Source organism: Roseinatronobacter thiooxidans, from assembly GCF_001870675.1.
Taxonomy (GTDB): Bacteria; Pseudomonadota; Alphaproteobacteria; order Rhodobacterales; family Rhodobacteraceae; genus Roseinatronobacter; species Roseinatronobacter thiooxidans.
Window position 1 is genome coordinate 1 of record NZ_MEHT01000007.1, and the last position, 113177, is coordinate 113177.

A 113177-nucleotide genomic window follows, 5' to 3' on the forward strand; every position below is an offset into this window, starting at 1 on the left:
CGTTGATCCCGCCGCCAATGACCAGAAGGTCATGGGTCGGTGTGTCAGCAGGGCCTTCCTTGATGGATTGCGACATACGCCCTCCTCCAGCGCAAGCGTAACAACAGGCGCACACTATCCTTGCGAAAATAATTCATGCAAGTAGTTTTCGTTTTTTACGATTATATTTTCGCTATCAGTGAAACGAAAAAATAAAAGCGCTTTGTTGTACTTTTGTTCCGAAGCTTTTGATCGCATCATGGCAAATACTCGAAAACCGAACATCACCACAGCAGCAATGCAGGCCAAGTGCCCCCACCCTGCCAGCACGCCCGAATCACTACCCCCGCAGATCAAGACGGCCTGTGTTTGCGCGCTCTGCATTCAACCAACCTAAGCGCGCCTCTTATGCGACGAAACAATCTGGTTTCTGTGCCCCCAAAGACCGATGCCAACATGGCAGCCTGCACCGGCAAGAGCCTGCAGTTGCAACAAAACGCGCGCCTGCGTCATGAGAATACTCTCAACCAAAAACCTTGCGCAAACCAAAGCAGCGATGTTTACTCTTTAGGAACTTGGTGGGGCACCATGCAGACAATTTCAGTCATTATCCCTTTTTACCAATGCGAAACCGGCGTCCTTGCCCGGACACTCCTTTCTATAGAGGCTCAGGTCATCCCGACAGGCTGGCGCTTGCAGGCTGTGCTGGTCGATGACGGCTCGCCCTTGCCCGCCCGCAATGAAATCAAAGGAGTTGATCTGACCGCGCCGCGGTTTCTAAAGGTCGTGGAACAAGCCAACAAGGGCGTTGGGGCCGCACGGAACCACGGCCTTGACATCGCAATTCCGGAAAGTGCAGCCATCGCGTTTCTGGATTCCGACGACATCTGGCCTGCGGGCCATATCGCGCGCGCCATCGCGGCACTAGAGGCCGGATTCGACTTTTATTTCACCGATAACCGGCGCGACAAATCCCACGAGTCCCACATCCGTTCGCGCTACAGCGCGCGCACCGCGCAGCTTATCGACCAAACGGGTCAGACATCCGGTCTGGTCGAGTTACCCCAAGACAAAATCGTGGGCTTTTGCTTGCGCGAATTTCCCTGCCAAGCGTCAACGATTGTTTACCGCGCAAGCGTAGCCCCGCTGCTGCGCTTCCCGACCCATCTCAAATATTCGGGCGAGGATGTGTTGTTTATGACAGAATTGCTGGCGCGCTCCACTCGGGTAGGGTTCGACCATGATGGCATGGTCGAATGCGGCGATGGCGTGAATATCTACTTCAAAAACCTTGCATGGGATGCACCCCGCTTCCTCAATATCAAGGTTGACCAGATGCTGACCTATCGGGCTTTGGCGAAAGCAGATTTCCTAAACACCAGCAACAAAGCCCTAAGCCAGAATTTGTTGGAGATCGCAACCAGCCAACTGAGTTTCCATGTAATACGGACCCTTGTGAAAAACCCGAAGAAAGCGGTTGGGCAACTCTGGCGGCTGTTCACAACCGATATCGGGGCGGGTGCAAAGGTGCTTGTCGCAACTCCCAAGACAATTTTTGCAAAACTGCTGGGGCGCGCGGTTCCAGTCGAAGTTGACTGACCGGCCCATGTCACCCGTAAAAAAGCTGGTCACAGGCACAGCGCTTATCTCATCCGTCAATGCGCTGCGACTGGCGGTTCAGTTGGTCTCGCTGCCCCTTCTGGCGCGGTTACTGAACCCCGAAGATTACGGCGTTGTGGCAATGGCGATGCCGATCTTGCTGTTTGTCATGCTCTTTGCCGATAGCGGCCTTGGCGTCTCGCTTGTGCGCGAAAAAACTGCCGATATGACGGCGTGGCACTCTTGCTTCTGGCTGACTGCGGGCTTGGGTGCAGGACTGTCCTTGGCACTTGCGGCACTTGCGCCAAGCTTTGCGCATTGGATGGCCGAGCCGACCCTTGCCGCAGTCATGGCGAGCCTTGCATCCGTGATCATGCTGCAATCTCTGACGCTTGTTCCCGGCGCGGCCATGCAGCAGCAAGCCATGTTCAGCCGCATTGCGATAGCGGAAATCATTGCCATTTTGTTAAGTGTGGGCGTTGCGATTGCAGCGGCACTGAATGGTCTGGGGGTTTGGGCGCTCGTCTGGCAGCAAATCGTCATGTACGCTGTGCGGCTTGTCCTGACTGCACTCCTTGGCCCCTACAGACCCCGCCTTGTATTTGCATGGCAGGCCGCGCGGGGGCATGTGGTGTTCGGCTGGACTTTGCTTGCGGCCAATGCCATCGGCTTTGGGGGCCGTTCGGTGGAAAGCATTATGATCGGCAAATTCAGGGGCGCGGCAGACCTTGGCATATATGGCATGGCCTTCCAGTTTGCGCGCCTGCCCTGGATGATCGTGACAGGCCCGCTACAATTTGTTCTATACCCATTGGTAGCAGGTGCGCATAGCGACATTGCGAAACTGCGCGCGCAAGCCTTGCTGGCCAGTAAGGTTCTGGCAACCTTGCTGCTGGCGCCCATGGCGCTGATCGGGGCGGCGGGCGTGCCGATTTTCGATCTGCTGCTGTCCGAAAAATGGCGCGACGCGGCCTATATTTTCGCCCTCATCATTCCGGCAATGGCGGTCCAACCTGTGACAGGGGTTCTGGGGACATTTATTCTGGCAATCGGGCGCCCTGAAATCCAGCTTCGCCTGACACTGCAATCCACGATCCTGTGGATGGCCTGCCTGTCCAGCGCCGTTTGGTTTGACCTGACCACTGTGGCCATTGCCTATACGGTTTCCACCCTTGCTTTTTCGGTCTGGAGTCTGAAGGTCATGCTGCCCTTGCTGGGATGCAGCTTGAAGGATTACGCCAAGGCCGTGGGGGGCCAAGCCATTCTGGCCATTGTGATGGCAGGAACTTATTGGGCAATCACCCAAATCTGGGCCTTGGGTGATGTATTTGCCATCTTGCTGGCTGTGGTGCTGGCATGCGGCTGTGTGGGCATCTCGTTGCTGCTGGCGCGCCGCGATCTGACAGAAAGCCTCAGGGCACTCCGATAGGCTGCGGGTGTGCTGGCACGCGCCATGCAGTCGCCATTTGCGGGCTGAAACTTTCAGCTGCGAACAGCTGCAAGGGTTTTCTGCGGGCATATGCTTTGCGCAAGTTCTTCAAGCTTCGTTTCGCGCGCAAGATGGTCTGCAGTGGGGCGCAACTCGAACGTGGCCAGAATCTGCCGCCATCTATGCGCCCAGTCATGGCGGCGCAAGGATTGAGAGATGTTTTGCGCCCTGACGCGCGCAATACGCGCGGGGTCATCGTCCAAACTGGCGATCACGCGCGCAGCGTTGTGTTCAAGAGGGATGACAGCATCCGGCCAATCGAATGCGGCGCGGTATTCGGGGCAATCCGGTGCAGACCCAAGCACAACCGCCCCCCCTGCCATTCCTTCAAAATAACGCGTCGTCAAAACCTGTGCAGTGCCCGCATGCTGATTTCGGGCGTTTTTATGTGCAGGGTCCCAGACAAGATAGTAGCGACTGCGCCGGATAAGGTCGGCGTTGAAGCGCCGCACATCTTCCCAACCGGCGCCAACAGTCTGATTTTTCCATACATCATAGTGGTAAAACAGCCCTTTTTCCTGTGCCAGCGCCAACAGCTCGGCGTGAATTGTTGGATTGTTGCGCCCTATGCAGCATAGATCCACAACGCGGCGGGGATGATCGGGCACTGGCGTCATGCGCAAAACATCCGTCGCTGTCGAGAGCTGGCTGATCGGGGCAGAGGTGTAGCGCGCAAGTTCAGGAATGCTGGACCCGTTCAGCACAAACACATGGTCGAACTGATCTAGCTTGGCAAGCGTCTGGGCTTCTCTTGCAAAAGTGTCGGGCCACGCCTCTAGCAAAAAGACCGCAGCCTTGCGAGCGCGGTCGCGCCAGAACCGGATTTGGGGCAGCTCCTTTAACTGATGAAGAAACTGACATGTATAGACAGCCAGATCATAGTCACGGTCTAAGGTGACTTTCGGCATCCTTGCGACATACATGTCCAGTTTGTGGCGAAATCGCGCGTCCATCCGATCTCGGAATGGCAGCCTTTTACTTGGGTCGAAAAAACGGTCGCTGGGTGCGACAATGTCAGTATTTTCAATCTGCGAAATCACATCGGTGAATTCCCACAAAACCCCGCTCCATGCGCGCGGGTCCATGTTGAAGGTTCCCATCAATAGACATTGGCGCATGTCCTATCCCCCTGATTTTCCGGTCTAACAGCCCGCACCAGAATTTGTTCCCCCTTCGGCGAATTATTGCCGAAATGGCGGGAACATTCCTGTTGGTACACAGTTTAGCGTCCAGTTTATCAGGAGCAGGTGAATGAAAATTTTGGTGACTGGATCAGATGGTTACATCGGCGCGCTTGCAGCACCCCACCTGATGGGGGCCGGGCATGAGGTGGTGGGGCTGGACACGGGGTTTTACAGGCAAGGCTGGCTGTTCGAGACACAAGCGCCACGCCCCGCCACTTTGACCATGGATATACGCGATGTGACAGCGCGGGATCTGGAGGGGTTTGACGCGGTTGTGCATATGGCAGAACTGTCCAATGACCCGCTGGCACAGCAATCGCCTGACCTGACCCGCGAGATCAACCATCGGGGATCTATCCGTCTTGCACAAGCCGCGCGGCAGGCCGGTGTGCGCAGGTTCGTCTATATGTCCTCATGTTCGGTCTACGGGGTCGCGGATGGCAACACAATCCTGAACGAACACAGTCCGGTAAACCCCCAGACCGCCTATGCCGCGTGCAAGGTCGATGTGGAACGTGACCTGACCAAAATGATGGGGCCGGATTTCACACCCTGTTTCCTGCGCAATGCCACAGTCTTTGGTGCCAGCCCAAGGCAGCGCTTTGATCTGGTGTTGAATGACCTGTGCGGCCTTGCATGGACCACCGGCAAGATAACACTGCTGTCCAATGGCAGCCCGTGGCGGCCGCTGGTTCATGTGCAAGATATCTGTCAGGCGGTGCGCCTTGCACTGGAAGCGCCTGCCGAACAGATCGCGGGTGTGGCGATAAATGTCGGCTCGGATGACCAGTGCTACCGTGTGATCGACATTGCGCAAATCGTGGCCGCCACCTTTGCGGGATGCGAAATCGAAGTGGGGCCGCCCAGCGCGGATAACCGCTCTTATCGGGTCAGTTTCGCGCGTATTACCAAGGTATTGCCCGATTTCCGCTGCCAATGGAACGCCGAGCGCGGCGCATTGCAGATGAAGCACCTGTTTGAAAGGATCGGGATGGAGGCCGCCGATTTTCATGCCCCCGCCTATACGCGCCAGAGGATGGTCGCCAAACTGCGGCAAAATGGCCTGCTGGATGACCGCTTGCGCTGGACAGACGCCATCTCTGGCGCGGTTGCGGCATGATCATCCTCGACACGGCCCTTGCGCGGCGTGCAGCGCAAGGGCGGCCAATCCGCGTGGGCATGGTGGGCGCGGGGTTCATGGGCGCAGGGATCGCGCTGCAAATCGCGCAGGCGGTCAAAGGGATGGAGCTATGCGCCATCGCCGCGCGCCGCACCGATCAGGCGCGCGCGGTCTTCGAGGGCAGCCGCAAGGGCGAACCCGTCCGGCATGCAGACCGCACAGACGAAATTTCCCGCGCGATCCGCGACGGCGTGCCGGTTGTCACCCAAGACCCCGCAGCACTGGCCGCTGCCCAAGGGCTGGATGCGATCATCGAGGTGACAGGCGCGATGGATTACGCCTTGCGCGGTGTGGAAACGGCAATCGACACGGGCAAGCATGTGGTGCTGATGAATGCCGAACTCGATGGCACCATCGGCCCGCTTCTGGCAGCGCGCGCACGCGCAGCCGGTGTGGTCTATACCAATGCCGATGGCGACCAGCCCGGCGTTCAGATGAACCTGATCCGATTTGTGCAAGGGATCGGCGTCAAGCCTGTGCTGGCGGGCAATATCAAAGGCTTGCAAGACACAGACCGCACCCCCGACACCCAGCGCGGTTTTGCGCAAAAATGGGGGCAGAACGTGGCGATGGTCACATCCTTTGCCGATGGCACCAAAATCGCGTTCGAACAGGCGATTGTCGCCAATGGTACAGGCATGCGCGTGGCGCGGCGCGGCATGATCGGCCCCGACCCCACCCATAAAGACCCGACAGCCCCGCTGCGCCCGCTTGAAGACTATGTCGAGATGCTGGCCCCCCATATCGACCCCGATGGGCCGGGCATCGTGGATTTCGTGGTGGGCGCGCGGCCCGGCCCGGGTGTCTTTGTGCTGGGCACACATAACGACCCGCGCCAACAGCATTATCTGGCGTTGTACAAACTGGGGACAGGGCCGTTCTATCTGTTCTACACCCCTTATCACCTGTGCCATTTCGAGGTGCCAATGACGGTTGCACGCGCGGTCCTGTTCAAGGATGCGGCACTTGCGCCGATTTCGGGGCCGCAGGTCGGCGTCATCGCCACCGCCAAGCGCGATCTGCAACAGGGCGAACAGATCGACGGGATCGGCGGCTTCATGACCTATGGGCAGGCCGAGAATTCCGATGTCATTGCCCGCGCGCGGTTGTTGCCAATGGGTCTGGCCGAAGGCGCTGTCCTGCGGCGCGCGATTGGCAAGGGCGAAGTGCTGCATTTTGCAGATGTGGATCTGCCGCAAGGCTCGCGCGTGGCACAGCTTTATACCGAAATGGAACGCATGTTTGGCCTTGTTCCGCAACCAGAGGGAGCATTTTGATGAAAGTTGTTATATTTGCAGGCGGGCTTGGCACCAGATTGTCAGAAGAAACCGGACGTCGGCCAAAGCCCATGGTCGAGATTGGCGGCAAGCCGATCCTGCACCACATCATGTCGGTTTTTGCAGGCCATGGCCTGACCGATTTCGTGGTTCTGGGCGGCTACAAGGTAGAAGTGATCAAGGATTATTTCCTGAATTACCACCAGCGTTCAGGCAATTTCACAGTCGATCTGGCCACAGGCCATGTCACTTGGGCCGATCCCCGCGCCGAGCCGTGGCGCGTAACTGTGGTCGATACCGGACTTGACACAATGACCGGCGGTCGCTTGAAACGAGCGCGCCATCTGATTGGAAACGAGACATTCTGCCTGACCTATGGCGACGGGCTGGCCGATGTCGATATCGGCGCGCTGGTCGCGCATCACCGCGCTGTCGGGGCCACAGCAACTGTGACAGCGGTCCAGCCCCCCGGGCGCTTTGGTGTGTTGTCCACTGGGGGCGGCGCGCTTGTCGAAGGGTTCCGCGAAAAAGCCGCCGCGGATGTCGGGCTGATCAATGGCGGCTATTTCATCTGCGAGCCGGGTGTTTTTGATCTGATCGACAATGATGACACTGTCTGGGAACAAGACCCCATGGCGCGGTTGGTGGCCGACCGCCAGCTTGCCATCTACCAGCATCACGGCTTCTGGCAAAGCATGGACACATTGCGCGACAAGGATGTTTTGGAGAAAGCCCATGCCGAAGGGGCGCCATGGCTTCGGCCCCGCGCGGTAAGCCCGCTGCAACGGCTGGGCGGGAGTGTCGTTTCGTGATCTTCCACAAGACGATTTTCGAAGGCGCGAGTCTGATCGACATCGAGCGCCACACAGATGCGCGCGGCGGGTTTGGGCGCACATTTTGCGCCGAAGAGTTCAGGGCGCAGGGCCTGCCCGACAGCTTCGTGCAGCAAAACCTGTCAGTGTCCACCCGTCGCGGCACTTTGCGGGGCATGCACTACCAGGTTGCACCGCATGGCGAAGCCAAGCTGGTGCGCTGCATCCGTGGCGCGATTGTGGATGTGATCCTTGATCTGCGGCGCGGGTCTCCGACATTCATGAAATGGGCGCATTTCACACTGACGGCTGATAATCTTAAACAGCTTTTGGTGCCCAGCGGCTTTGCGCACGGGTTCCAGACCTTGGAAGATGATACCGAGGTCAGCTATCTTGTCAGCCACCCCTACACCCCCGCAGCCGAACGCGGTGTGCGCTGGAACGACCCCGCCGCCGCTATTGAATGGCCACTTGACCCCACAGAAATGTCGGACAAGGACCGGAACTGGCCAGACCTGTGACCGGAAGGCGCGGATAGTCCCGGTTCAGGCAAGCGCAGCGGCCGGCATAGGGCCAACAGCGCATCAGTCATGCCCCGAACAGGGGCAATGCCGAGATTGGTAAATATTTCCTGTGCCGGACACACTGAAATCGAAACAATCGGCAATACTTCTTTCTTTTGTCCCTTATCCCGCAAATTTTCGCCGCATTTGGAATGCAGTTAAGACCTTATAGAACGGAGCGGCCAGACCACTTTGCTTTGGCCGCGATAGCAAATCGGGGCTTTTCGCGCGATGATCGACCACACACATATGGAAGGGCATGCCCCCCAATCGGGCAATGCATCGATCCCGCGCTACCCCCCTGCATCGGGTGACTGCCGATCACCTCTGCACAGCCCGACAGCCCCCGCGCCTGTTTCTGTCTGCGAACCCATGACCGTTCTGTGGCAGGGAATCGAATATCCGGTGGCGCAGTGGGACACCCATGGCTTTACCCTCCAACGCGCGATCCCCAGTGTCGTCTCGCCGGGGAATGGGCGTGTCGTTGATGTGCAGCTGATGCTGGGCGAAGGCGAAACGCGCATACAGATGCAGGTTCAGGCGCGCGCCGAAACCGGCGATTCTGCCAAATTGCGGTATCAATTCATTGATCTTGGGCGCGCACAGTCGGAATTGCTGCATCGCGTGGTGGATTATGCCCTCACCAAGCAGGAACTCAGCCTGACCCAACTTTTAAATGATTCGCGCGAAACACGGGTTGCACGGCAGGAAACCACACAGAAAACACTGGCATTTCGCACTTGGTTTCAGATCTCGCTGGCCTGCATGGCGCTGGCGGGTGCCGCCTATATGGCTTTGGGGTCGGTCACGCAGGTGAAATCGCGCTATGCTGCGGTGTCTGTCGCGGCGGCGAATGTCTCTGTTCCCGCATCGGGGATGGTTTCGCAGATCGATGTGACACAGGGCCAGCATGTGCAGACCGGCCAGACATTGGCATATCTGCGCGCCGCTGATCACGACGACAGGCAGATGGCCCTGTCCGATCACATCCGCGCCCTTGAGGCAGAACAGGCAGAGCTTGGCGCGCGCCGGACGGCGCTGCAAACGCGCGACACGAATGCCGCCCATCTGCGCAGCAGTGAACGCGCGCGGCTGGAAGAGGCTGTCGCGCGCGCAGATCGTCGCTTGGCGCTGGAACGCGCACAGCTTGCCAGCCTGCATGCGGCAGGTGGCCTGCCAACTTTGGCCCGCCAGCAGGACAAGGCGCGCCAGCAGGCGCTGGCTTTAAGCGCCGAGGCGGATCTCGCAGCAGCCAAAGGCGCGTTGCAGGCCCTGCGCGAAGCAGAGGCGCTGGGTCTTGTTGGCCCACAGGGCCTGACCGCCAGTGCCGAAACGCTTGAAGCCCTTGATCTGCGGCTCTCACATCTGTCCAGAGAAATCGCGCTCGCCTATGGCCGCAATGACGCGCTGTATGCAGGCACGCCCGTCACTGCGCCCTGTGACTGCGTCGTGGCGCAGATCAATCGGGTGACAGGCGAATGGGCCGAACCCGCGCAGCCTATGTTTGTTCTGGCCCAATCCGGCGCGACAGCAGTGCATGCGCTGATCATGGCCGATACCGCGCAGCGCATCAGCCACGGGGACCGCGCGCAAATCCGTCTGGCCGATGGCCAACAGGTCACAGGCAAGGTCGCCCGCCTGAATTATGACAACAATTGGGCTGGCTTTGCAGGGCTTCAGAATTCGGTCTTCGCAGCCGAACGCTATGCCAGAGTTGAAATTATCCCCGACCACCCGCTGGATGCGCGCATCGGCATGACCGCGCATACAGTGATCAAGACCCAGACCCCGCTTGGCAGGGTGCTGGGCCAGCTGGGCCTGTAATCATGTCAGACACATCTCCTCATCTGCGACATTCCTCTGTGCTATCGGTCTGGCTGACAGCCGCGCTGTGGCTGGCGTTCATGGTGTTTCTGCTCAGCCTTGTGCCGATGCGCGCGCTCAGCCCGGCCGATACAGCCTTCATTGCAGCGCTGGGGGTTGTAGGGCTATGGCGCTGGTCATGGGGCGGGTTTCACATGCTGCGCGCCTATGCCTTCACGCGGCATGTCTTTCCAATGATCCGCGCGCGCGCACAAGCAGATGCCGCAGTGCAGCGCCGCCATGTTGCGGTGGTGATCCTTAGCTGGAAAATGGGCGATGCCATGAATGCGGCAGTCTATGCCAATCTGTTCCGCGACATTCTGGACAATGGCGGTGGGGGCACAGTGGTCGCGGCGGTTTCGTCAGATCAGGACGAGGCGCTAATCGCGCATGTCCACCGCCGGACCGATCCAAGCGGCATGATCCGTCTGGCCTTTACCCGTCAGGACGGGACAGGCAAGCGCGCGGCCATGGCAGATGCTTTGGCGCGGCTGCGCGACTTGGGGGTGCCGCCCGATTGCCCCGGCATCCTGATGGATGGGGACACGCTGGTTCAACCCGGACTGATACGCCGCACAGCCCCCATTTTGCTGCATCAACCCAATGTGGGCGCGCTGACGGTGGACAACACCCCGCTGGTTGCTGGCAGGATGGTCGACCGTGAATGGTACCGGCTGCGGATGGCCCAACGCCATGTCTACATGTCATCCATGGCCATGTCGGGCAAGGTTCTGGTGCTGACAGGGCGGTGGTCAATGTTTCGGACGCAAATCCTGATGCATCCGAATTTCGCCGCCAACCTGCTTGAAGATGTGCTTCACCATCCAAGGCTGGGCCGGATCGTCATGCTGACAGGGGACGACAAATCCACATGGCGCTGGGTGATCGAGGCGGGCTGGAACATTACCTATGTCCCCGACGAGGTGATCTACTGCCTTGAATCCCTGCCCGGCAAAGGCTTCGTGGCCGATACAGTCGGGCTACAGAAGCGCTGGTTCGGCAATATGGTGCGCGGTGGGGCCAAAGCCTTGCGCTTAGGCCCGAAAACCCTTGGCCTGTTTACATGGCTGGCATTGCTGGACCAGAAAGCCTCGATGTGGACACCATTGATGGGAATTGTCTTTTTCGGGGTCGCGGCCTTGGTGCATGACCCTGTCTTCATCGTCATATTTCTGCTTTGGATTTCATGCACACGCACCGTGCATTCCGCGCTGACAGGTCTGATCGCCAAACGCTGGCACCCGATCTTTCCGGCGCTGACCTATTACGGGCAGATCGTGGGCGCAGGGATCAAGATTTTTGTAAACCACAACCCCAATGTCCAGAAATGGACACGGCAGAATACCGGCGGCGCGGCTGTGGACCGCGCAGCGCTTGTGCGCGGCGACAGCAAGCTGATGCTGGCGGCCTCGATTATTGCATTTGCGGCAGGGATCATTGTGCTGACCAATGTCACAACCCGATCTGACAGGTTCGATTTTGCCGCCGACACGGCCGCCGCCGAGTTGATTTATGGACGCTAAACCGATGATAGCCCAGAACCGAAAGGGTTTTCCCATGGCACTCAAGCACGCTTTGCAAGCCGTTGCACTTATCGTGTTGGCAGGCTGCACACCACAGACCAGTGGGTTCACCCCTCACACCGCCACGGGTGGTGCGATGCGTCCCCTCGCCCCTGACATGGCGATTGCAGTGACATCAGCCAATATCCACCAGTTCGCAGCGCAGGACCGCAACGCCTATCTGGTCGGGCGCGGCGATGTGCTGCAAATTCATGCCATCGATGCCGCCGAACTGACCACACCTGCCGGATATCTGGTGGAAGCCGATGGCGCGATTCAGGTGCCGTTTCTGGGCCGCGTTCCGGCCGCAGAGCGCAGCACAGCCGCAATCCGCGCCGACCTTGCAGACCGGCTGCGCGCCTACCTGCCCAATCCGCAAGTGGACCTGCGCGTGGCGGAATATAACGCCCGCCAGATCACAGTTATCGGTGATGTGATGCGCCCCAACCGGCAAACCCTGACATCGCGGCCCCTGACCGTGATCGATGCCATCAATGCCGCTGGCGGCTTTTCCCAGGGTGCCAATATGCGCAGGGTTGCGATTGTGCGGGGCGGGCAGGACTTCGGGATCGACATGGACGCCTTTCTGACACGCGGTGCCACATTGCCACTTCTGCGCGACGGTGACATTTTGCAGGTGGGCCGCAGTGCGGCACGCGATTTGCCGCCCCTGAATTCTGATGCAACCCAAGGCGTGACGCTGCACCGCGCGCAAAATGATATGCGCCGCTTCGAGCTGGATGGACGCCCGGTCACGCTGCTTCAGTTCCTGACCAGCACAGATTCCGGTGGCGGCGAGGTGCAGGTCATTCGCACTATCGCCGCAGGCCAGCAGGCGTTGCACTTTAGCGCTGCCGATGCCGCATCCCCAACTGTTGCCGGACGTTTCATGCTGCAAGATGGTGACAGGGTCTTTCCCCTGATGCCGCGATAAGGCCAGATAAATTCTATATTTTATGACTTTAGACGAACCGAAAAGGAATACACCATGAAATTCGCAATCGCAGGTTTGGGATATGTCGGTCTGGCCAACGCCATTTTGCTGGCACGCCAGCATACCGTTGTTGCAGTCGATATCTCTGCCGAGCGTGTTGCCAATGTCAATGCGGGGCGCACACCGATCGAGGATTCACTGTGCCAGGATTACCTGTCGGCAGGGGGCCTGGACCTGCAAGCGACAACCGATCCGGTCGCAGCCTATGAACAGGCAGACTATGTTTTCATTGCGACACCCACCAATTACAACGACCAGACCCATACCTTTGACACCAGCAGCATCGAGGCTGTCATCGCACAGGTTCTTGCTGTCAATGACCATGCGCTGATGGTCATCAAATCCACCGTGCCGGTGGGCTATACCGAACGCATGCGCAAGGAATTCAACTGTGACCGCATCGTGTTCTCGCCGGAATTCCTGCGCGAGGGGCTGGCGCTGCATGACAACCTGTACCCGTCGCGCATTATCGTGGGCGAGGTCAGCCAGCGTGGCGCGGCGCTTGCCCAGATCCTGCGCAATGCCGCGCTGGTCGAGGATACACCCGTGCTGCTGGCAAATCCGACAGAAGCAGAGGCGATAAAGCTGTTTGCAAACACCTATCTTGCCACCCGTGTTGCCCTGTTTAACGAAGCCGATACGCTGGCCATGCAGATCGGGTTGGACGCAAGAGAGGTCATTGAAGGGCTATGTCTGGACCCGCGTATCGGGCAAAGCTACAACAATCCGTCTTTCGGATATGGGGGGTATTGCCTGCCCAAGGACAGCAAGCAACTGCGCGCAAATTTCGCAGATGTGCCGCAGGCATTGATCACCGCAACCATCGAGTCAAATGACGCACGCAAACGGACAATCGCCGATGCCATCATCGCAAAGCGTCCGCGTCGTGTGGGGATCTACCGTCTGGTGATGAAACAAGGCTCGGACAATTTCCGCCAAAGTGCTATGCTGGACATCATTTCCATGTTGTCGCAAGAAGGGCTTGAACTGGTGGTTCATGAACCCGCCTATGAGGGGGCCGCATATATGGGCCATCCGCTGGTGCAGGATTTCACCGAATTCGCCCAAGGCTGTGACGTGATTGTTGCAAACCGAATGACAGAAGAATTGCAGGCCCATACTGCAAAAGTCTTTACCCGCGATCTGTTCGCCGCCGACTAAACCTTTGAACTGCATGCAAGGTTTTTTGGGGGGGCGGTTTTTATGTCGTCTTTCCAATACATCCCCATCAATCCTCTGATGTCAGGTCAAGAACACCAAATTGGCATATTCAGACCATTTTTAACCACGATAGTTTCCAAATCAGATTTCGGATTGAAAGGGTTTTGCAGATGAAAATCGCAATTATCGGGCTGGGATGCGTGGCAATGGCAGATGCGCTGGCACTGGCGCGCACGCATGAGGTCGTGATGACAGGCCCCCTGCCCGACCGCGTCGATGACATCAATCGCGGCATCTATGGGTTGAATGACCCCGAACTTGCACCTTATCTGGCACAATACCCCCTGAACCTGCGCGCTGTTCTGGACACCCGCGCAGCACTTGCGAATGCCGATATGGTCTTTGTGGCCGCACCGCTTTCAACACAGCCCGAAACCGGCGATGTCAGGCTTGTCGAACTCGACAGCCGGATAGAATTCGCCGCCCGCTATGTTGCGCATGCCCCGATTGTTGTGCGCTCGGCGGTGCCCATCGGATATTGCGAAGAAAAACGCGCGCAGTTGAAGGGCGCAAAAATCGTCTATGCCCCGGAATTCAGCCGTGACGGGCATATGCTTCGCGATATTCTATATCCCAATGCGCTTATTGTCGGGGATCGGCATGCCTTGGGCAAACGGGTGCTGGATGTGCTGAAAACGGCAGCCCTATGCGCCGACATCCCGACCCGCCAGATGGGCCTGACCGAAGCCGAACTGACGCGCCACCTGTCCACCTTGTTTCAGGCAACGCGCGTGACCTGTTTCAACGAACTGGACAGCTATGCAATGCAGCACGGGCTGAATGCGCGCCAGATCATTGACGGGGTCAGCCTTGACCCGCGCATCGGTGCATATGCCAATAACCCCTGCTTCGGCTATGATCGCCAGACCCTTCCCCACGGCGCAAACATGCTGGCCGCGTATCTGGACCAAGCGCGCACGCCGCTGCTGGCAAATCTGGGCAAGGCGGGCTGTGCGCGTGTCGCATTCCTGACCGGCCAGATCATCCAGCAAGCGCCTGCGGCTGTGGGGTTCTACATGCCCGATGCAAGCGCCCCGTTGTCCGCCTCGATCGCGCAACTGAAACTCCGGCTGGAGGATTCTGGCATTCGGACATGCCTGCATGATGGCGATCCGGCCACACTGGGACAGTTCAAGGCCGAGTGCGAGATAGTGATTTCACAGCGCGCGCGCGCCGAGCTGGCCGATATTCAAGACAAAGTATTCACCCGCGACCATTTTGCCCGCCCCGAAGAAATAGCAGGCTAAGCGGAATGGCAGGGGCGCGCGCGACTGGGCTCCAAAGGCGCGCAGCGTCAGAAACGCGACCTGATTTGCACCGAGATATTGGCCTCATTCCGCTTATGGATCTCGATATTGGATTCTGTGTTGGACAGTTCCAGCCTCAGAACGGGTGCGAACCCCATGTAATCGACTGTCTCGAACATTGCAGACAGCCCCAAGGTGGCGGTTTGGTCGCGCCGCCCGTCGGGCTGAAATGCGCCTGCGGGAAAGCGGCGTTCTTCCAGATCCAGCGCAGTGTCCAGCCGCATGCCCAAGACCGGTTGTGCCAGCGCATAGCCCAGGCCTGCGCGCGTTGCGGTGTTGCGGATATGGATTGATTGGGCCTGTGTATGTTCCGCACCAAGATGCACCACCAGCCGGTCGCCCCCTGCAAGCGCATGGCGCAGCTCTGCGGCAACCCCTGTGCGGGTGGCATTGCGCCGCGATGCGTCGCGGCGCCATTGGTGCTGGCCAGTCGCGCTGAGTTTCAGCACTGTGCTGGGGCGCAGCACACGCGTCTGTGCCACAGTCAGCCGCACATGATCGCCAAGGGGGCGGCCTGCGTACCAGCTTCGCCCGAAGGCGGCCCCTATTTCATAGCGGCTTTGGCCTTCGGATGGCGCGCGTACATGCATCAGACCCAGTTCAAAGCGCTGAAAGGCATAATCTCCCGCCCGCGCCTCGGGGGCCTGCGCGCGCGCGGATGACGACAGGCGGTAGCTGCGCGTTGCAAGGCCAAGGGTCAGGCTGGTTTCATGGCGGGCGGCCTGATCTAGCCGATAGCGCAGGGCAAGGTCGGTGCTGAATTCCAGCCCCGACAAGGCGCGACTGTCACCCGAAACCCGAAAAGGCAGACCAAGCAGGGTGATCACATCTGTTGACGTGCCGTTATTGATATTCGATGACTGACGCAGCCCCAGATTGAATGCAATGTCGAGCGGGTTGATCCGCCGCACCTGCTGAAAATTGCGCGCGGCCAGTTCGCGCGCGCCATCATCGGGGGCGACTTGTGCCGCGCGGCGCAACCAGAATTGTGCCCGCCCATAGGCTTTGCGCTGTAAGTCCGATCGACCGGCAAGCATTGCCCCTTCAAATCGGGTCTGGTCGGATTCTCCCATGCGGTGACCGGCGCGCGCGAAAGCGCGCGCCTGTGTATATTGGCCTTGGGCTTGCAAGGCTGCGGCCATCAAGACCTGCGCCTCGCCATCTTGGGGGGCGGCGCGCAACAAAGCCGCAGCAATGGCTTCGGCAGGGGCGGCGCGCCCCTCGGCCAGAAAACTGCGCCCCAACAGCAGCGCCTGCGCCCGGCTAAGTTCCTGCGTGTCGGACGCCGCATTGCCATGACTTGCCCCGAACAGGGACAGCGCCATGCACAGGCAAACCGCAATCAGGCGCATAGTGACCTACACAAATCAGTCAGTCGCACGGGCGATAAATGCACCGCGTTCAAGCGACACGGGCGAACCTTCTTGGATCACCACAATTCCGGCCGATGCCGCAGCGTTGTTGCCAGCGATCATGCCATCATAAAGCCCGACCGGCTGTCCGCCAACTGCTGCGATACCAGAGAAATTGCCATTTTCATCGATTCCCGTAAACTGCAGCACAATGTCTTGATAAGTGATTTCTTCGGCGATCTGGCGGGTTTCAGTGGTGGTCTGACCCGGCCGACCTATGACAGGCACTTCAACCTCCACCTCGCGCGTGGTGGTGCCGTCCATATTGCGCCGGTTTGTGATCACGCCTTCGATCCCTGCACTTTGCCGGTCAGTGAAGAAATCAAGATCAAGCTGCACCCGCCCCTCGACCCGATGCAGGAACGAATTGGACATATCGTCTCCGTTATTGGTCCCCACATTGCGCACACCGGCGTAATCACCAACATGGCGGACTTCTCTATTGGTGGGCAGGGTTGGCGCTGCACCACGCGCCAAGACAGTCCCCCCAAATTCATTATCCAACCGGAACGGTGTGCCCACAACACCTGCCGCAAGGTTATTGTCGGAATCTACACGCACCAATGCCAGATAGTTCCGCGCACCCCCTTCATTTTCAAACGCGGCAAAGCCCCGAACATCGCGCTTGGGCGCACGTTTGAATGTCCCAGCCAAATCAAACGGGTCGCCCAGAATTGTCAGAGTTTCTGTCGCAGAATCGTAAGTTATCGACGTAACCTCGTTCTGCCCCGCAAAAGCATCCCCGCCAGCGGTTTCATTGTAACGCTGCGTTTCAGTTGGAATGGCTGCGACTTCTCCCGAATTAGCAAAACGATCGGGCGATGAAACAAAGCTACTGATGCCTGTCGACTCTCCTGAACCGCAAGACATAAGCGCGACACAAGACGCAACAACAGCCGTTGTCTTCTTCATTTTAAAATGCCTTTCGGTGATCATAAGTTTATTTAATGAAAAAATTAGCGTAATCCTCTTTTCCTAGCTAGAGATGCGCGAAGGATTTCAATGTTTTGAGGTATTTGCGCAACATTTATCGCCTTTCGTTATTCGCAACGCCGCTTTCCCTGGTTTCCGAATCCAACCCAGTTCCGAAATATTTCGTTTCACAAGATAATCGTGCAGGGGCCTAGGCCGCACACTGTCGTACCCAAGCACCCTTACAAAATTTACTTATTATAATCGGATGCTTAAAGCCATCACAACGCAGCGGCCGCCCGTGCAGCCTGATCATAAACTCCGGACAAGGCGCGCAACTGGGCGGCCATCTGGCTTAGGGCATCGGGGGCGTGGCCCGATTGCAGCGCGGCGCGCACCACCAGCGCTTCGCGGATTTCCCCATAACGCGCGCATAGCTCCGTGCCCTTCGCGGTGATGGTGATGGCTTTTTCCTTGCCTTTGCGACCAGAGGTTACCAATCCATATCCAACCAGCTTGCGAATGGCATAATTGGCAAGATGCGTGTCCTCGATATTCAAAACAAGACAGATATCGGCCAGCGTCTTGGGGCGGTCGCGGTGGTTGACCAGATGCACGACCAGCACCTCTAACGGTGACAAGCCCGGCAATCCGGCGGCGGTCATGCAGCGCACCATCCAGCGATGAAACGCGTTATTTGCCATTGTCAGTGCAAATTCCACCTCTGACAGCGCAGGCAGCGACGAATTCGCCAGATGCGCCGAACTGACAACCGGGCCGATATCGGGCGTTTCGGGGGGCAAGGGGGCTGTAGCATCGGCGTCAGGGGGCATAAGGCTGCCTCTATATGCTGGAACAGGGTGGCGGTGGCTGCGGACTTGAACACCACAACATTGACATTTTATCGACAATTTGTAAATATTATTTCCAAGCACCGCTGAAAGACCGCGCGATTTACAGACATGACGGCAAAGAATTGGAGCATCGATGCCCGTTACCCCCGAAACACCAAAATGGCCGGTAATTCAGGGCATCGGCGTCGATGGTTTTCTGATAACCTTCAATGATAGCCTGACCGAAGCCGCCAACCGCGCGGCCCTTGCCTTTCGTGCGGCACTCGATGGTGCGGGGCTGTGCGGCGTGGAAGAAACATCGACGTCGCTGGCCTCTGTCTATCTGCGCTTTGACCTGCGCGCGGTGGATCATGAGACCCTTCGCGCCGCCCTTGCTGCACTGCTGCAACAGGCCGATTGGTACGCAGCCCCCCTGCCAACGGGACGCAAGCTGTGGCGCGTGCCCGCAGTTTTTGGCACCGCGCTTGCGCCACAGCTGAAGGAAGCGGCCAGCCTTGCGGGGCTGTCACCCGATCAGGCCATAGCAGAGTTTTGCGCGCATCCCTTGCGGGTGCAGGCCATAGGCTTTGCCCCCGGTCAGCCCTATCTGGGCCAATTGCCGCCGCAATGGGATATCCCCCGCCAGACGGGCCTGACCCCGCGCGTGCCCGAAGGGGCCTTGGCCGTCGCCATCCGCCAGATGGTGCTGTTTTCCGTCAGCACCCCCACCGGCTGGCGCCATGTGGGCCAGACCGCCTTGCGCCTGTTCCAGCCAGACCAGCCGGACCCTTTCATCCTGCGTCCGGGCGACGAGGTGCAGCTTGTCCCTGTCACCCGCGCAGAGTTTGAGAATATTCGCCAGTCAGATGCTTTGGGCGGCGCAACATCACAGGCGGTCGCATGATCCGGGAAATTGTCGTGCACCGCGCAGGCCCCGGCGTCACGATCCAAGATATGGGGCGTGCGGGCTGGCTGGCACAGGGCCTGTCGCGCGGGGGGGCTGCGGACCGGCTTGCACTGGCCGAAGGGGCTACGCTGCTGAACCAGCCTGACGATCTGGCCGCGATAGAGATTGCAGGCAGCTTTCTTGGCCTTGAGGCAAGCACCCCCACAAGAATTGCCCTGACCGGCGCCCCCATGCGCGCGCTGTGCAATGGTGATCCGCTGGCGTGGCAGTCCAGCCATGCCCTGCAAGCGGGCGCACGATTGGAGCTGTCGGGCAGTGCGGGCGGCTACAGCTATGTGCATTTTGGTGGCGGGATCGCGGCGGATGTCATTTTGGGCGCACGCTCTGCCCATCTGGCGGCGGGTCTGGGCCAGATGCTGGAAGCGCAAGACAAGTTGGCGCTTGGCGCAGATAGCGGCGGGCGGGTCGGCATGACCTTCACCCCCCTGCCCCGTTTCGATGGCGGCACGCTGCGACTGGTCGAGACGCCACAGACCAGACTGTTTTCACAGGCCGAACGCACCCGCTTCACGCAAACCCCCTTTCGCAAGGATGCACGCGCGAACCGGATGGGCCAGCGGCTTGTCGCAGAAGGCGCGGGTTTCGGCACAGATGGCGGGTTAAGCATTCTGTCCGAAACCATCGTCGCGGGAGATGTGCAGATCACTGGCGACGGGGCGCCCTTTGTGCTGTTGTCCGAATGCCAGACAACGGGCGGCTACCCGCGCATCGGCACGGTTCTGCCCTGCGATCTGCCGCGTCTGGTGCAAGCCCCCGCGAATGCCAGTTTGCGTTTCACCTTTGTTCCCCTGCCCGAGGCCGCAGCACTGGAACGCCTTGAAGCCGCGCGGCGTGACGCCTTGCGCAGCAAATTGCGCCCGCTGATCCGCAACCCGCATGACATGCCAGACCTGCTGGCCTATCAACTTGTCAGCGGGATGACGCGCGGCGATGAACTGGAAGGACCAAGCACATGACACGACAGATCGACCTGAATGCCGATATGGGCGAAAGCTTCGGGCCATGGCCGATGGGGGCGGATGCGGCCCTTCTGAAAATCATCACCTCGGCCAATATCGCCTGCGGCTTTCATGCAGGCGATCCCGATGTGATGGCGCAAGCCATGGCGCAAGCGGTTGAGAATGGTGTGGGCATTGGCGCGCATCCGGGCCTGCCCGACCTGCAAGGCTTCGGGCGGCGGCGCATGCAGATTGCCCCCACGGAGGCACGCAATCTGGTAGCCTATCAACTGGGGGCCGCGCAGGCGATGGCGCGCGCGGCGGGGGGGCAGGTGCGGCACCTGAAACTGCATGGCGCGCTGGCGAATATGGCGGCCGAGGATGAAGCCCTTGCGCGCGCCTGCTATGAGGGGGCGCTGGCTGTTGACCCTGACATCATCCTTGTAGTGATCACAGGCACGAAGCAAGACACCGCCGCGCGCGGCTTGGGCGCGCGTATGGCAAACGAGATCTTCGCCGACCGTGCCTATAGCGAAGACGGATTGCTGATGGACCGACGCTTGCCCGGCGCTGTGATCCATAACGCGGACGCAGTCTGCGCCCGCATTCTTGCCATGCTCGAGGCCCGCGCACTTATCACCGCGCAGGGCACCCATCTGCCGGTACAGATCGACACCATCTGCCTGCATGGCGACACGCAAGAGACGGTAAAACTCGCATATTCCTTGCGCATGGCACTTGAGAGCGCAGGAATGACGCTGTGCCAGTTCAAGGGCGCGCGCCCCGCATAGCGGCGGCATGACAGGGACTTGCTGTTACCGCCAAACCGCGATTGAATCACCAAAAGCCTTGCCCGGTCTGCCGGTTTTGCGGGCAATGCGGGCTTTTGGCGCGCAAATGACAGCGCCGTGGCAGCCCCCTACCCTGCCTTGTTACAACCAGAAGCCCGAGACACCATCCCAGACCAGTTTTCCCCCGACCAGCGTCAGGGTGATATACATGAAGGGGTAGAAAACCTGCGCATTTATCCGTTGAATGACCTTGGCCCCCAGCACTGTCGAAACTGCGGCCAAAGGCAACATAACCGCTGCCGAAAGCAGTGTTTTCGTGTCGAAATGCCCAAGTGCTGCATAGGGTGCCACTTTGACAAGGTTCACCACCGCAAAGAAAATCACGCTTGTGCCCGTGAAAAGGCGCGGATCAAGCCGCAAGGGCAAAGCATAAACCTGAAAGGGCGGCCCCCCCGCATGGGCCACAAAACTGGTAAACCCGGCGAATGCCCCCCAAAAAGAGCCGCTCACCCACCGCTGCCCGCGCGGCAATGCGCCTGCGCGCATCACGGTCATCCGCATGACAAACCCAAGGGCCAGCAATCCGACAATCAGACGTACAAACGCCTCTGAGGTGATTGCCGCAGTCAATGCTCCTACCGCTATGCCCACAAACGCCGCGGGCAACAAATGCCACAGCGTTGCGCGATCGAACCAGCCGCGCCATGTCCAGACACTTATTGCATCCATCATCAGCAAGATCGGCAGCAAAAGGGCAGCGGCCTGCATGGGGGGCATGACCAGTGCAAGAATAGGAACCCCCATCAATGCGAAAGCCCCGCCAAGCCCGCCTTTGGACAAGCCGACAAGAAACACGGCAAGGATGGCCACAAGAAGTGTCTGTGTATCTTGAAAAAATGTGAAGCTGGCGATCAATTGCATGAACGGAACTCTGGTTTGTTGAACGCAAGTATAGGCCATCTTCCCGCTCGGGCCTGTGCGTCAGCACATGGCGACCCGGCGTCAAACTCTGTCAATTCTGCGGCGAACGCATAAAAGACCTGCGCCGCCGGTTCAGGTGTTACGCCCAAGATCAGCAGGCACCCAAACCGGGTAAGCGTGCTTGCTATACCTGCGTGCGATGTGGAACGCAAAAGGGTTTACGCGCCCTCAGTTTCCCGCGTGACCTAATGCGCCCCTTGGCAAAACCGGCAGCCTATGGTTTCGGCAATATGGCAACACTTCCGCAACCCGCGCCAGCGATGCCCACCTTATCTGCTTTCACAAGGTCACCAGACGCAGTAGGCAGGCCAATCGTTGAATTCTGGGAAAAAACATGGCGCAAAATGCCACCATTTATAAAGTGGAACTGTCCGTGTCTGACATGGATCGTCACTATTATGAAACCCATAAACTGACCGTTGCCAAACACCCGTCCGAGACGGATGAACGGCTGATGGTGCGCATTGTGGCTTTCGCACTTAATGCGCATGAACATCTGGAAATGACAAAAGGCCTTTCATCGGATGACGAGCCGGACATCTGGCAAAAAAGCCTAAGCGGCGAGCTGGATGTCTGGGTGTCTTTAGGGCTTCCCAGTGAAAAGGTCATGCGTCAATCCTGCGGCAAAGCCGACAAGGTGCTGGTCTACCCCTATGGCGGCAGAACCGCCGAGATGTGGTGGGACAAGATCAAAAACAGCACCAGCCGCTTTGATAATCTTGAAGTGATGAATTTTTCCGAAGCAGACACCGGCGCATTGGCATCGCTGGCCAGCCGCGCGATGCGACTTCAGATCAATATTCAGGATGGCGATGTCATGGTCAGTGTCGGCGATAGCATCGTGAACATTACGCCGCAAAAATGGAAAAGCATGGCGTAAGTCACCTGTGCCTGCCTGTCGGCACCACACGCCGGATGATCTGCACATAATCCGCCACAATTTCGTCACGGCGGCAGCAGTTGAAACTGCCTTCACCGCGACAGCGGTTTCACTGGTGCCCCCTCACATCTCGCAAGATTCCACCACGAAATCGCACCACCCCGCCGGAGGAGGTGGCGCATTGGGGTCGTCATAGACGATGCCGGGGGCAAAGCGTGGGCGCGTCACAGCAAGTTCGTCAAAAACCCGTTCTGTCAGCCCCACATCAAACAGGGGTACATGGCGCAGCCAGCCTTCTGTCAACAACACAGTTTCACCAGCGGCAACAGAAGGGATTTGGGGCGCATATACTGCATTCAAGTCATCATCGCGCAAAAGGCCACGATCGCCTGCATGGCTGGCATTGCTCCAGACAACACGGAGCTGATCGTTTTCACTATCCCACGCGACAAGGCTTACCCGCATCTGGATAATGCTTTGGCTTTCATTCATGCGCTGCATGAAGCCAAAAATCCCGTCAATATATTCCGGCGTGACAACAGTACCCCCCGCCCGAGACAGCAGATCACTTGCAGTAAAGACAGATTTTTGCAGATTGGTTTGCTGCCGGAAAGCATCTGTATAGGTGACGGATGCTACAAGCGCCCAAAGGATCACAGGCAAAATAAGAACCGTCTCGGTGCTGACAGCCCCTTGCTGGTACGTTCGGAAAGCATGTACCGCGCGTAAGACCCTGCGCCATACAACTGCGAAGCGGGGGAAAGACGGGCTGATCATTCGTTCACAAACCCTGAAACACTGCGCAACGCGAACATTCCCGACGTATCGAGAGGCAGTCTCAGGCCCCATGCCGTTGTCGGAAAGATCGGGCGCGCAAGATAGCACGCACGCAGATACATAATGTTCTGCCCCCCGCCCAAGCTGAAGGTTGTGACTGGATTCACCGCTTCGGCCAGATCGATGCATGCCGTCTCCTGCACAGGGAATTGCCATGTGTCCGTATCGATGACCCGCAATTCCAGCAGCAACCGCGCGTCACAACTTGGCATTGCGATCGCCCGAGAGCAGATATGACTGCGGAATTGATCATGGGTTGTCCCATCCGGCAGCGCGCCCAGCCGCACATCCCGCACCGCAATATCCACAGCGCGATCCAATCCAACCCGTTGCAGATTGATCCATCCCGCCTCTGCCCCCATCATAAGAATGGAGATCACGACAGGAAACAGGATCGCAAACTCGACAGTGGCGCTGCCTTGGGTGCGCGCGCCAAAGCGGGCAATGCGGCGCGAGACGGTGACGCGGCGCTTCATTGGATCAACCTCAGCGACTGGATTGATGTTGCAATGGCGCGAAAGGCCGTATCAAGATCAAGGCCTTGGGCATTGAAGAACAGCGCAGGACTGCTGGCGCAATTGCGCATCTCGGTCTGGCCCGCGCTGTTTGTTTCAAACGCGATTGTATAGACAATCACACCATTGTCTTTTGCCAGATTGCACGCTGAATAGAAATCAAGGCGGTTTTCGTTCAGGGTGCTGACGTGCCTGCGCCATGAATCGCCCAGCGCGTCAAGATGGGTGGTATTCAGAATCTCTTGTTCGGCTTCTGTGGGATAGACGCCATCTCGCCCGAAGACATTGTTTCCACGGCGCGGTCGAAACTGGTCTGTGATGTTGCCATCGGTCATAAGCACCACAACCTTCAGGGTGTCAGGGTCGTCCCATGCGGCGGGCCTGTCCTTGTGCACGCTGGGAACAGCATTTTGCTGGGCAAGTGTAGCGGTCAGCCACTGGCTGCTTGGGTCAAGCAACGAAATCCCCCATCGCATGCCATAATGCGTGCCAGTGCCGTCATGCAGACGCAAATTGGTCAGGAAATTGTGCAGCTCTGCTTCATTGCTGGAATGATACAGAATTGAATTTGCCTCATTCGGGCACCACCCCCAATCCAGCCATGCCCAATCTGTCGCCCAATTCATGAAATGCGGGGCTTGGGGCATGGACCCGACATCGGGCAACGACGTGTTTTGAAACACACTCCGAGGAAGATCGGGACAATGTGAATATGCGTGCCACGCCGTTCCGCCCAGAAGCGAGAACACCTCTTGCCCCGGATTCACAGTGCCTGCGTAGGGGATAATGGAAATCGTGGTCACATCGGGTGCATCTTCATTCAGCACGGCTGACACAAATTGCTGCGCCGAACTGCGCAAGCGGGTGATGCGGGGCATCCCACCGGAATCCAGCCAGCGCATGGAACCCGAGATATCCAGCACCAGCGAAATCTCGATATTGGTGACCTCTTCGCGCGCCGCGCTGCCCTCGGAGCTTGTCAACTCGTCCACACCAACCCAGCGCATGAACAATGTGTTTACCGAAGGCTGCGTGGTCACGCGAACGGTTGCGGAATTCATCGCGTCTTCTGTGACCTCTACCGCGACCAGATAATCTGACAGACCCGCGACATCGAAATATTCCTGAACCAGCGCCGCGCGATCACCGCTTTCGCGCAAAGTTGCCGCAGCGATAGTTGCGCGGTCGGCTGTTGATTGCACCCTGATGCGATTACTCTCATAACGCATGAAATCCACAACAATGCCCGACACCAGAAGGATTGCCACAAATACAAACAACCCAAAAATGATCATGGCTCCGCTCTCGTGGCGGGCAAAGCGCGCGGGATGACGCGTTATTTTGTTTGAAGTCAATATATTGAGAAATCTGTGGCGCTGAAATTTCGTGTGAAACATTGCATAATCCTTCAACAGAAATTGCCATGTGCAGGGCACAGAAACCTTTGTTAAAGGCAGATGAACCAAAGTTATGACGCTCTTGCGGCAGGATCATGGCATTTTTCTGTTTCTATTTTGGCTGTCACGCCCCAATCCGCAATTTTTCCGCAGGGCTTGTGGGACCAGTCCCATAAGAAATGGCCCCCAAACACCCGCCCGAAGTCTAAGTCATGGCGGAAATATGCGGGGTATTCATCACATCAGCACTGCGATCTGAACAGGGCAGATGCACGGCCCAAGAAACAGGACCATGCCGCGCTGATATGTTGATTGGGATTGCAGGGGGTGCCAAAGTACTTGGCATCAGCCGATGCTGCGACGCTACGCAATTTCAGGAAGTGTTGACTGACTTTTCCGGTTCGAAATTGCGCGCAAAACAAAAGTTACAGCGGGCCATTGCGCGGTTTCGCGCGCGCCTCGATCACCACAAAGGCCTGCGCCCATGGGGCGTCATCGGTCAGGCTGACATGAATCACTGCCTCATGCCCGTCCGGGGTCATCGCGGCCAGCCGCTCTGCCGCCCAGCCAGACACATGCATCACGGGCTGCCCGCCCTGCCGGTTCGTCACCCACATGTCGCGCCATGAAATGCCCATCGCCAGCCCTGTGCCCAGCGCCTTGGAGCATGCCTCTTTCGCGGCCCAGCGTTTGGCATAGGTGGCCACGTCATCGCCACGCCGCGCCGCGCGCACGCGTTCTTCTTCGGTAAACACGCGGTTCCGGAACCTGTCGCCGAATCTGGCCAATGTCTTGGCGATCCGGTCAATATTGGCAAGATCGGTTCCAATGCCAAGGATCATGTCCCGTTACATCCGCGCAAGGTTCATCTGGCGCCGCATTTCGCGGATCACCGCGTCCAGCCCGACAAACACCGCCTCGCCAATCAGGAAATGGCCGATATTCAGTTCGACCAGTTCAGGGATGGCCGCAATCGGGCCTACGTTTTCATAGTTCAACCCGTGGCCTGCATGCACTTCCAGCCCCAGATCGCGCGCCAATGCGGAACACAGGATCAACCGGCGCAGCTCTGCATCGCTCGCGGCCCCATCGCCTTCGGCGAAATAGTCGCAATAGGCACCGACATGCAGCTCTATCACCTGCGCCCCCACGCGGGCCGCTGCCTCGACCTGCGCCTCGTCCGGGGCGATGAACAGCGACACCCGCGCGCCCGCGTCGCGCAGCGGTGCAATGAATTCGCGCAGGCGGGGTTCATCGCCCGCCACATCCAGCCCGCCTTCGGTTGTGCGTTCTTCGCGCCGCTCTGGCACAATGCACACAGCATGGGGTTTATGCGCCAAGGCAATGCGCTGCATTTCATCCGTTGCGGCCAGCTCCAGATTGATGGGCAGCGTGACCGCATCCATAACTGCGGCAAGATCAGCATCACGAATATGCCGCCGGTCTTCGCGCAAATGCAGCGTAATCCCATCTGCGCCGGCTTGCTGCGCCAGCTTCGCGGCGCGCACAGGGTCAGGGTCGCGCCCCCCGCGCGCATTGCGCAAAGTCGCCACATGGTCGATATTCACGCCCAAGCGCAAGGCGGTTTCAGGGTTTGTCAGGGACATTTTCATCCTCGCTGTGTTCTGTCAACACATACGCCACTTCTTCCAAAACTCAATATCCCAAGCTGGGGTCTGCGTCATTTCTTCGCGTCGCTTTTGCGTGCCTGTTCAAATCGTTCCTGAAGTTTCTTCAACCTGCGGCTGCGATAGGCGCGGATCAGTGGCAGCGACAGGAAATAGGCGATCACCCCGCAGACCGTGCCAATAATCGACCCGCCCAGCATATACGGCACGAACACTTCCCAGCCGAACTTCTCCAACTTTTCCCAGATCAGCACCTCTGGCGTAAACATGGCCAGCAAATTGCGCCCCATTTCACCCCAGATCGCGCCAAAAGCCTGCATCACCTCTGACGCTTTGGCCGACTTTTCGCGCCCCAGAATAAAATTTCCCAATTCCAGCGCACTGACCACAATAATGGGAAATGTGAAAGGGTTGCCAAAAAATGTAGCCAGCAGGGACGCCAGAATATTGCCCCGCAACGCCCATGCCAAAGATGCGGCGGCGATAAAATGCAATCCGAATAGCGGCAGGCAACTGACGGCCACACCTGCGGCAATGCCTTTTGCAATCCGTTCGGGGCTGTCGGGCAGGCGCCGCAACCTGTGCATGACGTAATTCGCAGACCGGCCCCAGCCGCCGCCGGGAATAAAGAAATTCACCAGCGCTTGGCGAAAATTCCTTGGGCTGCGACGTTTGAACACCAAGGCAACTGCCCTTCCTGAGCTACGACCCGACCGCCACAGTCAAGGCCGCAAAGACGGATCTCTTGCACGAACGATCTGCGCGACCGCCGTTTCGGCTTCGAGGGCCGTTAACACCTGATGCAGATGCGAGATGCCGCGCAACTCCAACTCTACCAACAAACGGTAGAAATCAGGCTTTCGATCCACGAACCGTAGATCAGAGATATTGGCCTTATGCTCTCCAATCAAGCTACAGACGCGCCCAAGAACGCCTGCATCGTTGGAAATCGTCAAATCCAGCGACACACCATAGACAGCGGGGTGTGTGCCATCCAGCCAGTGCAGGTCGATCCAGCGTTCGGGCTGGCTTTCATAATCGGCCAATGCCTCGCAATCCATGGAATGCGCGACCACGCCTTTGCCACGATAGGTGATCCCGATAATCCGCTCTCCGGGCAAGGGCTGGCAGCAGGGGGCGCGCCGGAAAGACTGGTCCGCTTCCAGCCCGACAACAGGGCGCGCGGCATCGACTTCCGGCTCTAGCAAGGTGGTTTCGGGATACAGCGCATTGACCACGCGGCGCGCGCTGATCTCGGCAGAGCCGACACGCGCGCGCAATTCGGGCGCATTCGGCACGCTTAGCAGTTTGGCCGCTGTCGTCAGTGCCTTGGCGCTCAACTCGCGCCCTGCCCCTTCAAAGGCCAGCCGCAACAACTCGTTGCCCAGCCGGATAAAGCGTTCACGATCCTCGTTGCGCAGTGACCGGCGAATCGCTGATTTCGCCCGCCCCGTGACCACAATATCAATCCAGCTGGATTGCGGGCGCTGGCCTTCGGCTGTGATAATCTCGACCGACTGGCCATTGCGCAGCCGCGTCCAAAGCGGCACGCGCAACCCGTCCACCTTGGCCGAAACACACCCATCCCCGATGCGCGTATGGATCGCATAGGCGAAATCCAAGGGCGTTGCCCCGCGCGGCAGCTGGATCACATCGCCCTTGGGGCTGAAGCAAAAGACCTGATCCGAATACATCTCCAACTTCACATGTTCGAGAAAGGCGTCGTGATCCTCTTCATTCTCGAACCCTTCGGTCAGGGTGCTGATCCATTTCGCGGGGTCTACCGCAAACGGGTTTTCACTGCGCTGGCCGTCGCGGTAGGCCCAATGCGCGGCAACGCCCGCTTCGGCCACTTCGTGCATTTCACGGGTGCGGATCTGGATTTCGACACGCTTGCCATCGCGCCCCGACACGGTTGTGTGGATCGAGCGGTAGCCATTCGATTTGGGCTGGCTGATATAATCCTTGAACCGCCCCGGCACGGCTGTCCAGCGTCGGTGCACCGCCCCCAGAACGCGGTAACAATCGTCAAATTCCGCCGTGATAATGCGAAACCCGTAAATGTCGGACAGGCGCGAAAAGGCCAGGTCTTTTTCCTGCATCTTGCGCCAGACGGAATAGGGCTTTTTCGCGCGGCCATACACATCGGCCACAACATCCGCGCGCTCCAGCTCGGCGCGGATATCGGCGCTGATGCGGTGCACCACATCGCCCGCTTCGCGCTGCAAGGTGATGAAGCGGCGCAAAATGGAATTGCGGGCCTCGGGGTTCAACACCCGAAAGGCCAGATCCTCCAGTTCTTCGCGCATCCATTGCATGCCCATGCGCCCTGCAAGGGGGGCATAGATATCCATCGTCTCGCGGGCTTTCTGGGCCTGTTTTTCTGGCCGCATGGACCGGATCGTGCGCATGTTATGCAGCCGGTCTGCCAGCTTCACCAGAATCACACGCAAGTCGCGCGACATGGCGATCAATAATTTGCGGATATTTTCGGCCTGTTTCGCCTCGGACGAAGACAGTTGCAGATTGGTCAGCTTGGTCACACCATCGACAAGTTCGGAAATCTCGGCGCCAAACAGGCGGCTGACTTCTGTATAGGTCGATTTGGTGTCTTCAATTGTGTCATGCAGCAGCGCGGTGATGATTGTTGCATCATCAAGGCGCATTTCTGTCAGCAAGGCCGCCACAGCAACCGGATGGGTGAAATACGGCTCTCCCGAGTGGCGAAACTGACCTTCATGCATCGCCTCGCCATAGGCCCATGCTTCGCGGATCAGCTTTTCGTCACTACGCGGATTATAATTGCGCACAAGCGCGATCAGATCGTCTTGCGTGATCACGCCTGCGGCCCTTCCCTGCCTGTCACACTGGCCCCTGCCCCATTCCGGCGCATAGGGCCAAGCGTGACTTAGCCTGCTTGTCCCTGTGCTTCCATCAGCGCGCGCAGCATCTGCTCTTCGCTCATGCCGTCCTGTTCGGGGGCATCGCGCTCTGCGCCGCCCATAAGCAGGGCCATATCGTCATCTTCCGGCATATCGACTTCGATCTGCGTTTGCAGACTTTCGATCATGCGTTCGCGCAGATGGTCGGCAGATTGGGTTTCCTCGGCAATTTCACGCAGGGCAACAACAGGGTTTTTGTCATTGTCACGGTCAACCGTGATCGGCGCGCCTGCCGCGATTTCACGGGCACGATGCGAGGCAAGCGCCACCAACTCGAAACGGTTGGGAACTTTGTCAACGCAATCTTCCACTGTTACGCGGGCCATGATGTCTCTCCAGTCTGCCGGATGTGTCGGGTCAAAGCGGATCATTACTGCGCCTGACGGGAGTTGACAAGCGCTAGCAACCGCAAAGCGATGTGAATTTACTGTGAAATCGGCCTTATTTCCGCCAAATCCGCAGGATCAAGCGCTGCATGCAGTTCGGCCACGGTTTTCCTCAACACAGGATGGCACCAGTCAGGGGCAATATCCATCAGCGGAACCAGCACGAAAGCACGTTCATGCAGGCGCGGATGCGGCAAAATCAACTCGTCGGGCGCAAGCCGCATCTGCTCTGCCAACTCCAGCCCCGCCCATTGTCGGTAACGCTTCAGATCGGGGCAAATCTGCGCCCCCACGGCCAGCAGATCCAGATCCAGAATGCGCGGCCCCCAGCGCTGCGCCCGGACGCGCCCCGCACGCCTCTCGATATCATGCAGGGTTTGCAGGATGGCTGGCGCGGGCAGATCGGTCACGCAAAGTAACGCCGCATTCACAAAATCGGGACCGGCCCCCGCAGGGAAGCATGGGGTCCGAAACACCCTGCTTTTTGCTGCAACTTCAACCCCTGATTGTGAAATTTCGCAAATCGCGGCCTCGACCTCATCCAAGGGACTATCCTTTTGCCCCATGAGGTTGCCCCCAATAGCAACCAGCACCTGATTGCATTTCCCCTGTGTATCCTTATGTCTCATGACATGCTGTGACGCATAATAACACCCGCTCGCATTCTTTGCGTTATATGTTCGACTTTTATGCGTCATTACCCGAAACACACTCAATTGTAAGGTAAAATTGGATGTTCTACAAAGATGAGCGTCTTGCGCTTTTTATTGATGGTGCGAACCTATACGCGGCCGGCAAGGCACTGGGGTTCGACATTGATTACAAGCTTTTGCGTCAGGAATTCATGCGGCGCGGCAAGCTTTTGCGGGCTTTCTACTACACGGCCCTTTTGGAGAATGAAGAATATTCCCCGATCAGGCCATTGGTGGATTGGTTGCATTATAACGGTTACAACATGGTAACCAAGACGGCCAAGGAATACACCGACTCGATGGGCCGTCGCAAAGTCAAAGGCAACATGGATATAGAGCTTGCTGTAGATGCAATGGAACTTGCACCAAGGCTGGACCATGCTGTGTTGTTTTCCGGCGATGGCGATTTCCGCCCCTTGGTCGAAAGCCTGCAACGTCAGGGCGTGCGCGTCTCTGTCGTCTCGACAATCCGCAGCCAGCCGCCCATGATCTCGGACGATCTGCGCAGACAGGCCGACAATTTCATCGAACTTGATGAATTGCGCGATGTGATTGGTCGCCCCCCGCGCGAACCACGGTTCGAACGAGAGCCTGACGCGGAAATGTCCACCAACTGACGCGGACCTTCCACACTTACACGCCAGCTGCGATGCATCTTGCATCCGGCTGGCGTTGTGCATTCTGGGACGCCGTCTATCGGCAGGATGACAGTTGAAATCATATGCTGTATTCTACATTCTTGAGACATGACGAAGACCGCCAGAGCTGTCCGCACGCCCGGTTGGCCTGCGACATAAATGCAAAGATTGGCATTAAGTAAAGTATTTTTGTTGCTCTGCACCAAATAAGACCCTATGTAATGCTGCGACCGCATAATAGAGAAAACGATCAGATTGGAATCACCGATGCCGCATGATGGACAAGCCCTGCACTCGCCTCTTCTCACAGACCTTCTGGATGTGACACGCGCCGCATTGCCCCCCGTTGAAGCGGTATTGAATGACGCATTGGACGCAATGCGCGTGCGCATCGCACCGGCGGGCAAAATTGACGCAACCCTGCTGGAAACCGACCAATACGCCGCCCACGGCTTGGCATGGCTGGCAACCTATGTCGAAAGCCTGCGCCAGATGCAGGGCTGGGCAGAGCGGTTGAAGGATGAAGGCCGCTTTGGCGAGATGGAGCAGTTGATCCTGCAAATCGGGTTTGGCGAATACCTCAACCAGATCGCAGGCGGGATTGCGATGAACCAGGGCGAAGTCGCGCGTCTGGCAGATCTTGGCGTCACTGCCGATCTGGATACAGGCGCCGCAGGCCAGTTGCGCCGCGATGGCAATACAGACGCCGCGCGCATGGCGCTGGTGGCCTGCATGCGCACCAACCATGGCCGCGCAACCTTTGGCGCGACCGGGCTGGACGAAGAGTTGGAAATGATCCGCGACCAGTTCCGCCGCTATTCGGACGAACAGATCGCGCCGCACGCGCATGACTGGCACCTGAAGGATGAACTCATCCCGATGGACGTGATCGAGCAATTGTCCGAAATGGGCGTTTTCGGTCTGACCATTCCAGAAGAATTTGGCGGGCTGGGCATGCCCAAGGCCGCGATGGTCGTCGTCTCTGAGGAATTGTCGCGCGGCTATATCGGCGTGGGCAGCCTTGGCACCCGCACCGAGATTGCGGCAGAACTGATCATCTGTGGCGGCACCGATGCGCAGAAAGAACATTGGCTGCCCAAGCTGGCCTCGGGCGAGATCCTGCCAACAGCCGTGTTCACCGAACCCAATACCGGCTCGGACCTTGGCGCATTGCGCACTCGCGCAGTGAAAGTAGGCGAGGATTGGGAGATTACGGGCAACAAAACATGGATCACCCATGCCGCCCGCACCCATGTCATGACTGTGCTGGCCCGCACCATTCCCGACACCACAGATTATCGCGGCCTGTCCATGTTCCTGGCCGAAAAGGAACCGGGCACAGATGAACATCCCTTCCCCACCCCCGGCATGACCGGCGGCGAGATCGAGGTGCTGGGCTACCGTGGCATGAAGGAATACGAGCTGGGCTTCGACGCCTTCAAGGTCAAGGGCGAGAACCTGCTGGGCGGGGTCGAGGGGCAAGGCTTCAAGCAATTGATGCAAACCTTCGAATCGGCCCGCATCCAGACCGCCGCGCGCGCCATTGGTGTGGCGCAGAACGCGCTGGAAGTGTCGATGCAATATGCCGAAGACCGCAAGCAATTCGGCAAATCGCTGATAGAATTCCCCCGCGTTGCCGCCAAACTGGCGATGATGGCGGTAGAAATCATGATCGCGCGCCAACTGACCTATTTCAGCGCCCGCGAAAAAGATGCCGAGCGCCGCTGTGATCTGGAAGCAGGCATGGCCAAACTGCTGGGCGCGCGCGTGGCTTGGGCTGCGGCAGATAACGGGCTGCAAATTCACGGCGGCAACGGCTTTGCGCTGGAATACCAGATTAGCCGTATCTTGTGCGATGCACGCATCCTGAATATCTTTGAAGGGGCTGGCGAAATTCAGGCACAGGTGATTGCGCGGCGCCTGCTATAAGGCCGCCGGAATTGCCAGTCTGACCGAGGGCGCGCGGAGGGAGGAGCCGCGCGCCCTATTTATTGGCCCTACAGCAACTGCCGCTGGTGGATGATCTGGGGGATTAGCTTCTTCACCGTGAAGAACCCCGCCGTGGCATGGGGCCAGATTGCGCGATCCCAAGGGCGCTGCCATTCACATAAAGTTATCCCCGCCGCGTCCAGCGCCGGTGTGGCCTCTCTCAGCCAGTCACGCAGCGGCCCTTCGGGGATATAAGGCGTGATAATCTGCCGCGCGCCAGCCTTACCCGCCCACCGCGCCAGATCGGCAGGCACGCCCGCACGCAACGCCTCTGCCTGCAAGCCTGTGCGGCGGGCCGCGTCTTGCAAAGCGCCCGCTTCAAACGCCGCCACATCATCCGAAACAGCGCTGACAGAGCGCAGATGCGACGCGGCAAGCGTAGCGGTCGCGCGAATATCATAAGACGCCAGATCAAAATCCTCGACGCGGCAATCTTCTTCGGTGATCAGCAACGCAGAGGGGCGCGCAGGGTCAGGCGCGCGCGGCGGCCGCAAGGGGGTGACCGATGGCAGCCCGTCAGGTTCGGACCCTTCCAGCCCTTGCACCACCTCAGTCAGGTCGCTCTCGCGCGGGGCAAACCGCTGGCCGGTGAATTTGGCAATGTTCCAGCCCTGCGCCGCATAGGGTTTGCCCCGCGTATGCAGCCCCGCCACCCAACGCCAGCCCAATGTGTTGGACGCCGGGTCCCCATCCAGCAAATGCCGATAGAAGAAATCCGCCCCCAACCGCCACGGCAGGCCCAGCGTGAAAACCCAGATCGAGGCGAACCACATCCGCGCATGGTTGTGCAAATACCCCGTCTCGACCAGCTCTCGCGCCCATGCGTCGAAACATTCCAGCCCGCTTTGGCCTGCTTCAGCATCCGCCACAGCACGGCGCAAGGCGCGGTCACGCTCCAACATTTCCAGATCGCGCAACACGCCGTCACGGTAGCTGGCCCAGATGACGGGCCTGCGTTCCAGCCACCCCTTGAAATAGCCGCGCCACACCACTTCCTGAATGAATTTCTCGGCCTGCTCTGGCCCATGTGTGGCAAGGGCGGCTGCGACCACATCTTCCTCCAGCACCAGCCGCCGCCGCAGATAGGGCGACAGGCCAGACACATCGCGGTGCTTGTCCGGCCCGTAGTCGTAATTCCGCCCCGCTGCATAGTGCCGCCCCATACGCGGCACAAATGCCGCCAGGCGAGCCTCACCCTCGGCCCGCGTTGCTGCCTGATATCGCATAATCCCGCCTCTGACTTGCTGCTTATGCGCCAGATAGCCTGCCGCGCGCGCGCTTCAATTCGCCGCGCGCTACTCTGGCGTTTTGGCGAAATCGAAATCATCCAAGCGCGCGCCACGCCGCGTGATCTTGTCGGCAGAGATGCGGATATCCGACAAATCGCCCTGCACTTGGGCAAAATGCCCCTCAAGTTTCGCCACACGCGCACCCAGCCGCGTGGCATCTTCCACCAGCAACTGCACTTCGCGCCGCACCGCGCGAGCCTCGCTGCGCAAGCGGGTATCTTTCAACACCGCGCGCAATGTCACCAATGTTGCCATGCAGGTCGAGGGCGAGACGATCCAGACCCGCGCGGCAAAACTTTCGCGCAGCACATCGGCCATATTGGCATGCAACTCTGCATAAACCGCTTCCGAGGGCAGGAACATCAGCGCGCCTTCGGCCGTTTCACCGGGCAGGATGTAGCGGTCCGCAATCGCGCGGATATGCCCGCGCATGGCGCGCGACAGGGCGCGCCGTGCCTCAGCGCGCTGCGCGTCATCGGTGGCGCGCGTCAGCGCCTGCCACCCTTCCAGCGGAAACTTGGCATCCAGCGCCAAGGGCTGTTCCAGATGGATCAGCGCATCGGCCCGCCGCCCGTTCGAAAGGGTTGCTTGCAGGCTATAGGCATCGGGCGGCAGGGCATCGGCCAAAAGCGCCTCCAGCTGCACCTCGCCAAAGGCACCGCGCGCCTGTTTGTTCGACAGGATATCTTGCAGGCTAAGGACGTTCCCGGACAGCGCCTCGATCTTGGCCTGTGCCGCGTCGATCACTTGCAGCCGTTCGCGCAAGGCCCCCATGCTGCTGGCGGTCACCTGCGCATTGCCCGCCAGCGTGTCGCCCATATACCGCCCCATATCGGCAAGGCGAGCTTCGACCAGCCCGATCACCTGCGTCTGGCTTTGGGCCACATGCCCCAGCCCGCCTGCAAGCTGCTGCTGGCTTTCGCCCAAGCTGGTCAACCGCGCATCCAGCACTGCCAAGCGCCCCGAAAGCGGCCCCAGCACCCGTGCCAGCCGCCACAGCACCACAAGCGCCACTGCCCCCAGCGCAAGCGCGATCACCACAGGGTCCGTCCAGGACAGGCTCATCTGCGGCCAAACAGCTTTTCAATGTCATCAAGGCCCAGTTCCACATAGGTGGGCCGCCCGTGGTTGCATTGGCCAGATAGGGGCGTGGCCTCCATCTCGCGCAAAAGCGCGTTCATTTCTTCCACCCGCATCACACGGCCAGACCGGACAGAGCCGTGACAGGCCATGCGCGACAAGACCGCATCTATGCGCGCTTCCAGAGTCTGGCTTTGCCCCAGATCGGCCAGCTCATCCAGAATGTCGCGCAACAGGCCGCCCGCGTCGAGTTGGCCCAGAATGGCGGGCACTTCGCGGATAATGACGCAGCTGCCGCCAAATGCCTCGACCACCAGCCCAAGTGCGGCCAGATCGGGCGCAAGCTCCATCAGTTGCGAAGTCTCATGGGGTGACAGCGCGACAATCTCGGGGATCAGCAGCGCCTGCGCGGCCACGCCATTTTCTGCGCGCTGGCGCTTTAGCCGCTCATAGACCAGCCGCTCATGTGCTGCGTGCTGGTCGACAATCACCATCCCGCGCGTGGTTTGGGCGATGATGTAATTCTCATGCACCTGCGCGCGCGCGGCCCCCAAAGGGGCGTCCTGCAGGCCATCAACTGGGACTTCATGACGCGCCGACACACCCTGCGGCTCTGGCCAAAGCGCGGGCGCCTCGGCAAAGCCTTGCGGGGCTTGCAACTGATAGGCGCTCCGCACCGCCCCACTGGACGGGCGGTCCATCTGGTAGCGCTGTGGCGCGGCTTGCGGCTGCATCGCGCCCAGCATTGCGCCGCCCACTGTGCTGGAGGCCCGATGCCCCGCCCCCGCCAGCGCATGGCGCAAGGCACTGATCAGCAACCCGCGCGCAAGGCCGGGGTCACGAAAGCGCACCTCGGATTTGGCGGGGTGGACGTTCACATCCACCAGTTCGGGGTCACAATTCAGGAACAGCGCCACAACAGGGTGCCGGTCGCGCGACAAAACATCGGCATAGGCGGCGCGCAAGGCCCCCAGCAGCATCTTGTCGCGCACAGGCCGGCCATTGACGAACAGGTATTGCGCCACCGCCGCCCCACGCGAATAGGTGGGCAGCGCGGCAAGCCCTGTCAGGTGGAACCCCTCGCGCTCTGCATCGATGCGCAGGGCGTTGTCGGTGAATTCGCGCCCCAGAATCGTCGCCATCCGTTCTTCCAGCGCATCAAACAGCGCGCCTTGGGCGGCGTCTGCGCGGAAAATCTGGCGCGTCTCATCATTCGACACATCGCTTAGGGTAAAGCTGACATAGGGTTCTGCCATTGCCAGACGTTTCACCACATCGGCAATCGCCTGCGCCTCGGCGCGGTCCGAGCGCATGAATTTCAGCCGCGCAGGCGTGGCGTGGAACAGATCGCGCAGCGTGACTGTGGTGCCATATTGCGCCGCTTCGGGCCGGACACTGCCGATCCGCCCGCCATCGACCGACAGCGTTGCCCCCTCTTCGCCCGCAGCGCGGGTGGTCAGGGTCAGCCGCCCCACAGCGCCCAAAGAGGGCAGCGCCTCGCCCCGAAACCCGAAAGAGCGGATATTCAGCAGATCACTGCCATCAATTTTAGAAGTGGCATGCCGCGACAGCGCCAGCGGCAAATCCTGCGGCCCCATTCCATGCCCGTCATCGCGTACGCGGATCAGGGTTTTGCCGCCATCGGCATAAGCCACATCAACACGGGTTGCGCCCGCATCCAGCGCGTTTTCAACCAGTTCTTTCACCGCAGATGCAGGCCGTTCCACCACTTCGCCAGCGGCAATGCGGTTGACAGCGGCCTCATCCAGCTGGCGAATTTCCGGGCGTATATTGCGATCTGGTGCGTTCATACTACAGGATATAGCATGACCACTTGCCACCTGCCAAGCCTCAGTTCAGGCCCACAGGTTGCCCCACGATCACGAAAAACAGCGCATCAGGGTCATACAGGCGCGATGCGACATCATTCACCTCTTCCAGCGTCAGGGCGGCAATCATGTCATTGCGCTGATTGACATAATCAATGTCAAACCCCTGATACTGCATCGATGCCATGATCGACGCGATCGAGGAATTACCGTCAAAGCGCAGCGGATATGCGCCTGTCAGATAGGTCTGGATACGCTCCAACTCCTCTTGCGTCACGCCATCGCTGGCCATACGCGCCCATTCTTCGCGCAACAGCTCTATCACAATTTCAACATTGGCGTTGTCAGTGGACAATCTGCCCTGATAGCTTTCACCCAGCGCACCAGACGACAGAAACGCACCAATACCGTAAGTAAGCCCACGTTCTTCGCGCAAATTGCGCATCAGCCTTGTGCCGAAGCGGCCACCGCCGAATACTTCATTTACAACAAAAGCAGTCAAAAACTCCGGATCATCGCGCGCGATCCCTGCATGGCCGAATGCGACAACCGATTGCGGACCGTCAAAGGGAATGATCTCTAACCCCGCCTCGGCCAGAAACTCGGCGCGCTCTGGCATGTGCCAGCCGGTATCGGGCACCCCCTCAAACAGGCGGTCCAGCAAAACCCCCAGATCCTCGGCAGAAATGTCGCCCGCCGCCCCGATAAACACATTGTCACGCGCAATCGCGCCCTGATGCGCCGCTACAAGGGCGTCGCGGTCCAGCGCGGCTATCGTTTCCGGCGTGCCGTTGCTTTCGCGCCCATAGGGGTGGTCCTGAAACGCCGCACGGGCAAAAGCACGAGAGGCGATGGTGTTCGGCTCTAGCACATCGCGGCGCAGTTGCGCCAAAAGCTGCCCGCGCGTGCGCGCGATTGCGTCTTCATCAAAGCGCGGCTCGGTCAGGGCAAGGCGCAAATGGTCGATCACGGCTTCGGCATCTTCGGTCAGGAACCGCACCGAAACAGACACCGAATCGCGCCCCGCATCAAAGCGGATGCGGGTGGCCAGTTCTTCACTGCGGGCCGCGAAAGCCTGCGCATCCATGTCGCCCGCCCCTTCGGAAAGCAGCGCGGTCATCATATTCACCACACCGGCCTGCGCGTCATCTTCCAGTGTCGCGCCGCCCGCAAAGATCAGATCCAGCGAGACAAACGGGATCGAGCGTTCTTCGACCAGCCACGCAGTCAGCCCCGATGGCGATGTAACCGGCGTAATGTCCACCTCTGCGCGCAGCGGAAAGGCAACGAGGATGAACAGGGCAATCAGACGTTTCATTGGCTCAACTCCGAAGTCGCGGGCAAGGTCAGGTAACCAGTTACAGCATTGCGGCGGTCCAGCAGCATCTGGCCTGCGGCGATCACGTCTTCAGGCGTGACAGCTTCCAGCGCGTCGATCCAACCCTCGACATCGTCAACACTCAAGCCGATGCTAAGCCCCACGCCGAACTGACGCGCGCGCGATTGCGCGTCATCCAACCCGTAAATTTCAGAGGCCCGAAGCTGGCGGCGCACGCGCTCGAACTGGTCCAGATCGACGCCGTCTTCCAGAAATTCGGCCACAACGCGGTCAAGGGCGGCTTCGCCGTCTTCCAGCGACACACCGTCCACAGGCGCAATCCCAAGCGAGAACATGCCATAATCGCGCGCCATGCCGTTGTAGCTGGCCCAAGCCGACAGGGCGACGCCTTCTTCAAAATTCAAACGCCGTTCCAGCACCGATGTGGTGGAACTGCCGCCCAGCAGCGCCGCCAGCATTTGCAGCGCGGCGGCTTCCGACTGGTCGCCACTGCGGCGCACTGGGGCCAGATAAATGCGGCTGACATAGGGCGTGCCCACCCGCGCATCCTCGAACACGATGCGGCGTTCCGCCAGATGCGGCGGCTCAGAGGGGCGCTCACGCATTGCCGCATTGGGATTTTGGGGGATCGGGCCATAATGCTGTTCTGCCAGCGCCAGCGCTTGGGCGGTGTCGACATCGCCTGCGATCACCAGAATAGCGTTATTGGGGCCATAATGCTGGCTGTAGAATTCCATCGCATCCGCGCCGGTCAGCCCTTCCATCTCGTGCCGCCAGCCGATGATCGGGGTGCCGTAGGGGTGCGCTTTATAAAGTGCGGCCAGCAACGCCTCGTTGAATTGCCCGCCCACGCGGCTTTCCAGAACCTGCCCGCGTTCTTCCAAAATTACACCGCGTTCCGGCAGCCAGTCCGCTTCGGTGAAGGACAGGTTTTGCATCCTGTCCGCTTCCATTTCCATCATCAGGTCCAGCCGGTCAGAGGCAACGCGCTGGAAAAAGCCAGTGTAATCCCAAGACACGAAGGCGTTGTCGCTGCCGCCATTGGCTTCGACCACGGCAGAAAATTCGCCCGCGTCGCGCGTGTCGGTGCCCTTGAACATCAGGTGTTCAAGGAAATGCGCAATGCCGGATTTCAAAGGCGGCTCGTCCGCAGCCCCTGCCCGATACCAGACCATATGCACCACAACAGGCGCGCGGCGATCCTCGATCACGACCACCTCCAACCCGTTATCCAGTTGGGCATGGGTCACAGTGTCGCCGTAAGCGGGGTGAAGCAGACCAAGCGTCAGCAGGGCGGCAAATGCCAGATGGCGCGCAAACATGAAAATCCTCCAAGACCCGTATTGCGGGCAAGCTACTGTCTTTGGGGAAGGTTTCAAGCCCGCCCACGCAAGCGTGACGACCAATGCTGTGCCGGAAATGCCCCGGCACAGCAAATCATTACTCGACAGTGACCGTAATCATCTCGGATATGATGGGCGGATCATGCGGCACATGGAACTGATCGCCCATCACCAGCACAAAAGTATGCGTGCCAGCAGGCAGTTCCAGCGTTGTTTCGGTCTGCCCGCCCCCGAAATGCAGATGCGTATCCGAGAAGGGCACATCGGCGTTGAAATCAATATCTGCGGGGTCGGTATTTATCAGCATATGATGGTGGCCAGTATCGGGCCAATCCACGCCTGCAGGCGCAATCCCGATCCCGCGCGCCCCAAAACGGAAGGTCACGGGGTTCGAGACAGTCTCGCCATCGGCAGGGGTTATGAAATACACAGACGCCCCTTCGGGTGCGGGGTTTCGTTCAATATGATCGTGCGTATGGCTGTCCGAGAACGCGGCAGATGCCGCAAAAACCAGCCCACAGGCGTACAAGATTGGATTTTTCATTCAGTCTTCCTCCCTATTCGGCACGATGCCGAGGTAAAGAGGATAACCCAAACTACATCAAATCAAGATTCAAAACCGCGCGAACCGGGATTAATCTGCCCGTGGCGGGGCCGAAGGCGTGCGCGCGCCCGCGCGCCGCCAGCGTTCCAATTCGGCGTATTTGTCCAGCCACATGAACTCATAGGCATTATGATAGACATTGACCGAGAACAGACGCTCCAGCAGACGCCCCTGATTGCGGCGGCGGATGTCCAGATCTTCGGCAGCAAGCTGCTCGCGGATACCGTCTGCGCGGCCAAAGCGGCTGGCATGGTTCACAATGCCCCCATCGACCGTGCCGCGCGCAACGGCTGCGGCAGGGTTCCCACCCAGCGCGCGCGCGATATCGGCGCGAGGCTGCGGGTCTACCCTATTGGCCCCTGCGGGATTGGGCACCGGCAATTCGCTAAGATTTGCAGGCATTTCCAGCGGACGCGTTGGCACGATGCTGAATTCATCCGGCCCGCGTTCCTGCGAGGCGGCATGCATCAGAATGGGGTTTTCACTGTCTGAACATGCGCTGACCGACAGCACAGCCATGCCCAACGCCGCGAAGATGACCTGTCTGACCGCCATCAAGACCCCCATTCCTACGTAATCAACGCTCTGCTCATAGCGCACTCTCGGCTTTGCGTCACGCCCTCGATGACGGAAACGCAATTTCACTTCTGTTGCCGCTGCGTCGTATCCCGCCCCGAGAACACAATCAGCACGAAAGCACCGGCAAAAATTGCCACATCGGCAATGTTGAAAGAATACGGATTTCTCAGCCCGCAACAAGACATGTTGATGAAATCCGCCACACCACCCCAGCGCAAACGGTCGATCACATTGCCCAGCGCGCCCCCGATCAACAAACCCGCACCGATCTGCAAGCCCCGCGTCGGCCCTTCGCGCTTGACCCAGACCCAGACAAACGCGCTGATGGCCAGCGCAATCGCCACCAGCACATAGCGCATCACATCGCTATCCGACCCGAACAGCCCGAAATTGATGCCGGTATTCCACGCCATTGCAAAATTCAGGTAGGGGTCAAACACCGGAATGAACAGGCGTTGATCCAGCGCCAGACGGTCAATCACCCACCATTTGATGGCCTGATCGGCGATAAGTGTCAGTCCCAGAACCCCGATGGCAACGCGCATTGCGCAATGCTCCTGTTTTAGTGGCGGAAATGGCGCTGGCCGGTAAAGACCATGGCCAGACCAGCGGCATCTGCGGCGGCGATCACCTCGTCATCGCGGACTGAACCGCCGGGCTGGATGATTGCGCGCGCGCCTGCCTCGGCTGCGGCCAGCAAACCATCCGCGAAGGGAAAGAACGCGTCCGACGCCACGACCGAACCTTGCGTCAGGGCGGCATCAAGCCCCAGCACCCCGGCCATGTCCTGCGCTTTGCGCGCAGCGATTCGGGTGGAATCAACCCGGCTCATCTGGCCCGCGCCCACACCGACTGTGGCCTGATCTTTCACATAGATGATGGCATTGGATTTGACATGTTTGGCCACTTTCCACGCAAACAGCAGATCGGCCAGTTCGGCATCGGTTGGCGCGCGCTTGGTCACGACTTTCAGATCCTCGGCGCGGATCATGCCATTATCGCGGTCCTGCACCAGAAACCCGCCGGATACCTGCTTGAACGCCAGCCCGCCAAGGCCGGGATTGGCCAGCCCCTTGGTGGTCAGCAGGCGCAGGTTCTTCTTGGTGGCAAAATGCGCGATAGCATCCTGATCGGCGGCAGGTGCGATGACCACTTCGGTGAAGATGCCGGTAATCGCCTGCGCTGTTTCCAGATCCAGCTTCATATTCAGCGCGATGATCCCCCCAAAGGCAGAGGTACGGTCGCAATCATAAGCGCGGGCATAGGCTTCGGCCAGCGATGCCCCGCGCGCAACCCCGCAGGGGTTTGCATGTTTGATAATGGCGCAGGCTGGGCCATCTGCGGGCAGGAATTCGGACACCAGCTCGAACGCGGCATCTGTGTCGTTAATGTTGTTGTAACTCAACTCCTTGCCCTGATGCTGCGTAGCCGTTGCCACCCCCGGACGGGTTGAGCCGTCACGGTAGAACGCCGCCGTCTGGTGCGGGTTCTCGCCATAGCGCAGCGTTTGTGCAAGCGTGCCCGCAAAAGCGCGGCGGCGCGGTGTGGGCTGGCCAATGGCCTCGGCCATCCATGTGCTGACAGCAGTGTCATAAGCGGCGGTATGGGCATAGGCGCGTTGCGCCAGCACCTGCCGGAAGGACAGGCGTGTGTGGCCGTTTTCCGCATCCAGTTCGGACAGCAGCGGGATATAGTCATCCGGGTCGGTCACAACTGTGACAAAGGCATGATTCTTGGCCGCCGCGCGCAGCATGGCAGGGCCACCAATGTCGATATTCTCGACCGCTTCGGCATAGTCACCCCCGCGCGCCACGGTTTCCTCAAACGGATACAGGTTGACCACCAGCAGATCGATCGGGCGGATACCATGCGCGGTCATGGACCCCATATGCGCCTCGTCATTGCGCAGCGCCAAAAGGCCGCCATGCACGGCAGGGTGCAATGTCTTGACGCGGCCATCCATCATTTCGGGAAAGCCTGTCACATCGGCCACATCCTGCACCGCCAGCCCTGCTTCGCGCAGCGCGCGCGCTGTGCCCCCGGTCGAGATCAACTCGACCTTGCGCGCGGCAAGGGCTTTGGCCAGATCAATCAGGCCGGTCTTGTCGGACACGGAAATCAACGCGCGCTTAACAGGGGCAAGGTTCACAGAGGCCGTATCAGTCATGTCGCATCCTTGGTTCGCATTCATTATAGGTCAGGCACCACAAACGGGTCGTCCTGTAAGGTGTCGCGCAGCGCAAGCGGGGTTTCTTGCGCTTTGGACAGACTCCAGTTGATCTGGCTGGTATAGCTTGCAGCGCGCAAGGACAACACGATCTGTCGGCTGGGCCGCGGTTTCAGGCGACCTTTCTCCAGATAGACCGAAGGGGTCAGCGCCAGATGCAGCCCGCCCGCGCGAAACACCCACAACTCGCCCGAGCGCAGCAGAATCGACACTGCCGTTCCATTCATGTCAAGCGAGGGTTCGGCATCGGGGTGCAGATGAAAGCGCAGCGCAAAGGGCACACCTGCGCCGCCCGTACGCGCCAGAACTTCATCAAAGCGCGCCATGCTGCGGCGCGAGGTTGCAATCAGACTATCCTCGCCCGTCAGGACGCGCCCATCGCTGGACAGGTCCAGATAGCGCAGATGCTCTAACCCGTGGCTGGTCAGATAGCCGTCATGGCTTAGACGCACGGCGCGCGAATAGGGGGTGTGGCGAAACTCTGCACCAACATGGCGCGGGCCATCCGCCAGATCCAGCCGCGCCTGATGCTGCGTGGCAAACCTTGACGAGGAATACCCCTCGAAGGCCAGTGTTGTATGCGAGGCAGTGGCGCGGCTGGCGCGGTGCCATTCCGCGCCAAATTCCGACCCGTCGCCAAACGATACAATCAGCGGGCGGCGATTCGATGTCATCTCGAATGCAAGGGTCGAGGCATGCGCCCGCGCAGGGGCCGCTTTCAGCGGCGGGTGCGCCGCGTCAATGATCACGCTGCTGCGCCCTGCCGAAAGCCGCGCAAACCCCATCGCCATATCCGCTTTTGACAGGGTCTGTGCGGGATTGATTTCATCATGCAGCGCCAAAGCTGCGGCCAATGCCCCCTCTGGCCCGCGCCCGCCGCCGTGAAACCGCACCAAGCCACCATCGGCGTGGCGCATCACCCGCAAGGCCCCTGCCAGACGGTCCAGCAGCCCCACGAATTGCGCACTTAGCGCATGGCCCTGATCCGCCTTCGCCCGTGCGGCCCAGACCAGCAATTCAAAGACATGCAGCAATTCTTCGGGGTTGCGGGTCGCGATGCCGCCATCCTCGGCGATCTGGGCGCGCGCCGCATGCAAGACCGCAGCACTGGCCGGGGCCACCCTGTGTGACAACCCCTCAAGCGAGAGCGTGGCATATAACAACCCCACCTGCGCCTCGATGCGCGGCAAACCCGCCCCTGCCCGCCCCGCGCGGCGTTCCAGATAGGCGGCATGCTGCGCCAATGCACGCAGGAATTGCGCCTGATCGGGTGCCTTCAACCCCTGCATCAGAAAAACCGCATGCGCGATCCAGCGAATCACGCGCCGCCCCGCCAAACCCGGCGACCAGCCCGGGCCAGCGCCTTGGCCAAACCGCGCGATCCAGTCCAGCACGCCTGCTTGCGCAAGCGCGCGTGCCTCGCGGTCCCCGACAGCGGCCAGATGATCCAGCCAGTCGAAACTGTGCAGCGCATCCCTCGCAATCGCAGTTTGGGCGGCAAAGGGCACCGCGCCACGCGATTCGATCAATTCCCCCGCCATCAGGAAATTTCCGGCCAGCATCTGCTTGCCGCGCGCATATTGCCCGACCATGCGCGGCTCCGGGTCGCAGACAAGCGCAGACACCTGCACCCGCCGGGCCAGCCAGCGCAACAGCATCCGGTCCATAAACCGTATCCGAGAGGTGCCAGTCGCGCCTTTGTCGCTCACAATCGCAGCACCTTTCACTGATTACACTGATGTTAAAGTGTCTGTCCAAATTCGCCTTTGGATGTACAAACATCTGCCCAATCCGGCAAGCCTGACACGCGATCTTGTGGCGACCTAAAGCAATTTCAGAAAAAAATTGCTAGAGTTTTCAGGTTTGAAGTTTCGGCAAACAAAAAGTTAAACCGTTTCGGTCTTTCAAGGAAAAACCGAAACGCCCGCGCGGCGTTATTGCCTGTGCTGCAACAGGGCGATGAAAAACCCGTCCAGCCCGCCAAACTCGGCCCAGTAATCGGGCCTTGTGCGCACACACCCGTCCGGCAGGCGCCACGCATCAGGCAGGCCCGGCAGATCGGGGGGCACAACCTGCACAGAATGGCGCGCAAGCGCAGCGGCGATCTGGTCAGACCCCTCGCTTGGCAGCAGCGAACAGGTGCAATACACCACCCGCCCGCCAGAACGCAGCACCCCTTGCGCGGGATCAAGCACACGGTCCAGCAAGGCCGCCTGCAAGGCTTGCAGCGCTTTCACATCCTCTTTCATGCGGATCAGCGGCAGTTCAGGGTGCCGCCGCAACGTGCCTGTTGCCGAACAGGGCGCATCCAGCAAGATCGCGTCAAAGGGGGTATCGGGCCGCCACTCCAGCGCATCCGCAATCACCGTTTCGGCCTGTAGCCCTGTGCGCAACAGGTTTTCGCGCAACCGCACCATACGCGCATCCGATATATCCAGCGCGGTGACCTGCGCGCCCTGTGCGGCCAGTTGCATCGTCTTGCCGCCCGGGGCTGCACACAGGTCCAGCACCCGCAAGCCCGTCACATCGCCCAACACACGCACAGGCAGGGCGGCGGCGGCGTCCTGCACCCACCACTGGCCTGCATCATATCCCGGCAATGCCGAAATCTGCCCCGGATCGCGCAGCCGCAGGCTGCCTGTCGGCAAGGCAACACCGTCCAAACCTTCGGGGCGGGGGCCGCGCAAGGTCAGGTCCAGTGGCGCGGGCAGCAGATGCGCCGCCTCGATCGCGGCGGTGACCTTTGCCCCATATGCATTTTGCAACGCCCCGCGCAGCCAGCCCGGCAGGCGCGGCACAGGGGCAGCGGCCCAGTCCAACCCCTCGCCCAGCTGGCGCAGCACCGCATTGACCAAGCCATCCAAGCGCGGCTGGCCCGCGCGGCGGGTCAGATCGACCGCATCATTTATGACACCATGCGCAGGTGCGCCCAGAACATGCATCTCGATAACCGCCATGCGCAGCACCCACATCGCCGCCTCGGGCGGGGCCTTGCGCAGGGCGCGGCGCAGGTGATGATCCGCGCGGCCCGCATGGCGGAAAGTCTCACTCGCAAGGCGCTGCGCGCGCGCGCGGGCCTCTGGGGGCAATGCGGCAAAACTGTCCGGCGCGCGGGCGATCACCTCGCCTAAACTGCGCCGCCCGCCCAGAACGGCGGCGATCAGGTCTTGTGCCGCCGCACGCGGCGCGAGAGAGAATGTATCAGCCATGAGCAGCGTTTCTTGTCCTTTGAGGCCCGCGCGGTATATCAGGGCAAAAGCTTGTTGCAAGGAAAACACCCAATGACCGACGAGAGTGCGACACCAGACGACAGCGCCGCAATCCCAGAGGACCAGCGCCGCGCCGCCCTGCCCGCCGCCGCCCAACGCGCACTGGCCGAAGCCGATGCCCGCCGCGCGGCACAAGCCGAAGACCAGCACCCCGTCGAATTGGGCGGACGCAAAGGGCCAGAGCCAGTGCGCTATGGCGATTGGGAGAAAAAGGGCATCGCCATCGATTTCTGATAGGCACCATACCTGACGGCGCATGCCTTGGCCCTAAGCCCCTGACTGACGCTCAGGGGGCATCCACCTGCCCCAAAGGCCTCAACCCAACAAGGGCGGCAACGCGCCCTGCCACACTTGTGAGGCACCTCAGCCCGCTCAAGACCGCAGACAGGGGCCACCACCAATCAATCTGGCCGCCGTTGGCAAGCAAACCTGCCCCGAAGGCAACAAGGTGCGGCAACGGCCCGCGCCTCATCCTTCACACACCTCAGCCCGCTCAAGACAGCAGACCCGCGCCCCGCGACAGCAGACAGGGGCTACCACCAATCAATCTGCTCACCGCGCGCAAGCAAACCTGCCCCAAAGGCCCCAATATAGCAGGTTAAACCAACGCGCCCCACGTCACCTATCACGCATGCCGGCCCGCTCAAGACAGCAGTCCCGCACCCCGCAACAGCAGACAGCGGCCACCACCTATCAATCTGGTCACCGCGAGCCAGCAAACCTGCCCGCTTCGCCCGCCTTGCCCCCTCTGCCCCAGATCATCAGCGCATCCGGCCATGTCTTAGCGTTGCAGTGGTCTGTGCCAGCACGGCCCAACCGCCCTGATCGCGTGACACGGCCAAAAGCTGCCATGACCGCACGCCCCAGCATCTGCGGCACTGCGGCGGGGAAATCGTCCAACGGGGGCAAGTTGCACCCACCGCCCCCTTGCGCATGCACCCAGCGCGATAGACTGTTGGCGTCGTCCAGAAACGCCACCGACCCTTGCCGCAACACATCACACAGCGCAAACCACGCGCCATGCCCGCGCAACCGGTCACCCCGCCAGCGGCACCACAATACCCTTTTCGCGCGCAAGGGTTCGCATGCGCCCTTGCAACTTCTCGAACGCGCGCACTTCAATCTGCCGGATACGCTCGCGGCTGACATCATAGCGCTGCGACAGGTCTTCCAGCGTCACGGGGTCTTCGCTCAGGCGGCGCTGCGTCAGCACATCACGCTCGCGCTCGTTCAGCACCTCCATCGCATCCATCAGCAACTCTCGGCGCAATTCCAACTCGTCGCGTTCGGCATAATCTGTTGCCTGATCGGCGCCTTCATCTTCCAGCCAGTCTTGCCAGCTTGACGCGCCCTCTTCGCTGCCGATTGTCGCATTCAACGACGAATCGCCCCCCGAAAGGCGGCGGTTCATCGCAACGACTTCATCCTCGGTCACATTCAGTTCTCGTGCGATCCGCGCAACATTTTCGGGGCGCAAATCCCCTTCTTCCAACGCGCCAATCTTGGATTTGGCCTTGCGCAGGTTGAAAAACAGCTTCTTCTGCGCGCTGGTCGTGCCCAATTTAACCAGCGACCATGACCGCAAAACATATTCCTGAATGGACGCCCTGATCCACCACATCGCATAGGTCGCAAGGCGAAAGCCCTTGTCCGGGTCAAACCGTTTAACGGCCTGCATCAGGCCGACATTTGCCTCGGAAATCACCTCGGCCTGCGGCAGCCCGTAGCCCCGATACCCCATTGCGATTTTCGCGGCCAGCCGCAGATGGCTGGTGACCAGCTGATGCGCGGCCTCTGTATCCTGATGATCCACCCAGCGCTTGGCCAGCATGAATTCCTGCTCAGGCTCCAGCATCGGAAAGCGGCGGATTTCCTGCATGTAGCGGTTCAGGCCCTGTTCGGGGCTTGGGGCGGGGAGATTGGTATAACTGCTCATCAAACCATCCTTGAAAACTGCACCTGCCGGACCTGCCTTGACCTATCACATCCGGATAGCACGCAAAAGTTTATATAAGGTATACGCAGCCCGCAGGGTTTCCGACGCAATGATCACTCGGTTGTGTTCGCGCGTGAGTGGCGCAAGGCGGCCAGCAGCCCATCCATATCGGCGGGCAGAGGGGCCGAAAAGTCCAGATTTTCGCCACTGACAGGGTGCACAAACCCCAATGTCGCAGCATGTAGCGCCTGACGGGTGAAGCCTGCACAGGCCGCCACCCCCTCGGCCCCCAGCGCGCGATCCGACAATTTGCGCCGCCCGCCATAGACAGGGTCGCCCACCAGCCCATGGCCCGCATGGGCCAGATGCACACGGATCTGATGCGTGCGCCCTGTCTCCAGCCAGCATTCCAGCAGGGCCAGCGCGGGCGGGGCGCCGAAATTCTCCAGCACGCGCGCGCGCGTCACCGCATGGCGGCCATTCGACCAGACCACCGCCTGTTTCTGCCGGTCAGTCTTGCTGCGCGCAAGCTGGCTGGTCACTTTCAGAATATTGCCTGCCTCGAAACTGACCCCGCGCAAGCCGCGCAGGCGCGGGTCGGCGGCATCCGGCACGCCATTCACCACAGCCAGATAACGCCGCATCACGGTGTGGCGCTCGAATTGCGCAGCCAACCCCTGATGCGCGCGGTCGGATTTCGCCACCACCAGCAGGCCAGATGTCTCTTTGTCAATCCGGTGCACAATTCCGGGCCGCTTCTCGCCGCCAATTCCGGACAGGCTGTCGCCGCAATGATGCAGCAGCGCATTGACAAGGGTCTGATCGGGGCTGCCGGGGGCGGGGTGGACAACCATGCCTGCGGGCTTGTTCAGCACGATCAATTCGTCATCTTCCCAGATGATATCCAGCGCGATTTCCTGCGCGCGGGTCTCCACCTCCACGGGCTGGCTGATGCGCAGGCGCAGCACATCGCCCTCGGCCACTTTCATGCGCACATTGTCCAGCACCTCGCCCGCGCGGGTGACAGCGCCATCCTCGATCAGCTTCACCACGCGCGAACGTGACAGGCCCTGCCCCTCTGGCACATCGCGCGCCAAGGCTTTATCAAGCCGTGCGGGGGGCTGCGGCCCAACCCTGACCTCGATCTCTGTGAAAGGCCCTTCAGCCATGGCACTGCCCCCTGATATGCCACCCCCCGCCCCGCCCCCGCCCGATGTGCGGCTTATCAAAGGGCTGGTAGTGGTGCTGACAAGCGTAATGATTCTGGGCGTCATAGTCATCATCGGGCTGCTTGTCACCCGCCTTGGCATGGCACCCGCCCCTCTGGCGCTGCCTGACAGCATCACCCTGCCTGCGGGCGCGGCCCCTCAGGCCATCACCCTTGCGCGCGACTGGGTGCTGGTGCTGACGCAGGATGATCAGGTTCTTCTGTTTGACAGAAACTCTGGCGCGCTGCGTCACCAGATGGCCTTGCCGCAGGACTAAACCGCACCCTTTTTCCTCATTTTCTTGCTCCAAATACTCAAATCCCGCAACCGGCCACGCGCGCAACAGATGATTGCCAGCCCGACGCCGCCAAGCTACCCTTCCCCACACCAAAGAGGGAGAAGACATTATGCGCCGCACCATCACCCAAACCATCGGAGAGGCCGAGGTCAGCATCATCACCGATGGGGCTGTGACCTTCACGCCCGATCTGTTTCCGCATACAGCGCCTGAAACAATCACAGCGCTGCTCAGTGACGCGGGCGCGGCCGAGATCGAGACGAATTTCAACGCCGTCCTGATCCGCCATTCTGGCCGCGTGATTCTAGCCGATGCAGGGCCGCGCGATCTGTTCGGGCCAGGCTGCGGGTTTCTTGGCGAAGGGCTGGCAGAACTGGGTGTCGCGCCCGATCAGGTGGATACGCTGGTTGCCACCCATCTGCACCCCGATCATGTCGCGGGCATGATCACGCCTGATGGCGCGGCGGTCTTTACCAATGCCACCCTGTTTGTCACCGATGCCGAGCGCGCCTTCTGGTCCGACGATACCAATTTCAGCGGCGCGCTGTCGGGCGCGGCCGATTGGGCGAAGCTGGCACAATCCGTTCTGGCCGCCTATGGCGACCGGCTGGAAACGCTGGCCGACGGGCAAGAGGCTGTGGCGGGCCTGTCAGGCATGGCCCTGCCGGGCCACACACCGGGCCATTTCGGCTGGCGGCTGGACAGTGGCGGGCACAGCCTTGTGCATGTGGGCGACATTGTCCATGCGCCCGCGCTGCAAGTGCCCAACCCCGAAATCGGGATCAGCTTTGACATCGACATGGATCAGGCCCGCAGCACCCGCAAACGTCTGCTGGACCAGCTGGCCAGTGACGCCACAGTTTTTACCGGCGGGCATTTCCTGCAACCGGCATTCAACAAGGTGGAACGCGCGAAAGACGGCTACCGCTTGGCACCGGGGCGGGGCTAAGCCCCCCCTATAAGCCCCCGCCCTGCAAACCTGCGCGCTATGTCCCGCAATAGGTGACGATTGCGGCGGCATCTGCGGGGGCGGGGCGGGCGAAATGCTCCATCCCTGCAACCGCGCGGTAGGGGTTTTGCACACGTTCCAGCAAAGCATGGAACGGGGCCATGTCACCGCGCGCGCTGGCTGCCTCCAACGCCTCTTCGACCAGATGGTTGCGCGGAATATAGACCGGATTGCGCGCCTCCAGCGCGTCGGCGGCCGCATCAGGATCGGCAAGTGCCGAACGGTAGCGCGACAGCCACGCCTCCAGCCCAGAGGCGTCTTTGAACAGCGCAGACACAGGGCCCGCATCGCCGCGCAAGGCCGATGGCAGGGCGCGAAAGAAGCTGGTGAAATCCACATCCTGCCCTTGCCACAGGGTGTGCATATCCTCAATCAGGGCTGCATCCACCTGCGCCAGCCCCAGCTTATGGGCAAAGACCGCCAGCCATTCCTGCTGGTAGGTTTCGCGTGCCGCCTCGATCACGGGGCTTGCAAGGGCAATCGCGCGCTCTTCATGTGGATCAATCAGCCCCAAAAGCGCCTCGGCCAGCCGTGCAAGGTTCCACAGCATGATCGTGGGCTGGTTGCCATAGGCATAGCGCCCCATCTGGTCGATTGAACTGAACACAACCGCAGGGTCATACCTGTCCATGAAGGCGCAAGGGCCGTAATCAATCGTCTCGCCCGAGATGGTGGAATTGTCGGTGTTCATCACACCGTGAATGAACCCAAGCCCCATCCATTGCGCCACCAGCTTTGCCTGTCTCTGGCCCACGCGTTCCAGAAACCGCAGGGCTGCATCTTCCACGCCGGTCAGGTCGGGGTCATGGCGCGCTATGGCATATTCCAGCAGCAGGCTAAGCTTGTCCTTTTCGCCGCGCGCGGCGAAATACTGGAACGTGCCCACCCGTATATGGCTAGAGGCAATCCGCGCCAGCACGGCACCCGGTTCCATCCCGAACTGGCGCAGCACGCGGTCGCCTGTGGTGCAGGCCGCAAGGGTGCGCGTTGTCGGCACACCCAGCGCCGCCATCGCCTCGGATATCAGATACTCGCGCAACACCGGCCCCAGAACGGCGCGGCCATCGCCCCCGCGCGCAAACGGCGTGCGGCCAGAGCCTTTCAGGTGCAAATCCCAGCGTGCGCCATGTGGGTCCACCACCTCGCCCAACAAAATTGCGCGCCCATCGCCAAGCTGCGCCGAAAACCCGCCAAACTGATGGCCGGCATAGGCTTGCGCAAGGGGCCGCGCAGTGTCGGGCAAGGCATGGCCGGACAGCATGCCAACCCCCTCGGGGCTGCGCAGCGCGTCAGGGTCCAGCCCCAGCGCTGTGGCAAGCGTTTCATTCAGCACCAGAACTTGCGGGTCGGGCCATTCCTGACCCTGCCAAGGCAGATAAAGCCCTGTCAATTCCTGCGCATAACTGTTGTCAAAGCTGATCGAGAGGGACATCGCACACTCCGGCTGTCAACTGCGCGTTACAGATAACAGGTATTCGGCGGGTTACCAGCCTAACTGTCAAGCTGATCCATAAGGTCAGCGTATCCTTCCGCCTCCATGTCTTCCAGCGGAATGAACCGCAGGGCGGCAGAGTTGATGCAATAGCGCAAGCCCCCCCTGTCGGACGGCCCATCCGGGAAGACATGGCCCAGATGGCTGTCGCCATACGCAGAGCGCACCTCGGTGCGGATCATGCCATGGCTGCTGTCGCGCAATTCGACCACATGTTGCGTCACCAGCGGTTTGGTGAAACTGGGCCAGCCGCAGCCTGATTCGAATTTGTCGGATGACGCGAAAAGCGGCTCTCCCGAGACGATATCGACATAAATACCAGCACGCGTGTTGCTGTTATATTCCCCTGTTCCGGGCCGTTCGGTGCCGTTTTGCTGTGTCACATAATATTGCTCTGGTGTCAGCTGCTCGACGATTTCGGGGCGGCGTTCATAGCGCGGCATGGTAACCTCATATGCTGGCGTCTGCTTAGGGATGTAGCCAGCGCAAAGGTGAAGGCAACCCCGATGGCTTCGCTCTGGATTTCCGCGCAAGGCTGGTGCATAAGGGCCAAAATTCGCCGCGCCCTGACAAGAAGAGGTGGCCCATGAAATTCCTGCTGCGCCTGCTGACATGGTGGAACTTCTCCACCCTGAATACAGCCTTCTTCACATGGCGCCATGGCGAGAAAGTGGGCGAGGATGCGCAAGGCAATATCTTCTACCGCTCCAAAGACGACAAGAAGCGCTGGGTCATCTTCAATGGCGAATCCGAGGCAAGTCGCGTCTCGCCCGATTGGCATGGCTGGCTGCACCACACATGGGACGAGCCACCAACCGACCGCCCGATGGTCCATAAAGCTTGGGAAAAGCCGCATCAGGAGAACCTGACCGGCACCGCCTTGGCCTATGCGCCGCAAGGTTCTATCCGCCGCGCGGCCCCTGCCCCGCGCAAGGATTACGAGGCGTGGACACCTGAATGAACATTGGCCAAGCCATACGCCCGCCGCTGCGCCTGACGCAGATGGTGCAACGCCGCAACGGGCGCGGATAGCCATGCGTGCGGGTGTGTTCACGATCTGCGCCTGTATCGGGCTGGCCACGGCTGCGCTTGCGCAGGAGTCAGAGCCGCCAACCCCTTCTGACCGAATCGGATCTGGCAATGGTGCAGTGTTGCGCGGGCTGGACCGTGTGGCGGGCACCAGCACAGATATTACGCTGGAAACAGGCAGCAGCGCGCGGATCGGGCATCTGGTGGTGATGCTGGAAGAATGCCGCTACCCTGTCGAAAACCCTGCGGGCGAAGCCTTTGCATGGATCGACGTGTTTGACAGCCGCGCGGACGAAATCATCTTTTCAGGCTGGATGATCGCCTCCAGCCCTGCGCTGAATGCGCTGGACCATCGCCGCTATGATGTCTGGGTGTTGCGCTGCACCACCTCATAGGCGCTGGGCAGGGCCGCGCGGTCAAAGGCGGCATCGGCCTGCAAGGCTTGCGCCAGTCGGGCGCGGTAGGCCACGCGCGAAATCTCGACCCCGCCCAGACTGGCCAGATGCTCTGTCGGGTATTGCGTGTCAAACAGCGTAAACCCGCAGTTGCGCAGATGCGTGACCAGATAGGCCAGCGCGATTTTTGACGCATCCTTGCGCCGCGAAAACATGCTTTCGCCGCAAAACACCCCGCCAAGCGCCAGACCATAGACCCCGCCGACCAAATCTTCACCATCCCATACCTCGATGGAATGGGCGTGGCCCTGACGGTGCAGCGTGGTGAAAAGCCGCGCAATCTCAGCGTTGATCCAGGTCGTCTCACGCTCGGCGCAGCCAATCAGCACCTCTTCAAATGCCTGATCCAGACTAAGCCGGAAGGGTTCGGCGCGAATCCGGCGGCGCAGGCTGCGCGACAGGCGGAATCCGTCCAGCGGCAACACCCCGCGCGCGACCGGATCGAACCAGTACAGGCGCGGGTCATAGCGGCTTTCAGCCATGGGAAACACCCCCAGCCGATAGGCTTGCAACAGCGTCTCAGGGGTCAGTTCCAACCGCATCGCCCGCGCGCCCCGGCCTAGAATTCGTCAGCGCTGGCCTCTCGGGCCATATGGTCCAACACCGCATTGACGAAGTTGGTTTCGCGGTCTTCCGGCGAAAAGGCTTTGGCAAGATCGACATATTGCGAAATGACCACACGCGCGGGTGTGTCCATGCCCAGCAATTCCGCACCGGCCGCGCGGAACAGGGCGCGCAGGGTCGGGTCGATCCGGCTGATGGGCCATTTGGCCACCAAGGCGCGGTCGGTCATCTGGTCAATCGCGGCCTGCCGGTCCACTGCCAGCTCTATCAGGCGGCGGAAATGGTTAAGATCGGCCTCGGCCCAGGTTTCGGTTTCGGTCTCGGCCCCGATGCGATGCGCTTCAAACTGGCGGGTAATCTCGCCAATCGGCACATCAGAGGCTTCCATCTGGAACAGCGCCTGCACCGCATAAAACCGCGCCGCAATCTTGCGCGCGCGCCGTTCTTCCTGCGTGGGCCGGCGTTTCGGAATGCTCTCGCTCATGCCACTGGCCCTTTCGTATCGCCTGCGATCTGGAATTCCTCGCGCTCTGGCAAGAACCCGACAGACCGCCGCGCCCCGCCCCAGCGCTGCGCCAAGGCGATCAGATGCAAGGCCGCCGCTGCCGCCCCGCCGCCTTTGTTCTGGCCTGCCACCTCGGCGCGCACTTCGGCCTGCGCGCGGGTCTCGACAGTCAGAATACCGTTGCCAATGCACGCTCCCTGCAAGCCCAGCAGCGCAATCGCGCGCGAGCTGTCATTGCACACAGTGTCGTAATGCGTTGTCTCGCCGCGGATCACGCAGCCCAGCGCCACGAACCCGTCAAAATTCGACATGCGATAGGCCTGCCCGATGGCAGTGGGCACTTCCAGCGCGCCGGGCACCTCGACCAGCTCACAGCTGCCGCCAACCTTCTCGATCTCGGCGGTTGCGCCTGCGACCAGTGCATCCGCGATATCCTTGTAATAGGGCGCGACCACGATCAGCAGTTTGGGGGCCTTGTCGAATTCCGGCAGGGGCAGGGTGTAATGTGTTTCATGTCCGGCCATATCAGGCACCTTTCGCGGATGGAATTTTGCGGGTGCCGGTAATGGACAGCCCGTAGCCATCCAGCCCCACCACTTTGGGCGTGGCGGAATTGGTCAGCAAAACCAACTCATGCAGGCCCAGCGATGACAGGATCTGCGCGCCCAGCCCGTATTGGCGCAGCACTTGCGGCGCGCTGCCATCCACAGGGGTCATCTTCATTTCCGTGTCACGCAGCAAGACCACAACGCCGCGCCCTTCCTCGCCGATCAGGCGCATGGCATCGCTGAACTCATCCGCGCGTGCGCCGCCCCCTGTGCCCACCATGTCCAGCAACGGATCGAATGCATGCATGCGCACCAAAACCGGCTCTGGCGTGGTGATATCGCCCTTGATCAGCGCGACATGCTCGGCCCCTTGGGTGGTGTCGGAATAGACCCGCATCAGCCATGCGCCGCCAAAGGCCGATGTGATCTGCTGCTCGTTCATGACGCGCACAAGATTGTCATGCCGCCGCCGATAGGCGATCAGGTCCGAGATGGTGCCGATCTTCAGCCCGTGTTTTTGCGCAAACGCCACCAGATCCGGCAAGCGCGCCATCGACCCGTCTTCCTTCATGATCTCGCAGATCACGCCGGACGGGTTCAGCCCAGCAAGGCGCGAGATATCAACCGCCGCCTCGGTATGGCCCGCACGCACCAGCACCCCCCCTTCGCGCGCACGCAGCGGAAAGACATGGCCGGGCGTGGCGATATCGGCGGCGCCTTTGCCTGCATCAATCGCCACAGCGACTGTGCGCGCGCGGTCATGGGCCGAAATGCCCGTAGACACCCCTTCGCGCGCCTCGATCGAGACAGTGAAGGCGGTTTCATGGCGCGACGAATTGCTTGACGCCATCAAGGGCAGGCCCAGCTCGTCAATTCGTGCGCCCGGCAAGGTCAGGCAGATCAGCCCCTTGCCATGGGTTGCCATGAAATTGATCGCTTCAGGCGTGGCCATCTGCGCGGGAATAACAAGATCGCCCTCATTCTCGCGGTCTTCATGATCGACAAGAATGAAGATACGGCCATTGCGGGCCTCTTCGATAATCTCCTCGGTCGAGGAAATGGCGTCTTTCCAGCTTTGCTCGACATCACCGGGCTGTTCATAATTCATCGCGGACCGATCCTTTGCTCTGGGGTTGGCAGATAGCCCAAAGGGCGCGGCGGGAAAAGGGGGCAAACGGGCACATCCCCTGTGCAGCGCACGCTCGGTTAGGCCGGAATGAACACAACTCCGGCAGAGTCAGGCACATCAGACCCTGCGAGAGGTGTAGCCCATGAAATCTGTCCGCCAGCTTGCCGCCCAGATTGTCGCCCGCGAAGGCGGCTTCGTCAATGACCCCGATGATCCCGGCGGGGCCACGAATTTCGGTGTGACCATACACACCCTGCGCCGCCTGCGCCCGGGCCAGCAGGTCAATGTGCACGATGTGCGCGCGCTGACGCGCGAAGAGGCCATCGAGATTTATATCGAGCATTACTTCACCCGCCCGCGCATTGCGGAATTGCCAGAGCCCCTTTGGGCCAGCGTGTTTGACATGTATGTCAATGCCGGGGCCAATGCAGTGCGCATATTGCAACGGCTGTTTGTCCAGATGGGTTTGCAGGTGGCCGTCGATGGTGTGATTGGCCCGCAGACGATTGCAGCCGCGCATCGCGCCTATGAGATGGCACCTGCGCATCTGGTCGATGCGTATGGCATCGCTCGGCGCGACTATTACTACAGCATCGCAGACCGCCGCCCCGCCAGCCGCAAATTCGCGCGCAGGCGCGATGGGGGCAAGGGCGGCTGGATCACGCGCGCGGAAGAATTCATCACGCCGCGCTTTCACCTGAGCGCGGCACAACACCGCGACCGCATACGGGGCTGGGCATGATCCGGTCGCTGTTCGGATGGGTGTTTGGCAGCGCGCGCGAGGCGCGCGCGCTGGGCCAGACTGTCACCTCGGTCGCCGAAGTCTTCCGGCCCAACGCCACCCGCGCGCTGGAACTGGGCCATGATGCCTATAAGGCCGCCCATGCCAGCCATACGGCGGAATTCCAATATGGGCGCGGCGGGTGGTTTGATTCGGCGGTCAACGGGCTGAACCGCCTGCCCCGCCCGCTGCTGGCCTTGGGCACGCTGGGATTGTTCGTGTTTGCCATGGCCGACCCCGACGGCTTTGCCCTGCGCATGCACGCGCTTGCAGTGGTGCCAGAGCCGTTATGGTGGTTGCTGGGGGCGGTCGTGGCGTTCTATTTCGGCGCGCGAGAGGCGCATCACCTACGCGTGACGAAAATCCTGCCTGCCCCATCCGCGACCCAAACCCCCACCCCGCCCGATGTGACAGCTGCTCCCGCCGCCAACCCCGCTTTGGCAGAGTGGCAGCAGGCAAAGGGGGAATAATCTCCCACACGCGCGCCGCAGTCCCGGCCTTGCGCCGGGACCTCCCCGCCGGACCAGAGACCCCGGCACAAGGCCGGGGTTAGGTCGCGCGCCGTGAAACGCCTGGCTCTTGCACGCGATGCCAGTCAGGAGCCCTGACGCAAGAAATCCTCTTCCTCGCCGGTCACATCTATACCCAGCGCTTCCAGCCCGCTTTCAAGGTTTTCCGCAAGATGCGGCATACCCAGCAGATAATCTGCCGTCGGGGTTGTCGCCTCGGATATGGCGGTCGCCACGGCCTCGTCATATTCCTCCGGCTCGAACGCGCCGCGCCCGACCCATGCAACAGCGGTCAGGCTGGCCTGTTCGTCTTCATTCAGGCCACCGATAAAGGCATGCGCCTCGGAATCGCCTACAGTGCCTTCTCGGGCAAGGTAGATGATATGCACGATCTTGCGCGGGCTGATGGCGAGCATGGCGACCTCCTGTATTCCAGAGGGTCAAGTGTCGCTGAAACCGCCCTGCGTTGCAAGTCACATCGCGCCTGCTTATTTGGCCCCGAAAATGCGGTAATACAGCCAGTCGGGCAGGAAATTGCCGCCCCGGAACACCAGCGAGAACAGGCGCGGAAAGGCGCGCTGGAACCTGTCCGAGCGCATCAGCTGCATCATCTCTTCTGCCGCCTGCTCCGGCTCCATCAAAAATGGCATGGTGAAGTCGTTCTTATCGGTCAGCCGCGTGCGGATGAAACCGGGATTGGCCAGCTGCACATCCACGCCAGTGCTGCGCAAATCGGCATGCATCGATTCGGCCAGATGCATCAGGCCCGCCTTGCTGGAACTGTAGCCGATGGACCCCGGCAGCCCCCGATAGCCCGAAAGCGAGCCGGTGATCACGACATGCCCTGCCCCGCGGTCCACCATGCCCGGCACCACCTGCCCCAGCACCCGCGCGGCCCCTGTCAGGTTGACATCGAACATCGCTTCAGCCTGTTCGGCGTTCCAGTCGCGCGCGGAAAAGGGCCAGTAGACACCGGCCAGAAACACCAGCCCGTCAACCGCGCCCGCCTGTTGTGCGGCGGCGACGACCGAAGCGCGATCAGACACGTCGCAGGGCACAATCCGCGCCTGCCCTTGCAGACTGTCGGCCAATGCCTTCAAGCTGTCTTCGCTGCGCGCACTCAGCACCAGATTGCATCCTGCTTTTGAGAGTTTTTGCGCCAAAGCGCGGCCCAACCCTTCGGACGCGCCAACGATCCAATATGTCTTGCCTGACAGCTTTCTCATGCGTCCAGCTTTCGCATCGTTGCCACCAATTCAGCCACCTTAATGCCGAATTTGCGAAACTGGCTGCGATTCACGATGGTTTTGTCATCGATCAGATACATCCAGTCGGTCACCTGCAACGCATGCCCCCCCGCACTTTCGGGCAGGCGGATGGTGTAGTTCAGATGCAGCGCGGCCCCTTCCTGCTGGCCGCCGCCCTTGCCCACCAGATCATCCGCTTCGGCTGTGATGCGCCCGTCATTGCCCAATGTCAGCCGCCATTCGCGGTTTTGCTTGGTGCCGCTGTCATAAGTGAAATGCTCGGCCAGCACGCCACGATTGCCATCCCAGCGCCCCTCCATATCGGCGGTAAAGCGCGAGGTGACGCGCCCCATCGGCCCATAGATCACCCCTTCGCAGCGGATCGGGCCGGACAGGTGCTGGCGGATATCCACACGGGGTTCCAGATTTGCATAATCGGCAGGCTTTTGCGCCTGAAACCCGCGCAGGCGTTGGCCAAGCGCAAAGAGCGCCGCCATCAGCGCAACGCCTGCAATAAATGTTAAAAACATGCTCATGGTCAGCTCTCCTTCAAAGGGGTCAGCGCCAGAAGCGCGATGGCAGCCACCTTCAGAACCGAAGGCAGAGCTGCATAAAGTAGGATCAGGGTGGTCAGGGCGGTGGGGCTGTTTTCGGCCCCGGCCTCGAACCCGGACATCTGCAAAGCGGGGAACACCATCAGCGCGGCCAAAGCCAGCGTCGCCTTGGTGACAAAGGCCCATAGGCCAAAGCCCTTCGCCGCCTCGGGCGAGAGTTCGGCCATGCGCCGCGAGAAAATGGCGGGCAACAGCGTCAGATCAGCCCCGATGCCTGCCCCCGAGATCACGCAGATCAGCGCAAACAGCGCCAGATCGCCCGGCCCAAGCGTGGTGACAAAGGCAAAACTCAGCGCGGCAAGGCCCATGCCGGACAGCAGCGCGGTTTTGGCCCCTGTGCGGCGCGCCAGCCGCGCCCAGAGCGGCGCGGATGCCGCCGCCGACAGGAACAGCAGGATCAGCAACACCCCCTCCATGCCTTCGGCCTGCAACACGCTTTCGGCGTAGAACAAAAACAGCGTCGAGGTGATGGCGACAGGCGTGGCATTCACAAGGGCGATGATCAGCAAACGCCGCGCGGTCTGGTCTGCAAAGACATCGCGCAGGCTTAGCCCGACATCGGCCAGCGGCACCACGCGCGCACGGGGCCATTCCGCGCGCATGGCGATAATGGCCAGCACTGTGATGCCCACAAAGCCCAGCGCGAACCCCATAAACGGCGCAGACAGCACCGAGGCCAGCGCGACAGGCGCCGCAGCAGCCAGACAGACCCCCAAAAGCGCGCCGGTTTCGCGCCAGCCCGCCAGATAGACATGCCCGCCCTGCCCCAACGCCTCGCCGCGCGCGGCACCTGTGGCGTAAAAGCAGATCGTCAGGAAAGAATAGCATGAAAACAGCAGCGTCAGGGCAATGGCGAACCACAAAAGCGGCGCGAACAGGGGCGGGATGGCAAACAGCATCAGCATGGCCGCCGCCATGATGCAGGCCGTCAGGGCCACAGCCAGCCCGCGCATATGGCTCAGCCGCGCGGCCAGCCAGCCAAGGGCCGGGTCTTGCACGAAATCCAGCCCGCGCAGCACGAACAAAACCGTGCCCAGCGCCGCCAATGACACTGCATATTCATCGACATAGAAATACGGCGCGTGGATATAGATCGGCAGGCCTGCCATTGCCAGCAACCCGCCAAACAGCGAATAGCCCCACAGGCGCGGGCGCGGACTGATGACGACCGCATCGGTCATTGGCTGACCTCTTGTGCGGGGGGTTTGGGGCGCGCGGTGAATTTTGCCCCCAGCCACCACAGTTTGAACGCCTGCCAATGGATCAGCGCCAGCACACGGCGCGACCCCATCCGCCGCACCATCGCGCCCAGAATGGCACGGTTGCGCAAGGGGCGGCGCGCGCCGGTCAGCGTGGCGACAAGCCCCGCTCCGGGGGCCTCATTGTCTTGCTTATAGCCGATGCGGATGGACAGTTTCTCGGCGCCGATGTCGAAATTGAACGTGTAATCCCCCTCGACCGGCTGGAAGGGCGAGACATAGAAAATCTTTTGCGCGGCCAGCGTATCGCTGCCCTGAATGACCGCGTGATCGGGCTTGACGCATAGGTAGGAATGGCGGTCGCCATAGGTGTTGTTCACCTCGGCGATGACCACACGCAGCCCGCCTTGCGCGTCATGGCACAGCCAGAAACTGACAGGGTTGAACAGATGGCCCAGCACGCGCGGCTGCGTCAGCAGATAGACCGCGCCATCGGTAATCTCCGCCAGCTGATGCGCGGCCAGCACCTCGCGCACCCAGACAGCGCCCCGCCCTTGGCCGGGCGCGCCGCCATGGTCGCGGTCACTCAGGCTGGCGATGTTGCGCCGGTTGCGTGACAACAGGCGCGGCGGGTGCAGATCGGCTTCGGCATCGAATAACACATAATCCACCGCATAGGTGAAGGTGTTGGTGATCGGCCCGCGCCGCCCGTGAAATGTCTGGCCTGCGATATGGTCTATAACACTCATGCTGCTGCCAGTTTCTTGGCGCGCTCTTCCATCGCGCGGGCCACATCGACCGCGCTGGCAAAGCCGTCTTCATGAAAGCCATTGCGCATCCATGCGCCGCAAAACCATGTCCGGTTGGTGCCGTTGAAACCGCGAATGGTGTTCTGCGCCTCCAGCGCGGCCATGTCATAGACAGGGTGCGAGAAAGTGTAGGTGTCGTAAATACATTCTTCGCGCACAGGGTGGTTCGCGTTCAGCGTGATGAACATGGGGTCATCCTGCGGGATGGGTTGCAGCGAATTCATCCAGTAACTTAGCGAGATGCGCGCGCGGTCTTGTGGCCCGCGTTCGGTATAGACCCAGCTGGACCAGCATTTGCGCCGCTTGGGCATGAAATCGGTGTCGCAATGCAGGATCGCATCGTTGGGCTGGTAGGTTACTGCGCCCAGCGCCTGCGCCTCGGCGCCTGTGGGGTCGGCCAGCAGGCGCAAGGTCACGTCGGAATGGGTGGCGAAGATCACCTCGTCAAACTGTTCTTCCTCGGCCCCTTCAACCTTGACCCAGACCCCCATTGGCCCGCGCCGCACCGATTGCACGGGCGTGGCGCTGCGCAGGGTGACGCCCGCACGTTCCAGATAGGCTTGCAAGCGGCGCACATATTCCACCGATCCGCCCTGCACTGTGTACCATTGGTGCTGCCCCTCATAGCCCAGCAGCGCATGGTTGCGGAAGAAATCCATCATCGCATGGGCAGGAAAGTCGAGGATTTTCTGCGTAGGCGTGGACCAGATCGCACCGGAGAAGGGCAGCAAATAGCGCTCTTTGAACCACGCGCCCGTGCCCAGCTTTTGCAACAAGCCGCCAATACTCAGGCTTGGGTCGGCCTGACTGATGGCAAGGCCGTTTTTGTTGAAATGCATGATGTCGCGGATCATGCGCCAGTAGCGCGGGTTGGCCAGATTCTTGCGCGTTGCAAATATTTCATCCAGACCCGAGAGCGAATATTCAAACCCGCCCCCGTCAAAGGACGCACCGAAAGACATGTTCGATTTCGCCACTGGCACATCCAGCTTGTCAAACAATGCGGTCAGATAGGGGTAGTTGGTATAATTGAACACGATAAAGCCTGTATCCACAGGCTGGTCGCCATGTTTGCCCGCATGAATTGTGCGTGCATGCCCGCCAAAACGGGGTTCAGCCTCGAACAGTGTGACACGGTGTCGCTGCGACATGAGCCATGCGCTTGCCAGCCCAGAGATACCTCCGCCAACGATTGCAATTCTTTTGGCGGGGGTATCGATCAGTTCAAATGGCATGCAGCCACTCCTTGTTGGTCTTGTGTTGTTGAGGTTACGCGCCGCAGGAAAGGGCGGATCATTCCGAAAAAGATGTCATTTCCATGTCGATTTTTTTCTGCTGCCAAAGTGATCCGCTCTCGGAAGTGTCGCGTAATGTTGACATGTTCGATCTTATGCCCAAACCCCAGACTTCTCGACAAGCCGGATTGGCTGCGCGTATGGTAATGCCAGAGCGCGAGGAACGTCGTCGTGGGAAAAGGCAGTCGGCAGTGAATGCACAAAACGGAGCGAAATGGGTTGCCCTTCTCGAAAAGGTTGCGACACATCAGGATACAGATGCTTTCACAGAGTTGTTTGATCATTTTGCACCAAGGGTCAAAGGCTTTTTGATGAAATCCGGGGCTGATCATGCAGTTGCGGAAGAATGCGCGCAGGATGTGATGGTCACAGTGTGGAAAAAAGCCGCGCAATTCGACCCTGCGCGCGCAAGCGTGGCGACATGGATTTTCACCATCGCCCGAAACCGGCGCATCGACATGTTGCGCCGCGACCGCAGGCCAGAGCCTGAAGACTTGACCTGGGGACCGGAAGCAGAGCCAGACCAACTGGACGTGATGAGTTTGCAACAGGAAAGCGAACTGCTGATTTCAGCCATCGCCAGCCTGCCCGAAAAACAACGCGTCATGATCGAACGCGCGTATTTTGGCGATTTGACCCATAGTGAAATCGCAGATGAAACAGGATTGCCGCTAGGCACGATCAAATCCCGCATCAGACTGGCGCTTGAACGTTTGCGCCATTCGTTGAGTTGAGGAAAGCGACCACCATGATTACCCACCACCTGAGCGACAAATTGTTGATGGCCTATTCGGCAGGCACCCTGCCCGAAGCGTTCAATCTGGCGGTCGCCACCCATATCGCCATGTGCGACGAATGCCGCGCAAGGCTGGCAAGCTATGATGCCCTTGGCGGCGCAGTGCTGGAAGGCATTGCAGATGACAGTGCCACGATAAGCGCGCCATCCCTTGCCGCGACCCTGTCGCGCATCAAGGCGCAAGAGCCAATGGAAAGACCCTACGCCGCCGCCACCACCACCCAACCGGCAGAAGGATGGACCCTGCCAGAGCCGCTGCGCAGCTATGTCGGCGGCGATATTGAAGCGGTGAAATGGCGCAGCGTTGGCGGCGGTGTGCGGCAGGCGCTGATCCCCACATCCGAGAATGCAACAGCCCGTCTGCTGTATATCCCCGCAGGCAGCGCTGTGCCCGATCACGGCCATCATGGCATGGAGTTGACATTGGTGTTGCAAGGCGCCTTTGCCGATGAAGAGGATTGCTTCAGCCGCGGGGATATCGAGATTGCCGATGAAGGCACCGAACACCAGCCGGTCGCGCAAGCGGGTCTGGATTGCATCTGCCTTGCAGTGACGGATGCGCCCCTGAAGTTTCGCGGCCTGCTGCCGCGACTGGCGCAGCCTTTCTTGGGTATTTGATACAGATCAAGGCAGGCATGTCAGGGGTATGCGACTTCACATTCATCATTTGAAATGTGAGGACCGCCCATGGACTACCCTGCCTTCATCGCCACCACCCGCGACCAGAACCGCGCACTGGCCAAAGCCCTGCCCGACACTATGAAAGGGTTTGGCAGCCTGTCGCGTGCTGTGAAGGAAGGCGGGGTGCTTGGGTTTAAGGAAAAGGAATTCGTAGCGCTTGGCATCGCCATTGCAGTGCGCTGCGAGCCGTGCATTGCATTCCATGTGGAAGCGCTGGCAAAGGCGGGTGCCGCGCGCGAAGAGCTGTGTGATGTGCTGGCCATGGCCATCCAGATGGGCGGCGGGCCTGCGGTGATGTATGCGTCCAAAGCACTGGATTGCTGGGACCAGTTGCAAGCGGCTTGACCTGATTGTGCGGCTGCGCCGCAAGTCTATATGTCACCCCCTGCCCGTTCCGGGCCGGGGGTTCCGGTTTTGAGTATTTTTGGCAAGAAAATGAGGATAAGCCAGCGCATGCGGGAGATAAAAAAACCCCGCCATGAAGGCGGGGCAAGTTGGCGTCCCGGCGGGTAACACAGGACACCGGCGGTAAACTGTGAAAGCGTCAGTCGTGCATTTCGGCGCGGATTTGCTGGCGCAACAGATCGATCGGGATCAGTTGGCCATCGCGTTTGAACTGCCAATAGGTCCAGCCATTGCATGAGGGCGCATTTTCCAGCGCTGCGCCCACCTGATGGATCGAGCCGCGATGCTCGGCGCTGACGAGAGAGCCATCGACCCGCACTTTGGCGGCCTGGCCGCGCGGATTGACCAGCATTTCGCCCGGGCGCAGCATGCCCCGCTCGACCAGTTGGCCAAAGGCCACGCGCGGCTGTGCGCGCTTTGACAAGGTGGTCTGCAGTGCTGCCGCGTCCAGCGGGCGCACTTGCCCCAGACGCCTGGCCGCGACCTTGCGGTAGGCCTCCTCGCGCTCGATCCCGATATAGTTGCGGCCCAGCAATTTGGCGACAGCGCCAGTGGTGCCAGTGCCAAAGAACGGGTCCAGCACCACATCGCCGGGATTGGTGGAGCCGACCAGCACGCGGTGCAAAAGTGATTCCGGTTTCTGGGTGGGGTGGGCCTTGTCGCCCTTGTCATCTTTCAGCCGCTCATGGCCCGAGCAGATGGGCAGAACCCAGTCCGAGCGCATTTGCACGCCCTCGTTCAGTTCTTTCAGCGCCTCGTAGTTGAACGTGTATTTGCCCCCTTCGGATTTCGAGGCCCAGATCATGGTTTCATGCGCATTGGTCAGGCGCTTGCCGCGAAAATTGGGCATAGGGTTCGATTTGCGCCAGACCACATCATTCAGAATCCAGAAACCCGCATCCTGAAGGGCCGTGCCCACACGGAAGATGTTGTGATAAGAGCCGATCACCCAGATCGCGCCATTGGGTTTGAGCAGCCTGCGCGCCGCTTTCAGCCAGGCGCGGGTGAACTGGTCATAGACTTTGAAACTGTCGAACTGGTCCCATGCGTCATCCACGGCATCGACGCGGCTGTTATCGGGGCGGTGCAGATCGCCCTTGAGTTGCAGGTTATAGGGCGGGTCTGCGAAGATCAGGTCGATGCTGCCCTCGGGCAGGGAATTCATCACCTCGATGCAGTCGCCTGCCAGAATTTCATTGAGTGGAAGCATGTTTGCCCCCTGCGCCACGGTTTCAACTGTCATACCTGCCTCGATCTTGCGCCTTGTTCGCGCTTGTTGAAATGCATCATGAGTCAAAGCCGATTCGGCGTCAATTTCTTTTTGAATCAGATATTTGAAAAACTTTCTTCACGTAGGCTATGGACACAAGATTTTGCGTATCGGGGCGAAGGAGCGTCTATGCTCTGGGGTTGGCCCCAAATCTGCTATGGCATTTTTGTGACGCTTTGTCGGATAGCCCGCATTCTCGGCCCAGCCATAGCCGGGATAGCGCTGGTCCAGATCTGCCATGATCCGGTCGCGTGTGACCTTGGCAATAATGCTTGCGGCCGCAATCGACATGACCTTGCCATCGCCCTTGACCACAGCTTGCGCGCCGCAAGGCAGGTCGCGCGGCAGGCGATTGCCGTCGATCAGCAGATGGTCGGGTGGGACAGGCAGTGCGGCAATGGCGCGGTGCATGGCCAGATAGGTCGCTTGCAAGATATTGATCTCGTCAATCTCGGCCGGGGTGGCATGGCCGATCCCGACAGTTGCACGCGCCATGATCTGCGCGAACAGCAGCTCGCGCGCCGCGCCACCCAAGCGCTTTGAATCCTGCAACCCTTGCGGCAGATCATCGGGGTTCAAACGCACAGCCGCTGCGGTGACAGGGCCTGCCAACGGCCCGCGCCCCACCTCGTCCACGCCGACAATCCATGCGCATCCGCTGCGGGCAAGTTCCGTCTCCAGGCTGAAATCAGGGCATGATGCGGGCATGCGCCCTTTGTGCCAGAAAAAACGGCTGGAGCAAGCCCCGAGCACTGCAGACACAGACCTGCCGATGCGCCGCGCGGCGCATTCGAGCCTGCACCGGCGCGCAGCGGCTCAGCACTTGTGGTAAAGACCCGTTTTCGTGTTTTCGCAATAGCGCGCGATGACCGTATATTTGGGGTGCTTCTTGCCCCCGCCAAGCACGATTCCCACAATCGCCGCACCCACTGCGACCGCGACCCATTCCGACGCTTTTGCCTGCGTGGGTGCGGTTATCGCAAGCCCACCGACAAGCGCGCAAATACTGAGAGTGGTCGCCCCGCGCGTAGCGAGGCGGGTCAATAATCCAGTCATGAAAAATCTCCTGTAGCCAAAAAATCGCACCCAAATGGTAACACAAGCGTGCGATTCGCCAAAATTCATTTTAACCTTTATGACCGGCGCAAAGGGGCGTTCGGATCATGCCGACCGCGCTCGGACGGTGCGAACCTGCACGCGTGCCCTTCGCGCTGCAGGCAATGTGCATTGTAAACGGTGACATGGCGGCCATGGATGTCCAATGTCTTGCGGCAATGCTGTGGCAGTCCGCGCGCAGGTGCTGGCGCCGACAGGCAAAATCGAGAGCGTGAAATCGAATAACACCAGCGGATCATGGCGCTGATATTGAATAACATTCACGAAGCTGGCACGGCTGCGCTTATGAAACATGCTTTTCGCCTTTTCGCGCTTCTGGCTGGTCTGGCGCTTGCGGGGCAAGCCTCGGCCCAGTGTTACGCGGATTACAAAGCCAAGCAGGACAACCCGTTGCGCCTGCAATATGGTATCATCGAATTGCCGCAATCGGCCTGTGCTTCGGTTCAGGCCGCACGCGACTATGCCAAGCCTGTCATTTCACGAAGCGGCTGGACGCTGCTACAGATCGAGTCCATTTTCGAGCCATCCGAATTTCAACGCAGGAGCGCCAATGCCGGGGCCATCCATCTCCGCCAGTGACATCTCGCGGCTGGGCAGCCGCGCGGTTGTCTGGGGCATTGCCGCGATTGTGGGTGTGCTGGTGCTGACAGCGGTGCTGTTGTTTCTGAACCTGCCCGATGCGGGTGCGTTCAATGCGCGGGTCGAACGGGTGTTTGTCGAGAATGCCGACCTGACCAGTCAGGCCGAAATCAAGCTGCTGGAAATTCTGGCGCAATCGGGCACGGCGTTTTCGGAAACGCTGGTATCTTACCGGATCGTGATTTTCGTGTTGCTGGTTTTTGCCACTGGGCTGTTGGTGACCTCGCTGGTTATGATTGTGCTGTTGATCACGCTGAACCGGCGCATGGCGATGGTTGAAAAGCAGGGGCTGCAAGTCTCGCAACTGGTGATCGAGCGGGCGACCAATTCGGTTGCGATCAATGACATGGAATTCAAGCTGACCCCTGCGGCGGTGGAAACCCTGGCCGTGCTGGCAGAGGCCCGCATAGATGACGAGGTGTTGACGGGGGCCGCGATAGAAGCTGTCATCTCTGGCCGGTTGGAGGTGGATTGCGACGAGGCGGCAGGCGCGACCCGCATCAAACGCTTGCGCGATACGCTGGGGAACCAGTTGATCAGCGAGGTTCTGGTCAAGAATATCGCGCGGCAAGGATATATGCTGGCGATTGACAGCAAGGTGATCTCGCTGCGCTGAAACGTCCCATCGCGCTGTTTCGCGCAAGCGCCCTTGCACCTTTCCCTTTGCGATGCCAGATATTGCACAAGTGAATAGGGAGAGATGCAATGCTGGACAAACGCCAATTCTATATCAACGGCCAATGGTGCGACCCGGTAGCGGGCACCGATCTGGACGTCATCAACCCCTCGACCGAAGAGGCCTGCGCGGTCATCTCTCTAGGTGGCGCGGCGGATACCGACGCGGCGGTAGCTGCGGCGAAAGCGGCCCTGCCCGGCTGGATGCATTCCGACCCTGCCGACCGGCTGGCGCTGGTGAAGCGCATCCTCAAGGAATATGAGGCGCGCGCCGAAGACATGTCGCAGGCCATCAGCATGGAAATGGGCGCACCGATTGACATGGCGCGCAGCTCCCAGACGCCGTCGGGCACATGGCATATCAGCAATTTCATCAAGGCGTTCGAGAAGGTCCATTTCATTGAACCCTTGGGCGATCACGCCCCCGACGACCGCATCATCCGCGAGGCGGTGGGCGTGTGCGCGCTGATCACACCGTGGAACTGGCCGATGAACCAAGTCTCGCTCAAGGTGATACCTGCGCTGCTGGCAGGCTGCACAATGGTGTTGAAACCCTCCGAGATTGCGCCGCTCTCCTCGATTGTCTGGAGTGAGATCATGGATGCGGCGGGCACGCCCAAAGGTGTCTATAACATGGTCAATGGCGATGGGCCGGGGGTGGGAACGCAGCTATCTGGCCATAAAGATGTCGATATGGTCAGCTTCACCGGATCAACCCGCGCGGGCATTGCGATTTCCAAAAACGCGGCAGAAACGCTGAAACGCGTGCATCTGGAACTGGGCGGCAAGGGCGCGAATATCGTCTTTGCCGATGCCGATGAAAAGGCCGTCAAACGCGGCGCGATCCATTGCTTCAACAACACAGGCCAGTCCTGCAACGCGCCCACACGGATGCTGGTGCAGCGCGAGATCTATGACCAAGCCGTGGAAACCGCGCGCGAGCTGGCCGAGAAAACCGCTGTCGGGCCAGCCTCCGAGTCGGGGCGCCACATTGGGCCAGTCGTCAGTCAGGCGCAATTCGACAAGATACAGGATCTGATTCAGGCAGGTATCTCCGAAGGTGCGCGGCTGGTTGCAGGCGGGCTTGGCCGGCCAGAAGGGATGAATCGCGGCTATTTCGTGCGCCCCACTGTGTTTGCCGATGTGACGAATGAAATGACCATCGCGCGCGAAGAAATCTTTGGCCCTGTGCTGTCGATCATCCCGTTCGACGCGGAAGATGACGCAGTGCGCATCGCCAATGACACTGTCTACGGGCTGACCAACTATGTCCAAAGCGAAGACGGCGCGAAACGCAACCGCATGGCACGCCTGCTGCGCTCTGGCATGGTCGAGATGAATGGCAAATCGCGCGGCGCGGGCGCCCCCTTTGGCGGGATGAAGCAATCCGGCAACGGGCGCGAAGGCGGTGTCTGGGGGATTGAAGATTTCCTAGAGGTCAAGGCCGTCTCGGGCTGGGCAAGTGATGCAGAGTGAGGGCATGATGAACGACACATATGACGACCAGAACATCTTTGCCAAAATCCTGCGCGGGGAAATCCCGTGCAACAAGGTGCATGAAACCGAGCATAGCCTTGCCTTTGCCGATATCGCCCCGAAAGCGCCCCATCATGTGCTGGTGATCCCCAAGGGGCCATATGTCTGCTACGATCATTTCGCCCGCAGCGCCACAGACGCGGAAATCGTGGATTACACCCGCGCCATAGGCGATGTCTGCGCGCAATTGGGCGTGGCACAAAGCGAGGGCGGACATGGTTACCGGATGATCTCGAATGCCGGTCCCGATGGGGTGCAGGAAGTGCCACATCTGCATGTGCATATCCTTGCAGGGCGCAATATCGGGCCAATGGTGATGATGCGCCCTTGACGCGATAGGCGCGAGTGCATAATCAGGCGCGTGAAGGCGGCGAGTTGGCGGAGTGGTTACGCAGCGGATTGCAAATCCGTGTACAGGAGTTCGATTCTCCTACTCGCCTCCAGAAATATCAAACACTCATCGGGACCAGCCAAACACAGAATCAGAGTGTTTCAAAACCTGTTTCAACTTTCCTGTTCTGGCTTCGTTTTGTTCCCCCGCGCTTGCGCGCAGAGTGCCTGCACCTTCTGGCGCTCGGCACTGGCATAGTTCGCAACCATGGCCACTGTGTTGTGGCCGATGAGTCCCACCGCACCAATGCAAACACCTGATTGCGCAACGCCTGTTTCATAAATGGCAGCGTTTTCGCACAAGCGGAAAAAAGGAAGTGATGCTGCACCTGCATCTACGACCTTTTATCAACTTCCAACTGGCAAAAGCTGAATTATTGTCGGGGTGCGCGACAAAAGAGCGCGCAATCGGCAGCGTTGACTGTCTGTATCACACTGCATGTGTTTTTTCTTTTTTTCACATTGGATCAGATAGTGACGCTTAGTCAGGGGGATACCCCATCAAGGGAGGTGCTGAAATGAAACTACCATCAAGAAAACTACCTATCGCTGCAATCATGGCCACATCTATTGCAGCAGTTGTACCAACGGCTTCGCTTTCTGACGGCCACGCGCCAAGTCTGAGCCATACCACCGTTTTGACTGGCTTGGATAACCCTTGGGACATGGCCTTTCTGTCAGACGGGACGATGTTTTTCACCGAGAAATGCCTCGGTCTGTCGGTCAAATTGCCAGATGGGGACGTGAACAAACTTCTGGGGATGGTCGATACTTCCGACTATGCCAGCACGGCTGACGATCTGTTCTGCGAAGGTCAGGCAGGGATGATGGGCGTTGCTGTCGATCCTGAGTTTGATGACAATCGCTTCCTCTATGTCTACTCCACGTCCAGCATGACAGCGCCCGGCACCAATCGCCTGATGCGGTTTACTGTTAATGAAGACCTGTCCGGCGTGGCAGACCGTACAGACTTGATTGACAGCGTGCCCTACAAGCCTGAAGCAAGCGACCAGCCGTTTGGTGGTCCGGGCGCGCATAATGGCGGGCGGGTTCGGTTTGGGCCTGACGGATATCTATACCTTACGACAGGTGATATTCACGGCGCCGAAGTCCCTCAAAGTCCGACACTGCTTGGGGGTAAGGTGATCCGTATCGACCGTGACGGAAATGCCGCCGAAGGCAACAATGCGCCAGACGGCTTTGACCCGCGCATCTATACCTATGGGCATCGCAATGTTCAGGGCATCGCCTTCCATCCTGAAACTGGACAAGCGATTACCGCAGAGCATGGACCATGGCATTCTGATGAAATTACCGCACTCGTGCCCGGTGGAAATGGCGGCTGGGATCCGCGTCCCAATATGGCAGGGCGTGGTGAGTGTCCCGATGGCTACTGTGGATACGAGCCTGTGCAGATGGAAGCGCTAGACCCAGAAGAACGCGCAGCCTACATGCCGATGACAGATTTTGTCACTTACCCCGACGCCATGCCTCCGGCATGGGATAATAACGGGCTGTCGCAAGGCACATCTTCTGCTGTCTTCTTGACCGGCGATCATTGGGGAGCATGGAATGGCCGCATGGCCGTTGGCCTCATGGGTATTGGTTTCGGCGGAACGCCAGTTGGGCAACGCATTGACCTGATTCACATGGCAGAAGACGGCCTTTCAGTCCATGATGTCATGGAGATGCCACTCCCTATGGGATCAGGTCGTTTCCGGTCGCTGGTGCAGGGGCCAGATGGCGCTCTTTATGCTGCGATTGATGAGGGAGACATCTTTCGTATTATGGCAGAGTGACGCTCCTCCCCCCGTATGGCGACACTGCGATGCGGGGGGCTGTCCTGATCTTGTCGACACGCCCTAACTTTTGACGGATGCCTCTGCATCTCAATCTAAAAATGCCATTCGGTGCTGGTAGAAATATCAGCGCCGAATGCGCTGAAAATAACCAAGGGAACTAAATCATGAGAAGTCTTGCCAGCATTACAGCCATGTTTGTGTTTGTAATGCCTGCCTTTGCAACTGAAAGCGCCAAGCCTGCGGCAGTCGCCATAGAACAGTCTGGCCAGCCGGATGGGGTATTCGAGGCCGTGGATATGGACGCCGGCGCGGTGCTATATGCTGACGGATGCGCGCAATGTCATGGTCGTGCGGGACGGGGAATGGCAAGCTTTCCATCACTTAAGGGAAGAGACACGGACTACATCTCGAACAGGCTGGAACGATATCGTGCGGGAGAATCGATTGGTCCGAATTCCGCGTTGATGATGCCCGTCTCAGCGGAATTATCCGACGCGGAGATCGCAAACCTCGCGGCCTTTATCTCTGAAGACTTCAGATAACCCGATGCCACATTTTTTAATGTGGCGCTTGGCACTCCGAACTGGCAGCCGCTGCCCTGTAGCACCCGAAGGGCGATCTTCTCGCACATGCGCTGGCAGGCGCGCCGTGGCCCGGCGGGCCACGGCACTGGCGTTCAGAAGTCGATCTTCTGCGCCAGCCCGCGCTCGATGGCAAGCGCCACGGCGCGTGACGCGACCGCAAGATCTTGCAGCCCCACACCTGTGCCGTCGAATACTGTAATTTCTTGCGCGTCACGCCGGCCGTGATGGGTGCCGTTAATGACTGCGCCAATCTCGACAATCGCATCGGCATGCAGAATGCCCGCGCCAACGGCATGCTGCGCCTCGCCAATGCTGATGGATTGTGCCACCTCATCGGTGAATACTGTGGCGCGCGTCAGGATCGCGGGGTCAAGTTCCTGCTTGCCCTTGGTGTCAGTGCCCATACAGGCCAGATGGGTGCCGGGGCGGATATGGGCATCTTGCAAAATCGCATCGAAACTGGAGGTGATCGTGATAATCACATCCGCTTGCGCGCCCAGCTGGTCCAGATCGACGGCTTCAAAAGGCAGGCCCAGCTCTGCTGCCGTCTCGGCCAGACGCGACAACATGTCGGGGTGCAGGTTCCAGCCGATCACGCGGTCAAACTGCCGCTGGCGCACCGCCGCGCGCATCTGGAACGCACTTTGGTGGCCCGCCCCCACCATGCCCAGCACTTTGGCATCCTTGCGGGCCAGATGTGCAATCGAAATGGCAGACGCCGCTGCGGTACGCAGCGCGGTCAGCAGATTGCCGCCAACGATTGCGGTGGGCTTGCCGCTGTCCTGGTCGAACAGATAGACCGTGCTCTGGTGGTTGGGGATGCCGCGATCCGCATTTCCGGGGAAATACCCACCTGCCTTGACACCCAGCAGCGCGCCGACACGGTCCAGACCGGACTTGAACCCGTATTGCCGCCCCGCGCCCAAAGCCTCGCGCACGACAGGGAAATTATAGGCATCCCCGCGCGCCATTGCGGCGAAACTGGCCTCGATCGCGTCAAAGGCAGAGTGTTCATCGACAAGATCGGCAATAACGGATTCCGGAACGATCCACATAAGGTGGTCCTTTCAGTTTGGTCACAACATGGCCCCGGACATGATCCGGGGCCTCTCGGTCAGGCAGCCCAGAGGTCCCGGGTCAAGCCCGGGACTGCGCCGCTCAATACGCTTTGCCGCGCGCCGATACTGGCCAGAGCGTCTCGACCTTGCCACCGCGCACGCCCACATACCAGTCATGGACATTGCAGGTCGGGTCGCAATGGCCCGGCACAAGGCGCAGTTTGTCATTGACCTGAAGCACATTGCCCAGATCTTCGACCACCCCATGCTCGTCCGAGCATTTCACATATGTCACATCCGTGCGCCCGAAGATCACAGGCAAGCCGCTATCCACCGATTGCGCCTTGAGCCCCGCATCGACAATGGCCTTTCCGGGCTTTGCACGGCTCATCACCGATGTCAGGATGAACAGCGCGTTTTCCCATTCGCCCTGATCAATGCGCTTGCCATCCTTGTCCAGAATGCGCCCGTAATCGGCATCCATAAACGCATAAGACCCGCATTGCAGCTCGTTATACACGCCCGAGGTGCTCTCGAAATAATAGCTGCCTGTGCCGCCGCCGCCCACGATGTCACAGTCCAGCCCCTCAGCCTTCAGCGTGTCGACCGCATCCTTCACCTGCGCCACGGCGAGTGCGATCTTGGCCTTGCGGTCCTCATAGCTGTCCATATGCTGCATGGCACCCTGATAGGCTTGCAACCCTGCGAATTTCAGCCCCGGTGCGGCGTCAATCGCGCGGGCAATCTCGACCACAGCAGGCGTTGTGGTCACACCACAGCGCCCCGCGCCGCAATCAATCTCGACCAGACATTCGATCTGGGTGCCGTGGCGGGTTGCCGCCTCTGACAGATCTGCAACATTGGCCGGATCATCCACACAGCAGATCGTGCGCGCGCCCAGCAGCGGCATGCGTGCCAGCCGGTCGATCTTGGCCGGGTCACGCACCTGATTTGACACAAGAACATCCTTGATGCCCCCGCGCGCAAAGACCTCGGCCTCACTCACCTTCTGGCAGCAAACCCCACAGGCCCCACCAAGGGACTCTTGCAGTTTCGCAACATCAACCGATTTATGCATCTTGCCATGCACGCGGTGGCGCATGCCATGCGCTTTGGCGTAATCGCCCATTTTCCTGATGTTGCGCTCCAGCGCGTCCAGATCAAGGATCAGACAGGGCGTCTGGATATCGCCCTCATTCATTCCCGGCAATGCAGGCACGTCATAGCCCACTTCCAGCCCGTCAAACTTGGTTGGTGCATTCATGATCTCAGCCTCCCCTTATTTCGTGATCCATGGCAATGTGTCCATATCGACATTGCCACCAGTGATAATGACGCCGACACGCTTGCCGGCAAAGACTTCGGGGTTCTTCAGGATCGTGGCCAGCGGCACAGCACAGCTTGCCTCGATCACAATTTTCATGCGCTGCCATGTCAGCTTCATCGCATCGATGATTTCCTGCTCGGACGCGGTCAGAATATCGGTCACATGGTGCGACACGAAATGCCATGTCAGGTCTTTCAGCGGCACTTTCAGCCCGTCCGCAACCGTCACCGGCGCGTCATCGGCAATGATATGGCCCGCCTTGAAACTGCGATAGGCATCATCGGCCTGTTCCGGCTCGGCGGCGTAAATCTTCACATGCGGCGCAATATTGGACAGGGTCAGGCAGGTGCCCGACACCATGCCCCCGCCCCCGATGGGTGCGATCACACACTCCAGCCCCTCAACCTGCTCCATGAATTCCTTGGAACAGGTCGCCTGCCCTGCAATCACGCGCGGGTCGTTATAGGGGTGCACAAACTCCGCCCCTGTTGCGGCCTGCACCTGCGCAAACACCTCTTCGCGCGATGTGGTGGACGGCTCGCATTCGGTAATGATCCCGCCATAGCCCCGCACTGCATCTTTCTTGGCTTGCGGTGCTGTGCGCGGCATCACCACATGGCACGGAATCCCCCGCCGCCCTGCCGCATAGCTCAGCGACAGCGCATGATTGCCACTGGAATGCGTGGCCACCCCTTTGGCCGCTATCTCGTCAGACAGCCCAAAGACGGCATTCGACGCCCCACGCACCTTGAACGCGCCCGCTTTCTGGAAATTCTCGCATTTGAAGAACAGCTCTGCCCCCGTCAGCGCATTGAAATACTCTGATGTCAGAACCGGCGTGCGGTGGATATAAGGCGTGATCCGCGCATGCGCGGCCAGAACATCGTCATAGGTCGGGATATACATATCTGTCATGTCTTTCATCTCGTCCTCATTTTCTTGCGGGAAAATACTCCGGGGTCCGGGGCAGCGCCCCGGTTACGCCGCTTCCGCCAGCGCGGCATTTGCAGATTTGCGCAAATAGTCTTGGGCCGCCGCCACCCCCGAGCCAAGCTGCACCTTCCAGCCCAGATCGGCCATGCACATCTCTGCCGTGGCCAGCCCCGACAGCAACATCACATCGCTCAGCATGCCCAGATGGCCGATGCGGAACACCTTGCCCGCAACCTCGCCCAGGCCCACACCAAAGGCCACACCATATTTCGTGGCCGCCAATTGCACCAGTTCCGTGCCATCGCAGCCATTGGGCACCACAACGGCGGTCACAGTGTCGGAATACAGATCAGGCGTGGCAGCGCAGGGGGACATGCCCCATGCCGCGACCGCGCGGCGCGTGGCTTCAGCCAGACGGTGGTGGCGGGCATAGACATGTGACAGCCCTTCATCCTCCAGCATCTCGATGGACTTTGCCAGCCCTGCAATCAGCCCGACTGCGGGCGTATAGGGGTACCCCCCCGCAGCATAGGCTTTCAGCATATCGCGGAAATCGAAGAATGTGCGCGGCAGGGTTGCGCTGTCCATTGCCCGCAGGGCTTTGGGCGACACACCAAGAATTGCCAGCCCCGCAGGCAGCATGAACCCTTTTTGCGAACCTGCAACCGCAATATCCACGCCCCACCCCGCCATATCGAACGGCATCGAGCCGATGGAAGACACGCCATCCACAAACAATAACGCCGGATGGCCCGCCGCATCCAGCGCGCGGCGCAGCCCCGCAATATCGGATTTCACACCTGTCGCGGTTTCATTATGGGTGGCCAGCACGGCTTTGATGCTATGAGAGGTATCGGCCCGCAAAGCGGCCTCCATCTCGGCCAGCGGGATGCCCATCCCCCATGGGGCCTCGATCACCTGCACATCCAGCCCGTGGCGTTGGCACATATCGATCCAGCGATGGCTGAACATGCCAAACCGCGCTGTCAGAATCCTGTCACCACTGGACAAGCTGTTGGTAATGGCCGCTTCCCAGCCGCCAGTTCCGGTAGAGGGCAGAATGATGACTTCGCCTTGCTGCATTCCCAGAACGCGGCGAATGCCAGCTACCGCAGGCTTGAACATCCGCGCAAATGCAGGAGAGCGGTGATCCAGCGTGGGAATGTCGCAAGCTTTGCGGATTTCTTCGGGAATATTCGTCGGACCCGGAATAAAGACAGGGTTTTGCGCAGACATAGTTTTCTTCTCCCCCTTGATTTAGCTGCACATTATCGCGCCCGCTCCCTCAGTGCAATTTTTTTGAAATTATTTTTTACAACGCGAAAAAAGTCAGTTACCCTCTGACAGTATTGCCTAATTTGTTTTTCACCACTTGAAAGCTTTGTTGTGATTCTGAAAAAAGCGAGGGACTATGGCAGAAACGAAACCCCGCGGTCGCCCCCGCGCCTTTCACGACAAGACCGAACAGAACACCGTCCAGTCGCTTGACCGCGCCTTGGGAATTTTGCGTGTCCTCTCCGAAAGCAGCGGTCTGACGCTGACAGAACTTGCACAAGCCGCGCATCAATCGCCCGCGACAGTCTACAGGGTGCTGAGCACCTATCAGACCCATGGCATGGTCGAGTTGGAAGCACAGGGGCAGCGTTGGCATATTGGCGCGGGCGCGTTTCGCATCGGCTCTGCGTTCTTGCGGCGCACCAAGCTGGCAGAACGCGCCCGAGAGGCGATGCAAACCCTGATGCGCGAAAGCGGCGAGACGGCCAATCTGGGGGTCGAGGAACAGGACGAAGTGTTATTTCTGACGCAGGTGGAAACCCATGAAGCGATCCGCGCCTTCTTTCCGCCCGGCACGCGCAGCCCGATGCATGTCTCGGGCATCGGCAAGGCATTGCTGGCCTATTACCCGCCCGCCCGCGTGGCGCGGATCACGGCACTGGGCCTGCCGGGGTTCACGCCTGCCTCGCTGACCGATGCGGCGCGGCTGGAAAACGACCTGACGCGCACGCGCGCGCGGGGCTATGCGATCGACAATGAGGAACGCACCGAAGGCATGCGCTGCATCGCCGCCCCCATTTTCAACGCCCATGCCGAGCCGGTGGCGGGCCTGTCCATCTCTGGCCCTGTGTTCCGTCTGTCACTGGAACGCGCCCGCGAGATGGGCGAACTGGTCCGGCGCGCAGCGGCGGGCGTGACAGAGGCAACGGGCGGACGGGTGCCAGAATAAGGGTGGCGTGTGGGAGAATTTGAGGGCTTTGGGGCCATTGGAAAGGTGACCCAAGCCGCGCAGCGTCGGGCCTGCGGCCCTCGATTCCGCGCGAACAGCTGAAAAGTCCCACATTGCAGGCTTTCCATCTTTTACGAGCAGAGCGCCAAACGATAACCCGCACCCCTGCCGGAGTGACAGACCTTATGCGCCCCGCGCGGAACAAAGGCGCGAAGCGCCGCCGCGCATCGCCGGGCCGCACCATCGGCACGGCGATTTGGCTGCCTCAAGCGCAAAGCCTTGATCTTTCGCGGATTTGGCAGGCATAAAGTGCTATAGCCCAAAGCATGCATCGCCGCACCGCGGCCCGACGCTGCGTGGCTTTGCATCAAAAGGTCAGCGTCCGCAAAGTCCAGCACGCCCGACAGCCCCCATAAAGCCTGCGCAGATCACCCTTCGGCCTTCTCTGCCAGCGCCAGCCATTCTTCCTCGGCGGCCGCCAGCGCGGATTGGCGCGCGGCAATCGCCTCGGTCGCTTTGCGGAATTTCACCGGCTCGCGGGTGAACAGTTCGGCATCCGCCAGCAAACCCGCCAGTTTCGCAATCTCCGCTTCCAGCCGTGCAATCTCGGCGGGCAGTTTTTCCAGCCGGTGCGTCTCGGTATAGCTTAGGCCGGATTTGGGCTTTGCCTTGCCCTTTTCTTTCATGCGCGGGGCGGGGGCCGCCTGTGCGGCCACGGGGGCTGCGGTATCGGTGCGCTGCGCCTGATAATCCGACCAGCCACCCGCATAGGCGGTCACGCGCCCCTCGCCCTCGAACACCAAGGTGGTCGAGGCGATGCGGTCGATGAAATCGCGGTCATGGCTGACCAGCAGAACCGTGCCGTCAAACTCGCTTAATATATCCTGCAACAGGTCCAGCGTTTCGACATCCAGATCATTGGTCGGCTCGTCCAAGACCAGCAGATTGGCCGGCTGCGCCATGATCCGCGCCAACAGCAGCCGCGCACGCTCGCCCCCTGAAAGCGAGCGTACTGGCGCGCGCGCCTGCGCCTCGTCAAACAGGAATTCCTTGAGGTAGCCCACCACATGCTTGGGCGTGCCCCGCACCATCACCTGATCGGATTGCCCCGGCACCCGCATCAGCGGGTCGCCCGTCAGGTTCTCCCAGAGCGAGGCATTGGGGTCCAGCTGCGCGCGGCTCTGGTCGAAAATCGCGGTTTCCAGATTGGTGCCGCGCCGGATCGTGCCCGAATCCGCCTCTTCCGCGCCGGTGATCATGCGCAGCAGCGTGGTTTTGCCTGCGCCATTGGGGCCAACAAAGGCCACGCGTTCCCCGCGCATCACCCGAAGCGAGAAATCACGCAGGATCACGCGCTCGCCATAGGCCTTGTGGACATGTTCCAGCTCGGCCACCAGCTTGCCCGACGGGGCGGCCGATTCCATCGCCATTGCAGCTGTGCCTTGGCGCTTGATCTGGCCCGCGCGTTCGGCGCGCAAATCCTGAAGCGCGCGCACGCGGCCCTGATTGCGCTTGCGCCGCGCGCTGATCCCTTCCACGGCCCAACGCGCTTCGGCCTTGATCTTGCGGTCAAGCTTGTGGCGCGCGTCATCTTCCTGCGCCCAAAGCGTGTCGCGCCACTCCTCGAACCCGTCAAATCCGGCCTCGCGGCGGCGCACCTGCCCACGGTCGATCCACAAGGTCGCACGGCTGAGCGCGCGCAGGAAGGCGCGGTCATGGCTGATCAGCACAAAGGCCGCGCGCGTCTCGCGCAGGCGCGCTTCCAGCCATGCAATGGCGTAGATGTCCAGATGGTTCGTCGGCTCGTCCAGCAGCATCAATTCAGGCGCTTCGGCCAGCAGCTTCGCCAGCGCCGCGCGCCGCCGCTCGCCGCCCGAGGCGCTTGCAGGGTCAAGGCTGGCATCAAAATCCAACCCCTCGGCGGCCATGTCGATCCGGTACGTCTCGGCAGGGTCAAGGTTCTGGGTGGCATATTCGCCCAAAGTGGCAAAGCCCGTGAAATCCGGGTCTTGCTCCATATACCCCACAGTGACCCCGGGCGAGAGGCTGCGCGCGCCCTTGTCGGTCTCGACCAAGGCCGCCATGACCTTCATCAAGGTAGACTTGCCAGAGCCGTTGCGCCCCACCAGCGCCACGCGGTCGCCCGATTGAATGACCATGTCCAGCCCGTCAAAGACAGGATTGCCGCCATAGGTCAGCGAGATATTCGAAAGTTGCAAAAGAGGTGTTTGTGCCATGGCCGCGATATAGGCGCGTGTGCGCGGCAGGGAAAGGGGAATTCGCAGCCCATGCGCCCCTGCCCGCAGATGACCAGCGGCGCGGCGCAGCCGCGACGCGGGGGTGGGTGGGTGGGTCATCTGCGGGAAGGGGCGCATGGGTCAGCGCTGGCGCCCGGCCCGCCAGTCCAGCACGGCCGCAATCACAGCCTGAATTGCCACAAGATAATCCTGATCCGAGGGCAGAGGCTCAGAAACAGGCTGGCGCGCCAGCGCAACGCTCATCAACGTCCCGTTGCCAAGGCGCGGATGCACCACCCCAAGCGCCTTGCGGCAACAATCGGCGCAATGGGCCTGATACAGCATCTGCTGCATCACGCCCTGCCACTGGTCCTGTGGATGGGCCAGCATCACACGCGCTGCCGCGCGGATATCGCCCTGCGTGATCTCACGCATCCCCGCCCCCGCCAGACGCCCCCGCGCGCAGGCGGCAAGCAAACCGGCGCAGCCGGTTTGCGGGGGTGGGCGGGCGGGCCGCCTGCGCGCGGGGGCGCGTCACACCCCGATCTCCAGCCGCGCAAAGGGGCCGGGACCAAACACATCCGACACTTGCGCCACTTCCAGCGCGAAACTGCCCTCAACCCCGTCCTGCACTTGCGCAAGGCTGGAATACACGAACTCTGGCGCGTCACAATCCACCGCGCGCAGCACCGCGCCACCCTTTCGCACCTGCACAACATAGCGCTCATAGGTTTCCGACAGCGGCACCTCTGCCGCGCCCCAGCCATCGCCGCCGCGCCGCGTGCGCCGCACCCATGTCAGATGCACATCCCCCAACGCATCCCACCGCGCGCGCAGATGCGCAGGCCGGTAGGGCCGCAACCCCACCCCCTGAAACACCGCGCTGATATCGCGCTGGCTGGGGTCACCCAGCGGGCGGCTGGCAGGCCCTATGCGGTAGCCCCGCTCCAGCCCCAGCGCATCCAGCGGCAGGGCGATCTGCGCCAATGCGCTATCCACCATCACCACCAGCGCCCCCGGTGCCCAGACCTGCGGCATCACCCCATCCGTGCCGTACTGGCCCCGCAGACGCAGCCGCAGATCATACAGGCCCGGTTCAATCAGTTCCGCCTCCGCAAACTGGAACAGCTCCCACAGCACCCCATCCCCGATCGCCATCAGATTGGCCCCGCCCAGCACGGCGGCAGGCGGCGCAGATGCCAACTGCCCCGACAGCATCCGCACCCGCAACGCAGGCCCCCGATCCCACAGCCCCGCGCCTGCGGCAAACAGCGCGGTCTGGCTTACGCCCAGCCGCGCGGGCTGTGCAAGCAGCGCTTCCAGTTCAAACATATCCGGCGCGGCTTGGTGATGCACTGCCACCACCCCCGGCCAGGCCCGCGCAGACACGGCCAGCCACGGGTTTTGCGCCACCTCCTCGCCGGTGATCAGGGGCAGGTCCAGAAAGACAGGCTGCACCGGCGCGGGCGCGGGGCTGCGCATCAGCGCAGACCCGGTGCGCGCTGTGTCGCCCCACGCGTAGGGCGCATCCTCGACGCGCGTGGCCTCGAACGCGCGCCCGCCTGCAAGGGTTGCGCGGTCGATCCGCCACAGCGCCGCGCCCGCCCCCATATCCAGCGCCACTACATCGCCCGCGCCCAACCCGCGCGAGGGGGGCACAGCAAACCGCGCCGTGTCGCGCGCAACCCGCGCCTGCGCCAGCCAGCGTTCCGCAATCAACACCCCCTCGCCCCCTGTCAGCACCAGCGGCAGGTCAGAACCCGAGGCGCGGCGCTCACTCTCGCCCGGAAAGCTTGCCTCGGCCACGCGCATCTCGAAATCCGCGCCCTCCTCGACATAGCCCAGCCGCACGCGCCCCGAGACTTCCGCCTCTGGCGCGCGGATCACCACCAGATCACCGCTGTCGTTGCGCACCAGATCATCCGGCCCCAGATGCGCCACCGCGCGCCCGTTGCGCATCTGGAAAATCAGACGGCCCTCGCGCTCTACCGCTTCGACGCCATAGGCCAGCATCAGCGCCTGCAACATCGCGCGCGGTGCCTCGGTCGAGGGCATGGCAAAGCCGCGCACCACCCCATGCACGCGGCGGGTATCGACATCTGCAAGACCTGCGCGCGCGCAAATCTCGGCAATCACCGCGTCCAGCGGCTGCGCGCTGGCGCGCCCTATAATCCAGTGCCCGCGCGCCCAGTTGGCCCCGTCCGACCACAATGCCTGATTGCCCGGAAACCACGGATAGGGCCGCGCATCCCATGCCCAGACATGCGCGCGGTCCATATCGACCATACGCCCGCCATAAATCTCGGAAATCGGGTTATGCGCAGGCTCTGCCCAATAGGCATTCACCGCACGGATATATTGCATCTGGATCGCATCATCGCGCCACCCGCGCGAGAAATAGGGCACAAAGGATTCCGATGATTTCGGGTCCAGAAATACATTGGGCTGGTTCGTGCCCCGATCTATTGCCGCACAGCCGTATTCGGTAAACCAGAATGGTTTCGAGCGCGGCACCCATGCCGTCGGGCTGGACGCACGCACGCCCCCCACGCGGTCATGGTGGTCATTCTCCCACCAGCCGCGCAAATCCTTGTAGCGCCAGATCCAGTGTTCCTGCCAGTCCGAGCTGTCGGCAATCGGCGTGCGGTTCTGCATCCGGCGGTCGGTTTGCGTGGCATAGAACCAGTCAAACCCCTCGCCCCCCGCCACATTGGCGCGCAAATACTCCAGATTATGCACATCGCCCCAGCCCGCATCCAGATGGTCCGTGCCATCGCGCCAATCCGACAGCGGCATGTAATTGTCGATGCCGATGAAATCGATCATGTCATCCGCCCAAAGCGGGTCGAGATGGAAGAAACGGTCGCCCTGCGCCGTGATATAGCCGAAATATTCCGACCAGTCGGCGGCATAGGTCAGTTTCACCTCTGGCCCCAATAGGGCGCGCACCTCGGCGGCCAGCGCGATCAGGGCGGCCACAGCGGGAAAGCTGTTGCCCGCGCCGCGAATCTGCGTCAGCCCCCGCATTTCAGAGCCGATGCAAAACGCATCCACCCCGCCCGCCGCCTTGCACAGCGCGGCCTGATGCAGGATGAATCGCCGGTAGCGCCAGTCTGACGGGCCGGAATAGGTGATTTCCCCATCCGCGATGGTGAAATCACTGGCCTGCGCCGTGCCGAAGAACGCCGCAACCTCGGCGCTCGCGGCCTCTGTCCCATCAGCGCTGCCGCTTTGGCCCGGGGCTTTGGTGGTGGTGATGCGCCCGCGCCATGGCAAAATGGGCTGGTCTTCTGCATCAGACCACGGGTCGGGCAGGCCGTTTTCGGGCAGGATTTCCATCAGGATGAACGGGTAATACACCACCGCCTGCCCCTGCGCCTTCAGCGCCGCGATGGCCTGCAAGACCGAAGCATCAGAGGGCGTGCCGCCATAGACAGGGCGGCCATTCAGGCGGGGGATTTCGGGCGTATCAAGCGCACCGCGCCCCGCGACGGACCAAGGCTGATCCGGCGCGGTCCGGTCGGAATATTCGACCTTGGGCGCAATCTCGCACAGGCCCGCCCGCAAGTCAGACCCGAACCAAGACACAATCAACAGGCTGGATTGCACATGCGGCAATTCCCGCGCCAGCGCCTCCAAGGACGCGGCAATATCCGTTAACCCTGTGGCCGAATTCAGGTTCATGGGCTGCGTGTCCGCATGCGGCAAAGCGTCAAAATCGCTGTCTGTCGCGCGCACATAAACAGGGCTGCTTGCCAGCGCAAAATCACCAGAGCCGGGCATCACCGCCACCGCGCGCAGATGATCACTCAGCGATTGGGGCGTGTCGCTTTGGGTGTTGCGGATCACCTCGAAACTCAGTTGCGGGACGCGGTTGCCGAACTCGCCCAGCTCCAGATCCTCGATCACCAGATAGGCCACACCGCGATAGGCCGGCACCCGCCCTGCCCCCTCAAGCGCTTCAATCAGCGGGTCGGGAAGCTGGTCTTCCCCGCCGTGATACAGGCGAAGGTTCAAATCTGACGGGGCAAGTTCCTGCCCATCCGCCCAGATGCGCCCGACCCCAAGGATCGGCCCTTCGCATAGTGCAACCGCAAGCGACACCGAATAGCTGAATTCCCTGACACGGGGCCTTCTGACAATCTTGCCGCCCCCGCCCCGCGTGGTCACGCTTTCGCGGAATGCGCTGGCCCAGATCACCTGCCCGCCCAGCCGCACGCGCCCCCAGACGCGCGGCACCGGCGCGCCTTCGCTGGCCCCTGTCAGGCGCAGCCGGTCGATCCGGCCATGCTCGATTACCTGAGAGCCGCCGCCCATCAGCCGCTGGTCGATCACGCGCCCCAAAGTTGCGCCCACCGCGCGCCCGATCACCATGCCCGACAAGCCCAGAACCGAGCCGCCAAAACCGGACCCGACCGCCGCGCCCACTGCTGAAAGCACCAAGGTTGCCATGCGTCACTCCATTCAAATCAAAGGCTTGAGGGAAAGGCGAAGCGCGCCACGATGCGGCGCGCCCAAGGGGCCGACAGGGGCGCTTCAACCACACCTGCGCGCGGGCAGGCATGGATGAAACGCGCCCCACCCGCGCATTGAATGCCCAAATGTTTTGCCAGCGCGCGGCTTTGCAGACGAAACAGCAAGACCTGCCCATCTTCCGCCACAGGTGCTGGCAGCAGATGGCGCGCCAGCGCCTGCCACAACTGCTCGTCCCCGCTCGCCTCGGCCCAACTGGGGGAATAGGGCGGCAGGGGTTCGGGTTCGGTGCCGTAATGCGCGCACCAGATGCCACGGATCAGCCCAAGGCAATCCGCACCCGCGCCCAGTCTGGCCGCGCGGTGGTGATAGGGCGTGCCAATCCAAGCCCGCGCTTGCGCCACAATGTCAGATCGCCCGCTCATCCGCGACGCGCGCCGCCATCATTGGGCTGGCCCGCCTTGGGATAGGCCATCAGCCAGTCTTCGCCCGGAATATCCGGAAAGCCCCTGAAATTCAGCAGATTGTCGAATTTCAGGCGGCAGGTTTCGGCCTGTTTGTCGCATCCCACCTCCAGCCGGACCAGATCGCCCACTGCAAGCGTGGCGCGGATCGCATCCCACAGCGCGATGCGCCGCATGCCCCCCGCATCGCGGTCTTCGCGGATATGGCCCACCAACCCCGCCGCCTGCCCGTCCAGCACCACAAGCCGCCCTTGCGCGAACCAGCCCTGTGCAACCGCGTCAAGCGGGGCAAAAGTGAAATCCTGCCCGCCCGTCACTGACACAATCTGCGCCTGTGCGGAATATCCCGGCGCATCCAGATCGACCTTGCACGCCCCATCCCCCAGCACGGCCGCGCAAGCGGCGTGATAGACCCGCCCGCCCTGCTGGCCCAAGGGTTCCGACAACCCGCGCAATTCGGCGCGGAATGCCCCGCCTGCGCGCGTGATCTCGCCCAGGCTGCCGCGAAAGATGACGCGGCGTTGCGCCGTGTCGGCCCAGTTCACCTCCCATATCCGCAAGCATGCCCCGTCATAGCGCCCCGCCATGATGTCGCGCTCGGTCAGGCCCGCGTCGCGCAGCGCGCCCACGGCCTCGGAATTGTCCACCGCAAGGCCCGTCACCTGTTCCAGCGCGCGCGCACTCAATCCTGCGCCCGCGCGAAACTCCACCCCCTCAAAGGCCAGATCGCGGTCATGGTCGGTAAATCCCAGCCTCAGCCCGTCCGCGCGTGTCACTTCCCACGCGCGCGCAATGGTTGTGGCCCCAGTGGCCAGATGTTCGGCAAGGCTCATATCCGCACCTCGACCACAGGCACTTTGGGCAATTCACCCGCCTTGAAGCTGGCAACCGAAATCTGGATCAGGTCTGTGTCAAACCGCACCGGCACGTCAAATTCAAACCCCGCCTGCACTTCGGCGCCTGCATCGGGGGGGCGGTTAAAGGTGATCTGGCCCGATGCCGCATCAACCGTGTAATCCACCCCCAGCGTCAGTTCATCGCGCCCGATGGCCGCCAGCACCGACCCCGCGACAGGTTTTGCAACCTCGCGCCAAAAGGTTTGCGCGCCAGAACTGTAGGCCTTGCGCAACTGAAACACGCGCGTGCTGCCATCGCCCACCCCCAAAAGCTGGTCATAGGCTGTAACAGGCTTGGACGCGGGCGCAGAGCGGTAATCGCCCCAATCCTTCCAGCGAAACGCATGCAGCATGCCTTGGCGCGCTTCAAAAAACGCGACCAGCGCTTCCAGATCATCCAGCGCGCGCAGGCCCATGCCTGCATCATAGCGCCTGCGCGATGCCGCCCATGGGGTGTTGCGTTCCTCATGCCCGTTGGCAAGCTCGACAATTTCGGTGCGCCGCTCTGGCCCGCCCAAAGCGCCAAAACTCAGATTGGCGGGAAAGCGGATATCGTGAAAGGCCATGTCCTACCCCTATGTCAGCGATTGCGGTTGCCCTGCGCCAGAAGCCGGCCCATCTGCGCCGCGATCTGGGTTTGAGAGCGTTGAAAGCCCGCCACATCGGGCGTCTGGATGTTGAAGGTCACATTCACCGCCTGCCCCCCGCCCGCCGCGCGCACGCCCAAACGCCCGTCAGGGCCGCGGGACAGTGGCATAATCGCCTCTGGTCCCGCCTCGCCCATCAGGCCCATGCCGCCGCGCATGGGGAATGCTGTGGCCTGAGAGATGACACCGCCCTTGGCAAAGGGCATGACCCGCCCCATCGCCCCTGTCACCCCTTGCGCCAAAAGGCTGCCAAAGGCGTTTTGCACAGGTTTCATCGCGGTGTTATAGACGCTGCTGACCATCGTTTGCGCAATGCCGCGCAAGGCATCTTGCAGGCGCATGCCGTCAAAAATCACGCCGTCAAAGGCCCGCCGCAACCCGCTTGAGAAGCTGCGCGACAGGCTGTCCACCTCGCGCGCCGTGAATGTCAGGTTGCGCCCCAGCCCCGCCAGTTCGCTGTCAAATTCCGCCACCAAACCTGTGGTCTGGCCAAGGCGGTGTTCCAGCGCGGAAATCTGCGCCTCAAGATCGCTCAGATTGGTCATTGTCTTTTGCCTTTCACAATGTCGGGGTAGCGCGCGGACAACGCATCCAGCCGCGCGCGGGTCAGGGGGCCGGGCGCGCCGTCCAGCCCGGCCATGATCATCAGTTCCGCAGGGGTCAGCGCCCAGAAATCGCGCGGGTGCAGGCGCAAATCGCGCAGGCCAAGGCGCATCAGCGCGCGCCAGTCAAACGCAGTCATGACGGCGGGGTGAAGGCGCGCGCCAGCAGTTCTGCCGCAACCCGCGCCGCACCATGAATGCCGCCCGCAATATCGGCGCGCGTCAGATCAGCCGCCTCGCCCCGCCAGCCGCCGCCGCGCAGCCCCGCCACGATCAGCGCCAGCACATCGCGCGACGAAAAGCGCCCCTGCTCGAACCGTTCGACCAGCGCCAGAAGCGTATCCTCGCCCATCGCCGCTTCCAACTCGGCCAGCGCGCCAAGGGTCAGGCGCAAGGTATGGGGCTGGCCATCGATCAGCAGCGTGACTTCGCCTGCGTAAGGATTGCCCATGCGCTTAATCCGCCACGAAACTCAGCTGCCCCGCCGAGGCGAGCGATAACTCGAACGTTGCCTCGCCATTATGGCTGCCAGCGTAATCAAGGCCGGTAATCATGAACGGCCCTTCGACAATGCCGAAATCGGGGATGATGATCTGGAAATCCGGCGTCTCTCCGTTGAAGAAAATCGCGCGCGCGCGTTCATCCGTGCCCGCATCGCGGAACACGCCAGCGCCGGAAATAGCGGCAGATTTCACCCCCGCACCGCCCAGCAATTCGCGCCACCCCCCCGCTGATGACAGCGAGGTGACCTCGACCGATTCCGCGTTGAAACTGACCCGCGTGGCGCGCAGGCCCGCCACCGTTTCAAACTGCCCGTCACCTGTCATATCGACCTTTACCAGCAAATCCTTGCCATTCTGTGCACCCATGGGGCCACCCTCCTCAAAGTTGAAAATCAGTCATCCTCGACGCGCGCGCGAAAGCGCAGGTCAATGCGGCGGGTCTGGTCGCCCTCCAGCTTGCGGGCCTCGGCGCGGTCGAACCACAGCGCCACCAGACGGCCCCGCGACAGGGTCAGCGCCGGTGCCTCCAGCACCTCGCAAATCCGCGCGGCCACCTGTTTGGCGGCCAGAAAGCCGCTGGCATTGCTCAGCACCGAAATGCTCAGCCGGTGTTCGGCCCCGTGGCCTGTGGTGTCCGAGCGGTCAAAGACCTGCTCGACCCCGATCAGCGCATAGGTTGCAGGCGGGGTTGCGGGTGGGATCGCGTCATAAATTGCGCCCCCCAGCAGCGCAGACAGCGCAGCATCTGCCGCCAGCGCCTGAAAAATCGCGGTTTGCAGCGCAGGTGCAAGGACATAGCTCATGCCGGAAGCTCCTCTTGGGCGGTGCAGATCAGGTAGCGGCCCTGCGCATCGGCCTCGGCCACTGCCAGAATGCGGAAAACCCGCGCCCCTTCGGTAAAGCGCTGGTCAGGGCGGGGGCGACGGTCAGTGCCATGCGGGGCGCCGCGCACCAGAATGCGCAGCCGCACCTCGCCCAAGGGGCCAAGGCTGGCAAACCGCTCGCGCCCTGCCCCTGCACGAATTTCGGCCCAAACCGTGCCAAGTGCGTGCCATTGCGTGACAAACCCGCCTGCCCCATCGGGGGCGGTGACAGGCGTTTCCAGCACCAGCGCGCGCGTCAGATTGGGCGCGGCCTTCATGCCCGCCCCCCAAGGCGCAGATCGCGCCAGCGTTCCAGTAGGGCGGCCACACCAAAACCCATCTCGGGGCTGCCGCCCGCCTCGCGCCCCTCATAGGATTGCGCGGCCAGCAACAGCACGGCTTGGCGCAGATCGGCGGGAATGTCCGACCACTGCGCGCCAAAGCCTGCGGAAAACGCAATCACCACCGCGCCGCCAGATGGAATCGTGGGCAATGCACTGCCTGCCGCTTCCAGCCGTGGACGCCAGCCATCGGCATCCAGCCGGTAGCGCGCGGGGTCAACCAGCCCCTCGGCCCCGCCAGCATCAAGCAGCGTGACACTGTCTATCGCGGCCACAGGGGCAAGGGGCAAGGGCTGTCCACAGCTGTCGCGCCAGCGCGACAGGCGCAGGCTATAGCCCCGCAGGAACAAGGCCCGCGCCACGCGCCCCTCGACCACGGCAATGGCCGCGCGCAGATATTGCTCTAGCAGCGCGTCTTGCGTGGCCTCATCGGCAAAGCCCGAGGACAGGCGCAGATGCGCGCGCAACTCGGCCAGCGGCAGGGCCGCCGCAGGAATGGGGGTGATCTCGGTCAGGGTCATATCAACCTCGCGCAGATGTTCAGGAATTTGGGTGCCCCGCCACGCCCGGCCCGCTTGTGCGGGGCTAGGGGGCAAGACCAGTCAGGCCGGGCCATGTTGCAGCGGGGCACCCGCCCTGCCCCGCGCAACCGCACAGGGCAGGAATCACCATCAGCTGGTGCCGAATTTCAGCAGTTTGATCGCCTTGAAATCCGACACATCCCCGCCCACGCGCTTGGTGGCATAGAACAGGACATGGGGTTTGGCGCTGAACGGGTCGCGCAGCACGCGCATATCGGGGCGTTCGGCAATGGTGTAGCCGCTGGCAAAATCGCCAAAGGCAATCGCCGTGCTGTCGGGCGCGATATCGGGCATATCTTCGGCCACAAGCACCGGATAGCCCATCAGGCGCGCAGGCTCGCCCGCCGCCAGCCCGTCCGACCACAGGAAACGGCCATCGGCATCTTTCATCTTGCGCACCGCGCCTGCGGTTTTGGAATTCATCACAAACACTGCATTCGCGCGGTAGGTCGCGCCCAGCGCATAGACCAGATCCACAATCGCGTCAGACGCATTGGCGCTGGCAAAATCGCCCTGCGCCCCTGTGGCGATATAGCCCAGATGGCCCCATTCCCACAGCTCATCCTCGATCAGGTCATGGGTCAGAAACCCGCGCGGCTTGTCCAGACCATCGCCATGGATGAACGCCGCCGCCTCTGCCCGCGCGAATTTGGACGCGATGCGGTTGGCCAGCCACCCTTCCACATCGAACGCGCTGTCATCCAGCAGGCGCTGGCTGGCCTTTGGCATGGCGGCCAATTCGTGCAGCCGGATCGGAATACGGTCAATGGTGGGGCTGTCAGAGGGGGCAACACTGCCCTGCTCTGTGGCCCACCCAGAGGACACATCGGTATGATCCACCAGCACATCAAAGGATGTCGCCTCGACCGTGACCACACTGGCAATCGCGCGGATAGACGCGGTCGCATGCAGCACGCCCCGAATGACAGATGCGGTTTCAGGGTCCACCAGATAGCCCCCTTCGGCGGCCATTTGCGTGTTCAGGCCCTTGGCCTCCAACTCCAGCCCGCGCAGCGGGCTGTCATCGCCCGAGCGCAGATAGGCGTCAAATGCCTTGTGATGCAGGGTGGCACCTGCCTCGGCGCGGCTTAATGTCGGGCGGGTGGTGGACAGGGCAGTCTTGCGATCCAGCATGGTCAGTCGCTCTTCATGTTGTGAAAATTTCTGGGTGATTTCGGCCTGAAAGGCGTCGAATTCTTGGGAAAAGCCGTGCATCGCGGCTTTCAGTTCAATCTCGGGGGCCAAAACGGGGGCCAGATCAGGGGCCATGGGCGCAGCCGCGCCGCTCTGGCCCGCTGCGACAGGCGCGGGTCGGGTCATGTCAATCTCCTGCTTGGGGTGGGTAAAGGGTGATCAGGGGCAGGTTAGTCGGTTCTGCCCAAGATCCGGTGAATACAGCGCACGCTGGCGCTTACAGGCGCGCAACATGCGCGCGCGCGGCCCGCAATTGCGCGGTCATCGCGCCCAGATCGCGCAGAATGTCGGATTTGCGGGTGATGCGCGCCTCGGCCTGCATGGGGAATGTCACCAGACTGACCTCCCACAACTCCAGCTCGATCAGCTTGCGCCCGCCCCCCGGCACGGCTTCGGCGCGCAGGGTGCGGTAGCCGATGGACAGCCCGTCCACCGCCCCCGCCTGAAGCAGCGCGCGCGCCTCGCGCGCCCGCGCCACATCGGGCAGCAAACGGCCCGCCACGCGCAGCCCGTGCCCGTCTTCCGCCACCTCATCCCAGATGCCGATGGGTTGCGCGGGGTCATGCTGCCACAGCATGCGCACCTTGTCGCCGCGCGCGGCCATCCGCGCCAGCGCGCCCGCATAGGCCCCGGGCAGGACCGTGTCGCCGCCCTTGTCACGCGCGCCAAAGACGCTGGCATATCCCGCAATCCGGTGCCCCTCCAGCAGGGCCAGTTCGGCTTGTGGCGGGCTGAATTTGTATTCCATGCAATTTTCCTTTCACTGCAAGGCACTGGCCAGCGCCAGCGCGCCATGTGACAGCACCCCTGCGACCACGCCGAACACCGCCAGCCACAGCCGCTTTTCCAACCGCTCGACCGCTGTTTCCAGCCGCATCATGCGAAATTCCAGCGCTTCCTTGCGCGCCTCGAACACGCGTTCCTGCGCATCAATCCGCGCCTGTGCGGCCTCGAAACTGTCATACAGGTAGCGCGAGCCGCCCACGGCCCTGCGCGCGCTCATGCGCCCTCGACATGGGGCGGCAGGCCCAGAAGGGCGCGTTTCTCGGCATCGGTCAGGAAACTGGCCTCGCCGACGCGCCGCCATTGCTGTTCACGCTCCACCGCCAATGCGGGCACCTGGTCCAGATCGGGTTTCAACTCCACCGCGCCGGGAATGAAGCCTGACAGCCAATGCGCCACACTTGCCGTCACCCGCAGTGCCATTGGCAAAACAGTCAGGCGGTAAAAACCGCGATTGGCCTCCTGGTAATTGGCATAGGTCGCGTCCCCCGGAATGCCCAGCAGCATGGGCGGCACCCCGAAGGCCGTGGCAATCTCGCGCGCGGCCGCTTCCTTGGTTTTCTGGAATTCCATGTCAGAGGGGGAAAAGCCCATGGGCTTCCAGTCCAGCCCCCCTTCCAGCAGCATCGGGCGGCCTGCATTGCGCGCACCTGTGTGATGCGCTTCCATCTCGGCTTGCAGCCGCTCGAACTGCTCGGTGCTCATGCTGCCCTGCCCCCCCTCGCCGCGATAGACAATCGCACCAGAGGGGCGCGCGGCATTGTCCAGCAGCGCCTTCGACCAGTGGGACGCGGCATTATGCACATCCACCGCGCGGCGCGCGGCCTCCAGCGGCGACAGGCCGTAATGGTCGTCTTGCGGGTGAAAGCTGCGGATATGGCAGATCGGGGCCGCGCCCTCGCGCATGTGAAAGCGGTGCTTTGCCGCGCCCACACTATAGTCATAGGCCACAGGCCAGCCATCGGCGCCGGGCACCACCCGCATCCGGTCAGAGCGCAGCACATGCAATTCGCGCACCATTCCACCTGCATCCTGCACCGCTTCCAGATAGGCATTGCCCGACAGCAACAACTGCGCATACAGCGCCTCGAAAAACTCGGCCCGCCCCTGTGCGGGGTTGGGACGGGTGACCAGCTCCAACACCGGATGCGCCTCATAGCGGCGTTCGCAATCTTGCAAGATCAGGGGCAGCGCGCTCGCGGCCTCGGAAATCAGCCGCACCGCCCGAAACCCGACCGGATTGCCCAGAAACCCGGCACGGGCCAGCGACACCTCGTCGCGCGCATGCCACGCCGCCCCTGCCACACCATAGGCGGCAGCCTTGCCGGTAATCCGCCCCGCTGTCAGCGGCCCGACAGCCGAGGCTTTTGCCGCGCTCTCGCGCAGTATCGCCTGTTCCGGAGGGCTTGCCTTGCGCAGAAATTCAAACATGAAAAACTCTCTCCATCACTGCCCCTTTCATCCTTGGAAAAATATCCTCGGGGGGTGCGGGGGGCAGACAGCCCCCCGCCTGTTTCAGATGTTCACGCCATCTCGCCCTTAGCCTAGCCAAAACCTGTAAAAACACTGCTATCACAGCGTACGCACCATCGGGCGCGACCAGTTGGCGGCGGGGCCAAGGATCAGGTCCTGCACTGCCCAGACCAGCGCATCCACGCGGTCGGGGCTGCCTGTGCCGCGGTAGCCCTGCGCGGTCATCTGCATCATCTGGTCTTCCAGCGCGCCCAAGCGGTCCGCATGCGCGACCCGCCCCTGTTCATAAAGCGCCGCCACAGGCTCTGCCCGCGCGGCCTTGCCGCGCGCGGCATGCACAGCGCGGTAGGGCACCAGCGGGTCAATCTGGCGCAGCACTTCGGCCACCAGATCGCCGCCCTGATTGACCTCGGCCACGATCCGGTCGGCCCCGTGGCGCGCGCGCGCCTCCAGTGCGGCGCGCGCCCATGCGCTGGGAGAGGCGGCGCGCAGGCTGGCATCTTCCAGCACATAGGCGCGCCACTCCTGCGGCGGGCCTTCGGTTACGGCCCCCACAACCACGATCCCGCACAGGTCCGATCTGGCGCCCGAACTGACCGCAGGGTCGACCGCGACCACCACGCGCGACAGCGTGGGCACCTCGGCCACCCGCGCGCGTTCCAGCAAGGCCATCGGCCAAAGCGTGCCTTCGGTATCTTCCACCAAGACCCCATCCAGTTCCTGCCGCTCCAGATATGATCCGCGATAGCGCGCACGGATTTCTTCCAGAAAGGACGGGGCCAGCCATGCGCGGTTGGCCTCGGTCGCGGCATGGGTCATGACGGTCGAGGGGGCGCGCAGGATGGATTTCAGCGTGGATTGCGCGCGCGGGGTGGTGGTGATCAACTGGCGCGGATGCGCGCCCAGACGCAGCGCGAATTGCAGCATGTCCCAAGCCTCGGCGGCTTTGGGCCATTTCGCCAGCTCGTCGCACCATGCCGCGTCGAATTGCGGGCCGCGCAGCGCTTCCGGGTCCGAGGCCGAGAAGCATTGCGCAATCGCGCCATTGGGCCAGACAAGGCGGCGCTTGGTCGCTTCCCATTGCGGCAGGCGGTCAGGGGGCGAGCAGGCCAGAATGCCACTGTCGCCAAACACCATCACATCGCGCGCCTGATCATAGGTTTCAGCCACCAGCGCCACGCGGCGCGCGGCCCCTGCATCATGGGGCCGCGCCCCTTCGACCTGTGCGCGCACCCATTCCGCGCCCGCGCGCGTCTTGCCCGCCCCGCGCCCGCCCAGACAGACCCAACTGCGCCATGCCCCTTCGGGGGGCAATTGGTGGGGGGCGGCCCAGAATTCAAACAGCCATGGCAATGCGGCCAATGCGCTGTCACTCAGAGTGTCGAGGAATTCCGTCACCGTCCCGGGCGGCGCGGAGGCAAGAAATTCGGCGGGTGATTTCCTCTCTTGCGGCGCAGAGGTCAAGGACGGTGCCGCTGGCGGCGTCAACACCTTTGAGTTTCTGTAACTGGGCACGTTCATGGTAAGCAATCTCCAAGGCTTTGCGCAGGCTGCGGAATTCTTCGGTCAATTCCTTTCCACAGGCTGGTGTGATGTCATCATAGCTTTCCAGCACCCGCGTCAGCCGCGAGATGCTGATATTGAGAAGCCGCTCGGAATAAGACACCATGTTTTCCGGTGTCGGCCCGCTGGGCGGGCGGTTTTCTGTGGTCATGTGCTGTTGCCTGTCCTCATGTCGCCCCGCACAAGCGCCTTTTGGCCGAAACGGCACAAAAGCCCGGTCAGGCGGCCCGGACAGAATAGCCCAACAGGTTAAAGGAAGTGGTCAGACAGCGTGCGCTGCCCCTGCGCGGTCGTCATCCGAGGGGGGACGCACCCTGCGCGGCTCTGCACCTTAAAGTGCGGGTTCCTTCACAGCGGCCAGAACAGCGGAATGAAAAACGCCACCGTGGGGGCCATCACGAAATGCATGGGCAGGCCCACCCGCAGGAAATCGGTGAATTTATAGCCCCCCGGCCCGTACACAAGCGTGTTGGTCTGATATCCGATCGGGGTTGCAAAGGCCGCCGATGCGCCCAGCATCACGGTCACCACAAGCGGGCGCGGGTCGATCCCCAGCGCAAACCCAAGGCTGATGACAATCGGCGTCAGAACCACAGCAACCGCGTTATTCGTAACCAGTTCGGTCAGGGTCAGGGTCAGGATATAGACGCTCAGGATCAGGAAAAACGGCGACAGGTCCAGCAGCAAGGGCAAGGCGGCGGTCACGATCACCTGCACCGCGCCCGATGCCTCCAGCCCTGCGCCCACCCCCAGCATGGCGAAAATCAGCGCAAGCAAGCGCCCGTCGATGAAGCTGAATGCCTCATCCGCATCGATGCAGCGCGTCAGCAGCACCACCGCCACCCCAAGAAAGGCCATTGGCGCGATGGGCGCAATGCCCAGCGCCGAGATCGCCACAATCGCGGCCAGAACCGCAATGACAATCGGCGCATGGCCCCGCCGGTAGGCGCGTTCTGTCGGTTTGGTAATATCGGCCAGATTCATATCCTGTGCCAGTCGCGCGATATCTTCGGGCGCGCCTTCCAGCAGCAGGGTATCGCCCACGCGCACCACCAGATTTTCAATATTCGTGCCGATATTCTGGTTGCGCCGATGCACGGCCAGCGGATAGACGCCATAGCGCCTGCGCAGCCGCATGCCGCCCATGCGCCGCCCCACCATATGCGAATCGGGCGAGATCAGCACCTCGACGGTTGTTGTCTCGACCGAGGACAGCCGGTCCACATCGCGCTGCGGGCCGATAAGATCGGGGTCTTCGGCCTCCATTTTTTCGACCTGGGTCACATCGGGGTTTTTCTTCAGCCCCAGCACTTCGGAAATCTGGGTGCGCAAAACCACACGGTCGCCCGCCTGCAATTCGATATCTGTCATTTGCCCCCAGCGCAGCGACGCATCGCCGCGCAGCACATCGATGACGCGCGCACCTTCGCGCTTGAAAATATCAACCTCGGACAGTTTCAACCCGATCAGGCGCGATTCTTCGGGAATGGCCACTTCAGTGAAAAACTTGGTGCGTGACCTGTCCGAGAGAAGGTCACTCATGGATTTGCGCTCTGGCAGCAGGTGGCGGCCAATCAGGGCCAGATATGTCACCCCTGCAAAGGCCATGATGATGCCGACCTTGCTGATCTCGAACACAGTGAACGGGGCCAGCCCATTGGCGCGCGCCACACCATCGACCAGCAGATTGGTCGAGGTGCCCAAAAGCGTCAGCGTGCCCCCCATGATTGACAGGTAGCTTAGCGGGATCAACACCTTGGAGGCGGATGTGCCCAACGTCTTGGCCAGCTGGATGAAGACAGGGATCATCACCACCACAATGGGGGTATTGTTGACAAAGGCCGACATGGCCAGAACTGTCAGGGTCAGGGTGATCAGGGTCAGGATCGGGCGGGTTTCGACATTGCCGACAGCGGCTTGGGTGATCCAGTCCAGCGTTCCGGTGCGCACCAGCGCGCCCACGATGATGAACAGCGCCGCAATCGTCCAGGGTGCGGGGTTGGAAAAGGCGGTCAATGCGGCATCGACAGGCAGAATGCCCAGCACAAGCATGGCCATCGCCCCGCCAATGGCGGTCACCTCGACCGGATACACTTCGCGCATGAAAGATATGAACATCCCGAGCACGATCAGCAAACCGATAACGGCCTGCGTGGTCTCGCCAAGTTCAATTCCGAACATAAGCGTCTCTCCGTGCCCTATGCGCCTGAATATGGCCGTTGCCCTTTGTGTTTCGCATATTCTGAAACAGATGCAAGCGCACCTTGGGCAAGGTACGCGTCAGCGGGGGCAGGATCAGGGCAGGGGTGCACAAGAAACAGACAGGCGCGGCGCGCCGTGTCAGCTTTGGGTGGCTGGGGTCAGTGCAGGAAGATCGACCGGCGCAGGCCCTGCTTGCGGCAAACGCCCGCCCAGACGCACCATCTCGATGCGCGTGCTTTGGCCGGTGCGGTCATCCGTTTCGATATAGGTGCCCGACACAGTGGCCGCGCCTGTCGCAGGTTCGAACCGCGCGCGCGGCATGCCGGTGATAAAGCGGCGCATGGGTTCATCCTTGTGCATGCCGATCACGCTGTCATAATCGCCGCACATGCCTGCATCGGTGTGATAGGCCGTGCCACCGCCCAAGATTTGTGCATCTGCCGTGGGGATATGGGTATGCGTGCCCACCACAAGGCTGGCGCGCCCGTCGCACCAATGGCCCATGGCGTATTTCTCGGATGTGGCCTCGCAATGGATGTCGATGATCGCGGCCTGCACCATGCCGCCACGCGGATGGGCGCGCAACACCGGATCAATGGCCGAAAACGGGTCGGAATAGGGCTGTTTCATGAACACCTGCCCCAGCGCCTGCGCCACCAGCACCCGTCGCCCGCCCGGCGCATCATAGACCCGCGACCCCAGCCCCGGCGCACCGGATTTGGCGAAATTCAAGGGCCGCAGGACGCGGGGTTCATTGGCGATAAACTCGCGCATGGGGCGTTGGTCGAAAGCATGATCGCCCAGCGTGATGCAATCGGCCCCCGCCTCTAGCAGCGCTTTGGCATGATCGGGGGACAGGCCCATGCCGCCAGTGGCATTCTCGCCATTGACGACCACGAAATCCAGCCGCCACGCAGCCCGCAACATAGGCAGATAGGCGGCCACTGCCGCCCGCCCTGCCCGCCCCATTACATCGCCCAGAAACAGTATTCGCATGGGCTATGGCTTAGGCGTCCCGCGCGGCAGGGGCAAGATGAAAACCGACGCGGCACACATATCGGGCCTTGCAGCAAGGGCCTTGGCGATGCGCGCGCCTGCCCGACAGAAGATCATCAAAAGGCTTTTCAGACTTACACTGCGCCGGGATATAGGGCCGCAGGCCCGCCGCGCCTTAAAGGGCCATGCTGCGGCATGGTGATCTGCGCAGGCTTTGTGGGGGGCGATGGTTGGTGAGGGGGGACATATCTGCCGTTCGCGGACACTTTGCGCGGAACAAAGGGCCGCAGGCCCGCCGCGCCTTAAAGGGCCATGCTGCGGCATGGTGATCTGCACAGGCTTTGTGGGGGGCGATGGTTGGTGAGGGGGGGGCTTTCCGGACCTTGCAGTTCCGAGTGCAAAGCCGCGCAGCGTCGGGCCGCGGTGCGGCGATCCTCGCCCCCTGCTATAGCACTTTATGCTGGCCAAATCCGCGATAGATCGAGGCTTTGCGCGTAGCCAAGCCAAATCGCCGTGCCGTGGGTGCGGCCCGGCGATGCGCGGCGGGCCTGCGGCCCTCGATTCCGCGCGTGGGGCTACACCTGACCAGCCGCAAAACCTTATAGGACAAGCCCTTGAAACCTCCACGCCAAACCGCCCCCTTAATCATGCGTATGGGTCAGTTCGGGCACGTCATGCGCGCCTGCCGATCCGCGCCCCGAAAGGGACGGGTTTTCCATGAAGAAACGGTGGCAGTTGAACAAGCGCCGCTCGTCGCCTTCGGCGGGCAGGGTGCGCAGGGCGGGGCCTTCGGGCTGGATAATCCAGCTTTGGGCCTCATCCGCCAGATTGGCGGCCATGATCTGGCCCACGATCTGCGCCTTGACAGTGGGGTTCTGGATTTCGACCAATGTTTCCACCCGCCGCACCAGATTGCGCCCCATCCAATCGGCAGAAGAAATGAACACCCGCGCCTGATCGGACGGCAGCCCCGCGCCATTGCCGAAACACACGATCCGTGAATGTTCCAGAAACCGGCCCACCACGGATTTGATGCGGATATTCTCGGACAGGCCGCGAATGCCGGGCCGGATGCCGCAAATCCCGCGCACCACCAGACTGATCTTCACCCCTGCGCGAGAAGCCGCATAAAGCGCGTCAATCACATCGGGATCGATGATCGAGTTCATCTTGGCCCAGATTTCGGCAGGCCGCCCGTTGCGCGCGGCCTCTGCCTCGGCGCCGATCATCTGCACCAGCGACTGTTTCAGCGTCAGCGGCGAGATGGCAAGGTTTTCCAGACGCGCGGGTTCTGCATAGCCCGAAAGGTAGTTGAACACCCGCGTTGCATCGCGCCCAAGTGCTGCATCGCAGGTGAACAGCGACAGGTCGGTATAGATGCGCGCCGTAATCGGGTGATAATTGCCGGTGCCCCAATGGGTATAGGTCACCAGCCGGTCACCTTCGCGGCGCACGACTGTGCTGATCTTGGCATGGGTTTTGTAATTCACAAACCCGTAGACAACATGCGCGCCCGCGCGTTCCAGACGGCGCGACTGGCGGATATTCGCGGCCTCGTCAAAGCGGGCCTTCAACTCGACCAATGCGGTCACGGATTTGCCCGCCTCTGCCGCTTCGCACAGCGCGGCCACGATGGGGCTGTCGCGCGACGTGCGGTAAAGCGTCTGGCGAATGGCCAGCACATCAGGATCGCGCGCGGCCTGTTCCAGAAACCGCACCACCATGTCGAATGTCTCATACGGGTGGTGCAGCAGCATATCTTTCTGGCGGATCGCGGCGAACATATCGCCATGATGGTCTTGCACACGTTCCGGCACGCGGGGGGTGAAACCGGGCCAAAGCAGATCGGCGCGTTCCTCCAGCACCAGTTCTTTCAGGGTCGAGATGCCCATGATCCCGTCCACCTCGATCACGTCAGCCTCGGGGACGCGCAATTCCTCCATGACAACATTGCGCAGGCCCGGCGGTGCGCCCGCCGAGACTTTCATGCGCACCACTTCGCCCCGGCGGCGGCGTTTCAGCGCCACTTCAAATTCGCGCACAAGGTCTTCGGCCTCTTCCTCGACTTCCAGATCACTGTCGCGCAGCACCGAGAAGGTGCATGCACCCAGCAGCGTATAGCCGGGAAACAGGCTGTCCATCTCGGCCAGAATAAGCTCTTCCATCGGCACCACGCGGATAGGGTTGGAGCCGACACGCACAAAGCGGTCAATCTGGCTGGGAATGGGCACCAGCGCATCCAGCTTGCGCCCGCGCTTGTCCTGCAATTCCAGCGCCAGCGAAAACCCCGCATTGGGGATGAACGGAAACGGATGGGCGGGGTCAATCGCCAAGGGCGACAGCACCGGAAACACATTGTTCAGGAAATGGGTGTTCAGAAACGCGCGGTCGGTTTCTGTCAGGTCCAGATGCGACAGGATGACAATACCCGCATCGGCCAGCATGGGCCGCAGCACAGACCAGATTTCCTGCTGGTAATCCATCAGCCGCCGCGCATCTTCATGGATCAGGACCAGTTGTTCGGCAGGTGTGCGCCCGTCATCGGACAACGAGACATTGCCCGCGCGCGCCAGTTCGCGCAGGCCCGCCACGCGCACTGTATAGAATTCATCCAGATTGGTGGCCGAAATCGACAAAAACCGCACCCGCTCCAGCAAGGGCACGCGCGGGTTCATGGCTTCTTCCAGCACGCGCCAGTTGAAGGCCAGCCACGACAATTCGCGGTTGAAGAATCGCTCTGGGCCGTTCGGGTCGAAATCGGGGACATCCAGCGCGGCGGGGAAAGGGGCGTTCAGGAAATCGGCCGATGCGCCCTGCGGCAAGGCAACGGACGGGTCGGGCATGGCGATGGTGCGCGGGTCTGACATGACAGGGGTTACCGTATTTTATAGGTGAATTGCGCGGGTGCGGGGCATGCCATCAGGGTCATCGCCGCGCCCGCAGCACAGGGGTTCCGGCTGCAAACAGGGTCAGGCGTCCTGCCTCGGGGTCAAGGATGAATTGATCCACCTTTGGCAAGACCGTGTTAAAATGCTGTTCCTGATCGCCCAAGCCTTCGGGGCAGGCCATGCGCGTGCTGGCCAGCCGCCCGAAAGACACAATGCCGCCGTGGCGACGATAGCCGCCAATCAGCCGGTTGCACCCCACAGAGGCGCTCATGCGGCCATCAGGGTAGAAGACCAGTTCCGTGCGCGACGGGAACAGGGTGGGCCGATCCTCGATCGCGCTGATATTCCAGACGCCTTCGGTAATATCGGCCTCGGGCCGGATCAAACGGCACTCGGACAGTTCCGCGCCGTCAATGCGCAGCACGGCAGAGTCTTGCTTCAAATGGATCGTGGTGGCGGGGTTGTCGGCATCGGCATAAAGTTCGCCAGAGGCCGCCACTTGCGGCTGCATCGTAATCAGTTGTTCATTCAGCCGGATGCGCAGGGATTCGGGCATGAAGCCGATTTCAATCAACTGGTTGCCACAAGACAGCAATGCGGCAAAGCCCATCGGCGGGATGCGCGCGGCGCGCAGCGGTCCCAACTCTACCGGATGCGCGCCCGCTGCAATGCTGACAGGCTCGCTCAGCCAAAGCGCATCATCCAGACCGCGCAGCCCGACCCGCAGGACCAGTTCCATATCTACAGGGGCATCGATGGCAAAGGTGAAAGGGCTTTGGCGCCCTTCGGTCAGATCGCGCGCGATTGCGACAGTGCTATCCTTCGCATCGCTGACATCCAGCAGCAGCACCATGTCATCTGGCAGGGCCATGCGTTCCAGCACAGTGACCTGCCCCGAAACCTCGCGCAAATCGGTGGCGGCGGCGGACTGGACAAGCAAGGGCAGGGCAAAACTCAGCAGGGCAGACATCCAGCGCGACAAGGCAACCTCCGGCATCAAAAGGGACTGGAACAGCTTAAGAGTGTGCCTGTTATGACACAAGCTGCAATCCCCTCAGCCCCCTTTATTCCAGATCAAATGACGATTGCATGACATCTGCGGCAAGATTGCGCGAAATGGGTTTCTTGCGGGCCAAGGCTTCTGCGTCCAGTTGGGCGACAATGGCCTGCGCCCCTGCAAGCGAGCGTTCCATTCTGGGCAGCAGGAAGGGGATCAGATTGTCCGGAATGCGCACCTGCCGGTCGGCAAACAGCTTGGTCAGTACGGCGGCCAGAAGCGTGTCATCGGGGGCGGCCAAGGGGACATGCGCGCAGGCGGCCAGACGAGAGGCCAGATCGGGCAGGCTTAGCCCCCAATCGCGCACCGGCAGGCGCGCGGCCAGCAACAGCCGCCCGCGCTGCTCGGCCAGCATGTTATGCAGGTGAAACAGCGCGGTCTGCCCCTGCGCCGTGCGCGCAACGGCGGCAGCATCGTCAATGGCAACCGCCCCGCCGCGCGCCAGTGCCGCCAGATCGGCATGCGCCAGCGCATCGCCCTGCATCAGTGTGGCGCCTGTCTCGGTGGCCCAGATATGCAGCAGATGGGTTTTGCCAGACCCTTCCGGCCCGCCCAGCATCAGCTTGCCCGCAGGCCATTCGGGCTGATCCAGCATCGCCAGCGCCCGCGCATTGCAGGGCGCGGGAACGAAACTGTCCCGCGTGTGGCTGGCGGGCAGGTCAAGCGGCATATGGATCTGGGTGGGGCGGGGCATCAGCGGTGGTCATCTTCCTGCGGGGGCGCGTCTGTCATCGACTCGCGGTAAAGGCTGCTGGCCTGATACTGCGCCAGACCAAAACGCACCAGCACCCCGATTGATGCCGCCAGCGGCACCGCAATCAGCATGCCGGTAAAGCCGAACAGCATGCCAAAGGCCGAAATAGCGAAAAGCAGCCAGACCGGATGCAACCGCACCGAATTGCCCACAATGCGCGGCACAAGAATATTGCCTTCCAGTATCTGGCCCACCACAAAAATGGCAACAACCGCCCCGATACTGGCCGGTTCCCCCCAGAACTGCCACAGCGCAACCCCGATGGCCAGCACCCCGCCAATGATCGCGCCAATATAGGGCACGAAGGAAATCAGCCCTGCGACCACACCAATGGCCAGCCCGAATTGCAGCCCCACCAGCCCCAGCGCGGTCGCATAGTAAGCGGCCAGAATCAGGCACACTGTCACCTGCCCCCGCACGAATCCGGCAATCGAGCGGTCGATCTGGCCTGCCAGATCGCGGATCACCGGCGCATGCTGGCGCGGCAGCAGATCATCCGCGCCCCTGACCACGCGCGGCCAGTCCAACAGCAGGTAGAATGCCACCACAGGGGTGATGACCAGAAACACAATCGCACTGACCAGCCCCGAGACAGAGCGCCACACCCCTTGCGCCAGTGCGGCACCGCGTTCACGGATCGCCTCGCCCATCGCGGCCAATGAACCTTGCAGCGCGTCTTCGACGCCCTGCAAATTGGGAAAGCGCGCGCTGAGGAACTGTTGCAGCCGTTCCAGCAATTCCGGCGCGGCCTGGGTGAATTGTACCGCCTGTGAAATGACCGACGGAATAATCAGCAGACCTGACAAGACAACGCTTCCAATCGCCACCAGCATCAGAACCGACACCGCCAGCGCGCGCGGCAGCCCTGCGCGGGTTAGTTTCGTGACCAGCGGGTTCAGGAAATAGGCAATCGCCGCGCCGGTGACAAAGGGCAGCAGCGCATCGCCCAGCACCCATAGCACAGCCGCGAAGCCAAGCGCGGCCACAGCCCAGTAGCGCAGTTGCAGATCAGACGACATCGCCATGATACGACCTTGTTGCCTTTTCCCTGCTATCGCGCGCCACGGCGCGGCTGGCAAGGATGATCTGCGTGCCCTGCCCTTACAGATTCATATGCCGTGCGCGCGCGCCACGCTCAATCGCGGCCGCATGCAGCCGGTCGATCCGCAATTCGAACCGGATTTCTTCCAGCAGGCGCAATTCGGGTTGCGCCAGCTTGCCATCGGCGGCGGCCACATCGCAGGCCAGCGCATAGGCGGTTTCATGCAGCTTTTCCGGCAGGCTGTCGCGGATCAGGCCGAACAGCGCGTCCAGCCCGTCATCTTCCTCGAACAGGTCGAACACGGTCTGCGCCACTGTCTTGATGCGGTCTGCGTCATATTCGGCAAAAATGGGCAGGTGATTGACCAGCGCCTGAATGGCCACCAGTTCGGCTGTATCAAAATGCAGATCAGCCGCAGAAACTGCGATCATGACAGCAACAAGACTGTCTTGCGGGGAAAGCGGGTGGGGCTGGGGGCGCATTTCATGTCCTTCGGGATGGAATTGCCCATAGATTATTGACGCGGGCGCGCAGGGGCAATAGGAAGCGGGGCTGATATTTACCCCCCACAGAGAAGTGACACCGCCATGTCCCTGATGCGCGACGCTGCCCAAAACTCCAAAGCCTGGCCGTTTGAAGAGGCCCGCAAACTGGTTGCGCGCTATAAGGGCAAGATGCCGGAAAAGGGCTATGTGCTGTTTGAAACCGGCTATGGCCCCTCTGGCCTGCCGCATATCGGCACTTTTGGCGAAGTGGCGCGCACCACCATGATCCGCCGCGCCTTTGAAGAAATCAGCGATATTCCGACCCGTCTGATCTGCTTCTCGGATGATGTGGACGGCATGCGCAAAGTGCCCGAAAATGTGCCCGACCCTGTGGCCCTGCGCGAACATCTGCAAAAGCCGCTGACCTCGGTTCCTGATCCGTTCGGCACGCATGAAAGCTTTGGCCACCATAACAACGCCATGCTGCGCCGGTTTCTGGACACGTTCGGGTTTGAATATGAATTCATCTCGGCCACCGAGTTCTACAAATCCGGCCAGTTTGACGAGGTGTTGTTGCGCGCTGCAGAACGCTATGACGAGGTTATGGAGGTGATGCTGAAGTCCTTGCGCGACGAGCGCCAGCAGACCTATTCCATCTTCCTGCCCATCCACCCCGAAACGGGCCGCGTGCTATATGTGCCGATGAAGCATGTAGACGGCAAGAACGGCACCGTCACCTTTGATGACGAAGACGGGCGCGAATGGACGCTGCCGGTTACGGGCGGCAATGTGAAACTGCAATGGAAGCCCGATTTCGGCGCGCGCTGGGCCGCCCTCGATGTCGATTTCGAGATGTATGGCAAGGACCATTCCACCAACACGCCCATTTACGACCGCATCTGCGAAATCCTTGGCGGCAAAAAGCCCGAGCATTATGTCTATGAGCTGTTCCTTGACGAGAATGGCGAGAAGATCAGCAAATCCAAGGGCAACGGCCTGACGATTGACGAATGGCTGACCTATGCCAGCACGGAATCGCTGTCGTATTACATGTTCCTGAAGCCGCGCACGGCCAAGCGCCTGTCTTGGGATGTGATCCCCAAGGCGGTGGATGAATACCACCAGCAATTGCGCGCCTATCCCGACCAGACGCCGGACCAGCAGGCCGCCAACCCTGTCTGGCACATTCATGGCGGCCAGCCGCCTGCCTCTGGCATGGTGGTCAGTTTCTCGCTGCTATTGAACCTCGCATCCGTCGCGCGGGCACAGGACAAGGCCACACTGTGGGGCTTTATCCGCCAATACGCGCCCGAAGCCGCGCCAGACACCCACCCCGATCTGGATCAGGCGGCAGGGTTTGCCGTGCGCTATTTCCACGACTTCGTGGCCCCGACCCTGTCTTTCCGCGCCCCCACGGACGCAGAGCGCGCGGCACTGGCAGAGCTTGCCACCACCTTGCGCGAGGTTGCCCAAACGGGCCAGGTGCCTGCCGCCTATGCCGGCACGCTGGAGGCGCTGGATGACGAAGCCTTCATGACCATCGTGCGCGACACCGGCAAGGCGCATGGGTTCGACTCGCTGCGCGACTGGTTCAAGGTGCTGTATGAAGTGCTGCTTGGGTCATCTCAGGGGCCGCGCTGGGGCAGTTTCATCGCCCTTTACGGCGTGGCGGAAACGGTCGCGCTGATCGACAAGGGGCTGGCGGGCGAGTTGGGCGGCTGACTTCATGGCACCTATGGGTAGCGGGCGGCGCCCCTGCCCATAGGCCCGAAGTGATCCAGTCACCATAGACATGCGTAGCATTTCCATAAGGAGATGTGAGCATGCGCCAGACCCTTCTTGCCCTGAGCCTGTCCTTGTCCCTCGGGACCGTTGCCTACGCGCAGGACAACCCCATAGCCACCACCATAACCGACCAGATCGCCGCCTTTCAGGCCGATGATTTTGACACCGCTTTCAGCTATGCCAGCCCCAATATCAAACGCCTCTTCGGCACTCCCCAGCGGTTCGGGCAGATGGTGCGTGACGGCTACCCCATGGTGCACCGCCCCGCCGAGGTCACATTGCTGGACCAGCGCGACATGGGCGGGCAAGTGGTGCAACGCGTCATGATCCGCGACCAAAGCGGGCGTTTGCATATGCTGGCCTACCAGATGGTCGAAACCGATGATGGCTGGCAGATCAATGGTGTGCAACTGCTGCGCGCGCCCGAAACCGGTGCATAAGCGCAGCGCACGCTCCGCTTATCAGGGTTTAACGGCTTTTTTGTAAATCTTGTCTGATCCGGCTGGCCTGTCGCGCGGCACTTCCCGCCCGCGCGCCCCGCCAACCGCTTGGCTTGGATCGTTTGACAAGAGGATTTCCAACATGAACATGGCCGTGACTCAGGGGGTGGCGCTGATGCCGCCGCCCTTCTCCAACGGGTTGAATGTCTGGTCGCAGACAACAGGGCGTCCGGGCACCGACACCTATGCCAGCGCCGCTTTCGCGGCCTTTGTGCCAAGTGACCCCGATTTCGGGGGGTGTCTGGAAATCCAGAAAGCCTTTGCAACCACCCGCCTGCGCTGGATGGGCGAGGTGCCGATCCAGCCGGGGCGCTATCTGCGCATCCGCGCGCGGATCAAAGCCATCAGCGGTGTGTTGCCCGATGTTGCAGTGGCAGCATGGGCGGGCAGCGCTGCTGGCACGCAGGTGGGCGGGCTGACTTCCACCGGCCCTGTCACAACCCTGACGCAATACGGCACAATCACCGAGGTTTCGGCGATTGTCGGCACTGGCGCACGCGCGGGTGTCGATATGGTCTGGCCGCTTTCTGTCGCATTCGCCCATTTCGGGCTGGACCTGACAGGGCCAACCGGCGGCGTGGTGCGCATTGATGATCTTGTCATCGAGGATGTCACCAGCTTTTACACCACAGATGTGTTGGGCGTGGTCGATGTGCGCGATTTCGGCGCGGTGGGCAATGGCACGGCCGATGACCGCCCCGCCTTTGCCGCCGCGATTGCAGCGGCGGGGGCGCGGTCGCTTCTGGTGTCGGACGGGGCCTATTTCATCGGATCGGACCTGACGATTCCCATGCCTGTCGAATTTCGCGGCACATTGTCCATGCCCGCACCTGCGGTGCTGATTTTGCACAGGAATTTTGACCTTCCCAGCTATGCCGCAGCCTTTGGCACGGACGAGGCAGGCTTTCGCAAAGGGGTGCAGGGGCTGTTTCATACAAACCAGCATGTCACATTCGACCTGATGGGGCGGCGCGTGCTGCTATCGGCGCCGGTTGATGTGTTTGCGCTGGCGGGTTTCGACAACACCTCATCACGGCGGATCATTGCGAACGGGCAACTTGATGCGGTTGAAAGTGCGCAATGGGACACCCAGACCGTGACCCGCACAGCCAGCTATGCCCTGTCGCACCCCACGCGGCTAAGCAGCATTTCCAATGTCGCGGGGGTGCCGGTTGGCGCGCGGGTCAGTGGCGTGGGGGTCGGCCGCGAAGTCTATGTGCGCGCGCGCAGCACCGGCGCGGGGCGTGTCACACTTAGCCAGCCGCTGCATGGCGGGGCGGGCACGCAGCAATTCACCTTCGAGCGCTATCAATACATGCTCGATTTCTCGGGCTTCTCGGGGTTGCGCAATTTCGAGATGCATAATGTCGAATTTCGCTGCCGTGGCAGATGCTCGGCGGTTATGCTGCCCGAAGACGGGCGGATCATGCGTTTCATGAATTGCGATTTCGACCGCCCGCGCGACAGGGCCATCACCTCGATCGGGTTGGGGTGTCAGGGCATATGGATCGACCATTGCCAGTTTCGCAGCTCTCAACAACCGCTGGATGCGCAGGATCGCACAGTCATTGCCTTCAACGTCAACGGCAATGACGCGAAAATCCGTAACAACCGTGTCGTGCTCTGGGCGCATTTCGGGGTGATGAACGGGTCTGGCCATATCATCTCGGGCAATCATTTCTTTGCAGGCGACACCCAGTCGCAAGGTATCCGGCAAGCAGGGCTGGTGCTGACCAACAAGAATTCCAAATCAACCTTTTCGGGCAATTACATTGACAACTGCTTTCTGGAACTGACCAACGAGCACGATTCAGAGCCGGAACACAGCACAGGGTTTTCGTTTGGCGGGCTAAGTGTCGAGGGCAATATTTTCTATGCCATCGACGTGGCCCCTTGGTTCAGCTTTGTTGTGATCAAACCCTATGGGCCGGGGCATTTTCTGCAAGGGCTGATGATCTCGGGCAATGTGTTTCGCACCACAGGCGCGCGGATTGACCGCGCGGATAAGGTGGACACAACCTATGCTTCGCTTAATTTCGGCCGGTTTCGCAATGTGGTGTTCGAGAATAACGCCTATAACGGCATCGACTATCCTGCCGAAAGCCCGACCATTATCCTGCATGACCAGAATACCGACGCCAACAGCTGGACCATAAACACCGGCGACAAGCTGCCTTTCGGGGGCTGGGCGCGCACCGTGTCTTCTGTCGTGATGGAAACCGCCCCGCGCGATGCCAGCAACGCCATCCGCTATGACATGCCCTATGTGACGGTGCAGGAAGGTGTGAACAATGATCAGGTGCGGTTGCGCTGGCCGCAGGCCATGCGGGGGCGCGCGCTGGTGACAGTGCGGGTGGACCGCCCGCTATAGCGCGCCGTTTACCGCCAGAATTTCAGGCGCGCGATCAGGCCGGGCTGGCCGCCGCGCGTCTGTTCTGCATGGCGCTGTTGCACCGCGCGTTCAATCTCGCGCAGGATACGTTCGCGCTCGGCTTCGAAACGGGCCGAGTCGAGGTCGAAATAGCGCAGGCCATGTGCTGCGCAAAACTGTTTGATGTCAGCGCTGCGCCGGATCAGGCGGCGGGCGAATCGCAGCATTTCGTCATCTGACTTGCTTTGCTTGGTCCAACAGGCATTTTCCGCACGATAGGCCAGCAAATCGCGTTGCTTGGCTTCTGGTGTGTCGAACGCATAGCCAATGGCAAAAAACGCGATGCCGCGCGCATCGGCCCAAAGGGGCAATTCACAGGGCGCATCCATGATCCCTGTGCCATCGATCAGCACACCTTTGGGAAAGCGCAGCAGGATGCGGCGGTAGACATATTTCGCAATCCTGCGTTTCTCCCCCTCGGGGGCGTCCATATAGGTTTGGTTGCGAATCTGGTCGGTTCTCAGGTGGTAATACCCGCCCCGCAGCGCCACGCGCCGCGCCACTTTCGTCTTGCCGCAGCGCACGGCCCCACTGATCAGAACCGAAGGCAGATCGGGCCGTTGCGCCGCGCTGATTTTTTCAAACAGCCGGTCAAGGTAGCGGTCCAGCGCAACCTTGCGGCGCGCGGCATGTGCATCGGAAGGTGTAATCTGCCGTGTCGATGGGGGCATCGGCGGGCCGCCTTGAAAATTTCTTTGCACAAGTTTGCGCGCTCTGCCTGCGGGTTGCAAGCCCGTGCCGCGCGGGGGGGCGGTTTTCCCGGCCATCTGTGTGCCCCGGCCGCCCTGCCCCGCCGCTTGCGGTGCAGCACCGGACAAAAGCCACAGTCCGGCCACCGCGCCTGACATGTCTGACAAACTTGACAACACTGTTGACGAAAACGTGCGAATCAGTTTCTGTCTCTCAAGGGGGGCTTTGCTTTGCAAAAATTTCGCGGACTGTTTGCGCTGTCACATGAACCAGCCATCAGCAGGGTTTTCCCGTCTTGCACGAAATCCATTCACGCCACCCAAGGTGCAAAGCCTATGTTTTTGCACGAACTCTGCATTGCAGCGAAAATAACTTGACAAACTTTACCATCGATCTGTGAATAAATTTACAAGAAAAGCGTTTCTTTAAAAAAGTTACACTTTTCTTGACGAATGCGTTATACAAGCGGCGGGGAAGTATGACGTCGCGTCATTCTGGACGTCACAAATTCATCGGGGCGGGGCGTAACGGGCCTACCACCCCGTTACTGGAGGAGCATTTATGCCCGATATCTACCCGGCATCCGACGAATTCGTCGCGCAGGCACATGTCGATAGCGACATGTATGAGAAAATGTACGCTGCCTCGATTTCTGACCCAGACGCGTTCTGGGGCGAACATGGCAAGCGTATTGACTGGATCAAACCGTTTACCAAGGTCAAGAACACCACCTTCGAGCTTGGCAAAGTAGATATCAAATGGTTCGAGGATGGCACGCTGAACGTGTCCGCGAATTGCATTGACCGCCATGTGGCCACGCGTGGCGACCAGACCGCGATCATCTGGGAACCCGATGATCCCAAGACACCTTCGCAGCATATCACCTACCGCGAGTTGCTGGACCAGACCAGCCGCATGGCCAATGTGCTGAAAGCGCAGGGCGTGGAAAAGGGTGACCGCGTCATCATCTATCTGCCCATGATTCCCGAAGCGGCCTATGCGATGCTGGCTTGCGCGCGGATTGGCGCCATTCATTCCATCGTCTTCGCGGGCTTCTCGCCCGACGCATTGGCAGACCGGATAAATGGCAGCGGCGCGAAAGCCGTTATTACTGCCGACAGCGCGCCACGCGGTGGCCGCCGCACGCCGCTGAAAACCAACACTGACAAAGCGTTGCAGCATTGCTCGGACACGGTGAAATGCCTTGTGGTCAAGCATACGGGCGACCAGACCACTTGGGTCGATGGGCGCGATATCGATGTGCGCGCCGAAATGGCCGCCGCCAGCGCCGACTGCCCCCCTGCCGAAGTGGGGGCCGAAGACCCGCTGTTCATTCTCTATACCTCCGGGTCCACCGGCAAGCCCAAGGGCGTTGTGCATACATCGGGCGGCTATCTGGTCTATGCGTCGATGACGCAGCAAATGACCTTTGACTACCATGACGGCGATGTCTTCTGGTGCACCGCCGATGTGGGCTGGGTCACGGGACACAGCTATATCGTTTACGGCCCCTTGGCCAATGGTGCGACCACTGTGATGTTCGAGGGGGTTCCCACTTTCCCCGATGCGGGCCGGTTCTGGGAAGTGTGCGCCAAGCACAAGGTCAACCAGTTCTACACTGCCCCCACCGCCATTCGGGCGCTGATGGGTCAGGGCACGGAATGGGTGGAAAAGCACGACCTGTCCTCGCTGAAATTGCTGGGGTCTGTGGGCGAGCCGATCAACCCCGAAGCATGGAACTGGTATAACACCCATGTCGGCAAGGGCCGCTGCCCGATTGTCGATACATTCTGGCAGACGGAAACCGGCGGGCATATGATCACCTCGCTGCCCGGCGCGATCCCGAACAAGCCCGGTTCCGCCACCAAGCCGTTCTTCGGTGTCCAGCCCGAAGTTCTGGATGCCGCCACTGCCGAAGTGCAGACCGGCACTGTGGCCGAAGGGGTGCTGTGCATCAAGGACAGCTGGCCGGGGCAGATGCGCACCCTTTGGGGCGATCATGCGCGGTTCGAGGAAGCCTATTTCAGCCAGTATAAAGGCTATTACTTCACCGGCGACGGCTGTCGCCGCGATGAAGACGGCTATTACTGGATCACAGGCCGCGTGGATGATGTGATCAACGTATCCGGCCACCGCATGGGCACCGCCGAGGTTGAATCGGCGCTGGTCGCACATGAAGCCGTGGCCGAGGCCGCTGTGGTGGGCTACCCGCATGACATCAAGGGCCAGGGCATCTATGCCTATGTCACCTTGATGAATGACGTGGAGCCTTCGGAAGAGCTGCGCAAGGATCTGGTGAAATGGGTCCGTCAGGAAATTGGCCCGATTGCCAGCCCT

Annotated in this window: 114 protein-coding genes and 1 tRNA gene (1 of these 115 running past the window's edge); 39 read left to right on the forward strand and 76 right to left on the reverse strand. The window is 61.0% G+C overall.

The window, feature by feature from the left end; genetic code table 11:
* Positions 1-114: 114 nt before the first annotated feature.
* The gene (locus BG455_RS03140) at positions 115-363 is read right to left on the reverse strand and encodes a hypothetical protein (RefSeq protein WP_071468518.1); all 249 of its coding nucleotides are present in this window, start codon (positions 361-363) and stop codon (positions 115-117) included.
* A 204-nt stretch (positions 364-567) separates the two neighbouring features.
* Here BG455_RS03140 and BG455_RS03145 point away from each other — a divergent pair, with 204 nt between their 5' ends.
* Entirely contained in the window at positions 568-1578 is a 1011-nt protein-coding gene (locus tag BG455_RS03145) for a glycosyltransferase family 2 protein (protein WP_170124717.1), read from the forward strand.
* Positions 1571-3007, forward strand: coding sequence for a lipopolysaccharide biosynthesis protein (locus BG455_RS03150; protein ID WP_071468520.1), 1437 nt, complete (start codon positions 1571-1573; stop codon positions 3005-3007). Before BG455_RS03145 ends, BG455_RS03150 begins: the two co-directional genes overlap by 8 nt.
* Positions 3008-3060: 53 nt before the next feature.
* On the opposite strand, the gene BG455_RS03155 is transcribed toward BG455_RS03150, so the two are convergent.
* Positions 3061-4185 carry a glycosyltransferase family protein gene (locus BG455_RS03155; protein ID WP_084386111.1) on the reverse strand — a complete coding sequence of 375 codons (1125 nt, stop codon included), beginning with the start codon at positions 4183-4185 and terminating at the stop codon, positions 3061-3063.
* Between the two features lie 133 nt (positions 4186-4318).
* On the opposite strand from BG455_RS03155, the gene BG455_RS03160 reads away from it, so the two are divergent.
* From BG455_RS03160 to BG455_RS03200, 9 genes are all read left to right on the forward strand, one after another.
* On the forward strand, positions 4319-5371 hold the full coding sequence (locus BG455_RS03160) for an NAD-dependent epimerase/dehydratase family protein (protein ID WP_071468522.1): 1053 nt from the start codon (positions 4319-4321) through the stop codon (positions 5369-5371).
* Positions 5368-6708 carry an NAD(P)H-dependent oxidoreductase gene (locus BG455_RS03165; RefSeq protein WP_071468523.1) on the forward strand — a complete coding sequence of 447 codons (1341 nt, stop codon included), beginning with the start codon at positions 5368-5370 and terminating at the stop codon, positions 6706-6708. Before BG455_RS03160 ends, BG455_RS03165 begins: the two co-directional genes overlap by 4 nt.
* Positions 6708-7520: a glucose-1-phosphate cytidylyltransferase gene (gene rfbF / locus BG455_RS03170; RefSeq protein WP_071468524.1), complete on the forward strand. Its 813-nt coding sequence runs from the start codon at positions 6708-6710 to the stop codon at positions 7518-7520. The genes BG455_RS03165 and rfbF overlap by 1 nt, the downstream gene beginning before the upstream one ends.
* Entirely contained in the window at positions 7517-8041 is a 525-nt protein-coding gene (gene rfbC, locus BG455_RS03175) for a dTDP-4-dehydrorhamnose 3,5-epimerase (RefSeq protein WP_071468525.1), read from the forward strand. The genes rfbF and rfbC overlap by 4 nt, the downstream gene beginning before the upstream one ends.
* A 273-nt stretch (positions 8042-8314) precedes the next feature.
* Positions 8315-9907 carry an HlyD family secretion protein gene (locus BG455_RS03180; RefSeq protein WP_071468526.1) on the forward strand — a complete coding sequence of 531 codons (1593 nt, stop codon included), beginning with the start codon at positions 8315-8317 and terminating at the stop codon, positions 9905-9907.
* 2 nt (positions 9908-9909) lie between these two features.
* Positions 9910-11469, forward strand: a complete 1560-nt coding sequence (locus BG455_RS03185) for a glycosyltransferase (protein WP_071468527.1) — start codon at positions 9910-9912, stop codon at positions 11467-11469.
* A gap of 34 nt (positions 11470-11503) precedes the next feature.
* Positions 11504-12442 (forward strand): polysaccharide biosynthesis/export family protein, encoded by a 939-nt coding sequence (locus BG455_RS03190; protein WP_071468528.1) that lies wholly within the window; start codon positions 11504-11506, stop codon positions 12440-12442.
* Positions 12443-12496: 54 nt separating this feature from the next.
* The gene (locus BG455_RS03195; RefSeq protein WP_071468529.1) at positions 12497-13663 is read left to right on the forward strand and encodes a nucleotide sugar dehydrogenase; all 1167 of its coding nucleotides are present in this window, start codon (positions 12497-12499) and stop codon (positions 13661-13663) included.
* 170 nt (positions 13664-13833) lie between these two features.
* Positions 13834-14970, forward strand: coding sequence for a UDP-glucose 6-dehydrogenase family protein (locus tag BG455_RS03200; protein WP_071468530.1), 1137 nt, complete (start codon positions 13834-13836; stop codon positions 14968-14970).
* Between the two features lie 47 nt (positions 14971-15017).
* Here the strand turns inward: BG455_RS03200 and BG455_RS03205 are convergent, their stop codons facing one another.
* The 3 genes from BG455_RS03205 to BG455_RS03215 all read right to left on the reverse strand — a co-directional run bounded on the left by BG455_RS03205 (position 15018) and on the right by BG455_RS03215 (position 18187).
* Positions 15018-16355, reverse strand: coding sequence for a surface lipoprotein assembly modifier (locus tag BG455_RS03205; protein ID WP_170124716.1), 1338 nt, complete (start codon positions 16353-16355; stop codon positions 15018-15020).
* A gap of 42 nt (positions 16356-16397) precedes the next feature.
* Positions 16398-17378 (reverse strand): hypothetical protein, encoded by a 981-nt coding sequence (locus BG455_RS03210; protein WP_071468532.1) that lies wholly within the window; start codon positions 17376-17378, stop codon positions 16398-16400.
* A gap of 257 nt (positions 17379-17635) precedes the next feature.
* Positions 17636-18187, reverse strand: a complete 552-nt coding sequence (locus tag BG455_RS03215; RefSeq protein WP_071468533.1) for a winged helix DNA-binding protein — start codon at positions 18185-18187, stop codon at positions 17636-17638.
* A gap of 154 nt (positions 18188-18341) precedes the next feature.
* On the opposite strand from BG455_RS03215, the gene BG455_RS03220 reads away from it, so the two are divergent.
* From BG455_RS03220 to BG455_RS03230, 3 genes are read left to right on the forward strand one after another with little or no spacing between them, the layout of a single operon-like run.
* Complete coding sequence (locus BG455_RS03220; RefSeq protein ID WP_071468534.1) at positions 18342-19091, forward strand: 5-oxoprolinase subunit B family protein; 750 nt, start codon at positions 18342-18344, stop codon at positions 19089-19091.
* Positions 19088-20110, forward strand: a complete 1023-nt coding sequence (locus tag BG455_RS03225; protein WP_071468535.1) for a 5-oxoprolinase subunit C family protein — start codon at positions 19088-19090, stop codon at positions 20108-20110. Before BG455_RS03220 ends, BG455_RS03225 begins: the two co-directional genes overlap by 4 nt.
* Positions 20107-20883 carry a LamB/YcsF family protein gene (locus BG455_RS03230; protein WP_071468536.1) on the forward strand — a complete coding sequence of 259 codons (777 nt, stop codon included), beginning with the start codon at positions 20107-20109 and terminating at the stop codon, positions 20881-20883. Before BG455_RS03225 ends, BG455_RS03230 begins: the two co-directional genes overlap by 4 nt.
* Before the next feature lie 141 nt (positions 20884-21024).
* Here BG455_RS03230 and BG455_RS03235 read toward each other — a convergent pair whose 3' ends face one another.
* Entirely contained in the window at positions 21025-21804 is a 780-nt protein-coding gene (locus BG455_RS03235) for a sulfite exporter TauE/SafE family protein (protein WP_071468537.1), read from the reverse strand.
* Between the two features lie 394 nt (positions 21805-22198).
* Here BG455_RS03235 and BG455_RS03240 point away from each other — a divergent pair, with 394 nt between their 5' ends.
* The gene (locus tag BG455_RS03240; RefSeq protein ID WP_071468538.1) at positions 22199-22744 is read left to right on the forward strand and encodes a YaeQ family protein; all 546 of its coding nucleotides are present in this window, start codon (positions 22199-22201) and stop codon (positions 22742-22744) included.
* Positions 22745-22867: 123 nt separating this feature from the next.
* Here the strand turns inward: BG455_RS03240 and BG455_RS03245 are convergent, their stop codons facing one another.
* The 10 genes from BG455_RS03245 to folK form a co-directional block, all read right to left on the reverse strand.
* Positions 22868-23521 carry a TadE/TadG family type IV pilus assembly protein gene (locus BG455_RS03245; protein WP_071468539.1) on the reverse strand — a complete coding sequence of 218 codons (654 nt, stop codon included), beginning with the start codon at positions 23519-23521 and terminating at the stop codon, positions 22868-22870.
* The gene (locus BG455_RS03250) at positions 23518-24057 is read right to left on the reverse strand and encodes a TadE/TadG family type IV pilus assembly protein (protein WP_071468540.1); all 540 of its coding nucleotides are present in this window, start codon (positions 24055-24057) and stop codon (positions 23518-23520) included. The genes BG455_RS03245 and BG455_RS03250 overlap by 4 nt, the downstream gene beginning before the upstream one ends.
* Positions 24054-25364: a Tad domain-containing protein gene (locus BG455_RS03255; RefSeq protein WP_170124715.1), complete on the reverse strand. Its 1311-nt coding sequence runs from the start codon at positions 25362-25364 to the stop codon at positions 24054-24056. The genes BG455_RS03250 and BG455_RS03255 overlap by 4 nt, the downstream gene beginning before the upstream one ends.
* Entirely contained in the window at positions 25315-25590 is a 276-nt protein-coding gene (locus BG455_RS17425; RefSeq protein ID WP_170124714.1) for a hypothetical protein, read from the reverse strand. Before BG455_RS17425 ends, BG455_RS03255 begins: the two co-directional genes overlap by 50 nt.
* 328 nt (positions 25591-25918) lie before the next feature.
* Positions 25919-26335, reverse strand: coding sequence for a holo-ACP synthase (acpS, locus tag BG455_RS03260; RefSeq protein WP_071468542.1), 417 nt, complete (start codon positions 26333-26335; stop codon positions 25919-25921).
* A 6-nt stretch (positions 26336-26341) separates the two neighbouring features.
* The gene (locus tag BG455_RS03265; RefSeq protein ID WP_071468747.1) at positions 26342-27100 is read right to left on the reverse strand and encodes a pyridoxine 5'-phosphate synthase; all 759 of its coding nucleotides are present in this window, start codon (positions 27098-27100) and stop codon (positions 26342-26344) included.
* Between the two features lie 74 nt (positions 27101-27174).
* Positions 27175-27801, reverse strand: a complete 627-nt coding sequence (locus tag BG455_RS03270; protein WP_245735468.1) for a DUF2062 domain-containing protein — start codon at positions 27799-27801, stop codon at positions 27175-27177.
* A 42-nt stretch (positions 27802-27843) separates the two neighbouring features.
* Positions 27844-29961 (reverse strand): RelA/SpoT family protein, encoded by a 2118-nt coding sequence (locus BG455_RS03275; protein ID WP_071468544.1) that lies wholly within the window; start codon positions 29959-29961, stop codon positions 27844-27846.
* Between the two features lie 68 nt (positions 29962-30029).
* The gene (rpoZ, locus tag BG455_RS03280) at positions 30030-30389 is read right to left on the reverse strand and encodes a DNA-directed RNA polymerase subunit omega (protein WP_071468545.1); all 360 of its coding nucleotides are present in this window, start codon (positions 30387-30389) and stop codon (positions 30030-30032) included.
* 98 nt (positions 30390-30487) lie between these two features.
* Complete coding sequence (folK, locus tag BG455_RS03285; RefSeq protein ID WP_342742036.1) at positions 30488-31147, reverse strand: 2-amino-4-hydroxy-6-hydroxymethyldihydropteridine diphosphokinase; 660 nt, start codon at positions 31145-31147, stop codon at positions 30488-30490.
* A 35-nt stretch (positions 31148-31182) separates the two neighbouring features.
* Here folK and BG455_RS03290 point away from each other — a divergent pair, with 35 nt between their 5' ends.
* Both BG455_RS03290 and BG455_RS03295 read left to right on the forward strand, forming a co-directional pair.
* On the forward strand, positions 31183-31758 hold the full coding sequence (locus BG455_RS03290) for a LabA-like NYN domain-containing protein (RefSeq protein ID WP_071468547.1): 576 nt from the start codon (positions 31183-31185) through the stop codon (positions 31756-31758).
* Positions 31759-32046: 288 nt separating this feature from the next.
* Entirely contained in the window at positions 32047-33708 is a 1662-nt protein-coding gene (locus BG455_RS03295) for an acyl-CoA dehydrogenase family protein (RefSeq protein WP_071468548.1), read from the forward strand.
* A gap of 68 nt (positions 33709-33776) precedes the next feature.
* Here BG455_RS03295 and BG455_RS03300 read toward each other — a convergent pair whose 3' ends face one another.
* From BG455_RS03300 to BG455_RS03350, 11 genes are all read right to left on the reverse strand, one after another.
* Entirely contained in the window at positions 33777-34994 is a 1218-nt protein-coding gene (locus tag BG455_RS03300; RefSeq protein ID WP_071468549.1) for an FAD-binding domain-containing protein, read from the reverse strand.
* 69 nt (positions 34995-35063) lie between these two features.
* Positions 35064-36122: a DNA recombination protein RmuC gene (locus BG455_RS03305; protein WP_071468550.1), complete on the reverse strand. Its 1059-nt coding sequence runs from the start codon at positions 36120-36122 to the stop codon at positions 35064-35066.
* Positions 36119-37948: a DNA mismatch repair endonuclease MutL gene (gene mutL / locus BG455_RS03310; protein ID WP_071468551.1), complete on the reverse strand. Its 1830-nt coding sequence runs from the start codon at positions 37946-37948 to the stop codon at positions 36119-36121. Before mutL ends, BG455_RS03305 begins: the two co-directional genes overlap by 4 nt.
* A 40-nt stretch (positions 37949-37988) precedes the next feature.
* A complete protein-coding gene (locus BG455_RS03315) occupies positions 37989-39284 on the reverse strand; it encodes a M16 family metallopeptidase (protein ID WP_071468552.1) in 1296 nt (431 codons plus the stop codon).
* On the reverse strand, positions 39281-40627 hold the full coding sequence (locus tag BG455_RS03320) for a M16 family metallopeptidase (RefSeq protein ID WP_071468553.1): 1347 nt from the start codon (positions 40625-40627) through the stop codon (positions 39281-39283). The genes BG455_RS03315 and BG455_RS03320 overlap by 4 nt, the downstream gene beginning before the upstream one ends.
* Before the next feature lie 118 nt (positions 40628-40745).
* On the reverse strand, positions 40746-41192 hold the full coding sequence (locus BG455_RS03325) for a DUF4399 domain-containing protein (protein WP_071468554.1): 447 nt from the start codon (positions 41190-41192) through the stop codon (positions 40746-40748).
* 90 nt (positions 41193-41282) lie between these two features.
* Positions 41283-41807: a DUF3035 domain-containing protein gene (locus tag BG455_RS03330; protein ID WP_071468748.1), complete on the reverse strand. Its 525-nt coding sequence runs from the start codon at positions 41805-41807 to the stop codon at positions 41283-41285.
* An 86-nt stretch (positions 41808-41893) separates the two neighbouring features.
* The gene (gene lspA / locus BG455_RS03335) at positions 41894-42376 is read right to left on the reverse strand and encodes a signal peptidase II (protein WP_071468555.1); all 483 of its coding nucleotides are present in this window, start codon (positions 42374-42376) and stop codon (positions 41894-41896) included.
* A 17-nt stretch (positions 42377-42393) separates the two neighbouring features.
* The gene (gene purH / locus BG455_RS03340) at positions 42394-43998 is read right to left on the reverse strand and encodes a bifunctional phosphoribosylaminoimidazolecarboxamide formyltransferase/IMP cyclohydrolase (RefSeq protein ID WP_071468749.1); all 1605 of its coding nucleotides are present in this window, start codon (positions 43996-43998) and stop codon (positions 42394-42396) included.
* Positions 43999-44021: 23 nt separating this feature from the next.
* Positions 44022-45767, reverse strand: a complete 1746-nt coding sequence (locus BG455_RS03345; protein WP_245735461.1) for a heparinase II/III family protein — start codon at positions 45765-45767, stop codon at positions 44022-44024.
* Between the two features lie 225 nt (positions 45768-45992).
* Positions 45993-47267 (reverse strand): RsmB/NOP family class I SAM-dependent RNA methyltransferase, encoded by a 1275-nt coding sequence (locus BG455_RS03350; RefSeq protein WP_071468557.1) that lies wholly within the window; start codon positions 47265-47267, stop codon positions 45993-45995.
* A gap of 72 nt (positions 47268-47339) precedes the next feature.
* On the opposite strand from BG455_RS03350, the gene BG455_RS03355 reads away from it, so the two are divergent.
* Positions 47340-47561, forward strand: a complete 222-nt coding sequence (locus tag BG455_RS03355; protein WP_071468558.1) for a DUF1674 domain-containing protein — start codon at positions 47340-47342, stop codon at positions 47559-47561.
* Between the two features lie 468 nt (positions 47562-48029).
* On the opposite strand, the gene BG455_RS03360 is transcribed toward BG455_RS03355, so the two are convergent.
* The 3 genes from BG455_RS03360 to BG455_RS03370 form a co-directional block, all read right to left on the reverse strand.
* Complete coding sequence (locus tag BG455_RS03360) at positions 48030-48359, reverse strand: hypothetical protein (protein WP_143079870.1); 330 nt, start codon at positions 48357-48359, stop codon at positions 48030-48032.
* A gap of 4 nt (positions 48360-48363) precedes the next feature.
* A complete protein-coding gene (gene rpoH / locus BG455_RS03365; protein ID WP_071468560.1) occupies positions 48364-49263 on the reverse strand; it encodes an RNA polymerase sigma factor RpoH in 900 nt (299 codons plus the stop codon).
* A gap of 113 nt (positions 49264-49376) precedes the next feature.
* Positions 49377-50432 (reverse strand): RluA family pseudouridine synthase, encoded by a 1056-nt coding sequence (locus tag BG455_RS03370; RefSeq protein ID WP_071468561.1) that lies wholly within the window; start codon positions 50430-50432, stop codon positions 49377-49379.
* On the opposite strand from BG455_RS03370, the gene BG455_RS03375 reads away from it, so the two are divergent.
* Positions 50431-50748 (forward strand): DUF6476 family protein, encoded by a 318-nt coding sequence (locus tag BG455_RS03375; RefSeq protein ID WP_071468562.1) that lies wholly within the window; start codon positions 50431-50433, stop codon positions 50746-50748. The two genes, BG455_RS03370 and BG455_RS03375, sit on opposite strands and share 2 nt — an antisense overlap.
* Before the next feature lie 130 nt (positions 50749-50878).
* The gene (locus BG455_RS03380; RefSeq protein WP_071468563.1) at positions 50879-51718 is read left to right on the forward strand and encodes an MBL fold metallo-hydrolase; all 840 of its coding nucleotides are present in this window, start codon (positions 50879-50881) and stop codon (positions 51716-51718) included.
* A 37-nt stretch (positions 51719-51755) separates the two neighbouring features.
* On the opposite strand, the gene BG455_RS03385 is transcribed toward BG455_RS03380, so the two are convergent.
* Positions 51756-53210, reverse strand: coding sequence for a protein adenylyltransferase SelO (locus tag BG455_RS03385; RefSeq protein WP_071468564.1), 1455 nt, complete (start codon positions 53208-53210; stop codon positions 51756-51758).
* A gap of 59 nt (positions 53211-53269) precedes the next feature.
* Positions 53270-53713: a peptide-methionine (R)-S-oxide reductase MsrB gene (gene msrB, locus BG455_RS03390; protein ID WP_071468565.1), complete on the reverse strand. Its 444-nt coding sequence runs from the start codon at positions 53711-53713 to the stop codon at positions 53270-53272.
* Positions 53714-53856: 143 nt separating this feature from the next.
* Between msrB and BG455_RS03395 the strand changes: the two genes are divergently transcribed.
* Both BG455_RS03395 and BG455_RS03400 read left to right on the forward strand, forming a co-directional pair.
* On the forward strand, positions 53857-54231 hold the full coding sequence (locus BG455_RS03395; protein ID WP_071468566.1) for an NADH:ubiquinone oxidoreductase subunit NDUFA12: 375 nt from the start codon (positions 53857-53859) through the stop codon (positions 54229-54231).
* 73 nt (positions 54232-54304) lie between these two features.
* A complete protein-coding gene (locus BG455_RS03400; protein WP_071468567.1) occupies positions 54305-54694 on the forward strand; it encodes a DUF2155 domain-containing protein in 390 nt (129 codons plus the stop codon).
* On the opposite strand, the gene aat is transcribed toward BG455_RS03400, so the two are convergent.
* The 4 genes from aat to ribB are packed head-to-tail and all read right to left on the reverse strand — an operon-like array spanning position 54658 to position 57479.
* A complete protein-coding gene (aat, locus tag BG455_RS03405) occupies positions 54658-55296 on the reverse strand; it encodes a leucyl/phenylalanyl-tRNA--protein transferase (RefSeq protein ID WP_071468568.1) in 639 nt (212 codons plus the stop codon). The genes BG455_RS03400 and aat overlap by 37 nt on opposite strands.
* A 17-nt stretch (positions 55297-55313) precedes the next feature.
* Positions 55314-55802: a transcription antitermination factor NusB gene (gene nusB / locus BG455_RS03410; protein WP_071468569.1), complete on the reverse strand. Its 489-nt coding sequence runs from the start codon at positions 55800-55802 to the stop codon at positions 55314-55316.
* Entirely contained in the window at positions 55799-56347 is a 549-nt protein-coding gene (locus BG455_RS03415) for a 6,7-dimethyl-8-ribityllumazine synthase (RefSeq protein ID WP_071468570.1), read from the reverse strand. The genes nusB and BG455_RS03415 overlap by 4 nt, the downstream gene beginning before the upstream one ends.
* 1 nt (position 56348) lies before the next feature.
* Positions 56349-57479, reverse strand: coding sequence for a 3,4-dihydroxy-2-butanone-4-phosphate synthase (ribB, locus tag BG455_RS03420; RefSeq protein WP_071468571.1), 1131 nt, complete (start codon positions 57477-57479; stop codon positions 56349-56351).
* Between the two features lie 163 nt (positions 57480-57642).
* Here ribB and BG455_RS03425 point away from each other — a divergent pair, with 163 nt between their 5' ends.
* Both BG455_RS03425 and BG455_RS03430 read left to right on the forward strand, forming a co-directional pair.
* A complete protein-coding gene (locus BG455_RS03425) occupies positions 57643-58242 on the forward strand; it encodes a holin-associated N-acetylmuramidase (RefSeq protein WP_071468572.1) in 600 nt (199 codons plus the stop codon).
* Positions 58239-58751: a holin family protein gene (locus BG455_RS03430; protein ID WP_071468573.1), complete on the forward strand. Its 513-nt coding sequence runs from the start codon at positions 58239-58241 to the stop codon at positions 58749-58751. The genes BG455_RS03425 and BG455_RS03430 overlap by 4 nt, the downstream gene beginning before the upstream one ends.
* 125 nt (positions 58752-58876) lie before the next feature.
* Here the strand turns inward: BG455_RS03430 and BG455_RS03435 are convergent, their stop codons facing one another.
* From BG455_RS03435 to BG455_RS03460, 6 genes are all read right to left on the reverse strand, one after another.
* Entirely contained in the window at positions 58877-59206 is a 330-nt protein-coding gene (locus tag BG455_RS03435; RefSeq protein ID WP_071468574.1) for a DUF3775 domain-containing protein, read from the reverse strand.
* Between the two features lie 72 nt (positions 59207-59278).
* A complete protein-coding gene (locus BG455_RS03440; protein ID WP_071468575.1) occupies positions 59279-60016 on the reverse strand; it encodes an SDR family NAD(P)-dependent oxidoreductase in 738 nt (245 codons plus the stop codon).
* Positions 60013-60573, reverse strand: coding sequence for a DUF3833 domain-containing protein (locus BG455_RS03445; protein WP_071468576.1), 561 nt, complete (start codon positions 60571-60573; stop codon positions 60013-60015). The genes BG455_RS03440 and BG455_RS03445 overlap by 4 nt, the downstream gene beginning before the upstream one ends.
* A 2-nt stretch (positions 60574-60575) precedes the next feature.
* Positions 60576-61832, reverse strand: coding sequence for an MFS transporter (locus BG455_RS03450; RefSeq protein WP_071468577.1), 1257 nt, complete (start codon positions 61830-61832; stop codon positions 60576-60578).
* On the reverse strand, positions 61829-62599 hold the full coding sequence (locus tag BG455_RS03455; RefSeq protein WP_071468578.1) for a DUF1365 domain-containing protein: 771 nt from the start codon (positions 62597-62599) through the stop codon (positions 61829-61831). The genes BG455_RS03450 and BG455_RS03455 overlap by 4 nt, the downstream gene beginning before the upstream one ends.
* Positions 62596-63894: an NAD(P)/FAD-dependent oxidoreductase gene (locus BG455_RS03460; protein ID WP_071468579.1), complete on the reverse strand. Its 1299-nt coding sequence runs from the start codon at positions 63892-63894 to the stop codon at positions 62596-62598. The genes BG455_RS03455 and BG455_RS03460 overlap by 4 nt, the downstream gene beginning before the upstream one ends.
* Before the next feature lie 155 nt (positions 63895-64049).
* Between BG455_RS03460 and BG455_RS03465 the strand changes: the two genes are divergently transcribed.
* The 3 genes from BG455_RS03465 to BG455_RS03475 all read left to right on the forward strand — a co-directional run bounded on the left by BG455_RS03465 (position 64050) and on the right by BG455_RS03475 (position 65776).
* A complete protein-coding gene (locus tag BG455_RS03465; protein WP_425438713.1) occupies positions 64050-64688 on the forward strand; it encodes a sigma-70 family RNA polymerase sigma factor in 639 nt (212 codons plus the stop codon).
* Positions 64689-64702: 14 nt separating this feature from the next.
* Positions 64703-65368, forward strand: a complete 666-nt coding sequence (locus BG455_RS03470) for a ChrR family anti-sigma-E factor (RefSeq protein WP_071468581.1) — start codon at positions 64703-64705, stop codon at positions 65366-65368.
* A gap of 69 nt (positions 65369-65437) precedes the next feature.
* Entirely contained in the window at positions 65438-65776 is a 339-nt protein-coding gene (locus tag BG455_RS03475) for a carboxymuconolactone decarboxylase family protein (RefSeq protein WP_071468582.1), read from the forward strand.
* 199 nt (positions 65777-65975) lie between these two features.
* On the opposite strand, the gene BG455_RS03480 is transcribed toward BG455_RS03475, so the two are convergent.
* The 3 genes from BG455_RS03480 to BG455_RS03490 form a co-directional block, all read right to left on the reverse strand.
* Positions 65976-67079 (reverse strand): site-specific DNA-methyltransferase, encoded by a 1104-nt coding sequence (locus BG455_RS03480; protein ID WP_071468583.1) that lies wholly within the window; start codon positions 67077-67079, stop codon positions 65976-65978.
* A gap of 114 nt (positions 67080-67193) precedes the next feature.
* Positions 67194-67814, reverse strand: coding sequence for a ribonuclease HII (locus BG455_RS03485; RefSeq protein WP_071468584.1), 621 nt, complete (start codon positions 67812-67814; stop codon positions 67194-67196).
* A 108-nt stretch (positions 67815-67922) separates the two neighbouring features.
* Complete coding sequence (locus BG455_RS03490) at positions 67923-68162, reverse strand: hypothetical protein (protein ID WP_071468585.1); 240 nt, start codon at positions 68160-68162, stop codon at positions 67923-67925.
* Positions 68163-68507: 345 nt separating this feature from the next.
* Between BG455_RS03490 and BG455_RS03495 the strand changes: the two genes are divergently transcribed.
* The 7 genes from BG455_RS03495 to BG455_RS03530 all read left to right on the forward strand — a co-directional run bounded on the left by BG455_RS03495 (position 68508) and on the right by BG455_RS03530 (position 73806).
* Positions 68508-68801, forward strand: a complete 294-nt coding sequence (locus BG455_RS03495; RefSeq protein WP_071468750.1) for a hypothetical protein — start codon at positions 68508-68510, stop codon at positions 68799-68801.
* On the forward strand, positions 68773-69477 hold the full coding sequence (locus BG455_RS03500) for a winged helix-turn-helix domain-containing protein (RefSeq protein WP_071468586.1): 705 nt from the start codon (positions 68773-68775) through the stop codon (positions 69475-69477). The genes BG455_RS03495 and BG455_RS03500 overlap by 29 nt, the downstream gene beginning before the upstream one ends.
* Positions 69478-69566: 89 nt before the next feature.
* Entirely contained in the window at positions 69567-71012 is a 1446-nt protein-coding gene (locus BG455_RS03505; RefSeq protein ID WP_071468587.1) for an aldehyde dehydrogenase family protein, read from the forward strand.
* Positions 71013-71019: 7 nt separating this feature from the next.
* Positions 71020-71403: an HIT domain-containing protein gene (locus BG455_RS03510; protein WP_071468751.1), complete on the forward strand. Its 384-nt coding sequence runs from the start codon at positions 71020-71022 to the stop codon at positions 71401-71403.
* Positions 71404-71441: 38 nt separating this feature from the next.
* A tRNA-Cys gene (locus tag BG455_RS03515) sits at positions 71442-71515 on the forward strand.
* Between the two features lie 465 nt (positions 71516-71980).
* Positions 71981-73261: a PQQ-dependent sugar dehydrogenase gene (locus BG455_RS03525; RefSeq protein WP_245735462.1), complete on the forward strand. Its 1281-nt coding sequence runs from the start codon at positions 71981-71983 to the stop codon at positions 73259-73261.
* Between the two features lie 167 nt (positions 73262-73428).
* Positions 73429-73806, forward strand: coding sequence for a c-type cytochrome (locus BG455_RS03530; RefSeq protein WP_245735463.1), 378 nt, complete (start codon positions 73429-73431; stop codon positions 73804-73806).
* A gap of 134 nt (positions 73807-73940) precedes the next feature.
* Here BG455_RS03530 and bhcD read toward each other — a convergent pair whose 3' ends face one another.
* The 4 genes from bhcD to bhcA form a co-directional block, all read right to left on the reverse strand.
* Positions 73941-74903, reverse strand: coding sequence for an iminosuccinate reductase BhcD (bhcD, locus tag BG455_RS03535; RefSeq protein WP_071468590.1), 963 nt, complete (start codon positions 74901-74903; stop codon positions 73941-73943).
* 103 nt (positions 74904-75006) lie between these two features.
* Positions 75007-76170, reverse strand: coding sequence for a 3-hydroxy-D-aspartate aldolase BhcC (gene bhcC / locus BG455_RS03540; RefSeq protein ID WP_071468591.1), 1164 nt, complete (start codon positions 76168-76170; stop codon positions 75007-75009).
* A 15-nt stretch (positions 76171-76185) separates the two neighbouring features.
* Positions 76186-77157, reverse strand: coding sequence for a beta-hydroxyaspartate dehydratase BhcB (gene bhcB / locus BG455_RS03545; protein ID WP_177190869.1), 972 nt, complete (start codon positions 77155-77157; stop codon positions 76186-76188).
* A 54-nt stretch (positions 77158-77211) separates the two neighbouring features.
* Complete coding sequence (gene bhcA / locus BG455_RS03550; protein ID WP_071468592.1) at positions 77212-78402, reverse strand: L-aspartate--glyoxylate aminotransferase BhcA; 1191 nt, start codon at positions 78400-78402, stop codon at positions 77212-77214.
* Between the two features lie 175 nt (positions 78403-78577).
* Here bhcA and bhcR point away from each other — a divergent pair, with 175 nt between their 5' ends.
* Positions 78578-79390: an HTH-type transcriptional regulator BhcR gene (bhcR, locus tag BG455_RS03555; RefSeq protein ID WP_071468593.1), complete on the forward strand. Its 813-nt coding sequence runs from the start codon at positions 78578-78580 to the stop codon at positions 79388-79390.
* Between the two features lie 428 nt (positions 79391-79818).
* On the opposite strand, the gene BG455_RS03560 is transcribed toward bhcR, so the two are convergent.
* The 26 genes from BG455_RS03560 to BG455_RS03690 form a co-directional block, all read right to left on the reverse strand.
* The gene (locus tag BG455_RS03560; protein WP_071468754.1) at positions 79819-81627 is read right to left on the reverse strand and encodes an ABC-F family ATP-binding cassette domain-containing protein; all 1809 of its coding nucleotides are present in this window, start codon (positions 81625-81627) and stop codon (positions 79819-79821) included.
* Between the two features lie 141 nt (positions 81628-81768).
* Complete coding sequence (locus BG455_RS03565; protein WP_111361165.1) at positions 81769-82062, reverse strand: DUF7742 family protein; 294 nt, start codon at positions 82060-82062, stop codon at positions 81769-81771.
* Positions 82063-82161: 99 nt separating this feature from the next.
* Positions 82162-86079, reverse strand: coding sequence for a baseplate multidomain protein megatron (locus BG455_RS03570; protein WP_071468595.1), 3918 nt, complete (start codon positions 86077-86079; stop codon positions 82162-82164).
* Between the two features lie 17 nt (positions 86080-86096).
* Entirely contained in the window at positions 86097-86525 is a 429-nt protein-coding gene (locus tag BG455_RS03575) for a C40 family peptidase (RefSeq protein ID WP_071468596.1), read from the reverse strand.
* Positions 86522-87397 (reverse strand): DUF2163 domain-containing protein, encoded by an 876-nt coding sequence (locus BG455_RS03580; protein WP_071468597.1) that lies wholly within the window; start codon positions 87395-87397, stop codon positions 86522-86524. The genes BG455_RS03575 and BG455_RS03580 overlap by 4 nt, the downstream gene beginning before the upstream one ends.
* Positions 87394-88026: a DUF2460 domain-containing protein gene (locus tag BG455_RS03585; protein ID WP_071468598.1), complete on the reverse strand. Its 633-nt coding sequence runs from the start codon at positions 88024-88026 to the stop codon at positions 87394-87396. Before BG455_RS03585 ends, BG455_RS03580 begins: the two co-directional genes overlap by 4 nt.
* A 14-nt stretch (positions 88027-88040) precedes the next feature.
* The gene (locus BG455_RS03590; RefSeq protein WP_071468599.1) at positions 88041-88652 is read right to left on the reverse strand and encodes a phage tail tape measure protein; all 612 of its coding nucleotides are present in this window, start codon (positions 88650-88652) and stop codon (positions 88041-88043) included.
* Positions 88649-88849, reverse strand: coding sequence for a rcc01693 family protein (locus BG455_RS03595; RefSeq protein WP_071468600.1), 201 nt, complete (start codon positions 88847-88849; stop codon positions 88649-88651). Before BG455_RS03595 ends, BG455_RS03590 begins: the two co-directional genes overlap by 4 nt.
* Complete coding sequence (locus BG455_RS03600; protein WP_071468601.1) at positions 88846-89160, reverse strand: gene transfer agent family protein; 315 nt, start codon at positions 89158-89160, stop codon at positions 88846-88848. The genes BG455_RS03595 and BG455_RS03600 overlap by 4 nt, the downstream gene beginning before the upstream one ends.
* Before the next feature lie 4 nt (positions 89161-89164).
* Positions 89165-89578: a phage major tail protein, TP901-1 family gene (locus BG455_RS03605; RefSeq protein ID WP_071468602.1), complete on the reverse strand. Its 414-nt coding sequence runs from the start codon at positions 89576-89578 to the stop codon at positions 89165-89167.
* Between the two features lie 26 nt (positions 89579-89604).
* Positions 89605-90015, reverse strand: a complete 411-nt coding sequence (locus tag BG455_RS03610) for a DUF3168 domain-containing protein (RefSeq protein WP_071468603.1) — start codon at positions 90013-90015, stop codon at positions 89605-89607.
* Complete coding sequence (locus BG455_RS03615) at positions 90012-90353, reverse strand: head-tail adaptor protein (RefSeq protein ID WP_071468604.1); 342 nt, start codon at positions 90351-90353, stop codon at positions 90012-90014. The genes BG455_RS03610 and BG455_RS03615 overlap by 4 nt, the downstream gene beginning before the upstream one ends.
* On the reverse strand, positions 90350-90937 hold the full coding sequence (locus tag BG455_RS03620; RefSeq protein ID WP_071468755.1) for a head-tail connector protein: 588 nt from the start codon (positions 90935-90937) through the stop codon (positions 90350-90352). The genes BG455_RS03615 and BG455_RS03620 overlap by 4 nt, the downstream gene beginning before the upstream one ends.
* 150 nt (positions 90938-91087) lie before the next feature.
* Positions 91088-92266 (reverse strand): phage major capsid protein, encoded by a 1179-nt coding sequence (locus BG455_RS03625; RefSeq protein ID WP_071468756.1) that lies wholly within the window; start codon positions 92264-92266, stop codon positions 91088-91090.
* Between the two features lie 142 nt (positions 92267-92408).
* On the reverse strand, positions 92409-92939 hold the full coding sequence (locus BG455_RS03630) for an HK97 family phage prohead protease (protein WP_071468605.1): 531 nt from the start codon (positions 92937-92939) through the stop codon (positions 92409-92411).
* Positions 92940-92951: 12 nt separating this feature from the next.
* Entirely contained in the window at positions 92952-93194 is a 243-nt protein-coding gene (locus BG455_RS03635; RefSeq protein ID WP_071468606.1) for a GTA head formation protein, RCAP_rcc01685 family, read from the reverse strand.
* Positions 93191-94405, reverse strand: coding sequence for a phage portal protein (locus BG455_RS03640; RefSeq protein WP_071468607.1), 1215 nt, complete (start codon positions 94403-94405; stop codon positions 93191-93193). Before BG455_RS03640 ends, BG455_RS03635 begins: the two co-directional genes overlap by 4 nt.
* Positions 94406-94546: 141 nt before the next feature.
* A complete protein-coding gene (locus BG455_RS03645) occupies positions 94547-95845 on the reverse strand; it encodes a DNA-packaging protein (protein ID WP_071468608.1) in 1299 nt (432 codons plus the stop codon).
* On the reverse strand, positions 95817-96161 hold the full coding sequence (locus tag BG455_RS17525) for a hypothetical protein (protein ID WP_071468609.1): 345 nt from the start codon (positions 96159-96161) through the stop codon (positions 95817-95819). Before BG455_RS17525 ends, BG455_RS03645 begins: the two co-directional genes overlap by 29 nt.
* A gap of 197 nt (positions 96162-96358) precedes the next feature.
* Positions 96359-98191: an SLC13 family permease gene (locus BG455_RS03655; RefSeq protein WP_071468610.1), complete on the reverse strand. Its 1833-nt coding sequence runs from the start codon at positions 98189-98191 to the stop codon at positions 96359-96361.
* A gap of 159 nt (positions 98192-98350) precedes the next feature.
* Complete coding sequence (locus BG455_RS03660; protein WP_071468611.1) at positions 98351-99208, reverse strand: TIGR00282 family metallophosphoesterase; 858 nt, start codon at positions 99206-99208, stop codon at positions 98351-98353.
* Positions 99209-99849: 641 nt separating this feature from the next.
* Complete coding sequence (locus tag BG455_RS03670) at positions 99850-102051, reverse strand: RNA degradosome polyphosphate kinase (protein WP_071468757.1); 2202 nt, start codon at positions 102049-102051, stop codon at positions 99850-99852.
* Positions 102052-102133: 82 nt separating this feature from the next.
* A complete protein-coding gene (locus BG455_RS03675; protein ID WP_170124713.1) occupies positions 102134-103078 on the reverse strand; it encodes an META domain-containing protein in 945 nt (314 codons plus the stop codon).
* Between the two features lie 82 nt (positions 103079-103160).
* Complete coding sequence (locus BG455_RS03680) at positions 103161-103847, reverse strand: P-loop NTPase family protein (RefSeq protein ID WP_071468614.1); 687 nt, start codon at positions 103845-103847, stop codon at positions 103161-103163.
* Entirely contained in the window at positions 103847-104932 is a 1086-nt protein-coding gene (locus BG455_RS03685; protein ID WP_071468615.1) for an AI-2E family transporter, read from the reverse strand. Before BG455_RS03685 ends, BG455_RS03680 begins: the two co-directional genes overlap by 1 nt.
* A gap of 76 nt (positions 104933-105008) precedes the next feature.
* Positions 105009-105431, reverse strand: coding sequence for a tellurite resistance TerB family protein (locus BG455_RS03690; protein ID WP_071468616.1), 423 nt, complete (start codon positions 105429-105431; stop codon positions 105009-105011).
* 105 nt (positions 105432-105536) lie between these two features.
* On the opposite strand from BG455_RS03690, the gene BG455_RS03695 reads away from it, so the two are divergent.
* The 3 genes from BG455_RS03695 to BG455_RS03705 all read left to right on the forward strand — a co-directional run bounded on the left by BG455_RS03695 (position 105537) and on the right by BG455_RS03705 (position 110090).
* On the forward strand, positions 105537-107156 hold the full coding sequence (locus BG455_RS03695; protein WP_071468617.1) for a lysine--tRNA ligase: 1620 nt from the start codon (positions 105537-105539) through the stop codon (positions 107154-107156).
* A gap of 101 nt (positions 107157-107257) precedes the next feature.
* Positions 107258-107659 (forward strand): DUF4864 domain-containing protein, encoded by a 402-nt coding sequence (locus BG455_RS03700; RefSeq protein WP_071468618.1) that lies wholly within the window; start codon positions 107258-107260, stop codon positions 107657-107659.
* A 142-nt stretch (positions 107660-107801) separates the two neighbouring features.
* Positions 107802-110090, forward strand: a complete 2289-nt coding sequence (locus BG455_RS03705; RefSeq protein ID WP_071468619.1) for a hypothetical protein — start codon at positions 107802-107804, stop codon at positions 110088-110090.
* Positions 110091-110098: 8 nt separating this feature from the next.
* Here BG455_RS03705 and BG455_RS03710 read toward each other — a convergent pair whose 3' ends face one another.
* Positions 110099-110821: an ATP-binding protein gene (locus BG455_RS03710; protein ID WP_143079871.1), complete on the reverse strand. Its 723-nt coding sequence runs from the start codon at positions 110819-110821 to the stop codon at positions 110099-110101.
* A gap of 580 nt (positions 110822-111401) precedes the next feature.
* Between BG455_RS03710 and acs the strand changes: the two genes are divergently transcribed.
* Positions 111402-113177: the 5' portion of an acetate--CoA ligase gene (acs, locus tag BG455_RS03715; RefSeq protein ID WP_071468621.1), read on the forward strand. Its footprint extends 171 nt past the window's final position; 1776 of the gene's 1947 nt are visible here — the first part of the coding sequence; the start codon lies at positions 111402-111404; its stop codon lies beyond the right edge, outside the window.

Excerpts from the sequence above, each read along its gene's own strand:
- BG455_RS03140 (WP_071468518.1), bottom strand. The coding sequence starts at position 363 with ATGCAGAGCGCGCAAACACAGGCCGTCTTGATCTGCGGGGGTAGTGAT.
- BG455_RS03145 (WP_170124717.1), top strand. The coding sequence starts at position 568 with ATGCAGACAATTTCAGTCATTATCCCTTTTTACCAATGCGAAACCGGC.
- BG455_RS03155 (WP_084386111.1), bottom strand. The coding sequence starts at position 4,185 with ATGCGCCAATGTCTATTGATGGGAACCTTCAACATGGACCCGCGCGCA.
- BG455_RS03160 (WP_071468522.1), top strand. The coding sequence starts at position 4,319 with ATGAAAATTTTGGTGACTGGATCAGATGGTTACATCGGCGCGCTTGCA.
- BG455_RS03165 (WP_071468523.1), top strand. The coding sequence starts at position 5,368 with ATGATCATCCTCGACACGGCCCTTGCGCGGCGTGCAGCGCAAGGGCGG.
- rfbF (WP_071468524.1), top strand. The coding sequence starts at position 6,708 with ATGAAAGTTGTTATATTTGCAGGCGGGCTTGGCACCAGATTGTCAGAA.
- BG455_RS03180 (WP_071468526.1), top strand. The coding sequence starts at position 8,315 with ATGATCGACCACACACATATGGAAGGGCATGCCCCCCAATCGGGCAAT.
- BG455_RS03185 (WP_071468527.1), top strand. The coding sequence starts at position 9,910 with ATGTCAGACACATCTCCTCATCTGCGACATTCCTCTGTGCTATCGGTC.
- BG455_RS03190 (WP_071468528.1), top strand. The coding sequence starts at position 11,504 with ATGGCACTCAAGCACGCTTTGCAAGCCGTTGCACTTATCGTGTTGGCA.
- BG455_RS03195 (WP_071468529.1), top strand. The coding sequence starts at position 12,497 with ATGAAATTCGCAATCGCAGGTTTGGGATATGTCGGTCTGGCCAACGCC.
- BG455_RS03200 (WP_071468530.1), top strand. The coding sequence starts at position 13,834 with ATGAAAATCGCAATTATCGGGCTGGGATGCGTGGCAATGGCAGATGCG.
- BG455_RS03205 (WP_170124716.1), bottom strand. The coding sequence starts at position 16,355 with ATGGCGCTGTCCCTGTTCGGGGCAAGTCATGGCAATGCGGCGTCCGAC.
- BG455_RS03210 (WP_071468532.1), bottom strand. The coding sequence starts at position 17,378 with ATGATCACCGAAAGGCATTTTAAAATGAAGAAGACAACGGCTGTTGTT.
- BG455_RS03215 (WP_071468533.1), bottom strand. The coding sequence starts at position 18,187 with ATGCCCCCTGACGCCGATGCTACAGCCCCCTTGCCCCCCGAAACGCCC.
- BG455_RS03220 (WP_071468534.1), top strand. The coding sequence starts at position 18,342 with ATGCCCGTTACCCCCGAAACACCAAAATGGCCGGTAATTCAGGGCATC.
- BG455_RS03225 (WP_071468535.1), top strand. The coding sequence starts at position 19,088 with ATGATCCGGGAAATTGTCGTGCACCGCGCAGGCCCCGGCGTCACGATC.
- BG455_RS03230 (WP_071468536.1), top strand. The coding sequence starts at position 20,107 with ATGACACGACAGATCGACCTGAATGCCGATATGGGCGAAAGCTTCGGG.
- BG455_RS03235 (WP_071468537.1), bottom strand. The coding sequence starts at position 21,804 with ATGCAATTGATCGCCAGCTTCACATTTTTTCAAGATACACAGACACTT.
- BG455_RS03240 (WP_071468538.1), top strand. The coding sequence starts at position 22,199 with ATGGCGCAAAATGCCACCATTTATAAAGTGGAACTGTCCGTGTCTGAC.
- BG455_RS03245 (WP_071468539.1), bottom strand. The coding sequence starts at position 23,521 with ATGATCAGCCCGTCTTTCCCCCGCTTCGCAGTTGTATGGCGCAGGGTC.
- BG455_RS03250 (WP_071468540.1), bottom strand. The coding sequence starts at position 24,057 with ATGAAGCGCCGCGTCACCGTCTCGCGCCGCATTGCCCGCTTTGGCGCG.
- BG455_RS17425 (WP_170124714.1), bottom strand. The coding sequence starts at position 25,590 with ATGATCCTGCCGCAAGAGCGTCATAACTTTGGTTCATCTGCCTTTAAC.
- acpS (WP_071468542.1), bottom strand. The coding sequence starts at position 26,335 with ATGATCCTTGGCATTGGAACCGATCTTGCCAATATTGACCGGATCGCC.
- BG455_RS03265 (WP_071468747.1), bottom strand. The coding sequence starts at position 27,100 with ATGTCCCTGACAAACCCTGAAACCGCCTTGCGCTTGGGCGTGAATATC.
- rpoZ (WP_071468545.1), bottom strand. The coding sequence starts at position 30,389 with ATGGCCCGCGTAACAGTGGAAGATTGCGTTGACAAAGTTCCCAACCGT.
- folK (WP_342742036.1), bottom strand. The coding sequence starts at position 31,147 with ATGACGCATAAAAGTCGAACATATAACGCAAAGAATGCGAGCGGGTGT.
- BG455_RS03290 (WP_071468547.1), top strand. The coding sequence starts at position 31,183 with ATGTTCTACAAAGATGAGCGTCTTGCGCTTTTTATTGATGGTGCGAAC.
- BG455_RS03295 (WP_071468548.1), top strand. The coding sequence starts at position 32,047 with ATGCCGCATGATGGACAAGCCCTGCACTCGCCTCTTCTCACAGACCTT.
- BG455_RS03300 (WP_071468549.1), bottom strand. The coding sequence starts at position 34,994 with ATGCGATATCAGGCAGCAACGCGGGCCGAGGGTGAGGCTCGCCTGGCG.
- BG455_RS03305 (WP_071468550.1), bottom strand. The coding sequence starts at position 36,122 with ATGAGCCTGTCCTGGACGGACCCTGTGGTGATCGCGCTTGCGCTGGGG.
- mutL (WP_071468551.1), bottom strand. The coding sequence starts at position 37,948 with ATGAACGCACCAGATCGCAATATACGCCCGGAAATTCGCCAGCTGGAT.
- BG455_RS03315 (WP_071468552.1), bottom strand. The coding sequence starts at position 39,284 with ATGAAACGTCTGATTGCCCTGTTCATCCTCGTTGCCTTTCCGCTGCGC.
- BG455_RS03320 (WP_071468553.1), bottom strand. The coding sequence starts at position 40,627 with ATGTTTGCGCGCCATCTGGCATTTGCCGCCCTGCTGACGCTTGGTCTG.
- BG455_RS03325 (WP_071468554.1), bottom strand. The coding sequence starts at position 41,192 with ATGAAAAATCCAATCTTGTACGCCTGTGGGCTGGTTTTTGCGGCATCT.
- BG455_RS03330 (WP_071468748.1), bottom strand. The coding sequence starts at position 41,807 with ATGGCGGTCAGACAGGTCATCTTCGCGGCGTTGGGCATGGCTGTGCTG.
- lspA (WP_071468555.1), bottom strand. The coding sequence starts at position 42,376 with ATGCGCGTTGCCATCGGGGTTCTGGGACTGACACTTATCGCCGATCAG.
- purH (WP_071468749.1), bottom strand. The coding sequence starts at position 43,998 with ATGACTGATACGGCCTCTGTGAACCTTGCCCCTGTTAAGCGCGCGTTG.
- BG455_RS03350 (WP_071468557.1), bottom strand. The coding sequence starts at position 47,267 with ATGGCTGATACATTCTCTCTCGCGCCGCGTGCGGCGGCACAAGACCTG.
- BG455_RS03355 (WP_071468558.1), top strand. The coding sequence starts at position 47,340 with ATGACCGACGAGAGTGCGACACCAGACGACAGCGCCGCAATCCCAGAG.
- rpoH (WP_071468560.1), bottom strand. The coding sequence starts at position 49,263 with ATGAGCAGTTATACCAATCTCCCCGCCCCAAGCCCCGAACAGGGCCTG.
- BG455_RS03375 (WP_071468562.1), top strand. The coding sequence starts at position 50,431 with ATGGCACTGCCCCCTGATATGCCACCCCCCGCCCCGCCCCCGCCCGAT.
- BG455_RS03370 (WP_071468561.1), bottom strand. The coding sequence starts at position 50,432 with ATGGCTGAAGGGCCTTTCACAGAGATCGAGGTCAGGGTTGGGCCGCAG.
- BG455_RS03380 (WP_071468563.1), top strand. The coding sequence starts at position 50,879 with ATGCGCCGCACCATCACCCAAACCATCGGAGAGGCCGAGGTCAGCATC.
- BG455_RS03385 (WP_071468564.1), bottom strand. The coding sequence starts at position 53,210 with ATGTCCCTCTCGATCAGCTTTGACAACAGTTATGCGCAGGAATTGACA.
- msrB (WP_071468565.1), bottom strand. The coding sequence starts at position 53,713 with ATGCCGCGCTATGAACGCCGCCCCGAAATCGTCGAGCAGCTGACACCA.
- BG455_RS03395 (WP_071468566.1), top strand. The coding sequence starts at position 53,857 with ATGAAATTCCTGCTGCGCCTGCTGACATGGTGGAACTTCTCCACCCTG.
- BG455_RS03400 (WP_071468567.1), top strand. The coding sequence starts at position 54,305 with ATGCGTGCGGGTGTGTTCACGATCTGCGCCTGTATCGGGCTGGCCACG.
- aat (WP_071468568.1), bottom strand. The coding sequence starts at position 55,296 with ATGCGGTTGGAACTGACCCCTGAGACGCTGTTGCAAGCCTATCGGCTG.
- nusB (WP_071468569.1), bottom strand. The coding sequence starts at position 55,802 with ATGAGCGAGAGCATTCCGAAACGCCGGCCCACGCAGGAAGAACGGCGC.
- BG455_RS03415 (WP_071468570.1), bottom strand. The coding sequence starts at position 56,347 with ATGGCCGGACATGAAACACATTACACCCTGCCCCTGCCGGAATTCGAC.
- ribB (WP_071468571.1), bottom strand. The coding sequence starts at position 57,479 with ATGAATTATGAACAGCCCGGTGATGTCGAGCAAAGCTGGAAAGACGCC.
- BG455_RS03425 (WP_071468572.1), top strand. The coding sequence starts at position 57,643 with ATGAAATCTGTCCGCCAGCTTGCCGCCCAGATTGTCGCCCGCGAAGGC.
- BG455_RS03430 (WP_071468573.1), top strand. The coding sequence starts at position 58,239 with ATGATCCGGTCGCTGTTCGGATGGGTGTTTGGCAGCGCGCGCGAGGCG.
- BG455_RS03435 (WP_071468574.1), bottom strand. The coding sequence starts at position 59,206 with ATGCTCGCCATCAGCCCGCGCAAGATCGTGCATATCATCTACCTTGCC.
- BG455_RS03440 (WP_071468575.1), bottom strand. The coding sequence starts at position 60,016 with ATGAGAAAGCTGTCAGGCAAGACATATTGGATCGTTGGCGCGTCCGAA.
- BG455_RS03445 (WP_071468576.1), bottom strand. The coding sequence starts at position 60,573 with ATGAGCATGTTTTTAACATTTATTGCAGGCGTTGCGCTGATGGCGGCG.
- BG455_RS03450 (WP_071468577.1), bottom strand. The coding sequence starts at position 61,832 with ATGACCGATGCGGTCGTCATCAGTCCGCGCCCGCGCCTGTGGGGCTAT.
- BG455_RS03455 (WP_071468578.1), bottom strand. The coding sequence starts at position 62,599 with ATGAGTGTTATAGACCATATCGCAGGCCAGACATTTCACGGGCGGCGC.
- BG455_RS03460 (WP_071468579.1), bottom strand. The coding sequence starts at position 63,894 with ATGCCATTTGAACTGATCGATACCCCCGCCAAAAGAATTGCAATCGTT.
- BG455_RS03465 (WP_425438713.1), top strand. The coding sequence starts at position 64,050 with ATGCCCAAACCCCAGACTTCTCGACAAGCCGGATTGGCTGCGCGTATG.
- BG455_RS03470 (WP_071468581.1), top strand. The coding sequence starts at position 64,703 with ATGATTACCCACCACCTGAGCGACAAATTGTTGATGGCCTATTCGGCA.
- BG455_RS03475 (WP_071468582.1), top strand. The coding sequence starts at position 65,438 with ATGGACTACCCTGCCTTCATCGCCACCACCCGCGACCAGAACCGCGCA.
- BG455_RS03480 (WP_071468583.1), bottom strand. The coding sequence starts at position 67,079 with ATGACAGTTGAAACCGTGGCGCAGGGGGCAAACATGCTTCCACTCAAT.
- BG455_RS03485 (WP_071468584.1), bottom strand. The coding sequence starts at position 67,814 with ATGCCCGCATCATGCCCTGATTTCAGCCTGGAGACGGAACTTGCCCGC.
- BG455_RS03490 (WP_071468585.1), bottom strand. The coding sequence starts at position 68,162 with ATGACTGGATTATTGACCCGCCTCGCTACGCGCGGGGCGACCACTCTC.
- BG455_RS03495 (WP_071468750.1), top strand. The coding sequence starts at position 68,508 with ATGAAACATGCTTTTCGCCTTTTCGCGCTTCTGGCTGGTCTGGCGCTT.
- BG455_RS03500 (WP_071468586.1), top strand. The coding sequence starts at position 68,773 with ATGCCGGGGCCATCCATCTCCGCCAGTGACATCTCGCGGCTGGGCAGC.
- BG455_RS03505 (WP_071468587.1), top strand. The coding sequence starts at position 69,567 with ATGCTGGACAAACGCCAATTCTATATCAACGGCCAATGGTGCGACCCG.
- BG455_RS03510 (WP_071468751.1), top strand. The coding sequence starts at position 71,020 with ATGAACGACACATATGACGACCAGAACATCTTTGCCAAAATCCTGCGC.
- BG455_RS03525 (WP_245735462.1), top strand. The coding sequence starts at position 71,981 with ATGAAACTACCATCAAGAAAACTACCTATCGCTGCAATCATGGCCACA.
- BG455_RS03530 (WP_245735463.1), top strand. The coding sequence starts at position 73,429 with ATGAGAAGTCTTGCCAGCATTACAGCCATGTTTGTGTTTGTAATGCCT.
- bhcD (WP_071468590.1), bottom strand. The coding sequence starts at position 74,903 with ATGTGGATCGTTCCGGAATCCGTTATTGCCGATCTTGTCGATGAACAC.
- bhcC (WP_071468591.1), bottom strand. The coding sequence starts at position 76,170 with ATGAATGCACCAACCAAGTTTGACGGGCTGGAAGTGGGCTATGACGTG.
- bhcB (WP_177190869.1), bottom strand. The coding sequence starts at position 77,157 with ATGAAAGACATGACAGATATGTATATCCCGACCTATGACGATGTTCTG.
- bhcA (WP_071468592.1), bottom strand. The coding sequence starts at position 78,402 with ATGTCTGCGCAAAACCCTGTCTTTATTCCGGGTCCGACGAATATTCCC.
- bhcR (WP_071468593.1), top strand. The coding sequence starts at position 78,578 with ATGGCAGAAACGAAACCCCGCGGTCGCCCCCGCGCCTTTCACGACAAG.
- BG455_RS03560 (WP_071468754.1), bottom strand. The coding sequence starts at position 81,627 with ATGGCACAAACACCTCTTTTGCAACTTTCGAATATCTCGCTGACCTAT.
- BG455_RS03565 (WP_111361165.1), bottom strand. The coding sequence starts at position 82,062 with ATGCGTGAGATCACGCAGGGCGATATCCGCGCGGCAGCGCGTGTGATG.
- BG455_RS03570 (WP_071468595.1), bottom strand. The coding sequence starts at position 86,079 with ATGGCAACCTTGGTGCTTTCAGCAGTGGGCGCGGCGGTCGGGTCCGGT.
- BG455_RS03575 (WP_071468596.1), bottom strand. The coding sequence starts at position 86,525 with ATGAGCGGGCGATCTGACATTGTGGCGCAAGCGCGGGCTTGGATTGGC.
- BG455_RS03580 (WP_071468597.1), bottom strand. The coding sequence starts at position 87,397 with ATGAGCCTTGCCGAACATCTGGCCACTGGGGCCACAACCATTGCGCGC.
- BG455_RS03585 (WP_071468598.1), bottom strand. The coding sequence starts at position 88,026 with ATGGCCTTTCACGATATCCGCTTTCCCGCCAATCTGAGTTTTGGCGCT.
- BG455_RS03590 (WP_071468599.1), bottom strand. The coding sequence starts at position 88,652 with ATGACCAATCTGAGCGATCTTGAGGCGCAGATTTCCGCGCTGGAACAC.
- BG455_RS03595 (WP_071468600.1), bottom strand. The coding sequence starts at position 88,849 with ATGACTGCGTTTGACTGGCGCGCGCTGATGCGCCTTGGCCTGCGCGAT.
- BG455_RS03600 (WP_071468601.1), bottom strand. The coding sequence starts at position 89,160 with ATGGGCAATCCTTACGCAGGCGAAGTCACGCTGCTGATCGATGGCCAG.
- BG455_RS03605 (WP_071468602.1), bottom strand. The coding sequence starts at position 89,578 with ATGGGTGCACAGAATGGCAAGGATTTGCTGGTAAAGGTCGATATGACA.
- BG455_RS03610 (WP_071468603.1), bottom strand. The coding sequence starts at position 90,015 with ATGAGCTATGTCCTTGCACCTGCGCTGCAAACCGCGATTTTTCAGGCG.
- BG455_RS03615 (WP_071468604.1), bottom strand. The coding sequence starts at position 90,353 with ATGAAGGCCGCGCCCAATCTGACGCGCGCGCTGGTGCTGGAAACGCCT.
- BG455_RS03620 (WP_071468755.1), bottom strand. The coding sequence starts at position 90,937 with ATGACCCTGACCGAGATCACCCCCATTCCTGCGGCGGCCCTGCCGCTG.
- BG455_RS03625 (WP_071468756.1), bottom strand. The coding sequence starts at position 92,266 with ATGGCCCCTGATCTGGCCCCCGTTTTGGCCCCCGAGATTGAACTGAAA.
- BG455_RS03630 (WP_071468605.1), bottom strand. The coding sequence starts at position 92,939 with ATGGAATACAAATTCAGCCCGCCACAAGCCGAACTGGCCCTGCTGGAG.
- BG455_RS03635 (WP_071468606.1), bottom strand. The coding sequence starts at position 93,194 with ATGAGCGCGCGCAGGGCCGTGGGCGGCTCGCGCTACCTGTATGACAGT.
- BG455_RS03640 (WP_071468607.1), bottom strand. The coding sequence starts at position 94,405 with ATGTTTGAATTTCTGCGCAAGGCAAGCCCTCCGGAACAGGCGATACTG.
- BG455_RS17525 (WP_071468609.1), bottom strand. The coding sequence starts at position 96,161 with ATGACCACAGAAAACCGCCCGCCCAGCGGGCCGACACCGGAAAACATG.
- BG455_RS03655 (WP_071468610.1), bottom strand. The coding sequence starts at position 98,191 with ATGTTCGGAATTGAACTTGGCGAGACCACGCAGGCCGTTATCGGTTTG.
- BG455_RS03660 (WP_071468611.1), bottom strand. The coding sequence starts at position 99,208 with ATGCGAATACTGTTTCTGGGCGATGTAATGGGGCGGGCAGGGCGGGCG.
- BG455_RS03670 (WP_071468757.1), bottom strand. The coding sequence starts at position 102,051 with ATGCCCGACCCGTCCGTTGCCTTGCCGCAGGGCGCATCGGCCGATTTC.
- BG455_RS03680 (WP_071468614.1), bottom strand. The coding sequence starts at position 103,847 with ATGCCCCGCCCCACCCAGATCCATATGCCGCTTGACCTGCCCGCCAGC.
- BG455_RS03685 (WP_071468615.1), bottom strand. The coding sequence starts at position 104,932 with ATGGCGATGTCGTCTGATCTGCAACTGCGCTACTGGGCTGTGGCCGCG.
- BG455_RS03690 (WP_071468616.1), bottom strand. The coding sequence starts at position 105,431 with ATGCGCCCCCAGCCCCACCCGCTTTCCCCGCAAGACAGTCTTGTTGCT.
- BG455_RS03695 (WP_071468617.1), top strand. The coding sequence starts at position 105,537 with ATGTCCCTGATGCGCGACGCTGCCCAAAACTCCAAAGCCTGGCCGTTT.
- BG455_RS03700 (WP_071468618.1), top strand. The coding sequence starts at position 107,258 with ATGCGCCAGACCCTTCTTGCCCTGAGCCTGTCCTTGTCCCTCGGGACC.
- BG455_RS03705 (WP_071468619.1), top strand. The coding sequence starts at position 107,802 with ATGAACATGGCCGTGACTCAGGGGGTGGCGCTGATGCCGCCGCCCTTC.
- BG455_RS03710 (WP_143079871.1), bottom strand. The coding sequence starts at position 110,821 with ATGCCCCCATCGACACGGCAGATTACACCTTCCGATGCACATGCCGCG.